This is a genomic window from Proteiniphilum saccharofermentans, assembly GCF_900095135.1.
Taxonomy (GTDB): Bacteria; Bacteroidota; Bacteroidia; order Bacteroidales; family Dysgonomonadaceae; genus Proteiniphilum; species Proteiniphilum saccharofermentans.
This window is the reverse complement of sequence record NZ_LT605205.1, coordinates 2,422,193-2,537,535: the sequence shown is the minus strand read 5'-3', so window position 1 is coordinate 2,537,535 and position 115,343 is coordinate 2,422,193. Positions and strand designations below refer to the sequence as shown.

At 43.9% G+C, this 115,343-nt stretch carries 96 protein-coding genes and 2 tRNA genes (2 of these 98 running past the window's edge); 46 read left to right on the top strand and 52 right to left on the bottom strand.

Annotated elements, in window-relative coordinates:
* Positions 1-1,181 carry the end of an efflux RND transporter permease subunit gene (locus PSM36_RS10030; protein ID WP_076930781.1) on the top strand. Its footprint begins 1,978 nt before the window's first position, so only the last 1,181 of its 3,159 coding nucleotides appear in the window; the start codon falls outside the window, past its left edge; it ends in the stop codon at positions 1,179-1,181.
* A 75-nt stretch (positions 1,182-1,256) separates the two neighbouring features.
* Positions 1,257-1,574, top strand: coding sequence for a PG0541 family transporter-associated protein (locus PSM36_RS10025; protein ID WP_076930780.1), 318 nt, complete (start codon positions 1,257-1,259; stop codon positions 1,572-1,574).
* A 93-nt stretch (positions 1,575-1,667) separates the two neighbouring features.
* Here the strand turns inward: PSM36_RS10025 and metA are convergent, their stop codons facing one another.
* From metA to PSM36_RS10005, 4 genes are all read right to left on the bottom strand, one after another.
* Entirely contained in the window at positions 1,668-2,603 is a 936-nt protein-coding gene (metA, locus tag PSM36_RS10020; RefSeq protein ID WP_076930779.1) for a homoserine O-acetyltransferase MetA, read from the bottom strand.
* 17 nt (positions 2,604-2,620) lie between these two features.
* The gene (gene pyrI / locus PSM36_RS10015) at positions 2,621-3,073 is read right to left on the bottom strand and encodes an aspartate carbamoyltransferase regulatory subunit (RefSeq protein ID WP_019539212.1); all 453 of its coding nucleotides are present in this window, start codon (positions 3,071-3,073) and stop codon (positions 2,621-2,623) included.
* A 268-nt stretch (positions 3,074-3,341) separates the two neighbouring features.
* On the bottom strand, positions 3,342-4,259 hold the full coding sequence (gene pyrB / locus PSM36_RS10010) for an aspartate carbamoyltransferase (protein WP_076930778.1): 918 nt from the start codon (positions 4,257-4,259) through the stop codon (positions 3,342-3,344).
* 79 nt (positions 4,260-4,338) lie between these two features.
* The gene (locus PSM36_RS10005; protein WP_076930777.1) at positions 4,339-5,541 is read right to left on the bottom strand and encodes a saccharopine dehydrogenase family protein; all 1,203 of its coding nucleotides are present in this window, start codon (positions 5,539-5,541) and stop codon (positions 4,339-4,341) included.
* Between the two features lie 281 nt (positions 5,542-5,822).
* Here PSM36_RS10005 and PSM36_RS10000 point away from each other — a divergent pair, with 281 nt between their 5' ends.
* Entirely contained in the window at positions 5,823-7,127 is a 1,305-nt protein-coding gene (locus PSM36_RS10000; protein WP_019539216.1) for a mechanosensitive ion channel family protein, read from the top strand.
* Between the two features lie 149 nt (positions 7,128-7,276).
* A complete protein-coding gene (locus PSM36_RS09995) occupies positions 7,277-8,359 on the top strand; it encodes a 3-oxoacyl-ACP synthase III family protein (RefSeq protein WP_076930776.1) in 1,083 nt (360 codons plus the stop codon).
* A 96-nt stretch (positions 8,360-8,455) separates the two neighbouring features.
* Here the strand turns inward: PSM36_RS09995 and PSM36_RS09990 are convergent, their stop codons facing one another.
* From PSM36_RS09990 to PSM36_RS09855, 27 genes are all read right to left on the bottom strand, one after another.
* On the bottom strand, positions 8,456-9,919 hold the full coding sequence (locus tag PSM36_RS09990) for a flotillin family protein (RefSeq protein WP_019539218.1): 1,464 nt from the start codon (positions 9,917-9,919) through the stop codon (positions 8,456-8,458).
* A gap of 6 nt (positions 9,920-9,925) precedes the next feature.
* Complete coding sequence (locus tag PSM36_RS09985) at positions 9,926-10,510, bottom strand: NfeD family protein (RefSeq protein ID WP_232001410.1); 585 nt, start codon at positions 10,508-10,510, stop codon at positions 9,926-9,928.
* Positions 10,511-10,574: 64 nt separating this feature from the next.
* Entirely contained in the window at positions 10,575-11,699 is a 1,125-nt protein-coding gene (locus PSM36_RS09980; protein ID WP_076930775.1) for a lipid II:glycine glycyltransferase FemX, read from the bottom strand.
* 58 nt (positions 11,700-11,757) lie between these two features.
* Positions 11,758-12,579 carry an alpha/beta hydrolase gene (locus PSM36_RS09975; RefSeq protein ID WP_076930774.1) on the bottom strand — a complete coding sequence of 274 codons (822 nt, stop codon included), beginning with the start codon at positions 12,577-12,579 and terminating at the stop codon, positions 11,758-11,760.
* A gap of 164 nt (positions 12,580-12,743) precedes the next feature.
* Positions 12,744-13,085, bottom strand: coding sequence for a hypothetical protein (locus PSM36_RS09970; protein WP_154671007.1), 342 nt, complete (start codon positions 13,083-13,085; stop codon positions 12,744-12,746).
* 11 nt (positions 13,086-13,096) lie between these two features.
* The gene (gene murQ, locus PSM36_RS09965; protein ID WP_076930772.1) at positions 13,097-13,918 is read right to left on the bottom strand and encodes an N-acetylmuramic acid 6-phosphate etherase; all 822 of its coding nucleotides are present in this window, start codon (positions 13,916-13,918) and stop codon (positions 13,097-13,099) included.
* 196 nt (positions 13,919-14,114) lie between these two features.
* A complete protein-coding gene (locus PSM36_RS09960) occupies positions 14,115-14,954 on the bottom strand; it encodes an ATPase (protein ID WP_076930771.1) in 840 nt (279 codons plus the stop codon).
* Positions 14,955-15,030: 76 nt separating this feature from the next.
* Positions 15,031-16,203, bottom strand: a complete 1,173-nt coding sequence (locus PSM36_RS09955) for an acyltransferase family protein (protein WP_076930770.1) — start codon at positions 16,201-16,203, stop codon at positions 15,031-15,033.
* Positions 16,204-16,252: 49 nt separating this feature from the next.
* Positions 16,253-17,497: an exo-beta-N-acetylmuramidase NamZ family protein gene (locus PSM36_RS09950; RefSeq protein WP_076930769.1), complete on the bottom strand. Its 1,245-nt coding sequence runs from the start codon at positions 17,495-17,497 to the stop codon at positions 16,253-16,255.
* A gap of 147 nt (positions 17,498-17,644) precedes the next feature.
* The gene (locus PSM36_RS09945; RefSeq protein WP_076930768.1) at positions 17,645-18,934 is read right to left on the bottom strand and encodes an MFS transporter; all 1,290 of its coding nucleotides are present in this window, start codon (positions 18,932-18,934) and stop codon (positions 17,645-17,647) included.
* Positions 18,935-19,079: 145 nt separating this feature from the next.
* On the bottom strand, positions 19,080-19,304 hold the full coding sequence (locus PSM36_RS17830; protein WP_317042246.1) for a four helix bundle protein: 225 nt from the start codon (positions 19,302-19,304) through the stop codon (positions 19,080-19,082).
* 229 nt (positions 19,305-19,533) lie between these two features.
* Entirely contained in the window at positions 19,534-20,427 is an 894-nt protein-coding gene (locus tag PSM36_RS09935; RefSeq protein WP_076929797.1) for an IS3 family transposase, read from the bottom strand.
* The gene (locus tag PSM36_RS09930) at positions 20,424-20,723 is read right to left on the bottom strand and encodes a transposase (RefSeq protein WP_019537946.1); all 300 of its coding nucleotides are present in this window, start codon (positions 20,721-20,723) and stop codon (positions 20,424-20,426) included. The genes PSM36_RS09935 and PSM36_RS09930 overlap by 4 nt, the downstream gene beginning before the upstream one ends.
* An 80-nt stretch (positions 20,724-20,803) precedes the next feature.
* Positions 20,804-22,126, bottom strand: coding sequence for a SpoIID/LytB domain-containing protein (locus PSM36_RS09925; protein WP_076930767.1), 1,323 nt, complete (start codon positions 22,124-22,126; stop codon positions 20,804-20,806).
* 62 nt (positions 22,127-22,188) lie between these two features.
* Entirely contained in the window at positions 22,189-23,670 is a 1,482-nt protein-coding gene (locus PSM36_RS09920) for a glycosyltransferase family 2 protein (protein WP_076930766.1), read from the bottom strand.
* Positions 23,671-23,806: 136 nt separating this feature from the next.
* On the bottom strand, positions 23,807-26,875 hold the full coding sequence (locus PSM36_RS09915) for a golvesin C-terminal-like domain-containing protein (RefSeq protein WP_076930765.1): 3,069 nt from the start codon (positions 26,873-26,875) through the stop codon (positions 23,807-23,809).
* A gap of 135 nt (positions 26,876-27,010) precedes the next feature.
* Positions 27,011-29,509 (bottom strand): glycoside hydrolase family 9 protein, encoded by a 2,499-nt coding sequence (locus PSM36_RS09910; RefSeq protein WP_232001407.1) that lies wholly within the window; start codon positions 29,507-29,509, stop codon positions 27,011-27,013.
* A 15-nt stretch (positions 29,510-29,524) separates the two neighbouring features.
* On the bottom strand, positions 29,525-30,247 hold the full coding sequence (locus PSM36_RS09905) for a sugar isomerase domain-containing protein (protein ID WP_232001406.1): 723 nt from the start codon (positions 30,245-30,247) through the stop codon (positions 29,525-29,527).
* 50 nt (positions 30,248-30,297) lie between these two features.
* The gene (locus PSM36_RS09900) at positions 30,298-31,458 is read right to left on the bottom strand and encodes an MFS transporter (RefSeq protein ID WP_076930763.1); all 1,161 of its coding nucleotides are present in this window, start codon (positions 31,456-31,458) and stop codon (positions 30,298-30,300) included.
* A gap of 12 nt (positions 31,459-31,470) precedes the next feature.
* Positions 31,471-32,430 carry an ROK family protein gene (locus tag PSM36_RS09895; protein WP_076930762.1) on the bottom strand — a complete coding sequence of 320 codons (960 nt, stop codon included), beginning with the start codon at positions 32,428-32,430 and terminating at the stop codon, positions 31,471-31,473.
* Positions 32,431-32,454: 24 nt separating this feature from the next.
* Entirely contained in the window at positions 32,455-34,755 is a 2,301-nt protein-coding gene (locus tag PSM36_RS09890; protein ID WP_076930761.1) for a beta-galactosidase, read from the bottom strand.
* An 85-nt stretch (positions 34,756-34,840) separates the two neighbouring features.
* Positions 34,841-36,667 carry a RagB/SusD family nutrient uptake outer membrane protein gene (locus tag PSM36_RS09885; RefSeq protein ID WP_076930760.1) on the bottom strand — a complete coding sequence of 609 codons (1,827 nt, stop codon included), beginning with the start codon at positions 36,665-36,667 and terminating at the stop codon, positions 34,841-34,843.
* Between the two features lie 13 nt (positions 36,668-36,680).
* The gene (locus tag PSM36_RS09880; protein WP_232001404.1) at positions 36,681-40,391 is read right to left on the bottom strand and encodes a TonB-dependent receptor; all 3,711 of its coding nucleotides are present in this window, start codon (positions 40,389-40,391) and stop codon (positions 36,681-36,683) included.
* Between the two features lie 260 nt (positions 40,392-40,651).
* Positions 40,652-41,827: a FecR family protein gene (locus PSM36_RS09870; protein ID WP_076930759.1), complete on the bottom strand. Its 1,176-nt coding sequence runs from the start codon at positions 41,825-41,827 to the stop codon at positions 40,652-40,654.
* Positions 41,828-41,912: 85 nt separating this feature from the next.
* Positions 41,913-42,482 carry an RNA polymerase sigma factor gene (locus PSM36_RS09865; protein ID WP_076930758.1) on the bottom strand — a complete coding sequence of 190 codons (570 nt, stop codon included), beginning with the start codon at positions 42,480-42,482 and terminating at the stop codon, positions 41,913-41,915.
* Between the two features lie 9 nt (positions 42,483-42,491).
* Complete coding sequence (locus PSM36_RS09860; protein WP_092118428.1) at positions 42,492-43,001, bottom strand: dihydrofolate reductase; 510 nt, start codon at positions 42,999-43,001, stop codon at positions 42,492-42,494.
* The gene (locus PSM36_RS09855; RefSeq protein WP_076930757.1) at positions 42,998-43,792 is read right to left on the bottom strand and encodes a thymidylate synthase; all 795 of its coding nucleotides are present in this window, start codon (positions 43,790-43,792) and stop codon (positions 42,998-43,000) included. The genes PSM36_RS09860 and PSM36_RS09855 overlap by 4 nt, the downstream gene beginning before the upstream one ends.
* Before the next feature lie 309 nt (positions 43,793-44,101).
* Here PSM36_RS09855 and PSM36_RS09850 point away from each other — a divergent pair, with 309 nt between their 5' ends.
* The 3 genes from PSM36_RS09850 (at position 44,102) to PSM36_RS09840 (ending at position 45,971) form a co-directional block, all read left to right on the top strand.
* On the top strand, positions 44,102-44,692 hold the full coding sequence (locus PSM36_RS09850; protein WP_076930756.1) for a DUF937 domain-containing protein: 591 nt from the start codon (positions 44,102-44,104) through the stop codon (positions 44,690-44,692).
* A gap of 209 nt (positions 44,693-44,901) precedes the next feature.
* Positions 44,902-45,351: a hypothetical protein gene (locus tag PSM36_RS09845; RefSeq protein ID WP_076930755.1), complete on the top strand. Its 450-nt coding sequence runs from the start codon at positions 44,902-44,904 to the stop codon at positions 45,349-45,351.
* Between the two features lie 113 nt (positions 45,352-45,464).
* Complete coding sequence (locus PSM36_RS09840) at positions 45,465-45,971, top strand: hypothetical protein (RefSeq protein ID WP_154671004.1); 507 nt, start codon at positions 45,465-45,467, stop codon at positions 45,969-45,971.
* On the opposite strand, the gene PSM36_RS09835 is transcribed toward PSM36_RS09840, so the two are convergent.
* From PSM36_RS09835 to PSM36_RS09805, 7 genes are all read right to left on the bottom strand, one after another.
* Positions 45,972-47,261 (bottom strand): bifunctional folylpolyglutamate synthase/dihydrofolate synthase, encoded by a 1,290-nt coding sequence (locus PSM36_RS09835; RefSeq protein ID WP_076930753.1) that lies wholly within the window; start codon positions 47,259-47,261, stop codon positions 45,972-45,974.
* A 111-nt stretch (positions 47,262-47,372) separates the two neighbouring features.
* Positions 47,373-49,439 carry a dipeptidyl-peptidase 3 family protein gene (locus tag PSM36_RS09830; RefSeq protein ID WP_076930752.1) on the bottom strand — a complete coding sequence of 689 codons (2,067 nt, stop codon included), beginning with the start codon at positions 49,437-49,439 and terminating at the stop codon, positions 47,373-47,375.
* Between the two features lie 192 nt (positions 49,440-49,631).
* On the bottom strand, positions 49,632-50,138 hold the full coding sequence (gene purE / locus PSM36_RS09825) for a 5-(carboxyamino)imidazole ribonucleotide mutase (RefSeq protein WP_076930751.1): 507 nt from the start codon (positions 50,136-50,138) through the stop codon (positions 49,632-49,634).
* A gap of 160 nt (positions 50,139-50,298) precedes the next feature.
* Complete coding sequence (gene gcvH / locus PSM36_RS09820; protein ID WP_076930750.1) at positions 50,299-50,679, bottom strand: glycine cleavage system protein GcvH; 381 nt, start codon at positions 50,677-50,679, stop codon at positions 50,299-50,301.
* A gap of 77 nt (positions 50,680-50,756) precedes the next feature.
* Positions 50,757-51,371 (bottom strand): hypothetical protein, encoded by a 615-nt coding sequence (locus tag PSM36_RS09815; RefSeq protein ID WP_076930749.1) that lies wholly within the window; start codon positions 51,369-51,371, stop codon positions 50,757-50,759.
* A gap of 27 nt (positions 51,372-51,398) precedes the next feature.
* Positions 51,399-52,850 carry an RNA polymerase factor sigma-54 gene (rpoN, locus tag PSM36_RS09810; RefSeq protein ID WP_076930748.1) on the bottom strand — a complete coding sequence of 484 codons (1,452 nt, stop codon included), beginning with the start codon at positions 52,848-52,850 and terminating at the stop codon, positions 51,399-51,401.
* A gap of 47 nt (positions 52,851-52,897) precedes the next feature.
* Positions 52,898-53,215: a hypothetical protein gene (locus PSM36_RS09805; protein WP_076930747.1), complete on the bottom strand. Its 318-nt coding sequence runs from the start codon at positions 53,213-53,215 to the stop codon at positions 52,898-52,900.
* 203 nt (positions 53,216-53,418) lie between these two features.
* On the opposite strand from PSM36_RS09805, the gene PSM36_RS09800 reads away from it, so the two are divergent.
* From PSM36_RS09800 to PSM36_RS09770, 7 genes are all read left to right on the top strand, one after another.
* Complete coding sequence (locus PSM36_RS09800) at positions 53,419-53,976, top strand: IS1096 element passenger TnpR family protein (RefSeq protein WP_076932173.1); 558 nt, start codon at positions 53,419-53,421, stop codon at positions 53,974-53,976.
* An 82-nt stretch (positions 53,977-54,058) separates the two neighbouring features.
* Positions 54,059-54,961: a tRNA (adenosine(37)-N6)-dimethylallyltransferase MiaA gene (gene miaA, locus PSM36_RS09795; protein ID WP_076930746.1), complete on the top strand. Its 903-nt coding sequence runs from the start codon at positions 54,059-54,061 to the stop codon at positions 54,959-54,961.
* Between the two features lie 18 nt (positions 54,962-54,979).
* Positions 54,980-55,696: a hypothetical protein gene (locus PSM36_RS09790; protein ID WP_076930745.1), complete on the top strand. Its 717-nt coding sequence runs from the start codon at positions 54,980-54,982 to the stop codon at positions 55,694-55,696.
* A 111-nt stretch (positions 55,697-55,807) separates the two neighbouring features.
* Positions 55,808-55,881, top strand: a tRNA-Asn gene (locus PSM36_RS09785).
* A gap of 29 nt (positions 55,882-55,910) precedes the next feature.
* A tRNA-Asn gene (locus PSM36_RS09780) sits at positions 55,911-55,984 on the top strand.
* Between the two features lie 92 nt (positions 55,985-56,076).
* Positions 56,077-57,033, top strand: coding sequence for an NAD(P)-dependent oxidoreductase (locus PSM36_RS09775; RefSeq protein ID WP_076930744.1), 957 nt, complete (start codon positions 56,077-56,079; stop codon positions 57,031-57,033).
* Positions 57,034-57,043: 10 nt separating this feature from the next.
* A complete protein-coding gene (locus tag PSM36_RS09770) occupies positions 57,044-58,270 on the top strand; it encodes a M16 family metallopeptidase (protein ID WP_076930743.1) in 1,227 nt (408 codons plus the stop codon).
* Here the strand turns inward: PSM36_RS09770 and PSM36_RS09765 are convergent.
* Both PSM36_RS09765 and PSM36_RS09760 read right to left on the bottom strand, forming a co-directional pair.
* A complete protein-coding gene (locus PSM36_RS09765; RefSeq protein ID WP_076930742.1) occupies positions 58,261-59,064 on the bottom strand; it encodes a hypothetical protein in 804 nt (267 codons plus the stop codon). The two genes, PSM36_RS09770 and PSM36_RS09765, sit on opposite strands and share 10 nt — an antisense overlap.
* Before the next feature lie 29 nt (positions 59,065-59,093).
* Positions 59,094-59,741, bottom strand: coding sequence for a helix-turn-helix domain-containing protein (locus PSM36_RS09760; protein ID WP_154671003.1), 648 nt, complete (start codon positions 59,739-59,741; stop codon positions 59,094-59,096).
* 170 nt (positions 59,742-59,911) lie between these two features.
* On the opposite strand from PSM36_RS09760, the gene PSM36_RS09755 reads away from it, so the two are divergent.
* The 4 genes from PSM36_RS09755 to PSM36_RS09740 all read left to right on the top strand — a co-directional run bounded on the left by PSM36_RS09755 (position 59,912) and on the right by PSM36_RS09740 (position 65,856).
* On the top strand, positions 59,912-60,538 hold the full coding sequence (locus PSM36_RS09755; RefSeq protein WP_083711006.1) for a porin family protein: 627 nt from the start codon (positions 59,912-59,914) through the stop codon (positions 60,536-60,538).
* Between the two features lie 194 nt (positions 60,539-60,732).
* Positions 60,733-62,184: a D-alanyl-D-alanine carboxypeptidase/D-alanyl-D-alanine endopeptidase gene (dacB, locus tag PSM36_RS09750; RefSeq protein ID WP_076930740.1), complete on the top strand. Its 1,452-nt coding sequence runs from the start codon at positions 60,733-60,735 to the stop codon at positions 62,182-62,184.
* Between the two features lie 128 nt (positions 62,185-62,312).
* On the top strand, positions 62,313-64,103 hold the full coding sequence (locus PSM36_RS09745) for an ABC transporter ATP-binding protein (protein WP_076932171.1): 1,791 nt from the start codon (positions 62,313-62,315) through the stop codon (positions 64,101-64,103).
* On the top strand, positions 64,096-65,856 hold the full coding sequence (locus PSM36_RS09740; RefSeq protein ID WP_076930739.1) for an ABC transporter ATP-binding protein: 1,761 nt from the start codon (positions 64,096-64,098) through the stop codon (positions 65,854-65,856). Before PSM36_RS09745 ends, PSM36_RS09740 begins: the two co-directional genes overlap by 8 nt.
* Here the strand turns inward: PSM36_RS09740 and PSM36_RS09735 are convergent.
* Positions 65,818-66,468 carry a metal-dependent transcriptional regulator gene (locus tag PSM36_RS09735; RefSeq protein ID WP_197684897.1) on the bottom strand — a complete coding sequence of 217 codons (651 nt, stop codon included), beginning with the start codon at positions 66,466-66,468 and terminating at the stop codon, positions 65,818-65,820. The genes PSM36_RS09740 and PSM36_RS09735 overlap by 39 nt on opposite strands.
* Before the next feature lie 164 nt (positions 66,469-66,632).
* Here PSM36_RS09735 and PSM36_RS09730 point away from each other — a divergent pair, with 164 nt between their 5' ends.
* The 6 genes from PSM36_RS09730 to PSM36_RS09705 all read left to right on the top strand — a co-directional run bounded on the left by PSM36_RS09730 (position 66,633) and on the right by PSM36_RS09705 (position 72,906).
* Positions 66,633-67,685, top strand: coding sequence for a metal-dependent transcriptional regulator (locus PSM36_RS09730; protein ID WP_076930738.1), 1,053 nt, complete (start codon positions 66,633-66,635; stop codon positions 67,683-67,685).
* Entirely contained in the window at positions 67,669-69,915 is a 2,247-nt protein-coding gene (gene feoB / locus PSM36_RS09725; protein ID WP_197684896.1) for a ferrous iron transport protein B, read from the top strand. Before PSM36_RS09730 ends, feoB begins: the two co-directional genes overlap by 17 nt.
* A gap of 291 nt (positions 69,916-70,206) precedes the next feature.
* Complete coding sequence (locus PSM36_RS09720) at positions 70,207-71,280, top strand: CobW family GTP-binding protein (RefSeq protein WP_154671002.1); 1,074 nt, start codon at positions 70,207-70,209, stop codon at positions 71,278-71,280.
* A gap of 32 nt (positions 71,281-71,312) precedes the next feature.
* Positions 71,313-71,846 carry an FAD-dependent oxidoreductase gene (locus PSM36_RS09715; RefSeq protein ID WP_232001403.1) on the top strand — a complete coding sequence of 178 codons (534 nt, stop codon included), beginning with the start codon at positions 71,313-71,315 and terminating at the stop codon, positions 71,844-71,846.
* 429 nt (positions 71,847-72,275) lie between these two features.
* Entirely contained in the window at positions 72,276-72,506 is a 231-nt protein-coding gene (locus tag PSM36_RS09710; protein WP_076930736.1) for a hypothetical protein, read from the top strand.
* Positions 72,487-72,906 carry a putative toxin-antitoxin system toxin component, PIN family gene (locus PSM36_RS09705; protein ID WP_076930735.1) on the top strand — a complete coding sequence of 140 codons (420 nt, stop codon included), beginning with the start codon at positions 72,487-72,489 and terminating at the stop codon, positions 72,904-72,906. The genes PSM36_RS09710 and PSM36_RS09705 overlap by 20 nt, the downstream gene beginning before the upstream one ends.
* A 309-nt stretch (positions 72,907-73,215) precedes the next feature.
* On the opposite strand, the gene PSM36_RS09700 is transcribed toward PSM36_RS09705, so the two are convergent.
* Positions 73,216-73,731: a DUF234 domain-containing protein gene (locus PSM36_RS09700; protein ID WP_076930734.1), complete on the bottom strand. Its 516-nt coding sequence runs from the start codon at positions 73,729-73,731 to the stop codon at positions 73,216-73,218.
* 353 nt (positions 73,732-74,084) lie between these two features.
* Between PSM36_RS09700 and PSM36_RS09695 the strand changes: the two genes are divergently transcribed.
* The 3 genes from PSM36_RS09695 to PSM36_RS09685 all read left to right on the top strand — a co-directional run bounded on the left by PSM36_RS09695 (position 74,085) and on the right by PSM36_RS09685 (position 78,888).
* Positions 74,085-74,918 carry a class I SAM-dependent methyltransferase gene (locus tag PSM36_RS09695; RefSeq protein WP_076930733.1) on the top strand — a complete coding sequence of 278 codons (834 nt, stop codon included), beginning with the start codon at positions 74,085-74,087 and terminating at the stop codon, positions 74,916-74,918.
* A 123-nt stretch (positions 74,919-75,041) separates the two neighbouring features.
* Positions 75,042-77,804: an outer membrane beta-barrel protein gene (locus PSM36_RS09690; protein WP_076930732.1), complete on the top strand. Its 2,763-nt coding sequence runs from the start codon at positions 75,042-75,044 to the stop codon at positions 77,802-77,804.
* 205 nt (positions 77,805-78,009) lie between these two features.
* Positions 78,010-78,888 carry a hypothetical protein gene (locus PSM36_RS09685; protein WP_076930731.1) on the top strand — a complete coding sequence of 293 codons (879 nt, stop codon included), beginning with the start codon at positions 78,010-78,012 and terminating at the stop codon, positions 78,886-78,888.
* 84 nt (positions 78,889-78,972) lie between these two features.
* Here the strand turns inward: PSM36_RS09685 and PSM36_RS09680 are convergent, their stop codons facing one another.
* Positions 78,973-79,830, bottom strand: coding sequence for a DUF4848 domain-containing protein (locus PSM36_RS09680; protein WP_076930730.1), 858 nt, complete (start codon positions 79,828-79,830; stop codon positions 78,973-78,975).
* Between the two features lie 779 nt (positions 79,831-80,609).
* Between PSM36_RS09680 and PSM36_RS09675 the strand changes: the two genes are divergently transcribed.
* The 3 genes from PSM36_RS09675 to PSM36_RS09665 all read left to right on the top strand — a co-directional run bounded on the left by PSM36_RS09675 (position 80,610) and on the right by PSM36_RS09665 (position 83,508).
* Positions 80,610-81,272 (top strand): IS5 family transposase, encoded by a 663-nt coding sequence (locus PSM36_RS09675; RefSeq protein WP_161947564.1) that lies wholly within the window; start codon positions 80,610-80,612, stop codon positions 81,270-81,272.
* A 208-nt stretch (positions 81,273-81,480) separates the two neighbouring features.
* Positions 81,481-82,731 (top strand): aminotransferase class I/II-fold pyridoxal phosphate-dependent enzyme, encoded by a 1,251-nt coding sequence (locus PSM36_RS09670; RefSeq protein ID WP_076930728.1) that lies wholly within the window; start codon positions 81,481-81,483, stop codon positions 82,729-82,731.
* Positions 82,732-82,773: 42 nt separating this feature from the next.
* Positions 82,774-83,508: a TetR/AcrR family transcriptional regulator gene (locus tag PSM36_RS09665; RefSeq protein WP_076930727.1), complete on the top strand. Its 735-nt coding sequence runs from the start codon at positions 82,774-82,776 to the stop codon at positions 83,506-83,508.
* A gap of 72 nt (positions 83,509-83,580) precedes the next feature.
* Here PSM36_RS09665 and PSM36_RS09660 read toward each other — a convergent pair whose 3' ends face one another.
* Both PSM36_RS09660 and PSM36_RS09655 read right to left on the bottom strand, forming a co-directional pair.
* On the bottom strand, positions 83,581-84,150 hold the full coding sequence (locus PSM36_RS09660; RefSeq protein WP_076930726.1) for an FKBP-type peptidyl-prolyl cis-trans isomerase: 570 nt from the start codon (positions 84,148-84,150) through the stop codon (positions 83,581-83,583).
* Between the two features lie 19 nt (positions 84,151-84,169).
* Positions 84,170-85,714 carry a glycine--tRNA ligase gene (locus tag PSM36_RS09655; protein ID WP_076932168.1) on the bottom strand — a complete coding sequence of 515 codons (1,545 nt, stop codon included), beginning with the start codon at positions 85,712-85,714 and terminating at the stop codon, positions 84,170-84,172.
* A 331-nt stretch (positions 85,715-86,045) separates the two neighbouring features.
* Between PSM36_RS09655 and PSM36_RS09650 the strand changes: the two genes are divergently transcribed.
* Both PSM36_RS09650 and PSM36_RS09645 read left to right on the top strand, forming a co-directional pair.
* On the top strand, positions 86,046-87,548 hold the full coding sequence (locus PSM36_RS09650) for an oligosaccharide flippase family protein (protein ID WP_076930725.1): 1,503 nt from the start codon (positions 86,046-86,048) through the stop codon (positions 87,546-87,548).
* A 107-nt stretch (positions 87,549-87,655) separates the two neighbouring features.
* A complete protein-coding gene (locus PSM36_RS09645; RefSeq protein ID WP_076930724.1) occupies positions 87,656-89,785 on the top strand; it encodes a S46 family peptidase in 2,130 nt (709 codons plus the stop codon).
* Between the two features lie 165 nt (positions 89,786-89,950).
* Here PSM36_RS09645 and PSM36_RS09640 read toward each other — a convergent pair whose 3' ends face one another.
* The 4 genes from PSM36_RS09640 to PSM36_RS09625 form a co-directional block, all read right to left on the bottom strand.
* A complete protein-coding gene (locus tag PSM36_RS09640) occupies positions 89,951-90,730 on the bottom strand; it encodes a ZIP family metal transporter (RefSeq protein WP_076930723.1) in 780 nt (259 codons plus the stop codon).
* A gap of 47 nt (positions 90,731-90,777) precedes the next feature.
* Entirely contained in the window at positions 90,778-91,248 is a 471-nt protein-coding gene (locus PSM36_RS09635) for a hypothetical protein (RefSeq protein WP_076930722.1), read from the bottom strand.
* A 45-nt stretch (positions 91,249-91,293) separates the two neighbouring features.
* The gene (locus tag PSM36_RS09630) at positions 91,294-92,595 is read right to left on the bottom strand and encodes an ABC transporter permease (protein ID WP_076930721.1); all 1,302 of its coding nucleotides are present in this window, start codon (positions 92,593-92,595) and stop codon (positions 91,294-91,296) included.
* Between the two features lie 65 nt (positions 92,596-92,660).
* Entirely contained in the window at positions 92,661-93,344 is a 684-nt protein-coding gene (locus PSM36_RS09625; RefSeq protein ID WP_232001401.1) for an ABC transporter ATP-binding protein, read from the bottom strand.
* Between the two features lie 641 nt (positions 93,345-93,985).
* Here PSM36_RS09625 and PSM36_RS09620 point away from each other — a divergent pair.
* From PSM36_RS09620 to PSM36_RS09605, 4 genes are all read left to right on the top strand, one after another.
* Positions 93,986-94,765 (top strand): patatin-like phospholipase family protein, encoded by a 780-nt coding sequence (locus PSM36_RS09620; protein ID WP_076930720.1) that lies wholly within the window; start codon positions 93,986-93,988, stop codon positions 94,763-94,765.
* A gap of 300 nt (positions 94,766-95,065) precedes the next feature.
* Positions 95,066-96,745 (top strand): energy-dependent translational throttle protein EttA, encoded by a 1,680-nt coding sequence (gene ettA / locus PSM36_RS09615; protein WP_076930719.1) that lies wholly within the window; start codon positions 95,066-95,068, stop codon positions 96,743-96,745.
* A gap of 204 nt (positions 96,746-96,949) precedes the next feature.
* On the top strand, positions 96,950-98,554 hold the full coding sequence (locus PSM36_RS09610) for a DUF5686 family protein (RefSeq protein WP_154671001.1): 1,605 nt from the start codon (positions 96,950-96,952) through the stop codon (positions 98,552-98,554).
* A 114-nt stretch (positions 98,555-98,668) separates the two neighbouring features.
* Positions 98,669-100,822 carry an FUSC family membrane protein gene (locus tag PSM36_RS09605; RefSeq protein WP_076932166.1) on the top strand — a complete coding sequence of 718 codons (2,154 nt, stop codon included), beginning with the start codon at positions 98,669-98,671 and terminating at the stop codon, positions 100,820-100,822.
* A gap of 129 nt (positions 100,823-100,951) precedes the next feature.
* Here the strand turns inward: PSM36_RS09605 and PSM36_RS09600 are convergent, their stop codons facing one another.
* Complete coding sequence (locus PSM36_RS09600) at positions 100,952-101,773, bottom strand: ISL3 family transposase (protein ID WP_076928392.1); 822 nt, start codon at positions 101,771-101,773, stop codon at positions 100,952-100,954.
* A 50-nt stretch (positions 101,774-101,823) separates the two neighbouring features.
* The gene (locus tag PSM36_RS09595) at positions 101,824-102,150 is read right to left on the bottom strand and encodes a transposase family protein (RefSeq protein WP_076928393.1); all 327 of its coding nucleotides are present in this window, start codon (positions 102,148-102,150) and stop codon (positions 101,824-101,826) included.
* Here PSM36_RS09595 and PSM36_RS09590 point away from each other — a divergent pair.
* Positions 102,144-102,542: an IS3 family transposase gene (locus PSM36_RS09590; RefSeq protein WP_076930716.1), complete on the top strand. Its 399-nt coding sequence runs from the start codon at positions 102,144-102,146 to the stop codon at positions 102,540-102,542. The two genes, PSM36_RS09595 and PSM36_RS09590, sit on opposite strands and share 7 nt — an antisense overlap.
* A 434-nt stretch (positions 102,543-102,976) precedes the next feature.
* Here PSM36_RS09590 and PSM36_RS09585 read toward each other — a convergent pair whose 3' ends face one another.
* Positions 102,977-103,270, bottom strand: a complete 294-nt coding sequence (locus PSM36_RS09585; RefSeq protein WP_019541122.1) for a nucleotidyltransferase family protein — start codon at positions 103,268-103,270, stop codon at positions 102,977-102,979.
* Positions 103,271-103,472: 202 nt separating this feature from the next.
* Between PSM36_RS09585 and PSM36_RS09580 the strand changes: the two genes are divergently transcribed.
* The 9 genes from PSM36_RS09580 to PSM36_RS09540 form a co-directional block, all read left to right on the top strand.
* Positions 103,473-104,468 carry an EamA family transporter gene (locus tag PSM36_RS09580; RefSeq protein ID WP_076930715.1) on the top strand — a complete coding sequence of 332 codons (996 nt, stop codon included), beginning with the start codon at positions 103,473-103,475 and terminating at the stop codon, positions 104,466-104,468.
* Positions 104,469-104,618: 150 nt separating this feature from the next.
* Complete coding sequence (tsaD, locus tag PSM36_RS09575; RefSeq protein WP_076932165.1) at positions 104,619-105,635, top strand: tRNA (adenosine(37)-N6)-threonylcarbamoyltransferase complex transferase subunit TsaD; 1,017 nt, start codon at positions 104,619-104,621, stop codon at positions 105,633-105,635.
* A gap of 177 nt (positions 105,636-105,812) precedes the next feature.
* Positions 105,813-106,619, top strand: coding sequence for a formate/nitrite transporter family protein (locus PSM36_RS09570; protein ID WP_076930714.1), 807 nt, complete (start codon positions 105,813-105,815; stop codon positions 106,617-106,619).
* 41 nt (positions 106,620-106,660) lie between these two features.
* Positions 106,661-108,901, top strand: a complete 2,241-nt coding sequence (gene pflB, locus PSM36_RS09565) for a formate C-acetyltransferase (RefSeq protein ID WP_076930713.1) — start codon at positions 106,661-106,663, stop codon at positions 108,899-108,901.
* A 179-nt stretch (positions 108,902-109,080) separates the two neighbouring features.
* Positions 109,081-109,806, top strand: a complete 726-nt coding sequence (pflA, locus tag PSM36_RS09560; protein ID WP_076930712.1) for a pyruvate formate-lyase-activating protein — start codon at positions 109,081-109,083, stop codon at positions 109,804-109,806.
* A 54-nt stretch (positions 109,807-109,860) separates the two neighbouring features.
* Positions 109,861-111,549, top strand: coding sequence for a glutamine--tRNA ligase/YqeY domain fusion protein (locus tag PSM36_RS09555; RefSeq protein ID WP_154671000.1), 1,689 nt, complete (start codon positions 109,861-109,863; stop codon positions 111,547-111,549).
* Positions 111,550-111,604: 55 nt separating this feature from the next.
* Complete coding sequence (locus PSM36_RS09550; RefSeq protein ID WP_076930711.1) at positions 111,605-113,035, top strand: tetratricopeptide repeat protein; 1,431 nt, start codon at positions 111,605-111,607, stop codon at positions 113,033-113,035.
* Between the two features lie 178 nt (positions 113,036-113,213).
* Complete coding sequence (locus tag PSM36_RS09545; protein ID WP_076930710.1) at positions 113,214-113,777, top strand: helix-turn-helix domain-containing protein; 564 nt, start codon at positions 113,214-113,216, stop codon at positions 113,775-113,777.
* A gap of 38 nt (positions 113,778-113,815) precedes the next feature.
* A protein-coding gene (locus PSM36_RS09540) for an AMP-binding protein (RefSeq protein ID WP_076930709.1) crosses the window boundary here: on the top strand, positions 113,816-115,343 show its 5' portion. 140 nt of this gene lie beyond the right edge of the window; only the first 1,528 of its 1,668 coding nucleotides appear in the window; the start codon lies at positions 113,816-113,818; its stop codon lies off the right edge, out of view.

The following is a 115,343-nucleotide window of genomic DNA, read 5'->3' as shown; positions in this document are numbered from 1 at the left end:
AAGTGAGTATACAGGGAGGGAGCGCGCTGGCTACTGCCGTAACGGGAAATAAAAAACCCATCGAAATTATTGTTTCCGGAAATGATCTGGATAAAATCAAAGCTGTGGCTCTTGATTTTGAGAAAAAAATGATAGCCGAGAAGTCGTTTACCGATGTCACAACCACTGTCGATCCCGGCAAGTTAGAGGTACAGGTGCGGGTCGATAAGGAGAAAGCATCACAGATGGCATTAAATGTTGCCATGGTGGGGATGCAGGTACGGCAGAACCTGTACGGCACCGAGTCGGGTGAGTTTACCGAAGAGGGAAGCGATTACGGTGTGGTGATACAATATGCGCCGGAGTACCGCAATGAAGTGTCGAAACTCCGTGAAATGCAGATTACCAACCTGCTGGGGCAACAGATACCCCTCTCGTCGGTTGCCGATATTGTGGAAGAGAGCGGTCCGATTGAGATACAGCGCCTGTCACAACAGAGATATGTGAAAACTGTCGCCAATTTAAATGATATCTCCCTGGGTGAAGCTACCCGGCTGGCCCAGCAGTTGATCGATGAAACCACCGTCCCGGAGGGTATAACCGTTGAGATCGGTGGACAGGTAGATGACCAGTCTTCATCATTTCAATCGCTCTATCTGATTTTCTTTTTGGGTATAGCGCTGGTGTATATGGTGATGGCGGCGCAATTTGAATCGTTTAAAGACCCCTTTATCATTCTTTTTGCCATTCCCTTTACCCTTGTGGGGGTTATCCTGGCGTTCTTTATCACCAATATCACGTTAAGCGTTGTCACCTTCATCGGACTGATCATGCTTGTAGGGATTGTAGTGAATAACGGAATCGTGCTGGTCGACTATACCAATATGCTGCGTAAACGGAACTATTCTCTTCGTGATGCCGTGATGGAGGCCGGGCGCTCGCGTCTGCGCCCCGTACTGATGACCTCGCTTACCACCATCCTCGGTATGTTGCCCATGGCGCTCAGTACAGGAATGGGAAAAGAGATGTATGCCCCGCTGGGTGTCACGATTATTGGCGGACTGTTCGTGTCGGTGCTCACCACCCTGATACTGGTTCCCACCATGTATACGGCGCTCTATCACCGTACATTGGTAAAGGATCGTATCTCGGTACGATTGGGCAAGGGAACAGATAAAACAGAAGAGAATAGGACAAATTAATCACTCATTGTTTTTGTAGTGGGAGGGCGATGAAAGATTGCGCCTCCCGCTATAAACATTAATCATAGTTTTAAAATGAAGTTTATCTATATTACATGTAACGTAAGTATGCTGGAAACCCTGACACTTTTCCTCAATGAAATGGAGTATGCCGATTATCAGGTAATAGAGCAGGTGACAGCCATGAGCCGGTGGGGAGAACCCCGGCAAAATACCGCCGTATGGCCGGGTTACAACTCTGCCATTATTGTGCAGGAGGTTGATCCGGTGAAAGCAAAGGGGTTGATCGGAGAAATCAATAAGATGAATGCGGCAGCGTTCAACAACAGTGAACTTGTCGCCGCCTACATGTGGGGAATAGAGGAGTACACCGTGGTAAAACCGGTTGAATGACCGGGTCAGGGTAAAAGTAAAAACAGATCGGATGAGGGAATATGCTCTTGAGATGAGCGTTTCCCTTACCGGTGTTTCCAGGCTACTAATGTTTTACAACTCTCCCAACTGTGCAACCTCTTCGATGTTGAATGGAGTGGCCTGATATACAAAGTAATTCAACCAGTTTATGTATAACAGATTGGCGTGAGATCTCCATTGCACTAACGGGGGTTGTTCAGGATCATTGTTCCTGTAATAGTTTTCAGGCAGTGCGACAGAGTCCATCCCTTTCTCCTTGTCACGTATATATTCCTTATGCAGGGTGGAAGGAGAGTATTCGGAGTGGCCGGTTACGTAAAACTCCCTTCCGCCACGCGAAGTGACAATATATACGCCGGCTTCATCCGATTCGGAGAGAATGGTCAGAGCGGGATGCCGGTTGATCTCTTCGGCCAGGATAGTGGTATGCCTGCTGTGAGGTGCATAGAATTCGTCATCGAAGCCGCGGAACAAGGGGAATGAAGGATCGTTTATCCTATGCTTGAAAACGCCGAAGAGTTTTTTCTCCAACGGATATTTATTGATACCGTAAAAATGATGCAATGCAGCCTGGGCCCCCCAGCAGATATAGAAAGTGGAGGTGACATGCGTACGTGCCCAATCTAAAATCTGGGTGAACTCTTTCCAATACTTCACCTCATCAAAAGGCAGCATTTCTACCGGTGCTCCGGTGATAATCATCCCGTCGTAATAGGCATTTTTTATTTTGGAGAAATTGGTGTAAAACGACATGAGGTGCTCGATAGGCGTATTCTTGGGAGTATGCGTGGAGAGTCCCAGAAATTCAATCTCAACCTGAAGCGGAGAATTGGACAGAAGGCGTATAAGATCGGTCTCGGTCGTGACTTTGACCGGCATCAGGTTGAGAATCAGGATTCTCAGCGGACGTATATCCTGTGTGGATGCACGCAAATCGTCCATCACAAAAATATGCTCCTTTTTTAATATCTCAATCGCGGGTAATTTATCGGGTATATTGACGGGCATAATTAGTTCAATTTCAATTATAGAAGGACTACTTCTTCTTTTTTTATTTTTACTTCGCAGTAGTGGCACTGAAGTTCCACTTTTTCTTTGTCTGTCACATGGAACCGGGTTTTCATCGGTTCATTGTTGGTGATACATTTGGGATTGTTGCACTTCATGATCTCCACAATCTCATCGGGAAGTACCACCTTCTTTTTCTCTACCACCTCGAAATTACGGATAATATTCAAATTTACATTAGGCGCAACCAAAGCAATACGGTTGAGTTCATCTTCACGGAAGAATTTATCCGATACCTTGATGATCCCTTTGGATCCCATCTTGCTGCTCTTCAGATTATTGCCGATAGTGATCCGGTTGTTCAGTTTCTGCAGTTGAAGCAGTGAGACCACTTTGAAAACGGCATCACTGGGTATATGATCGATGGCTGTGCCATTCTCGAGCGCTGCAACCTGTAGTTCTTTTCCCATAGTTTTTTTAAAAATTACTAATTACTAATTACCAATTACTAATTATCAATTACAAATTACCAATTACAAATTAGCGATCTTTTTCGGTTCGTTGGTCTCCCGGTCTCCCAGCCTCCCAGTCTTCTCAATCTCCCAGTCTGACCTTCCTGCCATTTTTCACCATTCGTTTCGCGCAATCTGCTCCTGCCCGGCAAACCCAAGTAAACTTGTTTTACTCTCACTTACTCACAGATTTCACTATTAATTTTCAACTTTCAATTTTCAATTTTCAATTATCTACGATTCCCATTAAATCACAAATAATTGCCTGGCGTGTATACATCCCGTTCTTTGCCTGTTCAAAATAGTAAGCTTTCGGGCTCTCATCCACGTCCTGGTCGATTTCTTTCACGCGCGGAAGCGGGTGCAGCACCTTCAGATTCTCTTTAGACTCATCCAGCATACGGTTATGCAGGATATATACATTCTTTACTTTTTCATATTCCATCAGGTCGGTAAAACGTTCTTTCTGCACGCGGGTCATATAAAGGATGTCGGCGCTGTTGATCGCTTCGGGGGAGAATTCCGTAAATTCCCTGTAAGGGATCTGTTTGTTGTCGCAGAACGTTTTGTACTTGTCGGGGATATGTAACTCTTCCGGCGCCACGAAATTGAATGTAGGATTGAAGTGGGAGAGTCCCTGGATAAGCGAGTGTACCGCACGCCCGTATTTCAGGTCGCCCACGATGGTGACAGTGAGGTTTTCTAATGTCCCCTGCGTCTCGTAGATGGTGAACAGGTCGAGCATTGTCTGCGTGGGATGCTGGTTTGAACCATCCCCGGCATTGATTACGGGTACGGGCGATATCTCCGAGGCGTAGCGGGCCGATCCTTCCAGATGGTGGCGCATAATGATGAGGTCGGCATAGTTGCTTACCATCATGATGGTGTCTTTAAGCGACTCCCCCTTAGTGGAACTGCTGGTGGCCGAGTCGGAGAAGCCGATGATACGTCCGCGCAGACGGTTAACTGCCGTCTCGAAACTGAGCCTTGTACGGGTAGACGGCTCGAAGAAAAGCGTGGCACACACTTTTCCCTGCAACAAATCACGGTCAGGATTCTGCTTGAACCTGGAAGCACTTTTGATGATACGATAGATATCATCCCTGTCGTAATCGACGATATTGACTAAACTTTTGATCCCCATTTGTCTCTGTTTTGAGATTATTGACAAAATTAGAAAAAAACCTTGCAATTGGTAATGCAAGGTTTAAAAATAATTTCTTTTATACTTCCATATCTATGTCGAACTGTTCGTGCCAGGGCAATCCCTGTTTATTGAGTTGATCCATGAAGGGATCGGGATCGAACTCTTCTACGTTGAATACGCCCGGTTTCTTCCAGATACCCTGCAAAAACATCATGGCCCCGATGGTTGCCGGTACGCCGGTAGTATAGCTTACACCCTGGGCACCGGTCTCTTTGTAAGCCTCTTCGTGGCTACAGTTATTATAGATATAGTAGGTACGTTCTTTACCGTCTTTAATACCCCGTATACGGCATCCAATGGATGTCTCTCCCGTGTAATTCTCTCCCAGTTCGCCGGGATCGGGAAGTACCGCTTTCAGAAACTGGATAGGTACAATCTTTTGTCCGTTGTATTCCACTTCATCGATCCGGGCCATACCGATGTTCTGGATCACACGCAGGTGGGTGAGGTACTCCTGTCCGAAAGTCATCCAGAAGCGTGCCCGTTTGAGGGTGGGGAAGTTCTTCACGAGCGATTCCAATTCCTCGTGATAGATCACGTAGGACTCTTTGGGGCCGATCTCGGGGTAGGTGAGCGGCTTGTGGATTTCGTGCGGCTCCGTTTCAACCCATTGCCCGTTTTCCCAGTATTTTCCTTTTTGTGTTACTTCGCGGATATTGATCTCGGGATTGAAATTGGTAGCAAAGGCTTTACCATGATCGCCAGCGTTGCAATCCACAATATCGAGATAGTGGATCTCATCGAAATGATGTTTGGCGGCATATGCCGTAAAGATACTTGTCACTCCGGGATCGAAGCCGCAGCCGAGGATGGCTGTCAGTCCCGCTCTTTCGAACTTTTCTTTATAGGCCCACTGCCATTTGTATTCGAACTTGGCTTCATCTTTCGGCTCGTAATTGGCCGTATCCAGATAATGTACGCCACATTCCAGGCAGGCATCCATGATGGTCAGGTCCTGATAGGGCAACGCTACATTAATCACCAATTCCGGTTTTTGCTCGTTGAACAGCTTTACCAATTCCGGTACATTGTCGGCATCCACCTGTGCCGTCTGAATGGTTACACCTGTACGGCGTTTCACATCTTCAGCAATGGCATCGCATTTACTTTTGGTACGGCTTGCCAGCATAATATCGGTGAAGATATCGCTGTTTTGTGCCACTTTATTGGCTACCACTGTTCCCACACCACCGGCGCCAATGATCAGTACTTTTCCCATATTTTTGTTAAGTTGTTTAGATATAATAAATATTAAGAGCAATTCCTTCATCTCTTCATAGCAGAGTAAGGACTGCCTTGACAAATCCTATCCTACAAATATACAATGAATCCATGAAATGAGGCGTGTTTCACCTAAAAATTGTACCTTTGTTGTCTCATCACTTCATCTGATGATGTATTAATTAGTTAATCAAATAACGCATGTTTTGATTCCTGACCCTGATAATCTTTGCGCTTAATCTTTGTGCTGTCAGGCTTCTTTAAAAGACAAATAATTTTATGAACGAAGAGAACATCCAACAAATTTCACGTTCGACCAATGCTGTCAGCGATTGGTCCCTCCAATTACTCCAAAGCCTCGGAATTACGGATACCTGGGCTAAGTATATCAACCTGGTCATCCTGTTGATAGTATTAACAGCATTGGTATTTATAGTGCAATACCTTACCCGTACTATCCTGAAGAAGATACTCAACCGTTTTGGGAAGATTTCACGCGCCGAATTCCCTAAAAATCTTTCTAACAGAAGATTTCCTCATTACCTGGCAATGGTGATACCCTATAGCCTGGTAAAAGGTTCCATCCCTATTATTTTTGACCAATTCCCGAAAACAATGGTGTTGATCAATAAATTAATCGATATTTTCCTGATATTCTATGTGATATGGCTTCTGATGTCTGTTCTTAATGCATTCTTCGACTCGCTTGCCAAGAAACCAAGGATGAGGGATAAGCCGCTGGAAAGTTATGCCCAGGTGGTGAAGATTGTGCTCTATTGTGTCGGCTTTATCGTCTTTTTCTCTATCCTTACCGGACAAAATCCTGCTCATATCCTGACCGGCCTGGGAGCCCTTTCTGCCGTATTGATGCTGGTATTCAAAGACCCTATCCTTGGATTTATGGCCAGTATCCAGGTGTCGGCCAATGATATGGTGCGTATTGGTGACTGGATCACCATGCCCAAGTATGATGCAGACGGGGATGTGTTCGAAATTTCACTCACTACCGTGAAAATAAGGAATTTCGATAAGACCATTACCACTATCCCTCCTTACTCACTGGTGTCGGAGTCGTTCCAGAACTGGCGCGGTATGGTAGAGACCGGCGGGAGAAGATTAAAACGTTCCGTTTTCGTGAAACAGTCCACCATCCGGTTTATGAAGGATGACGAGTTGAAAGAACTGGAAAGGATAGGACTTATTTCGGATTATATCCGTTCAAGGAGTGCAGAGATCGATGAGTACAACAAGGCGAGGGGTGTGGACAAGTCACTTTCCATCAATGGAAGAAATCTGACCAATATGGGCCTTTACAGACATTACCTGCTCTCTTATCTGAAAAATCATCCTGATGTGCATCAAGGGCTGCTGATACTGGTACGCCAGTTGCAACCTACTTCAAAGGGACTTCCCCTGGAACTCTATTTCTTTACTGCTACAACCAATTGGCTTAAATATGAAGATATATGTTCCGACGTGCTTGATCATGTGACAGCAGCAGCTAAATATTTCGACCTGGAACTTTACGAGGATGTCTCTAATCCGGTCATCACCAAAATACCCGAAACCGGGATAACCCATTAATACAATTAGTTTTCCGTTGATTAAAATGGTTATTTTTACCTGTTTGTGGTTTATTTAGAAAAAATCATGTACTTTTGTATTCCCTAACAGGAAGTAGAGAGGTAAAAAAAGAGATACAAGGTTATCAAGTCAATTAAGAAAGATTTACAATGAGTAAGCTTTATAGTGTTTTTACCGGAACAGGCAGTTATGTTCCTGCCAAACAGATAAAGAACGAGTTTTTTCACAATTACGAGTTTTATGACTCTACCGGAGAAAAATTGCTCACGCCCAACGAGGAGATCACCCGGAAATTTGAAGAGATCACCACTATTGCCGAGCGGCGCTATGCCAGCGATGATGAGTCGACTTCCGATCTGGCTCTTGTAGCATCCCAGAGAGCTTTAGAGGCGGCCGGAGTGGATAAGGAGGAACTCGATTATATTATTTTTGCCCATAACTTCGGTGAGACAACCAAGGATAATATGCGGATAGATGTATTGCCTACGATGGCTGCCCGTTTGAAGCAGAAACTGGGCATTGCCAATCCCTCTGCCGTAGCATATGATATTTTGTATGGTTGTCCGGGGTGGGTGCAGGCGGTTATTCAGGCCGACTACTATATCCGTTCCGGTGATGCAAAGAAGATATTGGTTGTAGGGGCAGATGTACTGTCACGTATATCCGACCCGCACGACCGTGACAGTATGATCTATGCCGACGGTGCAGGCGCAGCGGTCATGGAGGCGAGAGAAAGCGATACTCCTGTAGGTGTTATCGGTCATAATTCGCGTAGCGATGCATTGGAATATGCCAATATGCTTTATCTTGGATATTCCTATAAACCCGAATTGGCAGAGAAAAAAGAATATTACCTGAAGATGAATGGCCGGCGTCTTTATCAGTACGCCCTTGAGAACGTGCCGAAAGCCATTAAAGCCGGACTTGATAAATTGAAATTGCATGTCAATGAAATCGGTAAGGTACTGATCCATCAGGCAAACGGGAAGATGGACGATGCTATCCTGAAGCGGTTATTTAAATTGTATAACCTCAAGGAGGTCCCTGAACATATTATGCCGATGACTATTTCATGGTTGGGTAACTCATCGGTGGCTACCGTCCCTACGTTGCTCGATATCATTACACGTGGTGAGATGGATGGGCATACCCTCAGAAGCGGAGACAATATTGTATTGGCTTCGGTAGGTGCCGGTATGAATATTAACAGTATTGTTTACCGGGTTCCATAAGGTTATTCTTACTTTACCCCTAAAAATTGAGGGTGGAATTGCTGTAATGTGATTCCACCCTCTTTTGCTCTACTTCTACTTGAGATTTTAGATCTTCTATTCCTCTTTTTCAGTCTCTTCTTCCACCGGGATTATTTCCGGGCGGTCTTCCCCTTTCAAATAATTAGGAAGGTTCATTCCCGCCATGTTGAACAGATCATCGAGGGGTGGAATAGTTTTCATCAGTCCCGATACGAAGTTGGCAGTAGATCCCTTGCCCTGTTCGTTATTGCCCGCGTCCCAGACGGTCACTTTATCTATCTTCAGATTCTTCACTGCTTCGACCTGCGTTTTAATCAGTTCAGGAAGTTTCTCGATCATCAGCAATTGATAAGCTTTGTCGGGATTTCCACCTGCGGCGGAAACCACATCTCTGTATCCTTGTGCCTGCTTACTGAGGATTTCGAATAGCCCACGCGCTTCCGCATCCATCTTGGCAAAGATAGCGTCGGCTTCCCCTTTTGCCTGTACGCGGATACGTTCGGCCTCGGCTTGTGCGTCGATGATCGCTTTCTGTTTGGCAATTTCAGCCGGCACCACGATATTGGCTGTTTCGGTGGAACGTTCGCGTTCAGCACGTGCATTCTCCGCTTTTTGCTCTGCAGAATAGGCTTCTTCCAGGGCTTTTGCCTGCTGTACCTTTTCTGCTGCTACGGCAATACGTGCTGCCTCGGCTTCTTTTTCACGGCGTGCGGCATCGGATTGGGCGATGGTGATTTTTGCCGTATTTTCTCCTTCCACCGCTGTGGCATTGGCTTCCGATGTTTTGATACGAGTCAGTTTATCGGCTTCGGCTTTGCCGATCGCTTCGTCTTTTCTGGCCGAGGCAATGTTCACCTCACGGTCTTTATCGGCCACGGCCTTACCGGTTTCACCAATCTTTTCCTGTTCCGCCACACTTATTTTGGCTTCGTTAATCGCTTTGGCTGCGGCTTCCTTACCCAACGCTTCAATATATCCCGATTCATCCCTGATGTCGGTTACGTTCACATTGATAAGCTTCAGGCCCACTTTCTTCAATTCTGAATCTACGGTCTTAGAGATGGCCTCGAGGAATTTATCACGGTCGGAGTTGATCTCTTCGATCGACATGGTGGCGATCACCAGACGTAACTGTCCGAAAAGAATATCGGATGCCAGTTCCCTGATTTTATCGGGAGTAAGGCCGAGTAACCTTTCAGCTGCGGTATTCATTAATTCCGGTTCCGATGAGATGGCAATGGTAAAGCGGGAAGGAACATCTACACGAATATTCTGTCGGCTCAATGCATTGGTGAGATTAGCCTCTATTGATAACGGTTTCAGGTCAAGGAACGCATAATCCTGAATGACGGGCCAGATAAAAGCACCACCGCCATGGATACATCGGGCCGATGACCCGCCGGTCCGTCCGTAGACGACCAGTATCTTGTCGGAGGGACATCTCTTAAAGCGCGATGCCAATGCCAGGATGGTGACGAAGATGACGACTGCCAGGACAATAATTAAAAACATGGGTGATGAAAGCATTTCGGGTGTCATAAATATTTAGATTTTTTCGACTATTAGAATGTTGTTATTTTCTATTTTGACGATTTTTACGGTCGACTGCGAATGAATAGGTTCTTTCTCATCGGTCATGGCGTCCAGTTCGCGTAGCGAGCCGCCCACACTGATAAGTATTTTTCCTTTACCCATGCGATTCGCCGGAATGGTCAGATATACTTCGGCTGTTTTATGGAGTGCCTTTTCCATCTTGAATGAATTATCTTCTGCCAACCGCAGGAAAACCCTTACGATCATAAAGAAGATAGCTACAAACAAAACTCCGGAGATTACGGCTGTCAGGATCAGTAAGGTTTTGTTGGGGATAAGATTATAGAATGCGATCCCTGCCCATCCGAAGCCGAGTAAAAAATTAATGAGATTCCGGAGAGAGAATAGTTGAAACGGGGCATCCCCGTCACTCAGGTCGCCTTCGAAATCGGCTTCTACTCCGTCCATGGAATCTCCACCTATAAATGTCAGAATAGTCTGGATAATAAAAATCACGGTAACAGGGGCGGCGATATACCAAAAGGTTCGCAACAGGGGTTCGGCGTTTTGCAGGATATCCATAATATTCAATTTCATTAGGCCATTAATGCTCAAAGATACAAAATGAATTTTAGATAGAAAAGTTATTTTTAAGAAAGTTTTAACTTAAATGATATCCCTGACTACGCAGTTCTGATGCACGGAAGAGGTTATAGGTCTCCTTATCTAACGGATAATCCCAGCAGCCGAGACTATGGTATATTTCACCTCCGAATCCCGATTTGAATTTGTATAAGCCGTAGAGCGGATGTTCGGGATCGGGTGAAGGGGAAATGCCGAACATGTCATACTGGGTGCAACCCGCCTGTTGTGATCTCATGATCGCTTCCCATTGCAATGCGTAGGTTGCCATAAGGTTACGGTGTGACGATGAGGATGCACCGTAAAGATAAGATCCTCTGTTACCTGTAATGACCAGGAACATAGCCGCTAACGGTTTTTCGTCGTATTCCGCTATAAGAAGGCTTACATCGGCCGGAGAACTGGTATTGTCTGCACGGGCGTCAAGCACTGCCCGAAAATACTTGATATCGTTCAGGAGAAGGTGATTCCTGGTCGCTGTCTCTTTATAGAGTTCATACCAGATATCCATTCCTTCCATGCCCATCGATCTTACCGTCACCCCTTTGCGTTGTGCTAATTTGATATTGTAACGTGTTTTCAGTTTCATCCTTTGGAGAAGGGTTTCTTTATCCTGTGTCAGATCGAGATAGATGGTATTAGCCGGCAAAATATTGGAGTGGGCTTTCTTGAAATTCCAGTTATGCGTACTGAAATTGAACCGTAGTTCCTGTGAGAGACTTTCCGGTTCGCCTTTCCATATCCCGTTCTCGTCGAAATGATCTTTCTCCCTGGCCCAGTATGATTCCCAGCAAAGGTCATAACGAATATGGATGCAATCGGAAGGCAGAACTGAGCGGAGAGACTCGGAGAGTTCTTCTAAAAACATACCCTGGAATTCGTCGGCCGGTTCAATTTCCGGGCCGTAAGGCACATAAGCTACAGAATGATTCCGATTGATCTGCTGTAAAATAACCAGCAGATCCGATTTAATGTATGACTGATCTCCTAATTTCGGAAAGAGATCGGGCCTTTGTGACGTAAAATTGACGGCAAGGGTGTTAGCTCCCAGGGATGTTTTCACCTCCGACCAGAAGGCCGTTTGCTGTAAAATAGGTGTAGCATACAACTCTTCGGTCTCCTTGAGGAAGACGTTCGTTAGCATATCTTCTTTATTTTAAACCTGCAAAGGTAGGCAAAATAAATCTGTTTCTACAGGGATATTATTTTTTCTCTCTGTTTAAGCGTGTTATCTCATTTAACATCAAAGGAAATGCGGGATATGCCATGTCATGCCCATAACCTTGCAGTTCGAGTAAACGGGTATCCTGATGTCCTGCTACTTTCATCATGCGGGCGAGATAGGCGTTCTCTTCATAGCGGCCCAGCATTTCCAGCTCGCGGTCTCCCGTGATAAGCAGCATAGGAGGGGCGTCGGAGCGGACATGAAACAGCGGGGCATATTTATCTATAACCGGTTGTTTGTCATCGATATCGTTCTCCTTTCGTATAGTAAAGTGGGTGATAGCCTGCCCGCTGAAAGGGATCAGGCCGGCAATACTGTCGGCATCGATACCGTGAACTGCAAGATATTGTTTATCCAATCCAATCATCATGGACAGATATCCTCCGGCAGAATGTCCCGATACAAATATTCGCGAACTCTCGCCTCCATATCTCCCGATATTTTTAAAGACCCATGCCACCGCTGCTGCCGCATCTTCAATATAAGCGGGTGCTTTTACCCCCGGAGCAAGCCTATAGTTGACGCCGACAATGCACAGATCTTTATTTTTTAGTGCTTCGGGAAGTTCTTTATTGCCTCCTGTCAGGCCGCCACCGTGAAACCAGACGACTGTAGTAAAATCTTTTTTATTTACCGGATAGTAAATATCGAGCAGGCACCGCTCTCCAATATAGCTGTCTTGCCGGCGCATTTCTTCCGCATAATAGGGTATGTCGGAAATAGTTTTGTATTGTGTGTCTTGTGCCACCGCTGAGGAAAATAAAGCGATAAGCAGGAATAGAGTTGGAATTCGGATCATAACTGAAAGTTTAGAAGTTGAAACTAAGAACTAAGAAGTTAGCAATAGGAACTTGGAATAAAGCATTCCAGAACGTTTTTCTCCGTTCAAAAAATGCGTTGAAACTTTTGTTTCTTAAGAGAATAAAAACAGCCAATGTGTTTTTTTAAGAGAATCGTGTAAAATCAGAACCGGTCGGGTTCTGTGCGTGCGGCTGTAGCCGTTACATTCCGGAAATTCCGGTCGAAACGGGAGAGCAGCAACTCAACCAGTTTCGTATGAAAAGCTGTATAGAGTTTTGTCGAGATATGTTTTCTGTCCTTTCGTTTTATCAATCCGAAACGGAGTTGTTTGTCATCTACCCAGATCTCAGGCTTAAAAAAAGCTTCATTTTTCCATAGAAGTGATCCGTAGGTAAGATAACCGTCTGCAGTCGCTACCCATTTATCCGCTTTTTTGTTTTCTATTGCCTCATAGATCTTGTCCAGTAAAAGATCGGGATGATCGGTGTAAATGATGATTGCCATATTGTACAATTCTATTCCTTCTTAGAGTGATAACTATTGACGGCATTCTTGACTGATCCGTGGAGCAGTAACAGGTTTTTTGCCTGTTCGTATGGGAGTCCCAGTTCATCGACGATCATACGTGTGCCTCTGTCCACCAACTTTTGGTTAGTGAGTTGCATATTTACCATACGGTTGCCTTTTACCCTCCCAAGCTTGATCATGGTGCTTGTCGTGATCATATTGAGTACCATCTTCTGGGCTGTTCCCGCCTTCATACGGGTACTGCCGGTCACATATTCCGGCCCGACAATGGGTTCTATCTTAATCTCCGCTTCAGCTGCTACGGGAGAATCGGGATTACAGCAGATGGCTGCCGTAAGGATACCCTTTTCACGTGCGTGGCGTAACGCCCCTATCACATAAGGAGTGGTGCCCGAAGCTGCAATACCAACCAACACATCGTTTTGATCGATCTTATGTGCTATAAGCTCTTCCCACGATTTCTCAAGGTTGTCTTCGGCTGCTTCCACCGGATTACGTAACGCGACGTCTCCTCCGGCAATCAACCCGATCACATAAGTGTCAGGCATGCCGAAGGTAGGTGGAATCTCAGAGGCGTCGAGCACTCCAAGCCTGCCGCTTGTACCTGCACCGATATAGAAAAGACGCCCGCCTCGCTGCATTCTTGCCACGATGCCGGTCACCAGTTTCTCTATTTCGGGAATGGTTTTCTGTACGGCAAGCGCCACTTTCTGATCTTCTTGATTGATCTCTGTAAGAATTTCGAGAACGGATTTTTGTTCTAAGTTGTCATAGAGCGATGATTGCTCTGTTATTTTAGTAAAAGACATGACTATTGATTTGATGATTTGCTAATTTGATGATTAATTTAATGTGACAAACAACGTTCAACGGAGCGAAGCGTAGTTAAATGTGCCAATCCCGATGAATCGGGACAAGTAGCAACTATCCCGACGAGTCGGGACAGGTAGTGCTAATGTGGCTAATTGATTGGTATACTTAAATTAGTAATTTGTAATTAGTAATTTACAGTTTGTGATACTCAATCAGTCCCGGCATAGGTGATTGGGATATTGTTCCGATCTCAATTCCTTTTTCTGCCGCGACTTCCTTCAACGGATCGGAAAAATACCATGCGATAGAGCCCACAAAATTAACTTTATTTTTTTGATAATCGTACTGCATCACATTCCTTTCAAAAAAAGCAGAAAAACTGCGGGTAATGATTCTCCGGATAGTCGGGTCTTCGATATGGTTGAGTAGAAACGGGCAGAGGCTTGCCAGAAAACGGTTAGGGAAAGGTTGACGGTATACTTTGTCAATAACAAGTGCAGGTGTAAGATCATACTCGTCGAGTAATGTTTCTTTCAGCCCCTCAGTAAGTTGATTTTTCAAAGCATCTCCTATCAGATTTTTTCCCAATACAGCACCACTTCCTTCGTCACCCAAAATAAAACCGAGCGGAGATATCTGGTTCACGATACTTGTACCATCCCATTCACAGGAATTACTTCCGGTTCCCAGGATACAGGCAATTCCGGATTTGCGTCCACAAAGGCTGTGAGTCGCTGCTATCAGATCGCTGTAGACTTGAACAGTCTCAACGGGAAATGATTGACGAATGGCATCGCGTACCAGGCCCGTTTTCTCAGGGATACACCCTGCTCCATAGAAATAAATCGCTTCTATATTGGCCTCTTTTAAGAGAGGATATACATGTAACCTTATCTCTTCAGCGATCTCTTCTTGTGTCTGATATACAGGACTAATACCTTTCCCGGAAAAACGGTGTATTATCTCTCCGTTTCTTGTAAGACACCAGTCTGATTTTGTAGCGCCGCTATCGGCTATTAATATTTCTTGCATATGGCAAAATCCATGGATAATTTGTAAATTCCTTTTAATTATCGCCCATAGTGCATTATCGCAACGAAATTGGCTATCATAATTTGATGTAAATATTCCGTTTGTAGAGGATATATCCGAACAGCCAACAAGCAGTGACAAACAGGAGTGCGTAAAGCAACGATCCGAAATAATCACCTGCCCAGGGACGCAGTAACATTTCATAGACAAACGTTTTGATGGAAATAGCTTCCCCCTGCACTGTAAACCTGATGTTGGAAAGTAGGGTAGCGAATACTCCTGCAAACACATACACGATAAGCGGATTTACACCGAATGCATGGAAAAACCGGCTCCATCGCTCTTTTTTATTGATATCGATGATCCAGATAAGTAACCCTAGTAGTTGGGCGGCAAAACCTGTAGTAGCAAGGACGAAAGTAGGACTCCATATTTTCTTGTTGATAGGGCAGCCATATTGTAGCAGTAATCCGGCGAATGCAAGTACGGTTCCCAAGATCAGCAGTTTTTCTACGCGGGTATGATTCTCCTTGTTATCAACGATAAGCTTACCGAAGAGGAAGCCGATCAGTACATGGGCAATGGAAGGAAGTGTGCTGAGCAAACCTTCCGGGTCGAATGCAATCCGTTCTCCTGACGGTGCGGTGTCTTTGTACATATGATCAGTACCCCATAACGCGCGGTCGACTACGGCAATGATGTTCTGCTCCGACATCTCGAATCCTTTTCCGAATTGTAGGATCAGGAAATATCCCAATAAAAGCAAGGTAATCAACCAGGGCAGATACTTACTTTTCACAAATACTGCGATAAGTGCTGCGAAACCGTAAGCCAACCCCAATCGTTGCAGTACGCCCAATATACGAAGAGTATCGAAATGGGTAGCGGCTTGCATGAAAGGTTCTCCTGAGGCGAGTCCCCTGCACAGTTGTCCGAACCAGCCCAGTGCCAGCCCGATTACGAAAATAAGGATGGTGCGCCGTACAATTTTCCAGATAGCTCCTTTAGACGGTTCGAAGTGGAATTTTCGTAACGACATAAAGGTGGATACCCCCATGATAAACATAAAGAACGGGAATACCAGGTCGGTGGGCGTGAGCCCATGCCAATGTGCATGGCCGAGGGGTGTATAGACATATCTCCATGAACCGGGATTGTTAACCATGATCATGCCGGCGATAGTGATCCCCCGGAGAATATCGAGCGAAAGCAACCGACCGCTCTGCTGAGGTGTAGTTATTGTATTCATTTTTTGCTATGATAGCGTTACATAAACAGGATTTCCATTTGACTTTATATCAGCGGTAAAGATAATACTTCTTCGACAATTTCCTGAATGCTTCTTCATCTTTTGTCCAGTAGGATTGAATATCTGCGAAACGGTGGTTTTTGGAAAATTCCAGTCGGATAAAATCACTGCCGCTCACTTTGTCGAACATGTCGAACCTGTTTTCGGGAGCATGATCAAATACCTTTTTGTCAGGGTAAAGTTGTGCGGCGACCTCCATTACATGGAACTGGATATCCGACAGGCGTGCTTTCCGGAAATCAGTCAGATATATCTGTACTCCCTGAAAGTTGCTTCCTTGCCCAACCGAATAATAGGGTTTCAGGTGGATAGGACGGAACGTTACTCCCGGCAGTCGCTTGGCATTTAATGCCCCGGCAAACTCTTCGGCATTGATCCATTCGGCTGCGAACATCTCAAAGGGAAGCGTATAACCCACGCCGATAGACATATACCCCAGTTCACCCAGGATCCCCGAAACAGGATAAAAATAGGCTGAATGGGCGAACGGTATATGGGGTGAGGTGGGAATCCAGGGTAACCCTGTGTCTTCGAAATTCATTTTCCGACGCCATTTTTTCATTTTTACCACCGTCAGTTTACAAGGTTGAGGAATCATCTTTTCTCCGATGATCATTTCTGCCAATTCTCCGCAGGTAAGGCCGTAGACATAAGGGATCCGCAGTTGGCTTACAAAAGAGAAGAAACCTTCTTCCACCAGGTTCCCTTCCACTTTCAGGCCGCCTAACGGGTTTGGGCGGTCGAGTACCACAAATTCGATGTTGTTTTCTGCGGCGGCCTGCATAGCCAGATACATGGTAGATATATAGGTATAAGACCGGCATCCTATATCCTGGATATCATACACAAGTACATCCACGCCTTCCAGCATCTCTTTGGTGGGTTTTCGGGTAGCTCCGTAGAGGGAATGGACAGGTACTCCGGTATTGGGATCAGTGAATGATTCTATTTTATCGCCGGCATGCACATCACCGCGTACGCCATGTTCCGGGCCATAGAGTGCTACCAGTTGCACATTGGGCGCTTCATACAGGATATCGATGGTCGATGTCAGGTTGTTATCGACTCCAGTCGGATTAGTGATCAGTCCTACGCGTTTCCCTTGTAATATTTTAAAGTTGGCTTCTTTCAACACTTCGATACCGGTCTTCACGTTTATTTTCTGGGCGGAAGAGGAGAGGGAAATGAGTAAACCACATATAATAAATGCTGTTATTAACCTCAAATTATTCATGTTTTTTTAAATTACCAATTACTAAATATCAATTATCAATTACCAATTACTAATTACTAATTACCAATTATCGCCACAGGTATTATCATACGCAGTATATATCACCGAAGGCACTATCACGCGTAACGTACTATCTGATTACTCAGCTTATTCTTCTGCTGGTGTTTCTTTCTTTGCTTTCCCAAAATCCTTATCTATTTTCATAAATGGAATCAACAGAAGGGTAGGGATGGTAGCGATCATAATAAAAACAAAGAAATTCACATATCCCAGTTGCTCCTGAATCCAGCCGGCCGCCATACCCGGGAGCATCATTCCCAGTGCCATGAATCCCGTACAGATGGAGTAGTGTGCAGTCTTATGTTCGCCCTGAGAGAAATAGATCAGGTAGAGCATATAGGCGGTAAAGCCAAATCCGTAACCAAGTTGTTCGATAGCCACTGCTATATTTACCCAAATAAAACTTTCGGGTTGGTATATTGCCAGTAAGAGATAGGCGGCATTGGGTAGGGTGATAGCCAGTGCCATAGGCCAAAGCCAGTATTTTAATCCTTTACGCGATGCAACGATACCGCCAATGATACCTCCAAAGGTGAGGGATATCACGCCGACCGTACCATAGGCGAGACCAACTTCCTGTGTGCTTAATCCTACGCCTCCCACTGCCCGGGCATCAAGCAGGAAAGGTGATGCCAGCTTCACCAACATGGCTTCAGCCAGCCGGTATAAGAGCATAAAGGCGATGGCCAAACCGATCCCTTTCTTCGTGAAAAATGATTTGAATGTGTTCCCGAACTCTGTCATTACCTCTTTCGGGGTATGTGCGACTTTTCCCGTATCGCTTGCAGGGTAGGGCAGCATAAAGCGGTGCCAGGCAAAGAAAGCGATAAATAAACCTGCCAGAATGAAAAAGGTAATACTCCAGGCGTATGGGATATTGCCGGTACTTTTCTCGAGGAATCCGGCCAGGATCACAAGTAGTCCCTGCCCCGCAATGGAGGCGAGGCGATAGAAGGTGCTACGTATGCCGACAAAGAATGATTGCTGTGAATCGTCCAGTGCCAGCATGTAAAAGCCGTCGGCAGCGATATCGTGTGTAGCGGAACTGAAGGCCATCAGCCAGAAGAATGCGAGTGATGCCTGCAGGTAGAATGGGGTAGGTAGGGTAAAGGCAATACCCGCGAATCCGGCGCCGATCAGCAACTGCATGGATACGATCCACCACCGTTTGGTTTTCAGGATATCCACGAACGGGCTCCAGAAGGGTTTGATGACCCATGGAAGGTAGAGCCAACTGGTGTACAGGGCTATTTCGGTATTGGATAATCCGAAGCGTTTGTACATAACTACGGAAACGACCATTACCGCTACGTAGGGTAAACCTTCGGCAAAATACAAGGTAGGGATCCATGCCCAGGGATTGCGTGTTGATTTCATTTTAATTACCAATTACAAATTACTAATTACCAATTAAGTACTGAACACTAAATAGTTTTAATTATTTTAAACCTCAAAAGATTGAGAATCAATTATGATAAGTGAAATGAATAATATAAACTAATTTCAATCTTGTACTTACCAATTAATCTTTATTTTTTATTGTTTTCTGAATTGCCGTGATAATACGGATAATTTCTTCCAGATCTTCTAACATGCTTTCACTTTGTTCTTTAGATATATAATCTGTATCTCTTAATAATCTTAACCAAAAACGGGTTTCACGGGCTTCCCGATACGATACACCCAATTTGGCCAGAAAATCTTTTCGGGAAAGCCCTCCAACAGACTCTTCGACATTTGCACCGATAGATGTCCCACTTCGTAGAATTTGTCGGGATAACTCAAATTCCTTTTTCTCTTTACAAATACTGATATAACTTCACAATTCTTATCGCATAGTTATATGTCTTATCTAATATAATATTCTCTTTCTCAGGATAAACCATAATCAACCATTGTAATTAGTCATAAGTTTAATATCCCTTTCCTGATATAAACCAACCAATTGGAATTGCCAACTTATTTGAGACAATAAGTTAAGCAACATTTTTAATTAATTGTTTTTTAATATTGTACTGTTTCCAAAATTCATCAATAGTCAAATTACCCAATGCTGAGAATCTTCTTTTATGATTATACCAGGATTCAATATATTCAAATACATCCAAGCACATCTGCTCTTTTGTTTTAAGCTTGGTACCATAAATCAACTCGGTTTTGAAAGATTTAAAGAAACTTTCAGCCACCGCATTATCCCAACAGTTGCCTTTCCCGCTCATGCTTTGCTCTACCCTATGGTACTGCAACAAATTAACGGTCTGTTTGCAGGCATATTGAATGCCCCTGTCAGAGTGAAAGATCATCCCTTCTTTAAACGGTCTGTTTCGGTTGGCCATCCTGATAGCCGGTATGACAGTGCCGGAAGCAGTCAAATTATCGCTGATAGACCACCCAATGAGTTTTCGATCAAAAAGATCAATCACGCACGTAAGGTAAAGGAATCCATCCTTACAGCAGATGTAAGTAATGTCGGACACACAAGCCCTCATTGGTTCTTTTTGATTGAACTCACGGTTAAGCAAATTAGGCGCTACATTGTAATTGTGGGATGCATCAGTGGTTACCCTAAACTTCTTAGAAAGCTTGCTGCGCAATCCCATATTTCTCATATGACGGGCAACAGTTGTTCTGGAAACATTGACTCCGGATGCTTGCAAATCTTTAGCCAACCTGGGACTGCCGTTGCGCCCCTTGGCATCGAAGTATGCATCTTTAATCTCTCGGCTAAGTTCCATATGCTTTTGTTCTCGTTTATTTATAGGGTTCTTAATCCAACGGTAATAACTGCTGCGAGATACACTCAATACTCTGCACATCATCCCAATCGTCCACTCCCTCGAGTTGTAATCCTTTATAAATTGATAAATCAACGATCGCTCGTGGAGATGATGCCTAAGGCTTTTTTTAATATGTCACGCTCTGTTTCAGCCTCTTTAAGGCGTTTTTCCAGTTCTGCAACCCTTCCGGCTTCTCTTTCACGAGAACGGACTCCGTTGCCCGGGAAACTGCTTTCCCCACGTTCCCGGTACTCTTTGCACCAGCGATACAATAGTGCAGGTGATATGCCCAATTCGTGTGCGAGTTCGGAAACATTCTTCCGCTCGAAACTTAATTTGACGGCATTATCTTTAAATGCCTTGTCATAATGTGTTCTTTGTTTTCTCATACTTTGACAAATGTAAGTTTTTTATGCTTAACTTTTTGTCCCAGCAAAGTTAGTAACTCCAAATCATTAGTAATTGGTAATTAGTAATTAGTAATTGTTTCAGATGCAGGAAAATAATGCGCCAGTATCTCATTATAGCCGTATCCTTTCTCAGCCATGATGGCGGCGCCTATCTGGCACAGTCCTACGCCATGGCCCCATCCGGCGCCGGTGAGTATGAATGTCTGCGGGATTCCGTTCTCGTCTTCGTCCTGTGTATCGACTACGAATGCGGAACTATAAAGATGCGACTTCGATAAAGTACGCCGTATTTCCAATTCTTTCCCTATCGTCATCACCCGTTCCGTGCCGATGATCTTCAGACGGATGATACGGCCGGAAGCACCTCTTTCGAGCGGTTGCAGGGCGATGATCTCACCGAAATCGATCCCGGAACGTTCTCTGATAAGAACCGACAGTTCTTCCTGTGAATAAATTGTCTTCCAGCGATAAAAATCGGCTGTTTCCCGGTCATAATCGTTCAGCACTTGTTTTAATACATTTGCATCCTGTGTGTTACAAAAAGCGGGAGGTGAAGTGCGGATCCATTCCTCCGCATTGTCTTCGATGGTCAGGTCGGGTAGGGGGGAACCTTCAGTATAGTCGGGTTTTGCCTGCAGATAGGGATGTATTACGGGTTCCCATACGTTCTCGAATGTTTCCATCACGCCGCCGCAACACTTTGAGAAGCGGGCGTCGCAGATGGCACCGTCATAGAAAAGGACTTCTCCCCATGTTTCCTGAATCACCTTTTTTACCAATTCGGTGGATTGACGGGTGATTCCCTGGTAGCGCTGGCAGTGGTCGTCGGCACAGACGTCGAACCGATTGTGATTCTCCCGGTCGTACCAACGGACTATTTCTGTAGGTGTTTCAAACGAAGTCCGGTAACCGGTTTCTGAATTTTCAAGAGATTGGCTCTTTTGTATCTGTGCCAGCAGCCAGCTTCGTGAGATGACAGCATGTGCTTTCAGCAGCTCTTCGGAACTTGTAGCACTCATTTCGGATGAGATCACACTGGTGAGGTAATCTTCTAATGAAACGATATTGATCGCCGAGAGACTGCCGTTTTCCACGATAAATTTCAGGCTACCCAAAAAATATTGATCTTCCTTTCGTTCCCAATGAAATTGCACGCCGATGATCACATTTTTCAATCCGAAAGCATTGTGATGCAGATCATCGGCTTCGAAAACGAGTTCATCGGATATCTCCCCCTTGAAAAGGATCTTTTCCCCCGAGATTTCAACCGAATAATCTCCCGGCTGTATTTCCCGACCGTTCGACTTATAACCGTCAGGCAGCGAAAAATCAATTTTTTGCTGTTGCAATAATATGCCTACATGAATCAGCGGTGCGTTCATATTTTAATTACTAATTGATAGTTGATTGTGGGTTGTTGAATATCATTTTTAACTTTCAATTTTCAATTTTCAATTTTCAATTGTCCATTGTCAATTGTCACCTTCTTCCTTGCCTGTAATTCCCATGTCCTGATCCTGTCTTTATAGAGGTTATGTGCGTTCATTTTCACTATATCGAGCGACGCATCACTATTATCCTCCCAACGGCGGCAGAGGTAAAGCACATCATAAATGCGGCCTATCTGGTAGCGCCGTGAGATATTCAATCCCAGGGCATAATCCTCACCATAGCTGGTGTTGGGCACTTTGATATCGCGCAGTACCGGCGTATAGAATGCGCGAGGAGCTCCCAACCCGTTGATGCGCAGAGCGTTATTCCGACCATTATCAGGTGTCCATTCGCGATGGTCGATAATGCCCGGTGGAATCTCCTCCATATGGAAGTTGGTCATCCGGTAGGTGCCTACCACCATGGCGCACTGCTGTTCGTAGAAGGCGTCGACAATTTTTTGCAGTGTATCTTCACCGCTGTAGACATCGTCGCTATCGAGCTGTACGGAAAACTTGCCGCACTTCGGGTGGTGTACTCCCAGATTCCAGCATCCACCTATGCCCAGGTCATCCCTCTCCGGGATAATATGTATCAGTCGTTCATCATCTTTAAATTCGTCGACAGCCTCTGTGGTACCGTCCGTAGAGTAGTTATCCACCACAATGAGATTGAATGGGAAACCAGTCTTCTGTTTCAATACGGATGCGATGGCATCTTTAATGGTTTTTACACGGTTACGCACCGGAATGATCACAGAAGCTTCATATTCGAAATGATCTTTGTTGAATTCGATTTCTTCGAATTGTGGTGCCAGGTAGGCTCCCACTTCTTTCAGGTGTTGAGTGCAGGCCTGTTCCATCTCGATCTGCACCTGCCGGTTTTTGGGATCCACGTAATCGAATATTTTTTCTCCCGATGCACGTTTGTCCTCTTCTATCTCCGTGTAAAGGTATTCATTGATATGTATCAGCGGATGGTGTTGTGAGACTTTGAGCCGCAAGTCATATAGTCCGGCGAACCGGTAATCCTCATTCATCCTTGCTGCTGCCTCTTTGAATGCGTCTGCATTATAGAGCAGTAACGACCCGAAATTGAAATCATCGCGCAGGCTTCCTTCCTGGTAATCTATTACGGGGTGATTCTTTTTTTCGCCGTCGATAACCGCGTAATAGTCGGCATATACCATTCCCGCCTGCATATCTCCGGCAATGCGGGTCATCCGTTCAAGGGCAAAATAACCCGGTTTCAGGACGGACGGTTTCTGATAGATAAGTGTGTGACCGGTAGTAGATTTACCGGCGATTTTTCTGATCGTTTCCGTGCTTTGCAGTCTATCGATGATAATCTTTTCACAACCTTCCAAAGTTGTGACAGTTTCATCCGGAGTAAGCAGATAAATATTTTGTATCAGTTCCGACTGTTTAAGTTCTTCTACTGTTTTTCTTGCCTGTTCAGGTTGTGTGAAAAGAATAAAGGCGTTTATTTTTTGCATAAAATCCGATTTTTTAATTATCAATTAGTAATTACCAATTACCAATTACCAATTACCAATTACCAATTACTAATTAACTAATTGACTTATTCTAATTTAGGTGTTCTTAAATTATAGATTTGACTACTTCACACTTCTAATCAATCAAAGCTTCAAGCAGTCCTCTCACCAATTTATTCCGGTTCTCCGTGCCTTTTATGGCTTCTATCGGAAATCCCAGTATGGCAGTACCATATTGTTCTCCTTTATATATGACGCCGGCGCTTAGATTATTCTCTGAATAGCGAAAGACGGTAAAGGCATTCTCGTCTGCCGGTTCAATGGCATCGGGATATTCCACCACATAGCTTTCACTGTTCAGGGTATTATAATAGGACCAATTTCCCTGAACGGAAGGGAAGGGCGAAGCCACCGCTTTGACCTTTCCGGTTACTGCTCCATAATTGTTGCGCCATTTGTATCTGAGGGTGTTTTGTGCCCACTCCCTGTCTTCCGCTGAAGCATACGGATTGTCCCACAGGTCGGTTCCCACAAAAGCACCGCTGACGATGATGCTGCCGCCGTTATTACAATAATTGGCAATAGCTTCCTGGTTGGATTTGGAGAATGTTTTGAACCGTGGTGGTTTTGCTCCCCGTGCTACCGACCATTCCCGTTGTTTACCCAGTATCCAGTCCACAATACTATAGGAGTTTAAAGATAGGCTTTTATTTTCAATAGCAGCGACAGATGAGGATACAAATGAATAGCCTGCTTTGGCAAAGGCCTGCCCGTGAATAAAGGGATAATCGAAAGTATTACCTGCAATTGCGGTAGTTTCGTAATTCGCACCGCTGTCACCGAAACCCGATGCGTCGTCGTCCATCCATGGGATCACGCGACGGAATTCATGCATATGGCCTATAAAATGATGGTCGGCAATATAGGGTACGCCATTGTCCACATTTCCTGCAAAACCGGCGATGCTGTCTTCGGAAGTAGTAAAACTGAACGGAGCGGAAACCCTCGTAAATCCGTTTACGATTAAGACTTCCCCTCTCTGGCCCGTTTTACGGCATACGGATAGTATCTCCGAGGGAAAGCTGATACCACCGTCATTCACAGCCACTACCTTAAAACTGTAAACAGTGTCTTTTTGTATGGATGCCACATAACTGTTATTGTTCACCATCACACCGTTATCGAATCCTCCACCGTTGAGGCGGGTATAGACTATATACCGGGTGGGAGTGGCTGACGGTTCCGCGGGATCGGGCGATGGCTGCCATTTCAATTCTACTTCCGTATCGCCGGAGAAGCGGGTGCTGAACTCTTTTACAGGAAGTGGTTGTACTACGTAGGGACGGTTGTACTGGTTCGCCAGGAAGCGGAGCATCCCTTTGTAGATGGAGCGGCTCACGGTAAAGCGGAAAGAGGGATCCAACCCGTAGCGCATATCTGCGAAGTTTTGATGGGACAACAATTCCAGTAGCATGGTCGGTACGTCAGGCATACGCGCTTCGGCATAAGAACGGTTCCAGAGATGGCGGCGTGTCCATTCCGGTTCGAATTCGCGTCGTATATCGCTGACGATCTCTTCCATCACCAGTTCGGAGAGATCGCGCGAGGCCCATCTCGATCTTCCGTTTTCGAATAACCTGTCGTTAAAATGCGTCATATAAATACCGAGTGTTCCTACTATGGTATCTCCCCAGAAAGTCCCTGCATCGGTATGGAAAGCAAAAGCCATGTCCACAGGGATATTGAGCCCCTCTTCTTTGGGCAGTACCGGCGAGCCACCTGCCAGCCAGTTCACCCATGCACCGCGTGATGCATAGTCGTCGGTATAATCATTCTTCCCTTCAGTGCGGTTGTATACGCTGTCGGGTACGCCCGCCCACTGCATCCAGTAACGTGCTCCCTCGGTATAACGCGGGTAGCCGCTTATCTCGGGTGAATAGTTGATCTTTGGTATAAGTGTTTCCTTGGAAACCTGTTTTTCGGAACTTTTTGTATTTTCTTTTTCAAATCCGTCGGGATGGGGCATTCTTGCGATATTTCCCATTCCCCCACCTATTTTTACTGCATCGGCAATGACAATCCTCCCTGCACGGCTGCTCCTGTTGGTGAGTGTTATTTTATGATTATTTCCTTCGTCGAAATAAAAATATCCCAGAAATATCCAGGTGCCGCCCCCCATTTGCTGGTTGACCCGGAAATCGGTCCTTCCACCGGCATGATACACGCTGTAGAGCGCGTCGTCTGTACTGTTCCTGACTGTTTGATAGGATACATAGACACCATATTTTCCCTTTTCGGGAATATCGGGATACCATTCGGCGAGGCTCTCTTCACCGCGGGTTATTGTCTTGATTTGTCTGGCTGTTCCCATCCTGAACGGATTTTCACCATCCGGATAGATTTCTTTTGGATTGGCAAAACCTGCGGAATCGGTATTTTGCCATCTTTCTTTTCCATTGATTTCCTTATAGTGTGAATCGCCATATCTGGCAGGCTGGCCGGAGTTGTTCGCTTCTGCAGGACTATCATTGTCTATGATCAGTTCTGTTTTGTTATAATCCCGTTCGCGTGGCATCAGTACGTTCGCTCCCGCGTTCTCAAGCATCGGTACCAGGAACGGCAGGACATAACTCTGTGTGTAAAGGTCTTCTACCGTTTGGAAGATACGTGCCCGCTGCCATTCCCACCGTCCCAGTTTCTGCTCGTAATACCAACCATGGCTTTGCCACAGTGCAATATGGTTGTTTTGCAATCCTTTGTCGAAATCTCCCATAGGAGAAGAGATATTGGTGACGAGCGGTTTTTTTACCCGGTGTGCGATCATCCGGTTCTTGTCTTTCTGCTTACTCCGGAAGAAATTGGGGATCAGGTGGCTGATCTCCTGTCCGTCGGAAAAAACGCTTATGTGATATTTTTTCTGTGCCGGAGGCAGGTGGTAGCGTACGCTGTCATAGATATGCAGTACGGTATTTTCCCGCATGGGGAGGTATGATAGCGACAGGTTGGTGTGCAACTCTATACTCTTTTTCCGTTCATTCAGTACAATACTGTCTACCGTAACCCTTCCGGGACGCAGTATGACTTCTTTATAGATATTGGTGAGAGAACTGTTCAATTTCAGTTTCAATGAATCGTCGGCAGGATTCTGTGAAAAAACAGAATAAGATAGAGCAAGGATGAATAGAATAAAAACGGATCTTTTCATGTGATTATTTTACTTTCTCTTTATGGATATAGGACTGTTTATCAAAATGAAATGATAAGTTTGAGTACGGAGGACTGACGATCAATAGATGCTTTTCTGAATTTTTACAAAAATAAGAAAAATCGGTGGATCACTTCAATCTTTCAATAGTTTATCTACTCTCTTAAATTCATAACCTCTTTTTTTCAGTTCCTTTATCATATCTTCCAACCGGTCGTACAATTTGTCAATCCGTTTCGGATCGGTGCCAATATGGACCAGGAGTAGAAAGCCATTCAATCCATTCTTTTCTTCATACGCCAGGATGTTGTTGTAAATTGTTTCCGACGAAAGATAATTCTTCATATCAGGCGTTGTATAATCGGCATTGGAAGTTGTACCGGGGGTGAAATTCACTATTTGTACGCCCATCGCTTCGGTCCAGTTGCTTATTTCCTGATTATACCATTCGTAGGGTGGCATAAAGTATCGTGGAGATTCAATTTTTAATCCGATTTCTTCCATCGCCTGATAATTATCATTCAGATCTTTTTCGAAATCAGTCCGTAAGATCAGGGTCGAATCACGGTTCTTCCAGTCTGCATACAAAAGATGTTTGTCGGAGTGTGGTCCAAGGTAGTGGCCGTCCTTCTGGAGATCCCTTGCAATGGCGGGGTATTTCCTGTAGAAATCGCCGGTGAGGAAGAATGTGCCTTTTATATTATTTTTTTTCAGCACTTCTTGTATTTTCCTGGCTCCGTCGGCATATTCGTGGCCGGTAAAAACAAGCGACAGTTGTTTTTTGGATGTATCGCCGCGTACGATACCTCCTGCTACTTTTTTCGCTAGCTTTGCCTGTGCACTCAGATAACCCAGATAATAAGTAAGCGAGGCGGTTCCATCCATAGTCGGTTCATTGGTAGAATAATCGGCGTAATCATCATGGTATACCACATAGTCCGACTGAAAATCGGCGTATTCATCTTCATTTGTCAGATAGATACCGATTAAACTACTGAAAATAGAGTGATAAATGGGGCCGTCTACTATGCCTCCTGTGACCGGTATCCGGTGGAGGTGTGTGAACGCTGAATGCGGATCTGTCGGTGTGTCACCCTGTTCGGGATATCCCACAATCATGGAGGTACCCCATGGATTACATCCCAGCAGCCAGTCGCGCATGGCGGTTTCGATTTCAAGAAATGAATCATCGCCTGTGATGTCGTGGTATAATCTGCACTGGGTAATAAAACCTACCGTCAGGTTATTGGAGCACCAGATAAACGGTATTCCGTTCAGGAAAGCATCCCCTTCAGCCCGTTCTTTTACCCGTTGCAAGCCTGTCCTCATATTTCGTATAAACTCTTTTTGAGCGCGTAGATTGCCATGCTGTGCCGCTAAATGATAATTGCCAAGGTTTACGAACGGGTACCATTGATAATGACGAGCCGAATCGGCGCCCATCCAAGGGGTTACAGGCTCCAACCTGCCATAATTGATTGCTTGTGTCAGATACTCTTTTTGTCCGGTAGAATTGTACATTTCCATGGCTGCCAGCTGCATGTCGTCGGCCCAATTATCCTCTTCATAGAAATAGGGCGCTCCCCCGGGGGCTGTTTGTGAAACCCCGGGGTTTTCAGCGCCTTTGTGATAGGCATCCTGTGCTTTTTGCGCTAACAAATCGGAAAATTCGGGGTAATAGTCGGCCAGGAGTTTAGCGCCCAAAGAAAATGAAGAGGCATATTTTCCTAAGGTGGAAGCCATTCCGGTACTCCTGTTCTTATACTTGAACAACCCCTGCGGTTTGGGACTGACAAAATAGACGGGGCGTTCTTTTCCCGGCCCCCAGCCGTAATCGACCTTCTGTTCGTTGGGCAATGTAAATCCCACATGATCCCTGTCGTCAGCCAGTTGGTTGAAATAGGTATCGGCGTCGGGATTCATTTTCACCAACCAATCCAATCCCCATTTGGCTTCGTCCAGGATATCGGGAATGCCGTTTGCTCCTTCATGTCCGTTTGCATCATACCTGTCTGAAAATGATCCGGGATGTTGGCTGTATGCAAAGAGCATTTGATAGACGGCATTGGCGGACGTAGTCACGTATTGCAGGTAATCCGACGCATCGTGCCATCCGCCGACAGTATTAAAATAGAGTCCGTCCCGCTTTCCTTCGGGATCACCTACGGAAATGGCATCGTGCACATGGCATGAGTCTTTGAGGAAAGGGTTGTAACCACATCGTTGTTGGCGCATGTACTTTAACGGGATATCCGCTGCCCCGGCATACACATCGTTGCCAATACAGAATGGGACGGATTCTGTTTCGCCCACTTTCACGATGTAACTACCCGGCCTTTTGAGTGCCGTGAAATTAAGCCTTGCCGATGATTCGAATGCCGGCTGCTTCCCTGTATTCCGGATATCGGACCCTGTAAATACGGTCTCTTTCGTAGCCAGATCTATTACCTGGAATTCGCGGACAACATTGTTCTCCTTGCTGATCCAGACGGCCACTTTCACATCGTCTTCGAGATAGCCGACCTGGTTGACACGTATCCAGGATGATTGGGCATGACCTGTACAGAAAACAAAAATAAATAACAGCGTTATGTTTAGTTTTACCATACCAAATCGGGATTTGTTACTGTTCATAAATTCTGCACTTTTTTAAACCGAAGCAACACGTTTCTTGTATTCGGCAAGGCAAGCGTCGAGTCGTTCCTGGGCAGTGGTATCACCGGGAACATTGTGTGACGGATGTATGAATAATTGAACGCCCCTGTCCGCCAGGATCTCAGCCACAGTAGTGACAGTCATCCAGACCAATGTTACAAATGCCAGCGTAGATACCGGGCCTATTTTGTCCTGGTGATTCTTCAGATTGACGGAAGCATCTACCACGGGAACACACGAGTCTACAACAATATCAGCGATTTCGAAAATTGTTTTCCCGCTTGGGTGGCGGGTTACTTTACCTTTGGCTTCGGCAGCGGATCCATACACAATCACTTTCATTCCCAGTTCCTTTGCCCTCAAAGCCACGTCAATGTTCACATTGTTGATCCCTGTGTGTGAAAAAATCCAGATACAATCTTTCTCGTTGAAATTGTATGCTTTCATGATCGCATCACCATACCCTTCGGCACGTTCAAGGAATAAAAACTGGTGGATACCCATTTGTCCGGTTATCCCGGTGAAAAATGTCATTGGCAATTCTACCATAGGATGAAATCCGACAAAACCTCCAATACGGGGATACATTTCTTCCACGGGTATCGTGGCATGTCCACAACCAAATGTATGTACCCAGTTGTTTGACTCAATACTATCAGCCATTATTGATGCAGCCTCTTTGATATTTTCCAGCTGAGTTTCTTCGATTTTTTGCATAATGCCCCTTGCATTTGCCAACCATTCAAGTGATAACATAATTGTAAAATTTAATAGATATTTTTAATTGATTTTGAATTCGTAAGGAGAATGATACCCTGTATCAACAATAAAATAATAATAAAAACCGGAAAGGATGAAATTCCAAATGTTTCAGAAATAAATCCCATTGTAAAATTCAGCAATGTATTGCCAGTCAATGCAATGAACATTGCCAGACCGATTGCTGTCCCGCTTATATTTTTGTATGCTGTGCCTATATAGCTGATGATCACCGGGAATCCTGCCGCAAGGCCAAATCCCGCAATAAACAGACTAATAGCCGCTAATTGTAAATTATAGGCATAATCGAGAATAATTATCCCGATAATGGCTGTCATAATTCCTCCCAAAAGTATATATTCATGTTTTAAAATACGTAATAAATAACTCAATATTAAACGGGAAACAGTCATTCCCAGTACAAAGAATGTGAGGCACAGCACCGCCTCGTCACTACCGATTGCTGTTCTTCCGTCGAGATAGCTGGTAGTCCAGTTATTCGTAAGACCCTCTATGCCACTTTGGAAAAAGAGGAAAAAGCCCATTATCAGGAGCAAGGGCTCTTTGATTAACCGGATAGCCTGTTTAAAAGGAAATCCCTGTTTGATTTTCGGTTCGGGAAATTTTATCGCAATAAAATAAAGAACGGATAAAAGCATCACCAATCCGGTGCATTGCAATATGAACTGATAATTGTATGTTTTGGATAGCATACCCAATAAAAGAGGTACCCCCAATGCACCTATACCGTAACAGACCCCAAGAATACTCAGTCTTGAGCCCCGTTCCCTGTCATTCGAAATATCAGACGCAAGTGCGTTGGTAGATCCGTTCAGCATCCCTCCACCCAGACCGATAAGGAATATGCAGATACGTAAAATATTCAGGTTCTCAAAAAACGACAAACCTTCGATCCCCGACAAAGTAAACAGCGTGCTTACTACGAGTAACAATTTATATCCGTACCTGTCGACGATGACCCCGAACAGCAGTGAACCTGCCAATACCCCTACAGGCAGCAGAGATACCAAAGAAGATGAACCTACTGCGTCGAGAGAATATGTTGCGGTTAAAGAGGGCAAAACAGCGCCCATGACAATAAATGCAACCCCGAAAAAAGCCATGCCTATACAGGCTGCTATATACACCAAAGTTTTATTGTATCCCATGCAATCCTGCTGTTATTTTGTTCTTGATGTAAGCGCCAGATAACCGGCGCCGTATAGTCCGGCGTTCCCCTGTAAAATTGACTTTTCGAATTTTACCTGCTTTATCGCAATGGGCTGTGCCCATCTGGAAGCTTTTTCATAAATACGGCCTATTAATTCTGTGGCCGGGCCGAACACGCCCCCGCCCCATATAATCATTTCAGGGTTTAACAGGCTGACTAAATTGGCAGAAGCCATAGCCCAAAGATCAATCGCTTTTTCAATAACAGATATAGCAAGCGGGTCATCTTTATAAAATTCTTCAAAAATATCTTTACTTGAAACCTCTTCGATATTTTTTTTGTATAATGAACTTCCTTTAAACAGATGCCCTTCTCTCAAAATCTTTTTTGCCTGACGGGCAATACCGTCTCCTGACGCGTAACTCTCAAAACATCCATATTTTTTGTATTCTTCTGAATAGGGGGTTCCCATGGCAAACCATCCTGCAGCTCCCGCTATATCTCCATGTCCATGGATGATCTTCCCATCAATCAGGAGTCCAACACCTATCCCTGTACCAATTGAAAGGTAGACTGCGTTCGTGGTATTTTTTGCGGTACCTTTCCAATGTTCCCCTAAAATATAACATGTTCTGTCACTGGCAATCTTAATTGCAATCGGGTCATTTTTTAAATGATTTTCTATTTTCTTCCGGAGCGGATAATTTTCCCAATCGATGTTGGGTGCCCATATTAGTTCCGTTTTGCTGTTCGCTATACCCGGAACACAAATACCCAACGCTTCAATGACCTCTCTCTGGCACCCGGATTGCTCAATTAACGTGTCGATTACATTCAATACCAGCAGTCCAACCTCGTCTCCTTTCCTCTTTTCCAGAAGATGAGATACCCTACAGCATATTTCGCCATTTTCATCAAAAAGAGCGCCTGTAATTTTAGTGCCTCCTAAATCAATACTTATTACAGCCATGGACTAACCCCTTCTATTTGATATTTACTTGTCTGCGGTTAATTCTATGATATGGATACCTTTACTGTCGATACGAGAATTGATAATCAATTTATTATCGATGCTGTATGCCTTTTTTATCGTTTCATTGATAATATCCCGCACAGTGTATGTACCGTTTGAGCCTATATTTAGCTCTACACCGATTTCTTCACTTTCGCTGCTGTGGTTGATGATAAAAAGGAGATAACCATCCTTTTTATCCTGAAGCCTGACTTCCACCTGATTTGAGCTCCGTCCGTCAAGGGTTGTAGTGAAAGGCCTTTCGATCTTTGCCCAATTCAATAAGTTGACAAAGAATTTGTCATTATCAGGATTGATTTTCGAGAAGTTGGCCATTCCCATATAAGTTCCTACCAGCATAGATTCTCCTTTCCCGTATCGGTTGCTTACAATGGTGGGTTGCCCTTGCCCGGTGCTGGCTAAAATCTTTGCATCACTGTTGTCAAGCAGTTTTAACGACTGTACATACAATGATCCTGTAAGTTTGCTATTTTCATCAAAACCTTGTAGAGCGGGATGATTTTCATTTGTTATGGTAAACCTGATATCATCACGCATTCTGATTTCATCTTCCCTTACCCCGAATATGTCATGCATTCCGAGGCCAGGGATAATTTCTGATGCATAACCCCGATCGTCATTCCATCCAATACGCGCCTCAGCCAATACATATCCTCCATTTTCTACAAAGTTTCGTAAACCTGCGGCAGCCTTCCTGGTAAACATGATCGGATAGGGGATAATGATCAGTTTATATTGTGAAAAATCTTGTTTTTCAATATGTTCTCTGTGTATAAAATCTACAGGTATATTGTAATTGGCAAATGTTTGGAAGTAACCGATCAGCGACTGGTTTAAAGCCCCGGGGAAATCCTGACGCTGCATACCTCCCACCATTTGAGTCAGTGGATTGTAGACGATCCCTACTTCAGCCTTGACGGGGGTGGCATTCAGGAAAAGCTGTTGATTGCGGTTTACCACATCAGCTATTTGTCCCGCATTGACAGCCCTCTCTGTGATGGTCCCATCCAGATTGATCAAGCCGTATCCTCCCGCTTCATATCCGGATGACATGGGGTAATAAGCATAGATATTCACTCCTTTGGCTCCTTTTGCAATAGCCGACCATATCCATATGCGGTGGTCGTCAGAAGTGACCGGATCGCTCACCTGAAGTGCTACGGTTCCCAATCCGGCCTGCAGTTCCCCTACATACCATCCTCCTTTTTCCCGGTTTGCACTTCTAATAAAATCCATCACGGTACGAAGTGTGGTCACCGACCAGGCGTATTGAGGGTTATTGTGTTTTGGATAGATTGAAACGCCATAGTAATCCAATGGCCTGGCCATTAAAAAGTCATCAGTGGCACCGGCTCCTACGTGAGGAGATTGAAAGAGAGATGCCCCGACAGCATGGGCGGTAATGAGGTGTGTTGTATCGACTTTTCTTATTGCGTTATAACGGGCTTGCATGTCTTCCACCAGTTTTTCGTATATGAAAGTTTTCCAGTCAATAAAGTCGGTATAACTTAAAATTGTACTGAATCTGGGAGCTTCTACTTGTGTCCAGTCAGTGAAATTGCGGTACCAAGCCGTATTTAAATTTTCGAGAGTGTGATATTTTTTCTCAAGCCATTTCCTAAACTTTGTCTGTGTCCCCTCGCAGAAACAGAATTGGACATTAGGAATATAATTGAGGGACGCCCAGTTGATGATATGTGGTTCACTCCACAAATCCCATCCGAATAAATTGGGATACGAATTAGCTACTTTGGCTGTTTCCGAGTAAAAGTTGAGTATGGCATCTTCTACCGCTTTGTTGTCCATACAGGCTCCGGGAGCTGATTGCGGATGTACTTTATGTCCACTCTGTGTCTCGAACAGTGCGTGTGGGTGATTGTGGGCAACCCAGTCCGGGGCTGAGTCCACATAGATCTGTATAAATACTTTTAGTCCTACTTCATTAGCCATCCGCATCAGAAGGTGTAAATTGTCGAAATTATATCTTCCCGGTTCCGGTTCGCAAGCAGCCCACTCAACCCAAGTACGGACGGTATTAAACCCAAGATCTTTTATCTGTTTCAAATCGGTTGTCCATTCATCCGTAGAACGAGGCGTAATTGCAGACAGCATAGGAGCCCGGGCTTTGCCACCGCTGTACCATACGGAAAAAGGGAAAAAATCCTTTTCGATATCCTTATGTTTCTTTTGTCCCTGGAGTCCGATTGAAAAGGATAAAAACAATACAAAGAACAGATTAAATTGTATAGATTCTTTTTTCATTATTTCTTCTATTTTGCTAATCATTCTCGGATCACCGAAAAGGAGAGGCAAGCGCCTCTCCTTTTACTTTATCAAGTCTTATAGGTTAAAACCATCCGGCGGTTTGTGTCAAAGTATAGCCGGCATCGGCATACTGCTCTATTTGTGCTTTTCCTACAGGCGCCAGGTAATTAAAATCCCCGAATAAGTCCCTTGCATTTGCGTTTGTTGGGATGTAGAATCCCACCATATCGCTTGCATTTGAGCCGTTGTATGTCACGATGGTTCCATCAGCTTTCATTACCCTGGTGGTCGTAACGAGATAAGTGGGTAGTTCATTGGCTATATCAATCCACAACCCCAACATCGTATCCGGATATTTATTGTTATCCATATATTCCAGTTTTTTCCAACGTCGAATGTCGGCTAAACGGGTGTGTTCATATACGAACTCCATTCGGCGTTCGCGGCGAATTTCCCAAATAAGGGCCGGAACATCGCTATCCCGTGCAGGATCAAAAGAATCATTGATAAGAGCCAAATCCATTGCCGCTGTTTGTTGAACGCCCAATGCAATGGCTTCATTATCCAAAGGCCTGTTGCGTATGGCATTGATAGATATGCTTATATCTGCCTGGGTTACTGCCGTTCCACCTAATGTCTCCAGTTCGGCTTTCGCTTCGATCCAGTTCAGCAATACTTCAGAATAACGCATTACGGGATAGTCGTTTGTATTTGTCATACTCCCGTATTGAGGAGGTAGCGTTCCAACCCAAGACGATCCTTCGCGCGAAATAAATTTGCACGCATACAAAAGCGTGGACGCCTCTATTTTAGGGTAGTTATAGAAAGTAGCTTCGAAACGGGGATCGCGCGTTTTGATCATATTGGTAATGTCTAAAATGTCGGCGTTTGCAACGCTTGAAGTCTGGTACGGTTTACCGTCATTGCAGATAAAGGCCTTTGCCAATGCCAAATTGGAGGATGGATTTTGAGATTCCCTTCCATTTGAATAGGAAGCCACAGCGTGTGTGGCATTGGCTGCGTCATAATGTCTGTACATTAACACTTCCGGATGACCTTTTAAGTCGAACGAACCAAATAAACTCCTGAAGTCGCCTGAAATCGCGTACTTTCCTGTCCCAATCACATAATCGCCGGCTTCCTGGGCAAATTCAAGATACTTCTTCGCGTTTTCCTGGCTGATGTTATGGTATTTTTGCCAGGTTCCTTCGTAGAGCATGATGCGCGTGATAAATCCAGCAGCAATGTCTTTATTCAGGTACATTGCGCCATCATTTGTCCGGATATTGGCAAAAGCAAAGCGTAAATCGTCATACACATGCTCCATGACTTCTTTTCTGGGTGTTCTGTCTTTATACATTTCGTCTGAATTGTCTTCTGAAAATGTTGTTCCATAATAGGGAACATCGCCAAACGACCAGACTAAACGGTGATATTCAAAGGCCCGAAAGAAACGGGCTACCCCCATCCAATGGTTATAAGCCTCTTCCGATAAATAATTAACCCCCACTTTTTCAAGACGTTCTATCATGATGTTTACTTTGCGTACCCATCCAAAGTTCCAAGTGGCGCTGGCGTACTTGGTGAGCCAGAGATCGCTGGTAGAAGCCAATGACGTAGATCCGCGGCTTGAGGGAATGGCGTTCTCCAGGTTGCTTTGCGTACCGGTATAAGCCACATCGTCAGAAAAATAATAGCCGCGTAGAGGAGCATAATCCACCCCCCAACTCGCGCTGTACCCCACAAAATACTGCGTATAAAATTCATTTGCATATAAACGGAAATCGGATTCGCTCCTCCAGTACGTTTCATCATTGGCTTTTGTTTTCTGGGGGCGATCCAATATATCGTCGCAACCGACTGAGACGAGCACGACAATAAGTAGCGTATAAAATATATGTTTCTTCATTTTATGATCTTATTTAAAAATTTAATTGAAAACCAACTGACATCGATTTCATTGTTGGAGCTCCTACCCCCGTACGACCGGAGTTATAGTTTTCGTCATTGAACATTGAATAACCTTGCACTTCTTCCGGGTCAATCGGGAGATCATTCAGGTTATCAAACGTCAGGAAGTTTTCCAAAGCAATGTAAACACGCGTTTTTTGAAGCCCTATCTTCGTAATCAAATTGGCAGGCAATGAATATCCGAAAGTCAGGTTCTTCATTCTTAAATAGGACATATCCAATAAATAACGAGTTTGGGGTACAATGCCCAATGTATTATTTGAACTGCCAAGATTATACGCGCGAGGATAGAACGCATCCGTGTGGTCTTCCCTCCAATAATTACCGGCAATAGCCTGCGGCATGGCGCCGTCCGATGAGTTATATCCGGGGATCGCCAGAAATCCATTTCCCCAGAGTTCACGTTTGCCCACACCTTGGAAAAAGACGGAGAAGTCGAATCCTTTATATTCGGCTCCCAAACGGAATCCGTATTCATACCTCGGAGTTGAATTACCAATGACTTTCCTGTCGCCCGGGTCATCGACCGTACTGCTTCCCGGACTGATGTCCCCGTCGCCGTTAAGGTCAACAAATTTAGGGTCGCCCGGCCCCATCCTGTAATTACCGGATTGAAAACGATCCTGGTATACGCCATTCGGGTCAGAAAGCTTGTTTACGACTTTAGCTCCGGCAGTACCTGCTGCCACTTCTTTCCCGTACAATGCATACGTGGTTACTATTTGATCTCCATTCCATACAAAGTCATCTTTTTGATATAAGCGATCGGTTTCATAACCCCATATTTCTCCGTACGTTTTTCCTACATACCAACCGCTGACCAATTGAGTGTCGCTGTATTTCGTAATTTCAGTGACAGCATCGGAGACGGTCACCATCGCATTGACAGATAATTTGTTGTTAAAACGATGCGTATAGTCGACCAATAACTCCCAACCCTTGGTTCTTAATTCTCCCAGATTTTGCTTGGGTGCGCCTGTACCGTAAGCAAGACTGACATTTGCACCGGGAATAATCATATCCTTGGTATCGCGCTGATACCAATCGAAAGTGATTCCAAATGAGTTTTTGAAGAGTCGGGTATCTATTCCTAAATTCAGGGTCTCGATATTCTGCCATCCGATTTTGGGTGAGACGGCCGCGGGTGGGGCTGCATAAAATAATTTGTTTCCATTTTCATCCAGATAAGAAATCGTACCGATTGTGATAGTGGGAACGTACAAACTGTTTGCTACTGTCTGGTCGCCGATGCTCCCCCAAGACCCTCTTAATTTCAACGATGAAAGCGTGGGTTGCATGAACTGCATAAACGGCTCTTCACTTAGACGCCAACCTGCTGAAAATGAAGGGAAGTATCTCCATCTCAAATTGGAAGGAAACTTGGACGTACCATCGTAACGCAGATTTGCTTCAAACAAATACCGCTCTTTAAACGTATAATTGACACGGCCGAAATAACCCAGTTGAGCATCCCAGTCAAAATCCCCGCCAACTGTTTCAGTACCTACGGCAAGGTTAAACTGAGGATTTGCGATGTCCAATAATTTTGTTTTCTGCGACCAGTTCCACTCCGTTTCATACGTAACACGGTTTACACCCAACAAAAAATTAAAATTATGATCTTCATTCAAATTCAGGTCATACGTCGTAGTCATGTTCCAGGTGTCGCGCACCGATTTTTCCGAACGGCGGTATATATGGTCAGGATTGGAACCGCTTCCCGTATATTCGTGTGTGTTCAACATGAAGGCAGGCATTGCTCCCGCGGTGGTAGATGAAACAACTTCACCGGCATCGTTGACATATATACGGTTTCCGTTTTCATCATTCTTTACCACAGCAGCCACCCAGGAATTTGCCGCCGTATAACGTGTCCCAGGTTGTAATGTGATGTAATCATTCTTGGAATGATTAAAGTCAACATCAAACTTCCAGTCTTTTGTTATATTGAGCGTAGCGCCAATATTCACACTGGTATAGTCATTACTTCTTGAGGCTGTATTGGCTTGTTTAAGCTCGGAATAAGGGCTTCTGATTATGCTTCCGTTCTCGTCATACCCCATGGGCATGGTGGGTCCCCAACGGTAAAGATAGAGCCATGGATCGGCGGTAGTGGAACTGGTTGCATACCCATATCTCTTTTCTCTGGCAGAATACATGGCACCTGCCCTTGCTGTCAGGTATTTGTTGATATCCGTGCTTAACCTCAATGATCCGTTGTAGCGTTTAAAGTCGTCGTGTTTTGCCGGTTTCATCAAACCGTCCTGACTTATATAACCCACACCGACATTGTAGGTGGTATTTAGTGTTTTTCCACTGACGGAAACATTGTGGTTCATGGAAGGAGTCCATTCTTTAATCATGTAATCATAAGGGTCGAATGTCCTTAAACCTATTTTGCGGTTGTTGGCGTCTACGTACCAGTCACGTCCATAAACGTATGGATCTTCTACGCCTATTTTCCCGTAATATTTTTCATGCCAGGCTTTGGCTTTTTCCAGTCCTTCCTCTGTAATTTGCACAAAAGCGCCGGCTACTGTTCCGCCTGCGTTTTTAAAAGCATCCACACTATACTGCAAAGCGTCTATACCGCCCATTTCCATCTTTTTGGAGATATTTTGCCAAGTGAAATTTCCCGAATAACTCACATTCACGCGTTGCTGGGCAGCTCCTTTTTTGGTAGTGATAAGGATAACCCCGAAAGCAGCTTTCGCTCCGTAAATAGAAGCAGAAGCCGCATCTTTTAATACGGAAATAGATTCGATATCATCGGGGTTGACCATTAAGAGTGATGGTATTTCAACGTTATCCAATAGAATAAGTGGAGCCGAGCCGCCTTCAATAGAACCGATCTGTCCACGAACTTTGATCGTTGGATCAGAACCGATCTCTCCGCTTGGTATAACAACCGAAAGCCCCGGTGTAGTTCCTTGCAATCCGCGACCAACGTCGGTAATAGGACGTCCGCTCAATGCTTTACCTACATCCACGGTTGCAACCGCACCGGTAAGATTTTCTTTGCGTTGAATGCCGTACCCCACGACCACCACCTCTTCAAGCGCTTGCGTATCTTCTCTGAGAGTGATGTTGAAGTTTGTGTTTCCCGTTGTATTGACTGTTTGGCTCAGATATCCGATATAAGTGATCTGGATAGCCGCATCGTTTGCCACATTCAAGGTGAAGTTTCCATTTACATCGGTAATGGTTCCATTAGATGTACCTACTTCAATAATATTAGCCCCTATAATGGATTCTCCGTTAGCATCCCTTACTGTTCCGGTAATGGTTTTACGGGTTTGCTGCACTTCTTTGGTACTGACTTTATTGTCAGCTTTTTTCCCATTTTCAATAGTTCCCGGTTTCCTTGAAATGGTGATCTGCCTGTTGACGATAGAGTAGACCAGGTCTGTATTTTTCAACAACAAATCCATTATTTCGTTTATAGATTTGTTGTTAAAGGATACGTTCACATTCGTTGATAAACCTCTTTCGGTGTTATCCATAAAAAGAAACAGGTAGTCACTGTTTTTTTCTAATTCACGAAAAGCATCTTTTAGCGTTATGTTTTTTAGTTCGACACTGACCGTTTTCGACTGGGAATAAATATTCTCTGCCGTAACAGAAAAAATGCAGAGGAAAGTGATTAAAAAATAGATTTTCATGATTTTTAAAAACTTATCATTCTTTTTCGTGGTAAATGCTTTACATGTATACTTTTCTTGCATATCTTTGTTTTGAATTTTAATTTTTACCAATAAATTAGATTCACTTTGTAAATTTGCTGTTGCTAATGGCATAATCAAACTTGTTTGACCAATGCTCTTGCTTAACCGCGAAATTTATTTTGGTCGGGTAATGTTGCCGCATTACTCGACTTTTTTTCATTGTTCTTTTCCCATAGGCATAAATAGTTAATTTTTAATTAATAATGTTGATTTATTTGTTGTTGGCGGATGAATATTATTTCATCGTTCTGTTTAGTATATTGCAGATAGGTCATCTTTGAAAAAGCTTCGAGTACATCATCCAGATTATCCGAAAGGAACAATTTACCTGAACAAGTTTGGTCATACAGGTCGAGATCTAATCCGTACTGGAACTTTATATTATAGTATCGTCCTATTTTCTTCAATACTTCGTTCAATGGCGCCCTATTTAATTGCATATAACCACTTGTCCAACCAATATAATCTGAAACATCCACCTGTTTCCGTAATATTTGTCCATTCTCAATCTCAGCCATTTCATTGGGCTCCAATTGTATGGTGCTGTTTACACTTTTCACTTCCACTGCACCATTTACTAAAACAACAGACTCTTTCGCGTCTTCGGAATAGGAAGATACATTGAAAGAAGTTCCGTAGACAGTAATTTGGGAATTAGGGGTGTGAATAACGAAAGGTGCATTGGTTTGCTTTGCCACTTCAATATAAATCTCTCCTTCTAGATTGATTTCCCTTTTCTCCCCGGAAAATATGGATGGAAACTCCATTTTAGTTCCGGAATTCAGATGTACTTTCGATCCGTCAGCTAAAATCAATGTCGACCTTTTCCCATAAGGTACAATAAGTTTGTTTGTCTGGTTGTTACCCAGATCGATTTTTTTCTGCGAATGTGACTGTTGGATTATGGTGCCATATTTCTCCCCGGATAAATCCAGCACTGAATTATTATCGATTTCTAATACATTACTGCCGGTAAAAAGTTGTATATTGTTATTATTCACTACCTCTCCTATGGAAGATGTGAGGGAATCCACATTTTCCTTCTTTTCATACAGAATAAAGATCGAGGAAATCAATAAAAGAAGCAATATGGCAGCGGCAGATGAAGCTAGTATCTTTCGTATTTTCCTTCTTTTCTTTAATTTCTCTTTCTCGATTTTATCTTTTAGCTCCTGTAGTATTGAAGTTTCTCCCACTTCAAGTATCTCTTTCCCTTTTCGTATTATTTCAAATGTTTCAATAGCTTTATTGAAGGATTCCCTATAATCTTCGTTCTCTTTGAGAAAATTCACCCAGAAAGTATCCAGTTCTTTCGTCGGGTGGATTCTCCAGTATATGAAAAGGTCGTCACACAAAAAATCTTTTTGATCCATAACAGACAATATCATTCGGTTATATATTAAAGACTTCAAAAAAGACAAAGGGGAGACAATATTAATAAAGATTAACAAAATATGGTTAAAGAACGAAGAAAAGGAAAGTAAAAAAAGGATTCTTTAGTTGCTGACTTCCTCTCATTTTCTGTAGTGCCCTGTAAGTTGATTTTTTTACTGCTTCGGGTGTCATATCCAGTAAGGCAGCTATCTCATCGAAAGAAAGGTTGAGCTGATAATGGTAATAGATTATCTTTCTTTGTTTTGGAGGCAGAGTTTTCAGTGATTGTTTTATTTTACTTTCCCACTGCAACTCTGTCTCTTCCTCAATGATCTTTTCTACGACACTGTTTTCACTTTCGAGAATGATATCATTGTAATTTATATGGTTAATTTTAGTTTCCAGATTGTGGATATCAAATAATCTGTTCTTCAGGCAGTGGAGCAAGTAAGATTCAATATTTCTGATGTGGGTCAGTTGGTTTCGGGAGATGTATATTTTGTAAAAAACATCCTGTATGGCATCTTTGCATACCTCCTCATCGAAACCTATTTTCAGACCGTATGCAAAAAGTTCATTGAAGTAACTACGATATAGCGACGAAAATGCTTTTTCGTCGCCCTGCAGAAACTCTTTCCAACTATTCACATCCATTTTTACAACTTATTTTTTTATACAGGTATGAAATGAATAATTATATTGATGTTTTTCGTCTGTCTGGTATGTTTGTTGTTGAATCAACTCCCATTTGTTGAGATCTATTTCCGGAAAAAAAGTATCGGCATCGTCAAAAGTGTGATGTATGCGGGTGAGATAGAGTATCTCCGCAAGGTCGAGGGTTGAACGGTAAAGTTGCCCTCCACCGATAATAAAAACCGTGTCCTCATTTTTGCAACGGGCCAGCGCTTCATCGACAGAACGTACCACGACGCAGCCAGGGTAATTGTCTTCCTTATCAGAAGTAATTACTATATTGGTTCGGTTGGGCAGTGCACCTTTAGGAAGCGATTGATAGGTCTTTCTTCCCATAATGATGGTGTGTCCTGTGGTGAGCTCCTTAAAATGCTTCAGGTCGGCGGGAAGATGGCAAAGCAGTTCGCCTCTTCGCCCGATACCGTTCTGTTCATCGAGTGCGACAATAATGGCGATATGTGGTTTCTTCTGATTCATCATATACTGACAATACCTTTAATGTGTGGGTGTGGATCGTAGTCTGCCAGTTCGAAGTCCTCGAAACGGAAGCCGAATATATCCTTTACATCAGGGTTGACCTTCATATTTGGTAGTGGCCGCGGTTCACGCGACAGTTGAAGATTCACCTGTTCAAGATGATTCAGGTAGATATGGGCATCCCCGAAAGTGTGGATGAAATCACCCTCCTCCAACCCGGTCACTTGGGCCATCATTTTCAGCAGTAACGCATAGGAAGCGATATTGAACGGCACTCCCAGAAAAATGTCCGCACTACGTTGATAGAGTTGAAGGCTCAGTTTTCCGTCAGCCACATAAAATTGAAAAAAAGCGTGGCAAGGAGGAAGGTTCATACTGGGAATATCAGCCACATTCCATGAACTGACAATAATACGTCGGGAATCGGGATTATTTTTGATGGTATTCACTACCTCTGATATCTGGTCGATATGTCCGCCGTTATAATCGGGCCATGAACGCCATTGATACCCGTAGATATGCCCCAGGTCGCCATCTTCATCAGCCCACTCATTCCAGATACGCACGCCATTATCGTTCAGATATTTCACATTGGTATCCCCATTGAGGAACCAAAGCAATTCGTGGATGATCGATTTCAGATGTAATTTTTTAGTGGTAAGTACCGGAAATCCGTCACTCATCCTGTACCTGCTCTGATGTCCGAAGATACTGATGGTTCCGGTTCCTGTACGGTCTTCCTTTTTAACCCCTTCGTCGAGCACCCGCTGTAATAAATCAAGATATTGTTTCATATTTTAGAGTAAAGAATAAAGAGCAAAGAATCAAGATTCAAGACGTAAGACATTTTGATTACGCTTCTCATACGACTTTGTCCGTTGTTCTCCTTATATTGAAAAATTATCATCCATAATAATGTGGATAGACAAAAATAATGTTTTTTTCACAGCTGGCAATCCATTGTTGAAAAAGTAATTGTAAATTACGGTAATCCTATAGTGTGGTTTTATTCCTCATTACGTCAATTCTAAGAACTTAATAAAGGAACAGATTGTTTAATAAATATATATTTGGGCTTTATTATTTTATAATTACTCACGCAAATGGATCTATCAGAATTATTAAACAGCCCGGTGGGGCAATCAATTGTGAAAAGTGTAGCCGGTCAACTCGGCATGAATGAAGGAGAGGCGTCGGGCGTAGTCAATATGGCCGTGCCGGCAATATTAGCCGGAATGACCAGGAATGCACAATCCCGCGATGGGGCGGAGAGCCTGAATAAAGCGCTGGAGTCAAAACATGATGGTTCGCTTCTGAATAACCTTTCCGGAATGTTACAGGGACATACAGAAGAATTGCAGCAGGATGGCAATGGAATTCTGGGTCATATATTTGGGAATAAACTTCCGGCTGTAGAGCAGGGCATATCTCAGAAAACCGGAGTCAGTATGAATAAGATAGCTCCTTTGTTGGCGATGTTAGCCCCTATTGTAATGGCATACCTTGGAAAAGAGAAGCGTCAGGCCAATACCGGTGCCGGTGGTTTGGGCGATCTCCTGGGAGGCCTGCTGGGTAATTCACAGCAAGGTAAATCCGGTGGAGGCATCATGGATATGTTGGGTAGTGCACTCGACAAGGATGGCGACGGTAATCCCCTGAACGATATTCTAGGCGGATTTTTGGGAGGAAGGTAATTTTATTGTTAGGATTGTAATACCGGTATTTAAGAGGTATAAGATCACACTTTTATCCTCCTGTATTGGACAACTTCGGACAAGCATCAATATATGGAGAGGGGAATGGTTTAAACTTTTTTCCCTCTTTTACTGTTTTAAATTAAACGTAAGAATTTTTTTCAAGTCTTAGCTTATAAATAAGCTGTATGGCTTCAACATAACGAATTATGAAAAGAAAATTATTTCCCTACTTTTTTGCTGGCCTTCTGTTTGTAGGTATTGGCTTTTTTGCCTCATCCTGTAGTGATGACGATATAACTGAAACCGCGTGGGATATTCAGGATTATGAAGTGAATGCTTCGGAATGGAGTTGGAATCCTGCCAAGAGAAGGTGGGAAGTAGTTAAACAGATGAAATACATAGATGAATTCATCTACGAAAGTGGAGCGGTGATCGGTTATGTTTTTTTAGGCGTACAAAACCAGGATGAGGTACAAACTCAGCTTCCCTATACAATAAGTATTCTCTTGGACGATGGCAGTGTATTTACGGAAACGGTAGGCTATGAATATAGTTCTTTGACCAACAGGGTGACATTCTATATTCAGCCGTCTGACGGTATTCAGGATATGGCAGCGAAAGTATACTATCAATTCAGACTTGTATTGATCTGGTGAGATCAAATGCTTTTTAATAAAAAATGATTATTTTTACGCTCGAATGGAAACCAATTAAAACTATCTATATGGGAAAAAATTTATTTAAAACAGTTGCTTTATCATTGCTTTCTGTGGCAGTTTTGCTTGGAGGGTATTCCTGTTCTGATGATTATCCTGATGATTATCTGACTGAGGCTCAGATCCGTAGGATGATTGAAGAGGCGTTGCGGCAGAATAATGAGGAACTAGAACCTAAATTTACGAAGTGGGAAATACTTCCGTATACTGTTTTAGAGGAACATTGGGAGTGGAATCCTGATGCTGGCCGTTATCAGGCGATATATGATTTACCAGAGTTAACGGATTTTATTTATGAAGAAGGAGCTGTTTTAGGTTATGTTTTTATAGGCCAGCAGGGAGTCGATGAAGTACAGAAACTACTTCCATTCTTGTTTACTTATGCAGAAACGGATGAAAACGGAAATATTATAGGCACATATACCGAGACTATCAGTTTCGACGTACAGTATGCGCCTAATGGAAATAGTACTGTCGCTTTCTTTATTCAGGCCTCCGATCTTGTGCGAGCCGATGGGTACCTGGTAGATTACAACTTCCGAATCGTGTTAGTTTGGTAATTATATGAACAGCGGCAACGCGTCTGCTACGATAAAGGAACTACCGCCGATGAAAATGAGATCGTTTTTATCGGCGTTTTCTTTTGCGGCCTCTATTGCTTTTGTCACAGTGCCGAAATTGTTTCCTTTCAATCCGTATGTTTCGGCCTGTTGTGCCAGCGTTTTTTCATCCAACGCACGTTCTACCGATGCTTTTGTAAAATAATAAACAGCATCCCGTGGTAAGAGAGAAAGGACGGGATCAATATCTTTATCGTTTGCCATTCCGAACACCATATGGAGACGATTGAAGTTTTCTGATTGTAACTGTTCCGCCACATATCGTATCCCATGCGCGTTATGCGCGATATCGCAGATGATCTTCGGTGAAGTTTGCAACTGTTGCCATCGCCCCATTAATCCGGTAATGGAGGTCACATTGGCGAACCCTTTATACACAGCTACTTTCGGAATCACATAACCTGTTTCAAGGAGAACTTCCACCGCCGTCAATACCGTTCGTGCATTTTTGTCTTGTGCTAACCCCCTTAATTCGCTCTTTACATCAGGGTACCCGTCTGCATGAAACAGCAACCATCCTGATTCACATTTCTCTGCTTTAAAATTGTTCATATAGAGTTCCGCGAAGACAATAGGAGCGTTCACCGACTGTGCCTTATCGATAAAAACCTGTGTTACTTCCGTATTGCCCGCTTCTCCAATCACTACAGGTGTATATGCTTTTATGATTCCTGCTTTTTCGGCAGCGATCTTCGGCAATGTATTGCCTAACTGTTTCATATGATCGAATCCGATGTTAGTGATAATGCTAAGATCGGGAGAGATGATATTGGTGCTATCGAGCCGTCCGCCCAGACCGACCTCGATCACAGCTACATCCACCTCCCGTTGAGCAAAATAGAGGAAAGCCATCTCCATAGTTAACTCGAAGAACGAGGGCATTACCGGTTCAAACTGTTCCCTGTAATGCTCTACAAAATCCATCACGAACTCACGACTGATCATCTCTCCATTGACACGGATTCTTTCGCGGAAATCGATCAGATGGGGAGAAGTATATAATCCCACTTTGTATCCTGATTCCTGTAAGATAGCAGCCAACAGGTGTGAAACGGAGCCTTTCCCGTTGGTACCCCCCACATGGATGGTTTTATAACGTTGGTGGGGATGATCGAATATCTCATCTAATGCAAGGCTGTTGTCAAGCCCGGGTTTATAAGCCTTATCGCCGATCCGCTGATATTCGGGCATCTGGCGATAAAGATAATCAATTGTTTCGTCGTAAGTCATTGTTGGATGTGGAAAAGTGAGAAGGCGGGAAAGTGGGAAGGTGATTAGTGAAATGAGGGTGAAACCACGAAATTGTGATACACCCTCATTTTGTTGATATTTCCTGTAGGATTAATTCTTCAACGGCAATACTGAGTATTGTCTTGAATAACGCAACTGCTGGTTCACATAGTTTTCATCATATGAAACAGTTACATCCGTTACCTTACCTTTGTCATCGGTTACGAGTTTATAAACCGGATTCACAAATCCCTTGTATGGAGCGATATTCAGCGCTTCATAGCGTGCCAGCACCTCTTTGTGCAGATTCGCATTTACTTTCACACCATATTTTTCCACTAAGTTCTTGCCTGCTTCGTAATCGCCTTCCGACTTGATACGCTGCACTTCGGCCAGTAACTCTCCAAAGAGGCTGCGCAGTTTGTCGTAATCGTTGATCACCACGTATGTTTTGCCATCACGTTGCTGTAATTCCACTACATTGTCAGCTTTTCCGTTTTCGATCACCCAGTTGGAGATCAATGCCCGGTTGCGCATATGTGCCTGTTCAATATCTTTACCCGGTTGGATACGGGTGAGCTGAGTCATGGCACCATTCATGATGTAGCCATAATACTCTGTTTTGTAAGCCTCATTGTCCGGTAAAAGCCCCAGTTCCACTAATTTGGGATCAGCCAGATAATAAAGCGCAAACAGGTCGGCTCTTGTTTCTTCCAGCGGTGAACCATAGGCTCTGAGTGCGTCACCGTCCACACCCGGAAGTAATTTTCCCGATCCATGTCCGAGGCATTCGTGCAGGTCGGTATGCAGGTTATCGGTCAGGGTGCCATATTTTTTGGCACGTTCCCGTTCGGTATCGCTCCACATGAACTCTTCTTTGAAGCCATTCCCTTCTGCCGCTTTGTCATAGGCAAAGGTGATATTATCAATAGTCACCGATTTGGAGCCATGGTCGCGTCGGATCCAGTTGGAGTTAGGCAGGTTGATGCCGATTGGAGTAGCCGGATAGCAGTCGCCACCAAGCATGGCGGCTGTAATCACCTTGGCCGATACCCCTTTCACTTCTTCTTTCTTGAAACGGTCGTCGACAGGAGAATTATCTTCGAACCACTGGGCGTTTTCGCTGATGATCCGGGTACGCTCGGATGCTTCTTCGCTCTTGAAGTTCACCATAGACTCCCAGGTCGCTTTCATACCGAGCGGATCAGTGTAGGTCTCGATAAAACCGTTGATAAAATCTACACGGGAAGCGGTGTCGGTCACCCATTTCACCGAATAGTCGTCGAACGTTTTCAGATCCCCCGTTTGGTAATAGGAGACCAGCGTGTTGATCACCTCTTTCTGCTGATCGTTCTCGGCGACAACAGCCGCCTTTTCCAGCCATCCGATAATGCGTTCAATGGCTTTATCGTACATGCCGCCCAGTTTCCATACCTGTTCGGTGACAACGCCATTTTCTTTTGTTACTTTACTGTTCAGACCGTAAGACACCGGTGTATTGTCGTTGGAATCCTTCATTGCATTGTAAAAATCTTCTACCTCTTTTTGTGTTACCCCTTCGTAGAAGTTCACTGCCGAGTTCGCCACGATATCGGCGCCCGGCGTTTGGTTCATCCGTTTGGGCATGACATTCGGATCGAACATCACCGGGAGGATTTCATTGAGTGTCTCATCGGCAGCCATCCCGTCACGGAAAGGCATGCGTCCCGGATCCACCCCTTTTACGATAGAGACGAAGTAGTCCTGCGGGAATTCCGGTATGATCTTGTCTTCGGAATAGTGATGATGGATGCCGTTAGCCATCCATATCCGTTTCAAATAGGTCTCGAAATGTTTCCAGTTTTCGGACGATTTGTCGCCCATATAGTTCTCGTAAACTCCTTCGCAAACCCGCCGGATAGTCAGGTTGTAACGGTTGTGTTGATCCCAGAGGATATCACGCCCTTCAAGTGCGGCCTGCGATAAATAATAGATCAGCTCTTTTTGTTGCAGCGACAAGCTGTTGAAGCCCGGGACCGGATAGCGGAGTATTTCGATATCTGCAAACCGGTCTACCTTGTATTCGAATGTAGCGTAGTCGATACCGTCGTCAACCGGTACTTGCTTATCTGCCTGGTTACTGTTGTTACAGGCTGCCAGCAGAGATAGGGCAGTTAACATAAGAATTACTTTTTTCATATTGATTATAAATTAGATACAAGTGTCAAGAACCAAGACGAATTACTAATTATGAATTATGAATTATGAATTATGAATTATGAATTATGAATTATGAATTATGAATTATGAATTATGAATTATGAATTATGAATTATGAATTACAAAATGCCAATTGTTATCCATTATCAACTGTCAATTATCAATTATCAATCAGTTGGTTTTGAATTTGTAAGAAACGGAAGCCAATTCCTGGTTTGCCTTGGTGATCTTATTTTTCAGGCTTACTTTATAGTCTGCCAGTTTCTTCTGTACCGACTCATCGCCCGTAGCAATCATCTGCAAAGCCAGGATAGCTGCATTCAACGCACCATTAATTCCTACGGTCGCTACCGGGATGCCGGGGGGCATTTGTACGATGGCGAGCAATGCATCCATTCCGTCCAGAGATGAATTGATGGGTACGCCAATTACCGGAAGAGTGGTCATGGAGGCGATCACTCCCGGAAGATGTGCAGCCATACCGGCCGCTGCAATAATCACTTTGATCCCCTTGTCTTTGGCACCTTTTGCGAATTTTTCCACTTCTTCGGGAGTCCGGTGGGCGGAAAGGGCATTCATTTCGAACGGGATTTCCATTTCATTGAGAAATTGGGCTGCTTTTTCCATTATAGGCAGATCGGAAGTACTGCCCATAATAATACTTACTAATGGATTCATTTTTATTTTGACTATAAGAACCAAGAGCCAAGAATCAAGACTATTTGAGAATTGAAAATTAAAAATTGAAAATTAGCGTCTTTGACTTCTCCACTTCTTCACTTCAGACTTCTTCTTTCAATTAGTCTCATTGGCATATTGGTATATTATCACATTAATTTTACTTTCCGATAAATTCCTTGTATTCGGCAGCTGACATCAAACCCGACAGTTCACCGGCACTATTGATTGCTATCCTGATGATCCATCCCTCACCGAACGGGTCACTGTTCACTAACTCCGGAGCGTCTTCCAGTTTGGTATTCACTTCCAGTACTTCACCTCCGACAGGCATCATCAGGTCGGATACGGTCTTCACAGCTTCAATACTTCCGAAAACTTCGCCCTGACCCAGGGTTTCACCTTCTGTCGTTACATCGACATAGACAATTTCACCCAATTCACCTTGCGCAAAATCAGTAATTCCAACGTATGCTTCGTTGCCTTCCACTCTTACCCATTCATGATCGGAAGAGTACTTTACATTTTCAGGAAAATTCATAATGATTATAATTTAAAAAAATATTTATGCGGTAAATATACTATTTAATTCTTTTATGTCAAAAAACAAGATTCTGTTCATGGTTGTACTCCTATCCAGACAAAAATGAAGGAGAGCAAAAATCCCAATAAGAATCCAGCAATCACCTGCGCAAGGGTGTGACGTTTGAGGATAAGCCTCGATGTGCCAACCAGTCCTGCGATGATAAACAATCCCATGAACATAAAATAGGGGTTGGAATGTTCGACGAAATAACTTACCGACATAGCCCCCCCAATGAGTCCGCCGATGCCGAACATATGTGCACTGATTTTCCATTTCAGGGTGATGAGGATAGCGACAAGCATAATAGCGACAGAGGAGACCATGATCATCAAAAACCATGGGGGCATGTTCATTCTATAATAGAAAAAGATCATCACAGAATAAGAAAGCAATGTGATTATATAGGGGTAGATACGTTCGCGACGTACCTTCAGCGACAAGTCGGAAATAACTCCTATCTTATAGAGCATGAAAATGAGAATAGCCGGAATCGCAAATGAAAATAGGATTACCGGCGTAATGATCAACCAGAACTGCTGAAGATAAGTTACTCCAAAGTAGGTGTATACAAACAGGAGCATTACTCCATAGATGGGCATCAGCAGGGGTTGAAATATAGTGGAGATTAGGTGTGCGATAGACTTCATCCTATAACCAGTTTTGAATTCGCAAAGTTATATTTTTTTTCTCAATCGAGCCACAGGAATATTCAATTGTTCGCGATATTTAGCCACCGTCCGGCGCGCAATCACATATCCTTTTTCATTGAGAATCTTTGTAAGTTGGTCGTCAGTAAGAGGTTTGACAGGATTTTCATTGTCGATACTTTCCTTGAGGATCAATTTGACCTCCCTTGAAGAGATATCTTCTCCGGTATTGGTCTGCATAGCTTCCGAGAAGAAAAATTTGAGCGGGTAAATACCAGTGTTGGTCTGTACATACTTACTATTACTTACCCTGGAAACAGTTGAGATATCGAATCCTGTTCTTTCTGCCACGTCTTTCAGGATCATGGGTTTGAGCTGGGTCTCATCCTCTGTCAGGAAAAAATCATACTGTAAGTTCACAATCGCCTCCATGGTGCGTTGCAGGGTGTTCTGGCGTTGTTTTACTGCGTCGATGAACCATTTGGCAGAGTCCACCTTCTGTTTCATAAAGAGAATCGCTTGTTTATCGTCGTTCGACATGCTCTCCTTGTTTTCGTTGTATCCCTTGAGCATCTCCGAAAAAGAGCGGTTTATCTGTAGGCTGGGGACATTACTGTTGTTGAGTTGGATGGAGACCTCACCATTGTATGAGTCTACGATAAAATCGGGAGTGATATTGTTCATGGCGGTCTGCAGTGTGCCGCCCAACGCGTTGCCCGGTTTCGGATTCAAAGAGACGATCTCATGTATGGCATCGCGTAGCTCATCCTGGGTGATATTCATCTGGCGGATGATTTTTTCGTAATGTTTTCTTGAAAATTCATCGAAATAATCCGAAAGAATCACTTTGGCATGTTCCACCGCCGGCGTGGATGCATACCGGCCTAATTGAAGCAGGAGACATTCCCGGAGATTCCGGGCTCCCACACCGGCCGGTTCCAGATCCTGAATTTCATACAGGACATCTTCCATTTGCAGGGGAGATACCTCTATCTGTTGTTGAAACAGCAGGTCGTCAGAGATCGATTGAAGGTCGCGTTGCAGATATCCGCTCTCATCGAGATTACCAATAATATACTCAGCGATCAATTGCCTTTGGTCATCCAGTTGTAATAATCCGATCTGTTCCTGCAATGAGTCACTCAATGACTTGTCGTCGTAATAACTGATCTCGACTATATTGGTTTCATTCTTCCGGTCGCTTCCATTCAGCCGATAGTCCGGTATATCATCTTCTGAAGCATAATCCCCAAGAATGATCTCTTCCTGTGAGAGAATATCTTCCGGGACATCGTTGTTCTCCTCTTCTTCGCCCGCAGGGCCGGAATCCGAGACTTCCAGGGCGGGATTATCTTCTATCTCCTGTTTGATGCGGTCTTCCACCTCTACCGAATTGAGTTCTACCAGTTTTATTACCTGCATTTGCAGAGGCGAAAGACGTTGAGTTTGTTTTAGTTCCTGTTGTTGTTTCAGAGCCATAAACGCAATTGAAATAGTCTAAATGTTGGAGGCAAAGATAATGAATTCTATTCCATAAAACAATCGTCATAACCTGCCTGGCAAGTGAGGGGGGCAAGGGCGTATGAATCGTATTCATCATAGGCGGGGCCCGGTATTCCGTTAATTACGATAATCCTGTCGAGGCGTACCTCATCGCCATTCTCAAAGAGAAGAAAATGACCCTCCTGGCTCTTATCATCTATCTTGATGATCTTTCCGCGCGACTCTTCCAGTTCCGGTTCACTGGCAAAAGCAAAATGGATCACTCTTGCATCATTTTTTTCCATCTCCTGCTCAAAAAGTTCAAAATAGCCGGGATCGACGGGCATATATTTCGGTTTCATATCCTCAAAATGATTTATAGCTCGCTTTATTGTTTATTCTATATCCTTAGTTATGTTACACCTATAAAACAATTGCTTTCCCCATTCGGTTCATCCATACAGTTGTTGTGTATTTGGATACATTAAAATAATTACTTAAATGTGAAAAATTAAAACTTTTTATTACCTTTGAAATGTAAACAATGCATAAAACTGAAATCGCAATGATATTCAAATTTTTAATCCTGTCTGATGAAGTCGATAACTTCAAAAGAGAAATTAAAATCGATGCGGATGCCACGTTCCTGGATTTTTACAATGCAATTATAGATTGTACGGGATTCAGTAATAAAGAGATGGCGTCGTTCTTCCTTTGTGATAATAAATGGCGCAAGAAGCAGGAAATTACTCTGGTGGAGATGGATACCTATTCCGATGAGGACTCTTATATTATGGAAGAATGCATTTTGAGTGATTATCTCGAAGATGAAAAACAAAAGCTGATGTTTGTGTTCGATTATTTTAACGAGCGCGCATTGTTTATTGAACTGTCGGAACTCATTCCCGGTAAAAATCTAAAATCCCCTGTCTGTACACTCTCATTGGGTGAAGCTCCAAAGCAAATCGCAGATATCGAGGTGATGAAAGCAGACTCTGTGTCATTAGATATAGGGGAAACTTTTTATGGTGACGAAAGTTTTGAATTGGACGAATTGGATAGAGAGGGATTTGAAGGATTAGATGATGCCCCGGCAGAACCTGATACTAACGATTTATATTAATACAGTCGATAACACTATTATTGTTATTCAGCTTCGCGTTCTTCGGCACAATAACTGAACAACCATCGAACAACAACCGGATATGAATACGCTCCTCGTGCTTCTTGGCCCTACAGGTGTTGGAAAGACAGAATGGAGCCTGAGAGTTGCTGAAGAGTTGGAATCTCCTATATTATCTGCTGATTCCCGTCAGATATATAAGGGAATGACCATTGGTACGGCCGCACCGACCTCAGCACAATTAAGTCGGGTAACACACTATTTTGTGGGTGTACTTTCTCCCGAAGATTACTATAGTGCCAGTGAATATGAACGGGATGCGCTTTCACTGCTTCAGGAATTATACGGACAGTATCCGGTTGTAGTGATGACAGGTGGTTCAATGATGTACATAGATGCGGTCTGCAAAGGTATTGACGATATCCCCACCATAGATGAAACACTCCGTAAGGAATTACAGGAAATTTATCGGAGGGATGGTCTCGATCCAATACGACAGCAATTAAAAATACTTGATCCTGTTTTTTACAATGAGGTGGATTTGAAAAATCCCAAGCGAGTGATCCATGCTTTAGAGGTATGCCTGATGGCAGGAAGGCCATACTCATCACTGCGTACCAATCCAAAGAAAGAACGTCCGTTCCGGATTGTGAAAATCGGTTTTACACGTGATCGTGAAGAACTATATGACCGTATCAACCGGCGGGTGGACCGGATGATCGAAGAGGGATTGATAGAGGAGGCAAGAAGCTTCTATCCACAGCGGCATCTTAACTCGCTCAATACTGTAGGGTATAAAGAACTTTTCGACTATTTCGACGGGAAATATAGTCTTGGGTTCGCGATAGAAAAAATAAAGCAACATTCCCGTAACTATGCCCGTAAGCAGCTCACCTGGTTTAAAAAGGACAAAGAAACGATTTGGATTAACCTGTCTGATGAGAACCAGGATGTAATGAAAAGAGTATTCGCACTATTTGTTTAATAATAAAATGATCGAATTATGAGAAAATTAAACTTGTTAATTCTGACACTGTTCGTTTCGGTAATTGCTTTTTCTCAGCAAAACAATCTGATAGATGTCGTATACCTCAAAAACGGGAGTATCTTAAGAGGCATCATCATTGAACAAGTCCCGAATGAGCAAATTAAACTGCAAACTTCTGATGGCAGTGTTTTCGTCTACCAAACAGATGAAATAGAAAAAATTGTCAGAGAGCCTGTCTCAACCCGAAACAGAAGAGTGGAGGGTTTGAATGACACTGGTTCCAGAAGAGGTTTTATTGGATTGTCCTTAGGAGCTGCTATCCCAGTGGGTGACGTGAGCGATTTAGGAGTTGGTGCCACTTTGTCGTTGGTCGATTTTGGATACTTGTTCCATCCCAATGTAGGTATTGCCGGAAAGTGGTTTGGCAGTGGGCATACCGTGGATGATGTTTCTTATGGTATAGGAGGATTGATGTTTGGGGTGTTGGCTTCTACTCCAATTAGCCCGAAAGTTAATTTCGAGGCGAAGGGTTTGTTGGGCTTTGGCGTTCTCACTGCCTCATATGGATCAGAATTTGAATCGTCTGATACTTATTTAGGTTACGATTTTAGCGTGGGGTTGAGAATTAATACGAGCGATAAAATATCATTGCTGACAAATCTTGATTATATGGGTATTTCTGATTATCAATCAGTCAACATTACATTTGGTGTTGCATACAGATTAAGATGACAATCAGTGGTTCTTTCGTCACAAAAGCCTGCACTTAATTTTTTTCCGGGAGTTATTGGTTTATTCGGAAAATTATACTACTTTTGCATCGCTTTTCGGCAGAGAGAATATTCTTCCTTAGCTCAGTTGGTTAGAGCATCTGACTGTTAATCAGAGGGTCCTTGGTTCAAGTCCAAGAGGAAGAGCAGAAAGGTTAAGTTTTAAAGGTAAATATTCTTCCTTAGCTCAGTTGGTTAGAGCATCTGACTGTTAATCAGAGGGTCCTTGGTTCAAGTCCAAGAGGAAGAGCGGAGAAACGGGTCGAAAGGCTCGTTTTTTTTGTTATACTTATTTAATTGACAATTAATTAGTAATTTAGTATCTCATAATCCGTAATTCTTATGAAAAAAGTATTGATTACGTATCGTTTGAAGCCGGAAGGGTTGAAAACCTTGGAAGGAGAGTATGATGTTACACTTCCTACCGAGAGATCATATTTCACCAAAGAGGAGGTGCTGGAAATGATCCCTGATTACGAGGTTCTTGTCCCTAATTTTAGTTTTTATACTGACAGGGAAATTATGGACAGAGCCGTAAAATTAGAACTGATTTCTAATTTCGGAGTGGGATTCAACAATATCGATGTGGATTACGCTACAAAAAAAGGAATTGTGGTCACCAATATTCCTAACAGTACGCGTGAGCCTACAGCTGAATTTGCTTTTGCACTTTTGCTGGCTGCCGGTCGCCGTATTGGCTATTACGATCGTAAATTACGCACCCCTGAAGGTGTAAGCTGGGGCGTTTATGCTGAGGGAGGCATGCCGGTATATGGAAAAACGTTGGGTATTATTGGTATGGGACGTATCGGACAATCGTTGGCGCGTCGTGCCGTGGCATCGGGTATGGGGATTATTTACCATAACAGGAATAGGCTGGATAAAGCTATCGAACAACAATATAATGCCCGGTATGTGACATTTGAGGAGCTATTGAGAACGGCTGATTATATTTCGCTGAATGCGCCGTATACACCTCAAACGCACCACATGATTGCCGCGGAACAATTAAATATGATGAAACCTTCAGCAGTATTTATCAATACGGCCCGTGGCAGTATGGTAGATGAGAAAGCACTGGCAAAAGCGTTGAAAGAAAGCAAAATCTGGGCTGCAGGACTGGATGTGTTCGAGAATGAACCACATATTTTACCGGAATTACTGGAACTCGATAATGTGGTGCTTGCTCCCCACGCCGCAACCAGAACCATAGAGGATCGAATCAATATGTCGATTGAGATGACGCAGAACATTGTGGGATTTTATGAAGGTACCTATTCCGTATCACGGGTGAATTGATTTTTTTATAATGACACATACTCATACTTTATCGAATGGTTTACGCATCATTCACCGTTCTTTTCCATCCGACATATCCTATTGCGGGATTGCGGTAAATAGTGGAACCCGTGATGAATTTCCTGCTGAGCAGGGTATGGCCCATTTTGTGGAACATATGCTCTTCAAAGGTACGGAGAAGCGTAGGGCCCATCATGTTGTCGACCGGATGGAGAATATAGGAGGAGAGCTTAATGCTTACACTTCCAAGGAAGAGACGTTTGTGTACGCCGCATTTCCGGAAGAATATTTACCCCGTACCATGGAACTGTTGAATGATATTGTTTTTCACTCCCGGTTTTCCGACCGGCAGATCGAAAGGGAACGGGAAGTGATCATCGATGAAATTCTTTCATATGAAGACTCACCTTCGGAACTGATATATGATGATTTTGAGAATCTGGTGTTTGCCGGCCACGATTTGGGGCACTACATACTGGGCGATCCTGAAACACTGCAATCATTCAATAGCGGGAACATGAAGCGTTTCGTTGAGAGACAGTATCGTCCGGATAATATGGTCTTTTTTTCTTTCGGAAAAACCTCTTTTTCAAAAGTTATCCGGATGGCCGAAAAGTATTTTTCGTCTGCATCAAATCCGTCGAATGAAGCATTACCCCTTAAGCAGCGTATATCCCCGGCTATCCTGGTTCCCGAAAAGACGGAGATGCAAAAAGATACATCCCAGTCGCATGTCGTGATGGGATGGCGTACATTCAATATGTATCATCCGGATAAATATGTATTGTATATGATCAATCATATACTGGGTGGAGGAAGCCTCAACAGCCGGCTCAATGTTTCACTCAGGGAAAAACACGGATTGGTCTATCATGTGGAATCAAATCTGACATTGTACTCCGATACCGGCCTGTTCACCATCTACTTTGCTTCCGATCCGAAATTCAGGGAAAGATGCCTGAGACTTATCAACAAAGAAATTGAGAAAATCATGCAGACTGAATTAACTCCTACACAATTAATGCGGACCAAACGGCAGTGGAAGGGGCAGATGGGTATTGCTGCGGAAAATCATGAAAACAATACGTTGGGAATGGGAAAAGCTTTTCTGCATTTTAACCGCTACACCCCGTTGAACGAGGTCTATTCCCGGATCGACGGGATCACACAACAGGAAATCAAAAGAGTAGCCAACGAAATATTCTCAACATCTCCTTTTCAGTTGAGTTATGTGTGATCTGCCGATGGAAGCGTCCTGCCGGCACTATTTTTGTTTCTGCCAATCTTATAACTCAATATGGTGCAGTACAAAGAAATAGCAAGTAGAGGTATATGTAAAACTCCCAGGAACACAGTAGAAGGATTGAGGAATGAAACCATATTGTAGAGACCTATAATTACCCCGATAAGTGCTGTGATGCGATAAGTAACAACATTTATATTCGGGATATTCAGCGTCATAATGGTGAGAAATAATGGTGTCGTCAAACAGAAAGCGGTTGCTGAATTTATATGGAAAAAATGCAACGGATTCAAATTGATTCCATTGGGTGAAAGAGGACACCAATATGCAAATAACGCGAGGGGTATCATCCAACTATATTTCCATTTAAAGTGTGAAAATGAGTAATCGTTTTTCGATTGAAATGTTTCCAATATCCACACGTAGGCTACGAAAAGAAACATTATCACATTCACGGTCACTATGCTTAGTCCATATCGTTCTGTCACAGCTATATTTTGGATAAAAGCAAAAAGGATATAACTGACTGCAACATATATATTGAAGATAAGTTTCATCCTGTTTTTCAGTATAACCAGCAGGACTAAGGTTAAAAGGGATAAAGCTTGGAAATAGATATTGTAATTGCCGAATCCCATCTGAAGTGAATTTTGAAGTGTAGTGTAAATAATACTACTAATGGCGCCCGGTTGAAAATTCTTACTTGCATACGGCATCAATAAGGATTGTGATGCCACTAAGACGACAAAAAACCACCATTTCCTTGAGATATGTTCCAATTTTCTCATTTTATTAATCTGTTAAGTTCATGGCAAAATTAAGGTTTTCGGTTCACTGAGAATTGTAAAAAACGGTCATCCTCGTTTTTTAACAGTTTCTTAGGAGACTCTCCCGTATATTTTTTGGTCTCCTTAATATAGTGGGATTGATCGTAATAATTTAAATCGGGATATAAAGTGCTCTCTTTGATAGATTCAAAAGAGCTTCTCAACCGGATTATATTTAGAAAGGTTTTTGACGAAAGTCCGAATTGTTTGTTGAAATAGCGGTTAATTCTTCTTCTATCCCAGTGAGTTATGTTGGCCACTTCTTCCACATTCAAATCGGGGGTATATACTGTAGTTAGTAATAGCTGCTTCTCTTGGTCAATCTCTTTTTCCCGGATTATCCTGGATAATTTTTTGCCAATTTCTATTGTTCTGTCACTGAACGGTAAAGAATCTAATTCCTTCAATCCCCAAAAGTTGGGGTTTAATAGTAAAATAGAATCCAGAATAGAACTGATTTCTCTATTAAAAATGTACTCAGAGGCTAATTCCCACTTTTCAAATACCATGATAAGTTCAAAACATCCATTCGGGAAAATAGTATGGTGAATGTCCTTCCCCTTACTTTTGTATTCCCAAAAGCATTTTATAAACGATGATAGTTCTTTTTGTGGGGTAATCTCTATATAGTCCATCATATTTGCTCGTCTACATAGCAAAAATAATGAATAAATATGAAAGGTAAAACAATATCAGGCTGCCGGGTGTTGTAACTACAACTTTAAACTATTTCCGTAAGAAGTGGTCTGAATGCAAATGAAGACATAATCTTCAAACAAACTAAATTTTTAACTAAAAGAACGAAATTATGAGAAAAATGAAATTTTCGCTGATCGCGGCGATGCTTATCATGGTAACGGCAGCGAGTGCCCAGGTAAACCTTGGAGTAAAAGGTGGTGTGAACATGTCGAACTTCTATGGTGACGAATTGGACGACAGAAATGCAAAGGTTGGATTCCACATAGGTTTGGCGGCTGATTATGAATTTATGTACAACAGTGCTATCCAAACGGGATTGTTCTTCACAACCAAAGGGGCGAAATATGAAGGCTCCCTCGGATCGGTATCCGGAGAAATTTCAGTTAACCCGATGTATCTGCAACTGCCCGTTCATTATGCGTATAAACTGGATGTTTCCCCCGGAACCCGCATTGTTTTTCATGCAGGCCCCTATGCTGCTTATGGAGTAGGAGGAAAAACAAAGTTTAAAGTATCATCAGGAAATGGTTCTGCTGAACGTGACGGAGAAAATGTGTTCGGAGACGACAAATTACTCAAACCGTTCGATGCCGGTTTAGGTCTCGGTGTGGGTGCCGAATTTGGTCCTATTCTGATAGATCTGGGCTGGGATATGGGATTAGTGAATATCTCCAATGTCTCCGACGGAAATATCAAAAACCAGAACGCTTACCTTTCTGTGGGTTATAAATTCTAACCATAGCCCAAAAAATAATTATAAATAGATTATCAATTAGGATGACTCTCTACCAGGGTCATCCTTTTTTATTTCTCTCTAATTTTCCGACCGGGATCAATATTCTTCCGGATTATTCATTATATTTGTAATTCACGTGTATAAATTACCTGCACCCGATATTCACGTTGTACTGACAATAATACTACTGAATCATGATAAGATATTTTCTTGCTACAATTATCCTTTTGGGAACCGGGTTTGGCTATTCACAGACAGCGCTGCAGCGTTTTATTAATCATCCCTCACTGAAGCATGCTTCGGTAGGGGTCTCCGTCGTGGAACTGAAGAGCGGTCAACATATTGTTTCACACGACGCGGAAAAATCACTTACACCGGCATCGACACTAAAACTGCTTACCACCGCTACGGCGTTGGAAACTTTCGGAGATAATTACCGTTATAAGACCGAAGCGGGGCTTGATGCCAATGACCCGTCACGTATCCTGGTGTTTGGCTCCGGCGATCCCACACTGGGTAGTGAAGCCTTCGGGGAAAATCGGAATGCCTTTTTTATCAATGGTACCGAAGCACTCGCCAAAGTACTTCCTAAAGACAAGGAGTATACCATTTATGTCGTGGATAATCTGTTCGGTTATGATGGTGTCGCGCCCGGATGGACATGGATAGATATAGGAAATTATTATGCTGCAGGCGCTTATGGTATCAGTATTTTTGACAATAGCTATCGCTTGTTTTTTAATACGACTGACAGAAATAGTTGTCCTCGTATCCTGCGTACAGAGCCGGAAATTAAGGGACTAACCTTTCAGAATTCGCTTTCTTTGAATAGTACCGGGAGCGATAACGGATATATCTATGGTGAGCCTTTCTCGTACGATAGGGCGGTGCGGGGGAATATTCCTGCAGGCAGGACAGAATTCAGTATTAAAGGAGATATCCCCGATCCGGGGTTGTTGTTAGGACAAACGTTGGCTGATTATCTTTCCCGTGTCGGTTTCCAGATAGGAAATGTGGAAACGGCGCGTAATGATTATCTTTCGGAAATTTGTGCGACAGACCGGAAGTCAACTCCCTATCGTGTCGGAAAGGTGATATTTACACAAGTATCGCGTCCCATGAAGGATATTATCCGGGAGATAAATGTGGAGAGTAACAACCACTATGCGGAGCACCTTATCCGTACCATGGGGCGTTATAACAAAGGTGATATATATACTGATCCGTTAGAGGCCGGAATCGAATATACAGAAGAGTTTTGGAAAGAAAGAGGGATTTCAACCTCCTCATTGCAGATGTTTGACGGTTGTGGGCTGGCTCCACAAAACGCAGTAAGTGCACAATTTCTGACCGACCTGTTGGTATATATGTACAATAGAAGCAGTCATTCCACAGTATTTTTCAACTCGCTGCCAAAGGCAGGGCAGGAGGGTACGCTCCGGAGTTTCCTCCGGAATACGAAGCTAACCGGTAAAGTTGTTGCTAAAAGCGGTAGTATTGGCGGAGTACAATGTTTTGCCGGTTATCTGATCGATGGCAATAAGAAATACGCATTTGCCGTGATGGTAAATAAATTCAACGGCACCCGCCCCCAGGTCAGAGGAGCCATTGAGCAGTTTTTATTATCCGTAGATCACAATATTTGAAACCAAATTACCTACCATGAGACTCCCTATAAATGATGGCATTTTTTTAAGAAAATCCCAATTTTGAGGGATTGAAATGAATGTTCAGAGGCAGTAATTTTGTGAAAAATGTAAACACAATGCTGCCTATGAGACAAAAAACATCCACATTCAACCTGTTGAGAAGCCATATAGGAAAGAAAGGTGGGCTGATGCCATTTTCCATCGTGCTCTCGGTCTTGGGAAACCTGATAGGGATGATACCGTTCGTTTGCGTATGGTTGATCATCCGCCTGTTATTCACGCAAGGAGCCTCCGCTTCGGGTAATGAAATTGTCCGTTATGCCTGGTGGGCCTTCGGTTTTTCCATCCTCTTTATTCTGCTTTATTTTACCTCGCTGATGTTATCGCATCTGGCTGCTTTCCGCCTTGAGCGCAATCTGCGTTATTCGGCTATGCAAAAAGCAGTGCACATGCCGTTGGGCTTTTTCACAAAGAACAGTACCGGAAAGATGCGGAAAGTGATTGATGATAATGCGGGCATTATTCACACATTTGTTGCACATCAGATGCCTGACCTGGCCGGAGGCATAACGGTGTTTGTCACCACGCTCATATTGATGTTCGTCTTCGATTGGCGTCTGGGGCTTGCCTGCCTGATCCCGCTGGTGATTGCTTTCGCACAGTTTTATCTGATGATGGGGAAGAACTATGCTGCCACCATGCGGCAATATATGACCTCGCTTGAAGCGATGAATGCCGAAGCAGTGGAATATGTACGCGGAATTCCCGTGGTAAAAGTGTTCCAGCAAACGGTCTATTCGTTTAAGCGGTTTTATGATAGTATCATGGATTACAACAAATGGGTGAAGGAATACTCCGCATCCATGAAGAAATCGATGTCGGTCTATACCGTAGCCATTAACGGATTTGCTTTTCTGCTCGTTCCCCTGGCAATTATTCTGATATTTATCGGTGGTAACTGGCAACAGGTGTCGTTGAATCTGATTTTCTACGTGCTTATCACACCTTTTTTCGGGCAATGCATCATGAAGTTGATGTACGTTATCGATGGTTATCGCCAGGCCGGTGAAGCTGTAAAGCGGATCGAAGCGATGACGGACGAAAAACAGCAGCTTGTGACCCCGCGGCCGTCGACGCCCATGCCGGCCATTTACGATATCCGTTTTACCGATGTTTCTTTCCGTTACGACGGGGCGTCGAAAGATGCACTCTCCCATATTGATCTGATTATTCCGCAGGGGAAGACTGTTGCGCTGGTAGGTGCTTCCGGAAGCGGGAAGACGACCCTGGCACGCCTTATTGCCCGTTTCTGGGATACCGGCCGCGGTGTGATATCTATCGGTGGCGTCAATGTAAAACAGATCCATCCTGAAGAACTAATGAAACATATATCGTTCGTTTTTCAAAACACCGAACTCTTTAAAACCTCCATCCGGGATAATATTCTCTATGGCAATCCTGATGCAGTACCTGCCGATATCGACAGGGCTATCGAACTGGCGCAATGCCGCGAGATCATCGACAAGCTGCCAGCTGGTCTTGATACAAAAATAGGGACGGAAGGTATTTATCTTTCAGGTGGTGAACAGCAACGTATTGCTTTGGCAAGAGCCTTCCTGAAAGATGCTCCTATCCTGCTTCTCGACGAAGCTACCGCTTTTGCCGATCCCGAAAACGAACAGGAGATACAGCAGGCGTTACGTCGTCTCATGCACGGCAAGACGGTAGTGATGATCGCTCATCGCCTCACCTCGGTGACAGATGCCGACACCATCGTGGTGATGGAGCAAGGCCGCATTATCGAAAAGGGAACACATTCCCAATTGTTTCAAAAGAAGGGACTTTACCGCCGTATGTGGAACGAATATCAACAATCAGTCCAATGGGACATTAGAAAGACAACAAAATATGCTTAAATATATACAAAAACGGTTCGCCATGAGCGAACAGGGTGCCCGGGATTTTATCAAAGGAGTATTATGGACTACTTTGCAGAACTTTTCATTCATGCTGCCGGTAATTTTGGTATATCTTTTCCTGCAACATTTCTTGTCACCCTATTTGTATGGGAAGGAGGTAGTGACGACTTCTATATGGGAATATATTGTCTTCAGTATAATGGCTATCGGGATCATTTATGTCATTACCCGTTTTCAATATGAAAACACCTATGTGAATGTGTATAACGAAAGCGCCGTACGCCGTATCTCGCTTGCCGAAAAACTACGTAAACTGCCGCTTTCTTATTTCGGGGAGAAAAACCTGTCCGATCTTACCTCAACGGTCATGCAGGATGCTACCGACCTGGAACATACCTTTTCACATGCTGTTCCGCAATTAGTGGGTTCATTTGTCACGTTGATATTGGCGATGATCGGGCTCGGCTTTATGAATTGGCAACTGGCACTCGCCGTCTTCTGGGTCGTTCCCGTAGCCTTGACCGTTCTCTGGATCACCAAGAAGATGCAGATGAGAGAGCATCAGACAAGTTATTTGCAAAAACGTGCGGTTACCGAGAAAATTCAGGAAGGGATTCAGCAAATCCAGGAGATCAAGTCATACGGACAGGAAGAAATATATCTTCATGAGCTGTCGAATGAGCAAGAGCGGTTTGAGAAAGGGCAAATCAAAGGAGAGTTACTTATCGGGGTGATCATTAACACCGTGCACGCCCTTATCAAGTTGGGAATACCCACGCTGATACTGGTCGGGACGACCTTGTTGCTTGCCGGTAAGGTAAATTTCCTGACATACCTGTTCTTCCTGATCCTCTCTTCCGTGATCTTTAATCCGTTGCTCAACGCATTGGAACATGGAGCAGTACTGTTCTTTCTCGATATTCGTATCAACCGGATGAACGAAATTATGAATCTGCCTGTACAAACCGGAACCGCTGGTTATTATGTGGACGATTATACCATTCGTTTCGACCATGTCGGTTTTTCTTATAAAGACGATGAGGAAAAAGTGTTGCACGATGTCTCGTTTGAAGCCCGTCAGGGAGAAGTGACAGCATTGATCGGTCCTTCGGGCGGCGGTAAAAGTACAGCGGCCAAACTGGCTGCCCGCTTCTGGGATGTAAACAGCGGCACCATCACCCTCGGTGGTACGGATATCACTACTATCGATCCTGAAGCCTTATTGAAAAATTATTCGATTGTTTTTCAGGATGTAGTACTCTTTAATGGATCGGTGATGGACAATATCCGCATCGGTAAAAAAGATGCCAGCGACGGAGAAGTATTGTGTGCAGCGCATGCTGCTCAGTGCGATGACTTTGTACACAACCTCCCGGATGGATATCGTACGATTATCGGTGAAAATGGCAGTACACTTTCGGGCGGGGAGCGTCAACGTATATCCATTGCCCGGGCGTTATTGAAAGATGCGCCCATCGTGTTGCTGGACGAGGCAACTGCTTCTGTGGATGCGGAGAACGAAACCAAAATACAGGCCGCTATTTCGGAACTCGTCAAGAACCGTACCGTGCTGATCATCGCCCACCGAATGCGCACGGTAGCCAATGCCGATAAAATCGTCGTACTGGAAAACGGACGTGTAGCCGAAATCGGTTCTCCGTCAGCACTTATAAAACAAAATGGGCTTTTTGCCCGGATGCTTCGCATGCAGTCAACCGATGTCCCCCGGGAACGGGATATCTCTGTGTGATGTTGCTTCTACCAGAAGCATATCGCAAACGTCTTTGCTCAATGTGGCCGTAGCGCCTTCATTATATCGAATGTTGATGCTTTTGTCAAAAGGCTCAATGTTCTCTATGATGAAGGTTGTGTGTAGAGATATTCTTTTTTCGTTGAGATAGTTTAATAAATCTCTATCGTCGCTATGCAATCTCCTGAGAATTACAACAGATCCATTCTTTGCGTCCGACAATCGCATATATTTTTTAGAGGTTATGATTCCGTTTTGATTCGGAATAGGCGAACCGTGAGGGTCTGAGGAGGGATTGCCGAGCATTTCATCCATTCGCTCAAAAAATATTTCCGAATTCACATGTTCTATTTGTTCAGCAATATCGTGGACTTCTTCCCAACCAAAATTCATTTTTTTCACCAGGAACATTTCAACAATCCGGTGTTTCCGGACGATAAGCGCAGCCTCTTTCTTTCCTTTGTCGGTCAACCTTACAGGCTGGTATTTCTCGTAAATAACCCACCCGCCATGGTGAAGCTTTTTTACCATGCTGTTGACTGTAGGGATACTTACACGTAAGCGTCGGCTAAGTTCCGACAAAGAAATGATTCCCATTTCTTCATCGATCATATACATGTTTTTTAGATAATCTTCTTTTGTTTGAAAAGCCATAGCCTGTTTTTCATACAAAGATAAAGATAATCTTTTATTTTTTTGTTAGATTAGTCTAAATATATATCTTTGTCGAGTCTAAATATTGATTGGGTTGAATAACGAATCATAACAAACATCGTATGGAGAATTATTTATATGCCATTGTTTCGGTATCGATTTTTGCTTTGCTTATACTTTTCCTGTTTTGGGTGTTTTGGCCCAAGAAAGGGTTGTTGGCAAAATTAAAAAAATTGGGAGCCTATAGGCAACGTGTGTTGTTGGAAGACGCTCTAAAATATTTATACGATTGCGAATACAAAGGCGCGGTATGCAAATCGGAAAATCTTTTGAACAATTTAGGCATATCACAAGAAAAATTGAACAGTCTTTTAAAGCGCCTTCAATCGCTGGAGCTGGTCTCCTCGAAAAACGATACATATATCCTGACCGAAGCGGGACGCTCTTACGCTTTGCGTGTCATCCGGATGCACCGCCTCTGGGAGCGTTACCTCGCCGATGAAACCGGATTGGCCCATACCAAATGGCATACCCAGGCCGATTATCTGGAGCACACAATGTCCGGCGAAGATATTGATAAGCTTGCTGCCCGTATCGGTAATCCGGCTTTTGATCCGCACGGTGATCCCATTCCTACCGCCTCGGGGGAGCTCCCCACACATAAAGGGAAACCGTTGAGCGGGTTAAAAGAGGGTGATGTGGCACGTATCATCCATATAGAGGATGAACCGGTGGAGATTTATCAGCAACTTGCCATTGAAGGGCTGTACCCCGGATTGCAAATATATGTATTGAAATCGGATAAAGATAGCATAACATTCGCCGCCGATGGCGAAGAGCGGACACTGATCCCTCAATTCGCAAAGGAAGTTACCGTAGAAATAGTGGCGGCTGAAAACGTTGCTTGTGTCAAACAAGAACGGCTTTCGTCGCTTAAGATTGGGGAAAAAGCGGAAGTTGTGGGGATTTCACTCAATTTTCAAGGGCAACAGCGTCGCAGATTGATGGATTTGGGCATTGTTCCCGGACAGCGGATTTCCGCCATCATCCAAAGCGCGTCAGGCGACCCGGTCGGTTATCGCATTATGGGGACTACCATCGGGATTCGAAGAAACCAGTCCGATCAGATTTTCATCAGGAACAAAGAAAAGGAGTATTATGGACATACAGAATAGTTGCGCAGCTTGCCCGCTATATCATAAGGAAAACCTGATGCGTTTGGGGGTAGACTTGGAAAATACCGATTATGTCATTACGCTGGCAGGAAATCCCAATACGGGGAAAAGCACGGTCTTCAATAACCTCACGGGATTGAGGCAGCATACGGGCAACTGGCCGGGTAAAACCGTAACCCGTGCTGAAGGAGCTTATTCCTACGGTGGAAAACGATATAAAGTGGTCGATTTGCCGGGAACTTATTCATTACTTTCTACGAGTGTCGATGAAGAGGTAGCCCGCGATTTCATACTGTTCGGCCGACCGAATGTTACGGTTATAGTCGCTGACGCAACCCGTCTGGAACGAAATTTGAATTTGGCTCTCCAGATCCTTGAAATAACTGATCGCGCCATACTCTGTCTTAACTTGATGGACGAGGCCCGGCGAAATCATATCGAAATAAATGTACGTGCACTTTCACGCGAGTTGGGTATTCCGGTCATTGCCGCGTCGGCACGGAGCAAACAAGGAATGGAAGAGTTGCTGGCTGCCATTGAAGAGGTGGCTTCAGGGAAATATGTTTGCCGGCCCCGCCGGACAAAAAACCAGCCGGCCAATTTAAAACATGCAATATCGGTTGTTACTGAAAAGATAAACGAGGTTTTCTCTGATCTTCCCAATGTGAGTTGGGTCGCTTTGCGGCTACTCGAAGGCGACCAAAGTATTATCGACGCCATTCGGTCGGGTGATCTGGGCCTGTTGAAGCAAGATTTACCTTCTACCCTTTCGGAAAATGCGGATAGTTCAAAGAGGAAATTACCGACAGAAAAAGAGCGGGAAGAGATATTGTCTGCGGCAAATACGGAGCGTTGGAATCTGGGACTCAACTTCCACGATGCCGTCATCGAAACCATTTACTCGGAAGCATCGGCGGTTGCCCGGAAAACAGTTTCCATATCGGGGAGCAGACCTTACAGCCTCGATCTGAAGATCGATAAAATCGTAACGAGTAGGTGGTTGGGCTTTCCTATCATGTTTCTGCTGCTGGCAGGTGTTTTCTGGATAACTGTCTCGGGCGCTAATTACCCTTCGGGTTTGTTGTTTTCTCTGTTGGTTGACAAATTGCATCCTTTGTTGAAAGAACTGACCATGGCGGCTCATTTTCCATGGTGGCTGAGTGGCGTTTTAATTGACGGAGCCTATTTATCGATGGCATGGGTGATATCCGTCATGCTTCCGCCAATGGCTATCTTCTTCCCACTTTTTACGCTGCTGGAAGATTTCGGATACCTTCCCCGTGTGGCTTTCAACATGGATAATCTGTTCCGCAAAGCGGGAGCGCACGGTAAACAAGCGCTTACCATGAGCATGGGGTTCGGATGTAACGCTGCCGGGGTTGTGGCGGCACGGGTTATTGACAGTCCGAGGGAGCGTCTCATCGCCATTATTACCAATAATTTTTCGCTGTGCAACGGACGGTGGCCAACCCAAATCCTGATTGCCACCATCTTTATTGGGGCGGCTGTACCGGCAGGCATGGCCGGAATTGTTTCCGCCGGGGCAGTTGTCGGTGTTGCCTTATTGGGAATCTTCCTGAGCCTTATCGTTTCGTGGGGACTGAGTAAAACCGTGTTGAAAGGGGAAGCTTCCACATTCAGCCTGGAACTACCCCCGTATCGTCCTCCACGGATATGGCAAACATTATATACTTCGCTCATCGACCGGACCATTTTTGTGTTATGGCGAGCCATTATTTTTGCTATTCCCGCCGGGATTATCATCTGGTTGGTGGGCAATGTTAAAATAGACGGGATTAGTCTGGCCGAATATTTTATCGACTGGTCAAACCCATTGGCGTTCGTTTTCGGTTTAAATGGTGTTATCTTACTGGCTTATATCATTGCCATCCCGGCCAATGAAATCGTGATTCCTACAATACTGATGCTCACTGTGCTGATGACGGGGATGCCGGATGTGGGAGATGGTGCCGGAGTGATGTTCGATGCCGCTTCCATCAACCAGACGAGAGATATTTTACATGCCGGGGGGTGGACAACACTGACAGCTGTAAATCTCATGCTGTTCAGCTTACTCCACAATCCTTGTTCCACTACTATTTTTACGATTTATAAGGAGACCAGGAGCTTGAAATGGACGATGTTTTCTACTTTTCTACCTTTGGTCATGGGGTTCGCGGTTTGCTTCCTGACCACTCTCTTTTGGTCTTTGATGCACCAAGTTATTTGAATTTCCCGGAATTGAGAAAAGCCACACTCACCTATATTCATTTTGTTGAAGAACCCTCTGAAGGAAAAGCGAAAGTGGATATTCTTTTCAGAATATTGCAAGAACAACTTCCGGACGATGATTTTATAAAGGTTTAATAGCGGGGAGACAGGATAATCTGTTTTGTATGAGGCTTATTATTTTTAATGAAACAGTGTTGCATTTGCGGTAAAGTTGTATATTTGTATTTCCATTACACAGATATTGATAGAATCCGTCAAGGCAAATATTGTAATCTCTAAAAACGTAAACATGGACAATAATCGATATGAAACAGCAAAACCCGTAACCATCATTTCCGGGTTTCTTGGCGCCGGCAAGACCACCTTTCTGAACGAATACATTACTTACCGGAAAGGAATACGCCCGTTTATCATTGAAAACGAACTGGGTGAGGAAGGTATTGATGCCGGGCTGATCGTCGCACCCGGCACGGACGTGTTTGAGTTGAACAACGGCTGTCTTTGCTGTAGCCTCAATGAAGACCTGTTCGACCTGTTGGATGCATTGTGGAAACGGAACGATGAATTCGACGAACTGATCATCGAGACCACAGGCATAGCCGACCCTGCGACCATCGCACAGCCGTTCCTGGTCTATCCGGAAATAGAGGAGTGCTACAAATTGGAAAGGACCATCTGCATTGTGGATGCCCAACAGATCGATTTTCAACTGGAAGAAACCGAAGAGGCGCGCAAGCAAATTACCTTTGCGGACATCATCCTGATCAATAAATGTGATACGGTGCGTAAAGGACATCTTTCCGGATTGGAGGAATTGCTTCGAAATATCAATCCGTTTGCCGTCATACTATCGGGGGATAAAGAGTCGGGTTATCCTCTGGAAAAAATAATGGCATTCAACCGTGATGATTTCGACGGCAAAATATTCCCATCCGGGGCAACCGGTAAGGACGGGCACGATCATCCCATTCTTCATCCGGCCCCACATGCCGATGTAGAGAACCATTCACACCCTGACACACATCCGAATCATGAGGAATTTCACCATCACAGCATCAGTTCGCTCAGCTTTGTGTTCGACAGGCCGTTCAACCTCGACCGGTTCGGCCATCGCCTGATGATGTTCCTCAATATCCAGGCGAAAAATATATACAGGGTGAAAGGTTTTATATGGGCAAACGATGAGCCGCAAAAGGTGATCGTCCAGTCGGTCTCTAATATGCTGGCCATTACAATGGGGGAGAGATGGCCCCCTGAGGAAATGCCCAAAAGCAGGTTGGTGTTTATCGGTAAAGACCTTGCCTCACGGGGATTGGAAAAGATGTTGGCGCAGTGCCTGGACAAAGATTTTATTTATCCCTGATGTGATGAGCCAGTTTTACAAAATTCAATCGTATGACAGACATCGAGGGTTTTTCAGCATGTTGGGGAATTACGGTCATCCATTGCCCCTATTGCCATGGCTATGAAGTAAAGAATGAAAGGACAGGTATTTTAGCCAACGGGTATTTTGCCTTGCACTATGCGCAATTGGTACGGAACCTTACCCGGCACCTGACTGTTTTCACGAACGGCAAGGCCGATTTTACACAGGAACAAGCGGATAAATTTGCCAGACATAACATTCCGTTGATTGAGAAAGAGATTGCTTCCTTCGATCACGAAAACGGAAAGATCAGGCAAATCGTCTTTAAGGATCATTCAACTTTTGCGCTCCAAGCCCTTTACGCACGTCCTGCGTTTGAACAACATTGCAAAATACCCGAAATGTTAGGTTGCGAACTAACGGAACAAGGGCTTATCAAAACAGATATGTTCCAGAAAACAAGTATAGCCAATGTCTTTGCTTGTGGCGACAATACAAGTCCGATGCGTTCCGTGGCCTATGCGGTAGGTGCGGGAAAACTTAACAGAATTAGCATACGATAGCGGATATTACGATCAATCACATTTCATCGGTGATTTTAAGATGTTTTCAGGATTAACTCCCAAACAACTGTTTGAGCAATGTCATTCCGTATCTGATTTTTTCGGGTAGTAAGGTAGGAATTATGATCATACCTCTAAGGTACCCTGACCGCTTGCGGCGGGGAGATTCATTGTCAGGCCATTTCAAAGATATTGCCGGCAGATTGGTTTCGGAAGCAACGTTTGTAATGCCGGCATAACAGGCGACAAAAATCAAACCAGTGAAAATTTAAGTCGAAACGCAGTGTTATCCAAATGCTTTTTATTATCTTTGTTTCAATCCTTAGTCAGAAATACTTGGGACAAGTTCTGTAACTAAATATTCCGGAGAGAAGCTGATAAGGAAAGAGAATTTGTATATTGGAATACGATTATAAATAAAGTAGAGAAATGAAAACGCTCAATATATCCATATCCGAAATAGAATACAATAAATTCGGGCTGAAGAATGACAAATTAAGTTTCAGTGAATTGCTTGATATTGTAAACAAGGAGTTACAAAAACGCAACCTCCGGAAATCCGTTGAACTTGCCGAAAAGTACAATCTTTCAAAAATGTCAATGGATGAAATAACGGATGAAGTTAAAGCCGTAAGACAAAATGCAAAGAATCGTCATTGACACCAATGTTATAGTATCGGCTCTAATCCAAAAGAACTATCCATTTCTGATTATTGACGAACTGTTTTTTGAAGACAAAATTCAGCTTTGTGTTTCCTCCGAACTGATACAGGAGTATTTTGATGTTCTGTCAAGACCCAAATTCGCTCGTTTCCCACACTTCATAAGTAAAGCCGAAAATATTCTGACAGAAATCGGATTAAAGGCCGAGTTATTCGAACCGGATACAAAACTAAACATCATTTCTGATAAGGACGATAATATGATTTTGGAACTTGCCGAAAAATGCAATGCCGATTTCATCATTACAGGAAACACAAACGATTTTACAATGTCTGAATACAAAAGCACAAAAATCGTAACACCCAGAGAATATTGGGAAAACCATAAACCTCGATAAAAAATATTCCCAAAGTCCTCATTTGTAAAATACGGGTCCTATAGTCACAATATCAGGAGCCCCCTCTTTTGTGGGTTTCGGGGCAACGTTTGTTATAACTTGTACTCGCCCTGTCGACTAAAACCGCCAACGGATTCTATACGTACGCCCCCACTACGGGCGTAGCCAGCCCCACACCGGTAATAACCACGGATGGGTATCCCTACACTTTCGTGTCTTTTGGAGAGTAGGCCTTGCTTTTGCTTGTCTTAATTTAAGGAGACAGAAACAAATGAATGGCTTTTTAGCCCTGCGGAAATAAACTTATTTTTACATATCATCGATAGAGAAACATTTTGTTTCAATCTCATACTGAAACAGAATTTTTTTGCGGATCGCTTCTACTTTCGTTTCAAACCAATCGGGCTTAAAGTTCTTGCGTTGCCGTTTCACTTCGGCAACCAAAGCTCTTTTGTCGTCCAGATAGATGCCTACAATATCTATTTCGTTCTGCTCCGTGCTTTTCTTGCCTTCCCACCAAGAACCAATATTACGGAACTCAAGGCTTTCCATCATCTTTTGACGGAAGTATATTTCGAGCGTTAAGCCGGAATAAGCAGGGAAATCGTTCTTTATAATGTCTGCCAAAGCAGGTAAATTCTGCGATTCAATCAGGTGATTGTACTTGATGAAGTACCTGGACCAAAAGCGGAGGAACATATCAGCAACCTCATAACGCACCGTTTGGGAACCGGTAAGTACGGTCATTTGGGAATGTAGGTTGAACGACAACTCCCGTGCCTTGCTCAACGCTTCCACTTCTGCTTCTCGATTATAAAACTTCATAACTTCTTCGCTTTAGAAAAATAACGGCAGTTATTATAACGTCGGTTATATTTGCAAATATAACAACTCATCCTGAAAATAACAATTTTTTGGGTAAAAGAATGTCATGTATCGTGCTTCGAATAGTTTGAGAATCAATTTGATATTCTATATAAGACTGTGTGTGTTTTTTAGATTGGTTAAATCATCTGCCGCCTAGACGGATTTGAGGGTAAACCGGCCTTTTGCTTAACGGAAACGTTCCTTATCCTATCGTAAATGGTAGGGAAGCAGATTAAATATCATAACATATAGGTATTGACACTGTTTTGTGATATACCTATTTTTGCATATTATAAACTTATCAGCATATTATGGAGAAAGTAATCCCTTCGATAAATGACAACATTGCCGATACGCTTTTCATCACGGTTTATATGCGTGCTTTGGATGCCCGGCAAAAACATCCTGTCCTGGGAGACAGGAGAAGTGAGGAATTGATGGACAGGATAGGTTATCCGTTCGAGAAGTATTCGGGCATCAAAACGATGAGCCGCTTAGGGACTTGCGTCCGTTTGAAATATATTGATGAACGGTTGGAGGACTTCATTGCGACGCGTGAAAAGGCGATCGTCGTGAATATCGGATGCGGGTTGGATGACCGGTATAGCCGTGTTAAAAATGCATCCAAAGCAATCTTCTATGAGTTGGATATTCCCGAATGCATCCAATTACGAAAACAACTCATGCCAACACACCCGAACCAGTTCCTGATTTCCGGTTCCGCGTTTGAACCCGGTTGGCTGGAGAAATTACGTGAAAAACATCCCGACGGTAATTTCATTTTTATAGCAGAGGGTGTATTCATGTATTTTTCTGAAAAAGAAATCAGCCGGCTTTTATGTTCCATTGTTGACAGTTTTCCCGGCGCCCGTATTATTTTTGACGGGCTCTCCGAAACACTGAGCCGACATTCCGATAAGCATGATACTTTGCGGAATGCGAAAGCTGTCTTTGCATGGGGTTTTGACGATAACCACATTTTTGAAAAGTGGCATCCGGGTTTGAAACTGGATAAGGTTTTCTATATCATGCATGGAATGCGCAAATACAGTTTTCCGGTACGCCTCATAAGTTATATCCCAATGTTCGGAAAGGGTTCCAAAATTATTTCACTGAGTGTACGCAATTTTGGAATTGCAAGATAGGCATAAGGACATTACCTTTGCAGCAGTATTAAAATACCGGACAGAACTTTCGCAAGTCCATTAAGTGAAATTTATGCCACTAAATTATACAACTTGCAAAAGCTGAATACTGAATAAAAGAAGATGGTGTGCAAAATCCGGTTATTATGCCTGTGCATGATGTTGCTGCCGGCCGTTTTATCTGCCCAACAGATTAAAACAGCCTATGGACAAACGTATGCCATATTCGAAGATGACACTCATATTCTGCCTGATGCCAATATCTCGGTACTCGATGCAAAAGACTCCACACTGGTAAAGGGCGGAGTCAGCGGTGCAGACGGACGGTTCAATATCCGGTTCACTGCCGCAAAAGACAAGTGGTATCTGTTGAAAGTCTCCTACACCGGTATGGAACCTGCTTTCCATAGATTAGACAGTCAGACAGATACCGTCGATATGGGCCGTATCCTGTTGAAAGAAGGGGTGGAACTGGCCGAATTCACCGTTACGGCACCGATGAGTGAGATCGTGCAGGTAGGCGATACCACTATAATCAACGCGGAAGCCTATAAAACCCCCGAAGGGTCCTATCTGGAGGAACTCGTGAAGCGTATCCCGGGACTGGAATACGATGTTACTAACAAATCCCTGCGATATAATGGAAAACCCATCTCCTCCATCAATGTGAACGGTGAGGAATTCTTCTCCGGCAACAACCGTATGGCACTGGAAAATCTACCCGTGGAACTCATCAGTAAAATAAAGGTATATGACAAACGAAGTGAGTTGGAAAAAGTGACCGGCGTCCGCTCGGGAGGGGAAAATTTCGTGTTGGACATACAGACCAAGGGCGAACTCGGCGGTGCTTTGATGGCATCGGCAAAAGCGGGGCGCGGGAACAACGGTAAGAAGGAACTTGAACTGGTGGGCAACTATTTCAGGCAGAGTGGGGAAAACCTGTCACTTATCGCCAATTCGGGCAACCGGCAGATGACATCCCGCCATAAGGATAACATCCAAAATATAGTGGGGACAAATTTCACCGTGAAGCCGGCTGAAAAAATTTCAGTGAACAGGAATCTCTCTTATATGGGCAATCGGGACGGAAGCCAATCCACCGGATTTACCGAGCAATATCTCACTTCGGGAAACCGGTATCAGCTATCCGGCGACGAAAGTACCAACAAACAACGCGCCATAAATTCCTATGCCGGTTTGATCTGGGAGATAGATGACAAGACCTTCTTTAATCTCTTCGGAAATTTTAATCTTATGCAGGGAGAGAATGCGAACAGCAACCGTCAGGTGATGTTCGATGCCGATCCGGGAGCCGACTTGTCAGATCCGTTTGCAGATATCGATAACCTTCAGGAAGACATGAAAATAAACGATATCCGTATGCGGTCACTTTCGTCCAACCGGATGAACAGCTATTCGGTCAGCGCAAACCTGACGCGTAAGATCAACCAAAAAGGAAGCAGCGTCAGCCTCGTTTTGCAACATTCCCATAACAAGGGCGACAACGACAGCTTTATGAACTCGTCTACTACCTACTACCGTTTGCAGGACGACACGGGGAACGACTCCATACTTCACCGCGTGCAATCGCACCTCAGCCCGTCTGCCAGCCGCGACCAAAGTCTCGGCCTGATGTTTACACATCCTTTCACGGAGAAATTCAACCTGCAACTCTCTTACAATCTGGCACACAATACCCAGGAGAGCGACCGCAACACCTACGACCTTTCCGCTTTTATCGACGGCGAAACGGATGATATACAACCCGGGCATTTGCCTGCAGGCTACGAAGCCGGTTATATCGACAGCCTGAGCAACCGCAGCGACAGCCGTACGCTTGCACACGATCTGGCCTTGCGGATGCACTATTCCAATGATATGTGGGACGTTAATACCGGACTTTCCGTCCGCCCCGAGCGGCGCAGTATCGACCAGAAGACCGGATTGCTGCAAGCCGATACCGCCACCCGCATCATCGGTTTTCAACCCTCAATGATGGCAGCGTGGAAGAAGGAAAAGTTCCAGTTCCGGTTTAATTACCAGGGCAATACGCAGCAACCTGCATTGACCGACTTACTTTCGCTCACCGATAACAGCGACCCGCTCAACATCACCCGTGGTAACCCCGGATTGAAACCTGCCTACAATCAATCTGTCCGTCTGGATGTGAACGATAACCGTCGTGATATTTTTGCTTCTCTCAACTGGCAGAACACCATCAATAGCTTCACCCGCACCGTGATTTACAACCTCCAAACCGGTGGGCGTGAAAGCTATCCCGTCAACATCAACGGAAACTGGAGCGGCAACGCCATGCTGCGATACCAGAATCGTATCCGCAGCTTCAGGATCGCTGCCCGCACAGGCAGCTCGTACAACCGTAACATAAACCTGGTCAACGAGGGGCAGAGCGAACAACCCGAGCGCAGCATTACCCGGAGCACAGGGGTGACCAGTAATTTGCGCGTGTCGTACCTGCCCCAATGGGGGAGTTTCGAGCTGACGGGCGACTGGCGTTTCCAACACTCCCACAATTCGTTGCGACAAACAGATAATTACACACGTAACTATGCCCTCACGTTCAATAATTTTGCCAATCTGCCCGGTGACGTCCAACTAAGAAGCGACGCCACCTATTCGTTCCGCAACGGCACCAATATTGCTAATGGAGACGACCAGTTTATCTGGAACATGGGTGTAACGTGGAAGTTCATGAGAAAAAAACAGGGTGAATTATCCGCTTACTGGTCGGATATTCTCAGTAAAAAGAAAGACTATAACCGCAATGTCACTGCCGACGGTTTCTATGAACGCCGTACCCAACAGATTGGAAGCTACTTCATCGTATCATTCAGATACAGCTTCAACCGCATGTTGCAGAAATAGAGAAGATTGCATGTAACCCGCAATCCCTCTACACCCCATTTATTGGTATTTCCATTTGTATCGTCGTGACCATATATCCGCATGAATTGGCTTTTCTCCCTATTTATTAGTATTTATATCCCGAAAAACCCTTATTTTTAGGTATTGCACAGTGGGTCAAAATAGTTAATTTTGTAGTGATAAGTTAACATGTCGACAACAAATTATGGAAACAAACAAGATTTATGTTTGGAAAACAGTAGCTTCTTTTTTATTAGTGTTATTCATGATGCCGTTAGGGCACGCGCTGATGATCACGATGGAACACCTGATGGATCGGACGACGATGCACTACGCGGCATTTGCCATGGGAGCCGTGGGGTTGTTCATCGTGATCCGCGGCGTATTTGCCAAGGGGGACACACGACAAACACTCTGGGGGCTTTTCGGCGGGCTCCTTTTCTGGACCGGATGGGTGGAATTTCTCTTTATGTATTACGCGCATCGCTACGGGGTGCAACCCGAAATTGTGAACGGTGAAGTGGTCACTAAACCCGAATACCTGATCCTTCCCGCCACCTTCGGCCTCTGGACGATGGTCATGGTGCTCTACCTGTTCAGTGCGCGTACCGGATGCAACTTCATCAACTGGTGGCAAAAACGGCTCTTCAGGGATAAAAAAGATATCATCGTGACGCGTCCCATGACCCGTCATGTTTCCATCGTCACCTTTATGGAACTGATCATGATCCTGTGGACTTCTTACCTGCTCTTGATGTTCTGCTACGATCCCAATTTACTTGGCGACCATCATCCGGTAACGTTCCTTGTAGGCCTGGGCTGTTTTATCGGATCGGTTTTTATGTTCATTAAACAGTTGAGAATCTGTGCATGGGGTGCGAATATCCGTTTCTCCATTGCAACGGTTATTGTGTTCTGGACGCCGGTAGAAATATTGGGAAGGGTAAACTTTCTCAATGAAATATGGGTTGCCCCCATGGAACATAAAACGGAAATGATCATCCTCCTGGGTGCTTTTATCCTCTTGGCTGTCTATTTGTGGTATGTAGCGGCAAAGAAGAAAAACCGTTTTGGTTTGAAATAAAAGCGAAAGACCCAAAACCGGCAAAAGTATAACTTTTGCCGGTTTTGGGTCTTATTTTTATCTATTTAGTAAAAGAGTACTGCGTTAATAATAATACCGAGCTAACTCCACATTACCTATACCTCTATCATTATAGCTAAGTTCCGATGACCAAATTTCCATTCTTCCTCTTAATATGCCAAGTTCTGGATAATACCTATAATTTACTCTGCCAAAATTAACAGTGATATCCTTGTATACTTTTGTGATTATTCTGAATGTTTTGCCTTCTTCATTTCTATACGATTGATATGGATATCCAAAATAAGGTGTTTCATAAAATTCAAAAGGATTATTAGCCGAGCATGATAGATTAAATTCTCCCATAAATTGCATATCATTTTTAAACCAACCTAGCCATTGTTTTTTCTTTCCAAGAAAGCGTACATAAATATCATCACCTGTTCTGCTCATCCAGATCTCGACACGTCTACTACTTGTTTGTGCTTTAGCATAATTAATTTGATTTGAAACCGTTGCTTTTGTAGATGAAATCATGTCATTCATTAATTCATCTATACTATTGTATGATGGAGCTTTACACAAGGAATCTCCGATTACATAGTTCCCATTTAAATTTATTATGCACTCAAGTTCTGAGTTAATATACTTGGAATAAGGAGAAAAATCTTCCTCACTTTCATCCTTAAAAAGGAAATCAGATGAATATTTTTCTTTGAATAATGTATATTTGGTTTTGAAATCTTCCAAATCTGCAGATGTATTTAGAATCACATCCAATTCCTCATCTGCTGCAATCATTATTGCCAAAGGACTTTGTATGCCTTTTTGTAAGGAGAACAAAAGTTTCTCTTTTTCATCTTTTCTATTAATTTCTCTTACAAAATTCTCAAAAGTCTCTTTGTCTTTAAATCTTAATGTCTTTTCAGAATTGATGATCATAACTGATACATTTTCTTCTTCACTTTGATCAATTGGTTCTATTGAAGTGTTTTTGTCACAAGAACCAAGAATGGTAACTAACCATAAAGTTAATAAATACCAAAGTTAATAAATACCAATAAGTTTTTTTTAATGTGTTCATAATAAAAATAAATTAGAATGTTTATGTATTCGCAAAATTATATAAATATATTATAGAAATAAAATTAAAATAAAAATTTAACGGCTGATTATATGATAATATGTTTATTATTAAATGATTATGATTTTATTATTTAATGGTTATTTTTTTAATATATTCGGTGTATTTATGAATAAATAATATGTATTATCTTTAATGTTATTTTTGGTTTATATAAAGTGTGAATCTCGTAGGAATATTTCTGAAATTATCTCTTTTACGAATAGGACGGCAATAATGTAATATTACAAAGCATGAGTCTGCTCTGAAAACCCCATTTTTTCAAATTGCTGAAAAATGAAGTTTAACCGGACAAATGTGATTGTTTTTATTAATTGAAAGTATGCGTACCTTTGTTCTGAAGTTAACTGTTTGTATTTTTTTCTCATAAGCAACATAATAGTTAATTTTAGGGAGACTTCGGTCTCCTTTTTCTTTTATGTTGCCGCTTGACTCTCCTCGGGGGCTTCGCGCCCCCGGCCGTTAGGCAAACCCCCGCGGTGTTTTTCATGATTGTTTTGAAGAAATCATTTCAAAAAACAACACCCGGGTGTTGCACTTCTAAGTTGAACTTAGGTTACGGGAAATGATAAACGCTATGCTTTACATAACCAAGACAGGCTACCAGTGGCGGATGCTACCCAAGGAATTCGGCCCTTGGCAAAGCGTGTACTTCTATTTCCGTAAATGGAAATTGGAGGGTGTCTTTGAGCAGATGATGCACCATCTTCGAGACACAGTCCGCAAGGCCTGTGGCAAACAAACCAGCCCAAGTGTCGGCCTGATAGATTCCCGGAGTGTAAGGACTTCCCATCATATAGACAGCAGTGAATATGGCATTGACGGGGGCAAAAAAGTCAAAGGGAGAAAGGAGCATGTTATTGTGGACACACTTGGATTGCCCATGGCAGTCAAAGTACATGCTGCCAATATCTATGACAGCGTGGGGGCTGTGGAACCAATCGAACAACTCCGGTTTCTATTTCCAAGACTCAAAAAGATCATAGCTGATGGTGGATATAGGGGCAAACTGGCGGGGTTCGTCAAAAACCTTGGATGGGAACTCTCTGTGGTACTCCGGCCCGATGAATCATCAAAGAAATTTCAGGTACTTCCGCTGCGATGGATTGTAGAGAGAACATTCTCCTGGATCGAGAATTACAGGAGGATGACGACAGATTACGAGTACAGAACAGAGTCGGCGGAAGCTATGCTGCAAATAACTTTTTGTCAAATTATGCTTAGAAAAATTAGGGAATAAATTCAAAACAGCTTCTAAAATGAATGATAAATTAGGATGACTATATAAAGTAATCGGGATACTTCTTAATGCCAAGATAAATATATTCATTTGTTTTATAATTAATGTGTTATGAGATATATCAATAACACGCCTGTTTAATATAAAATACCCGGATAAATAATATTGATTTTCTATGTAAAATATTTATATTTGCAAAAAACACTATATGGAAAGAGAAAAATACTCATTAAAAGATTTTGGGTTTAACCTTGAAATGAATTTTGTAGATAGAGCTGACTATTTTCAAGATTACATTCACCAGTTGGATGACAGCAAGCACCGTGCATACTTAGCAGAAGCTACCACCGGTATAGGGTCAACGATGACTGTTAGGGATATATACACAAGAGAACCCCGTAAAGTAATTAGTTTTGTTGCCAACGATTACCTGGGGATGTCGAAGCATCCGCAAACAATTGCCGCAGGCATAGAAGCCCTAAAAAAATATGGTACGGGGGCTTGCGCCGCTCCGATCATAGGGGGCTTTTTGGAGGAACACAGGTTGTTAGAAAGAGAAATAGCCGAATTTATAGGCCAGGAAGACGCCATGATCTTTTCCTCAGGGTATGGAACCAACACCGGAGTCTTAGGCTGCCTTCTGGGTAAAAAGGACATAGCCCTGACTGATACGTTTGTACATATGAGTGTAACGGAAGGATTGTCAAATACAAATGTCAAAACCATTGGACATAATGATTTGGATTACCTGGAAATGACATTAAAAAAAGTACAGGACGAATACATAACTAAACTGGTCATTATCGACGGAGCCTATTCGCAAGATGGAGATATCGCTTTGATACCTGAGATTTTACAGATGTGCAGGAAGTATGGCGCCTTTTTAATGGTGGATGATGCCCACGGAATTGGCGTGTTCGGAGAAACCGGCCGGGGTGTGATTGAACATTATGAAATATTGGGTCAGGTAGATATAGTAACCGGAACATTAAGCAAGTCTTTCGGTAGTGTAGGAGGATTTGTCGGAGCTTCAAAAAATATAATACGCTACATTAAATGGTATGCAAAGAGCAGTATTTTTTCTGCTGCCATTACGCCACAGGCCACCGCTTCATCCAGGGAAGCGTTGAGAATAATGAAAGCAGATCCCTCATACAGGGAGAAACTCTGGAAGAATGTGGCATATTTGAAAAAATGCCTTCTTGAGAGCGGTTTTGACATTAAAAACACGGTATCACCAATTTTCCCCATAATGGTACGGGATAATTATAAAGTAAAAAAGATTGCAGCAATGCTGCTGCGATCCGGGATTTATGCTGTCGGCATATGTTATCCGGCAGTCAGCAGGAAAGATGCACGAATAAGAGCGAGTGTTTTGGCTACACATGAATTCGGAGATTTGGACAATTTGGTTCATTCTCTCGTAAAAATAGACAGGGCATTGAACTTTCGCCAATAAGTTTGTATCTTTGATAAAATTTTCCGTTTCAATCGTCAAAAAATGAATAAAAAACAAAGAAATCCAAGGCGTACAAAAATGACCCTTGAAAGAGATTTTATGAATGCCATAAAAGCGGTTATTGAAGAGGATGGCTTTTCCAAAACAACTCTGGCAGCCATCACGGAAAAAGCAGGAATTGTTCCGAATGTTTTCTACAACAGATTTAAATCATTGGATGATTTGTTTGATGAATATATAAAGAAGTTTGACTATTGGCTGGTGGATGTAGCAGGCAACATTCAACCGGAAGCTATAAAAGACCATCCGGTTACTTTTGAGAATATCCTCGTGGCATTAACGGAATCTTTGTATACAAATAAAAGCATGCAACAGATACTCTTATGGGAACTTGCGGAGGAAAATAAAATCACATCAAGGTCTGCAAAATTAAGAGAGGCCAATACCTCAGGGATAGTGGAAAGTTTTGATGATTTCTATAAAACGGTTGACCCGGATATTGATATCCGGGTAGTTTCCGCACTGTTTATCGCAGGCATATACTATTTGATCCTGCATAAACAAAGGTCTACTTTCTGTGGTGTCGATTTCAACAAAAAAGAGGGAAGGGATCTGCTTATCCGGAATATTAGGAGACTTTCCAAACTGATTTTTCATAAAAAAAGTGCTTCCAATGAAATTTTCCGAATTGCCAAAAACATGAAAAATAAAGGATTTGACGCAGAGACTATTTTGGAAATAACCGGTCTGAGCCAAGAACAAATTCAAAAGCTTTGATTTCTCTTTATGGGTTACCAGACTTTCACTAAATACCGTATATAATACACAAACGATAGATGATTTATTATCTTACTCTTTTACAATACTAACCAATTCAATTTCAAAAACCAGTGTGGTGTAAGATTCTATTCTATAAGCACTATATCCCGATGATCCAAAACCTAAATTCCAGGGGATCCATATTTCCCATTTATCTCCTACCTGCATGTGTTGTAATGCGGTTGAAAGTCCATCGGTTACAATATTTGATCTGGACGGGTCTACATAAAATGTACTGGGAATATTATTCCTGTTGTCCGTGGAATCGAAGATTATTTTATTGATAATGGTTTCCCCCCGGTCGTCGGTATAGGTATCTCTCTCCTCCGACCAATCGGTTTTAAACCATCCGGTATAAAGTACTCTTACCCTGTCGGTAAAATAGGGTGTTTCTCCGTCTCCCGGCTCGATCTCCTTAACCATAATATAGCCGGCGGTTGATGCCGAATTGATCCGGGTATATCTCGAATCAGCAGCAATTTTCGCAAACTGTGCTTCATTCGCGTTTTTCCATTGATCGTCGAACGTTTCCGTCTTGTCGCATGAGGCAAAGAGGATAATCGCGCAAAAGCTGAAAATCAGTGATAGTTGTTTCTTCATTGTTGTGGTTTTTTATACTTTATACAGCCAGTTGTTTCAACAAATTCTTCATATCCGTTTTTTCGGAGATGGTTTGTTGTAGTGAATCGATAGAAACTCTTTCTTGTTCCATCGTGTCGCGGTAACGGATGGTTACCGTGTTGTCTTCCAGCGTCTGATGGTCGATGGTGGCGCAGAAAGGGGTGCCGATGGCATCCTGGCGGCGGTAGCGCTTGCCGATGCTGTCTTTCTCGTCGTATTGGCATGCGAAGCTGAATTTGAGATCATCCATGATCTCCCGTGCTTTCTCAGCCAAACCATCTTTTTTTACCAGCGGTAATATGGCCAACTTGACCGGCGCAAGGGTAGGGGGTAGCTTCAACAGTACACGGATCTCACCGCGTTCCAGTATCTCCTCGTGATAAGAACCTGCGAGGATTGAAAGGAACATCCTGTCCACCCCGATAGAGGTTTCCACTACATAAGGCACATACGATTTTCCTTGTTCCGGATCGAAATACTGTATCTTTTTACCGGAATATTTTTCATGCTGGCTCAGGTCGAAATCGGTACGGGAGTGAATGCCTTCCACTTCTTTGAACCCAAATGGCATTTCAAATTCCACATCGGTAGCGGCATTGGCATAGTGCGCCAACTTGTCGTGGTCGTGGAACCGGTATTTTTCTGCGCCGAAGCCCAGTGCCTGGTGCCATTTCATCCGGAATTGCTTCCAATGTTCAAACCATTGCAACTCTTCACCGGGAGCGACGAAGAACTGCATTTCCATCTGTTCGAACTCCCGCATACGGAAGATGAACTGACGGGCTACGATCTCGTTACGGAACGCTTTTCCTATCTGGGCGATACCAAACGGGATCTTCATGCGACCTGTTTTCTGTACGTTCAGGAAGTTCACGAAGATACCCTGCGCCGTTTCGGGACGAAGATAGACCTTCATTGCTCCGTCGGCTGTCGATCCCATCTCTGTAGAGAACATCAGGTTGAACTGACGCACTTCCGTCCAGTTACGCGTGCCGCTTATGGGGCAGACGATCTCACAATCGAGAATGATCTGACGAAGATCTTCCAGATTATTATCATTAAGCGCTTTGGCGAAACGGGCGTGGATTTCATCCCTTTTCTGTAGGTTTTCCTGCACGCGGGGATTGGTCTCACGAAACATCGCTTCGTCGAACTGGTCGCCGAACCGTTTTGCCGCTTTCTGCACCTCTTTCCCGATCTTTTCGTCGTATTTGGCGAGATGGTCTTCAATCAGTACGTCTGCCCGGTACCGTTTTTTACTGTCTTTGTTATCAATAAGCGGATCATTGAATGCATCCACATGCCCTGATGCTTTCCAGATGGTAGGGTGCATAAAGATGGCGGAGTCGATGCCTACTACATTTTCGTGCAGCAGTACCATACTGTCCCACCAGTACTTTTTGATATTGTTCTTGAGTTCCACACCCATCTGTCCGTAATCGTACACGGCGCTTAACCCGTCGTAAATCTCACTCGACTGGAATACAAATCCGTATTCTTTACAGTGCGATACCAGTTTCTTAAAAACGTCGTCCTGTGCCATAAATTTCGATTGCATGCTTTCGGCCTGTACAGTGACAACCGTTGCCTGCCTTACATATTACTTGGTTTATTTCTTAGCTGTTTCGACCTGCAAAGTAAGCTTTTTTTTTCCATATTTTAGCTATCATTCTTCTTAAAGATAAATAATGATGGGCTACAGCGCAGACACTACGCAGAAAAATACTACCTTTGCCATTGTAATATTCGATTACAGTTGTGAAGATCCGGATTAGAAGTGAAGAAGATTGGAAGTCAAGAATTCATTTTTCACTATTCACTATTCGTTTTTCACTATTAATTTACAACCAGTCTTCAAAAATTATCGAGAAAATATGGCAGGAGGAATGAAATCGTTGGCAAAGGAGACTTTCTTCTATGGGATAGGAAGTGTCTTGCCTAAACTCCTTAGCTGGTTGTTGTCACTATACTGGGCATTCGCTCTGCCGGAGGTCTCCGATATCGGGGTGCTGACCAACTTTTATGCCTGGGTGGCACTTTTGCAGGTAATCCTCACTTACGGTATGGAAACCGGATTTTTCCGTTATGCCAATAAAGAGAATGACCCTGTGAGGGTCTTCTCCACCACCTTTATCAGTATTGCCTTCACAACATTGCTCTTTTTCCTGGCTGCACTGTTATTGTTAGAACCTGCGGCTTTCGCATTGGGAGGTGCGGCGATGAAGCCGCATTACCTGCTTATGCTGGTGATCATTCTCTGTTTCGACGTATTGGGTGCCATCCCGTTCGCCAACCTTCGGTTTAAAAAACGTCCTATCCGGTTTGCAGTGATCAAGCTTGTCAATGTGGTACTGACCATCCTTTTCAACCTTTTCTTTTTCCTTGGTTGCCCTTGGCTACAAACCTTGTTTCCTGATGCATTTTCCTGGTTCGATATCAGTCGGGGAGTTGATTACGTGTTGATCTCCAATCTTGCTGCTTCGGTTATCCAATTCCTGATGGTATCACCCGAACTGAAAATCAGGTTTACATTCGACCGGGTATTATTACGCCAGATGCTGCGATACTCATTTCCCATTCTTATCCTGGGCGTAGCGGGTATATTGAACCAGACAGTGGATAAGATTATCTTTCCCTGGGTCTACCCCGACGAGGCAGCAGCGTTTACTGAATTAGGTATTTATGGACAAAACTTTAAGATCGCCGTCATCATGGTGATGTTCACCCAGGCTTTCCGCTATGCTTTCGAACCCTTTATCTTTGCGAGGAATAAAGGTGCTGCCGGTGATCGCCGGTCGTTCAGCGATGCAACTAAATTTTTTATCATTTTCGGATTGCTGATCTTTTTAATGACGACCGGTTATATCGATATTATCAAGAAACTGATCCCCGAAAGTTATCATGTAGGGCTAAAAGTGGTACCTATTGTCCTTCTGGGTGAACTCTTCTTTGGTATCTATTTCAATCTCTCGTTGTGGTATAAACTCACCGACCAAACCCGGTGGGGAGCATATATGTCAATCTTTGGATTCATCGTCACCATAGTAATCAATATTCTTTTTATTCCCCGGTTTGGCTATATGGCTTGTGCGTGGGCTTCATTTATCGCCAACCTTGCCATGATGCTGGTTTCTTATTTCCTGGGACAAAAAAATTATCCTATCCCGTACAACCTCAGGTCGGCCGGATTTTTCTTCCTGCTATCGATGATTCTCTTCGCCGGGATTACACTGACATACAATAATATACCTGAATTATGGCTGCGATTACTGATCAATACGGTGTTGATCATGCTATATATCTTTGTGGTTGTTAAAAAGGAACTGCCTTTACGGGAATTGCCGGTGATTGGGAAAAAATTAAGAATTAAGAATTAAGAAGTAAGAGCTAAGAAGTGACGAAGTCAGAGGTCAGAAATTAGAAATTAGAAGTTAAGAATAATCTGGAATCTGAAATCTGGAATTTTGAAATTGAAAATAAATTTATGAAGAAAGTAGGTTTGTTGGTCGCGATATTTTTGGCGACGTTGACGGTGAAAGCCGATGAGGGTATGTGGTTGCTCAAGGAGTTGAACAGCGAGAGTGTTGCCCGTATGAAAGAGTTGGGATTTACTTTTCCCGTAGATCAATTATATGATGAAGATAATCCGTCGTTGAAAGATGCGGTGGTGATCTTTGGCGGAGGATGTACCGGCGTGGCGGTCTCCGACCAGGGATTGATATTTACCAATCACCATTGCGGATACGGGGCTATCCAGAAGTTGAGCGCGGTGGAGCATGACTATCTGAAAGACGGGTTCGTAGCGGAAAATCAGGCAGAAGAACTGCCTGCCGATGGCTTGACTGTGTCGTTCCTGAAATCGATGACGGATGTGACGGACCGGATCATGGCCCATGTACCTTCTGTTCTTAGTGAGATACAACGCGAACGGGCGATCGACTCTCTTTCCACTGCACTGATAGACGAATATGAAACAGATCCATTTACCCATGCCCGCATTGTCCCTTTCTATTCACGCAACAAATACTACGTTGTGCTATATGATCAGTTTCGTGATGTACGCCTTGTTACGGCACCTCCTTCTTCAGTCGGGAAATTCGGTGGTGATACCGACAACTGGATGTGGCCGCGCCATACCGGTGATTTCTCGGTATTCCGTGTCTATGCGGATAAGGATAACCGTCCGGCCAACTACAGTAGCGAAAATGTACCTTATCAACCTAAATATGTAGTCCCTGTATCGCTCGACGGCGTGACCGATGGAGATTACGCAATGACAATAGGTTACCCCGGCAGTACACAGCGTTACATGTCGTCGTGGGGAATCCGCCAGCGGATGGAGTCGGAGAACAAACCCCGCATCGAAGTGAGGGGAGCCAAACAGGATATCTGGTGGGATGCGATGACCAAAAATGATACCATCCGTATTAAATATGCCAATAAATATGCCGGCAGCTCCAATTACTGGAAGAACTCCATGGGAATGAACGAAGCGCTTACCAATCTGGAAGTGCTGCCCGAAAAGGAGAAGCTGGAAGCAAGATTGAAGGAGTGGATCAAAGGCAGTCCTGTCCGCCAGGCCAGATACGGCAGTACACTTTCCACACTGGAGAGTGCCTATACCGATTCCGGTGATCTGGCGCTTTATACCACCTATTTTCTGGAAGTATTTAATAACGGAATCGAACTGATACGTTTTGCCAATACCATCCTGCAATTCGACAGTGACGGTACCGAAGAGGACAAACAGGATTTTATCAACGACCGCTTTATCGAGTCGTATAAAAATTATGAACCGGCACTGGATAAGAAGGTACTCCCCACATTGATGAAACTCTATGCCGAACGTGTTCCCGAACAGTATCATCCTGATATCTACCAAAAGGTGAAGGACGAGTTCGGTGGGGATTATGAACAATATGCCGACTGGTTGTTTGCCAACTCCCGCTTCACATCGTTAGAGGAGTTGCTGGAACTGCTGAAGACGGCAGATACCCAGTCGCTCACCCAGGATCCGGCCATGGAACTGGCGTTGTCGACTGCTGATATGGGATATGAGTTGTCGGGACAAATGATGTCCTATTATGAGAAAATGCTCAGGGGTGAACGGGAATTTATGGCTGCCCTTATGGAAATGGATGCAGATAAGACTTTCTACCCCGATGCCAATTTCACTCAGCGTATGAGTTACGGGACAGTAGGGGGATACCAACCGCGCGATGCCGTCTGGTATGATTATTATACTACCTCGCAGGGGATATTGGAAAAACAGAAGCCGGGCGATCCCGAATTCAATGTGCAGGAATATATCCTGGATGCCATTCGTTCCGGCGATTTCGATCGCTATGGTGATCCGGAAGGACTAATGAGGGTTAATGTGTTGTCGAACAATGATATCACCGGAGGAAATTCCGGCAGTCCCGTGCTGAATGGGAACGCAGAACTGATCGGACTGGCATTCGACGGAAACTGGGAATCACTCAGTGGAGACATCCTCTTTGAACCGGAAATGCAACGTGTGATCAGCGTGGATATCCGCTACGTATTGTACATGATCGATAAGGTGATGGGAGCATCCCATGTGATTGATGAGTTGAAAGTGGTAGGGAAGTGAAGAATGAAGAGTGAAGAGTGAGAAGTGAAGAAGTAAGCTCTGGGAAATATAGAAATTTATAAGTATAAGAAGGCCCCTTATTGGTGTTGATTTACCAATAAGGGGATTTATTTATAAGGAAAGGTGAGGTGTTGATTTATGGGGAATAGGAGATTTTTAGCGAATTCAATGATGATGCCCGCTGTGCAGGCTGAGATAATACATCACACCCAAGCCTGCCAGGATCACAACCAGATGTAACAACAAATTCCGTTTCGCGGTTTCTTTCAGGATTTCAGGTAACAGACTGCCAGCCGCAAGATAAATAAATCCTCCGGCTGCAACCGGTAATATGTAAGTGGATAAATGTCCTATGCGATGTCCCAGCCATAGTGTGAGAACAGTCCCCAGAATGGCTGCACAGGCTATTCCAAAATTAAACAATAATGCTTTTCTTTTAGAAAATCCTGCACGGAGCAAAATTCCGATATCACTCACTTCCTGAGGGATCTCATGCATAATAATGGCTAACGTTGTTGCCAGCCCCAATTCCGGCATCACCATCCATGCCGCGCCGATCAGAATACCATCAGTGAAATTGTGAATCCCATCGGCATAGAGGCTCAGATATCCATAGGGCTTTATTCCCGATGCATGGCTGTCGGGGTGCGCATGGGACTCTGTATCGGTATGGATATGCAATACCTGATCGATGATGAAAAAGAGCAAAAATCCCGCTAAAATGAGCCACGAGGTGAGATGAGCCGACGGAAGGTGAAAATAGGATTCAGGGACAAGATGGAAAAAGGCATTTCCCAGTAAAGCTCCTATGGAAAAGCAGATCAGTAACGGTAATATCTGTTTCAATACTTTGGTTTTAAGGAAAAAAAGGAACGCCCCGACAAAAGAAAGCAGATTCACGACGAGCGTACTTAATAAAGCATATAACCCTATGTTATCCATCATTTTTTCAATTTTAAAATCAGTTCTTGGTTGTTTCAATCGGAAGTGGACTATCTTACGACCTTTACCAGTTCCGCATCTTTTAACAGATACATCAGGTGTTCCGGATCATCCCTGTTGATACTGAATATTCCTTTGACTTGTATATACCGGTCGGTGCGGACATGTTTTAAATCGTGGTGTCCCTCTTTTACAGATATTTCCATCACGGATTCAATTCCTCCCACACCACAGAAAAAACACATGTAGGAAGGTGTTTCGGAGAGTGCGAAAATAGTCCCTTCCACGTCTACCGGCACATAAAATCCCTGTATGATAACAGTTCTGTTATCGAGAAATTCTATCTGCCTTCCGAATTCAGGCATCTGGTAATATCCCGAAAGGGAAGCTATGTATTTTTGAGACCATGTTACATCTTTCAGCATGTCCCAGGAAACGGTCTGCGGTTTCGGCTGTTGTGCATTTACCGGGAAGTAGATTGCACACAGGAGAAAAAATAGAAAAATAGTTTTTGTCTTCATATATTTTTTAACACTAAGGTTGTATGGAACATTTGTCTGTTCGTCTCATTCACTAAGGGTTTTGGAGATATCTGTACGCATCGCTTTAATGGCCGGAATCAGCGCCGATAGCAATCCGATTATCAGTGAAACAAATAAAAAATAAAAATCGTTGATATTAAACCACTGCTGTAAACTATAATGATAGTTGGTTTCAGTATAATATGAAACCAACAGCATGCCTAACCGGCTCAGTGCCAGTCCCAGTAGATAGCCTATGAATGCGATGATGATCCCTTCCATAACAACAAGAGAGAACAGTTTATTACGGCTTCCTCCCATCGAACGAATCAGGGCTAGTTCATACTTGCGCTCTTTTAATGAATTGAGCAGTGAAATAAAAATGCTGAAAGCAGATATTATAATGATAAAGCCTGCAATAAGACGTATGGTATGCACTCCGACTCCCATCAACGAATACAACCGGTTTATCTCCAGTGCCGGCGATGCTGCCTGCATATTAGTGGAAGAGTTAACCAACCGTGGTAGGGTGATCGCTCCCATCGGATTGGTGTATTTAACCAGCAGTAGGGTGATCTCTTTGTTATCGTCACTATGGTGAGCGTAATCATGCCCGTGTTCATGTGCATCCACGTGTTCGTCATCATGATGATGATCGTGAGCTCCTTCCGCTTCCGCAACATGTGCGCCTTCGGACTCCATGTGTTCGTCATCGTGGTGCTCATGATGGTGTTCATGGATTTTCCACACACTCGCGATATTTGTAAGGATCAACTGATCCAGCACCGTCCCCGTTTCTTCGAAGATACCTGTTACAATATATTCGTGCTCATCGTGTGCATGTCCTGCTTCTTCTATAAAACCGTGCACACCCGTAAAGCTGTCTCCAATTTTTAATCCTGTCTTTTCCGCGACTTTTGATCCTATGTTTGCTTCAAAATCGGTTTTCCACAACATTCCTTCCTTCAACTGCCCATGATAAAGTTCCGGGAATGTCTGGTCGGTACCGACTATACGGAATCCACGGTAACTATCACCCAATGCCAAAGGAACCGCCTGTTTGATCAGGGGATTTTTGGTGAGTTCGAGGGCTTCTTTGTATTGGATATTTCCGGTGGGATGGTCGATATGGTAAATCCCTGCTAAAATAAGTTGCAAAGGACTCCCTTTCGCTCCCACTACAAGGTCGATGCCGGCCACGTTGTTATTCAACTGGTTTTCTATTTTCTCTGTTGTGAGAAACAGGAAGGAGATAATAGCGACACCCGTGGCAAATAAAAAGATATTCAATATCGAAGACAAGGGCTTTGCCTTGATTTGTTTCCTGTTCAGTGAAAATATATTCATGATGTAATGTGCATAAATTAAAATGAGACAATTCTTTGTCGTGGAGGGGTAGTCCCTGAAGAGTTTTATAAGAAAATCCTGTTTGGAAAATGATCCAGCAACCGTTTATCGTGGGTGGCGATCACAAGGCTTGCCTGCAGTTCCTCTGCTTGGCGTTTGAGTAGATTCAATGCCTCCGTGCAATTTTTGTCGTCGAGGCTCGATGTCGGTTCATCGGCCAGGATAAGGGCGGGCTTATTGATCACTGCCCGTGCAATCGACAAGCGTTGTAATTCTCCCTGGCTCATTTGTGACGGCTTGCTCTTTGCTTTGTCTTCCAGATTTAAAGAACGAAGCAGGTGGTTTATATCTTCATTTTCCGTTGCCAGATTATTGAGATAACGTGCGATCTGTAAATTTTCAAAAGCCGTCAGCCATTGTATAAAGTGCGGTTTCTGGTAGATGATCCCGATATTTTTTCCCCGGAACCGATCGGCTTCACCACTATGTAACCGGACGGTATCGATACCTTGGATGATCACTTCTCCCGAATCAGGCTTTAACAATCCGGCAATAAGATGCAGAAAGGTTGTTTTTCCGCAGCCCGACGGCCCCATAATGATGCAGTGATTCCCCGGCGCGCAGTCGATATCGGGAAAACCGAATGTAATCGACCTGTTATAGGAAAAAATCAAATTGCTTGTTGTTAGTGCTTTATTATTCATTTTTATACGAAGTATTTCTGAAACGGGCATGAGAATTGTTCTCATGCATGAACTTTTTTGTTAAGCTAATGTAATCAAAATAACATTCCCGGCACAAAAGTAGAATAATATTTTATAAATGCAATATTGTTTCATTTGATATTTTATTACATTTGCGTTGTTTTGGCAAAAGTCAAACAAAAGTATATTAAAAAATCATCTTACAAAAGGAGAAAAAATAATTATGAGAGATGAACGAATACCGGTTACAGTCCTTAGTGGTTTCCTGGGATCCGGGTATTGTCCGCGTTAAAAGATCAAGATGAATAATGATAAGGAACACTTCAATAAGATAATCTAAAAAAGCGCCATTTTGTATTTCCATCGCCCGAACTTACGGGCGATGTATATGATAAATGATGAAGCTTACCATCACTTGTTCTTTCTTCTGTTGACGCCATATAAAATAGATAAATGACCTAAGGTTGTGTTTTTAAGCAAAAGGAATCAGCTCTTTTGTCGGATCAGGGAAAAGCTTTCAATGAAAGCGAAAGGGTGGCCTATAGAAATTCTTTGGATATTGCCTGAGCCGTGATTAAGCATAAATTTTCACTTCACAATATGGATTTTTTGTACTTTAGTACCGGATGATCCAGATACAGGGGATTAAAATAGATGAAAATTAGATATTAATATCTCTTATAATTATGCAGAAGGGTAAAAAAGTGGCTTTGGTTTTGGCAACAGGTGGTGCAAGAGGATTAGCTCATATTGGTGTTATAGAAGAGTTAATCAGACAAAATTATTCTATTTCTTCTGTCGCGGGTTGTTCAATGGGAGCTTTTGTGGGGGCCGCTTTTGCTTCGGGTTATTGGAATGAATGTAAAGAAGTCCTTTGCAATATTAACAGAAAGACTATTTTCCAATTCGTTGATTTCAGCTTAAGTCGGAAAGGCATTATTGGTGGAAGGAAAATGTATAAAAAGATGGAGCAAATATTTTCCGATACCAAGATTGAGGATCTGAAAATACCGTTTACTGCAGTTGCGACAAATATATTGAATCAACAAGAAGTTATTTTCAACCAAGGAAAAATTATTGATGCTTTACGGGCATCCATTTCCCTACCTTTTATCTTTAAACCGTATGAATTTAATAATATGTCTTTAATCGATGGTGGGTTATTGAATCCATTGCCGTTGGACAAAGTTTCTCGTACGACTGATGATATTCTGATTGGAGTGTCTATAGGTGCAAAAAAGAATGTGCTGAAAACATACAATAAATTCTCTCTTTTGATGGACTCGGCTGCCATGATTGTTCAGACCAATATCAGAAAGAGCTGTATAGAGATTAAACCTGATCTTATGATTGAGGTTCCTGCGGGTGATTACAGTATCTTCAACTTTAAAAAATATACTGAATTGGTAGAGGAAGGAGCAAAAGCAACTCAAAAAGCATTACAAGCTTACTCTCTCCCCGTTTGACATAACAGAATAGTTCAATTTCATTAGTCATTTTGAGTCGCTTTAGCTTCTAGATTTCCAATTCTCGTAACGGCATAATACAACAAGTTTGTTTCTGTTCGTATTACTTAACGAAAATGTTCATTATCTTTGTGCTCCGTTTCAGATTTATGCCCAGTGGTTATTTGGTCCACAAGCCACGTGAATGAGGATTATGAATCAATCGAAACAAATCAAATCAGCAAATCAATTAGTAATAGTTATAAGTTGTTAGTAATTAATAATTTGTAATTGGTAATTTGTAATTTGTAATTAAATAATATGTCCGACGATAAAAAGATTATTTTTTCCATGGTGGGCGTGAGCAAAACGTTTCCGCCACACAAACAGGTATTGAAAGATATTTACCTCTCCTTTTTTTATGGTGCTAAAATCGGCATTATCGGTCTGAACGGCTCGGGAAAGTCGACGCTGTTGAAGATCATTGCCGGAATTGAGAAAGAGTATCAGGGTGAAGTAGTATCCGATAAAAGCTTCTCGGTCGGTTACCTGGAACAGGACCCTGCGCTGGATGCCGATAAAACGGTGATTGAAATTGTCCGTGAAGGTGTACAGCCTGTGATGGATCTGCTGAACGAATATGAAGAGATCAACCTGAAATTCGGACTTCCTGAGTATTATGAGGACGAAGAGAAGATGAATTCCCTCTTTGCCCGTCAGGCCGAATTGCAGGATAAACTGGATGCTGTTGATGCGTGGAATATCGATAACCGGCTGGAACGTGCGATGGATGCCTTGCGCTGTCCCCCGGAAGATCAACCTATACGTGAACTATCGGGTGGGGAGCGCCGTCGAGTGGCGCTTTGCCGGTTGTTGTTACAGGAACCTGACGTGCTGCTGCTGGACGAGCCGACCAATCACCTCGACGCGGAGTCGATCGACTGGCTGGAACAACATCTCCAACAGTACAAGGGTACGGTGATCTGTATCACGCACGACCGTTATTTCCTCGATCATGTGGCCGGCTGGATTTTGGAATTGGATCGCGGAGAGGGAATCCCGTGGAAAGGAAATTATACCTCATGGCTCGAACAAAAAACTAAACGGATGGAGCAGGAGGAAAAACAGATCAGCAAGCGGCGTAAGACACTGGAACGGGAGTTGGAATGGATCAATCTGGCGCCCAAGGCACGCCAGGCAAAAGGAAAAGCGCGTCTGAATTCTTATGAGAGGCTGTTGAATGAGGATCAGAAAGAGCGGGAAGAGAAACTGGAAATCTTTATCCCTAACGGCCCGAGACTGGGAAATAAGGTGATTGAAGCGGTCAATGTAAAGAAAGCATTCGGTGACAAACTATTGTTCGATAACCTGAACTTTATGCTGCCGCCCAACGGTATTGTGGGGGTAATTGGTCCCAATGGTGCGGGAAAGACCACCCTCTTCAGGTTGATTCAGGGGATGGAAACCCCGGATGCGGGAAAATTTGAGGTGGGCGAAACGGTGGTAACAGCTTATGTGGATCAGGCACACGAAGCCATCGACCCTGAGAAAACAGTTTACCAGGTCGTCTCCGGTGGTTCGGAATTTGTACGCGTAGGCGGAAAAGAGATCAATGCCCGCGCTTATCTTTCCCGATTTAACTTCTCGGGTGCCGACCAGGAAAAACTGTGCGGTGTGCTGTCGGGTGGTGAACGGAACCGCCTCCATCTGGCACTGACACTTAAAGCAGGCGCTAACGTACTGTTGCTCGACGAGCCGACTAACGATATCGATGTGAACACTTTGCGTGCATTGGAGGAAGGGTTGGACAACTTTGCCGGATGTGCCGTAGTGATCTCGCACGACCGTTGGTTCCTGGATCGTATCTGTACCCATATCCTCGCTTTCGAAGGCAATTCTGAGGTATTCTATTTCGAGGGTTCCTACAGCGAGTATGAGGAAAACAAGAAGATGCGACTCGGGAACGAAGAGCCGAAAAGGGTGCGTTACAGGAAACTGTGATGATTTAACGATTTGCTGATTTGGTGATCCTGACAAGTCGGGACAAGTAGTGCTGATTAGTTAAGTAGTGAAGAAGTTGAAAATTCATTTTTCACTTTTCATTTAAAAAGTCTTGGCTCTCTTAAGAAACAAAGGTTTCAACGTATTTTTTGAACGGTAAAAACGTTCTGGAATGCTTGGTTCTTAGTTTTAAAACCGGAGAAGATGAAAAAAATTTCAATATTATTGTTTTTCCTGTTTTTGATAAGTGCCGGTGTTTCGGTATTTGGACAAAACACGCTACTCAAAGGGGTGGTGACGGATGCAAAGTATCACACTCCGGTACCTTATGCAGCGCTCTTTATCCAGGGAACCTCTATTGGAACCGTAGCCGATAATACAGGAGAATTTTCGCTTTCTGTTCCCGATTCAATTACCGACAGGCGACTGATGGTCGCAAGGGAGGGATTCCAACTGATGTCCCTTTCTTTGGATGAGCACGAAACGGAGAGACTGATCGTGGCGCTGGAACCGGACGACTATGTGGATAGAGTTCGTGCGATACAGGATAGTATAGCCGTGAATTCAGGAGCCTTCGGTGCGTTTCTTGCCAGAGCGGTAAAGTTCGTGACAAACGACTGGATTCCGCTCGGAGATCCGGAAACTAACCGGTTCGACTTTGGAAGGATACAGACTATTCCCACTTATAACCCTATTGAAGGAATCCGGCTCAGGGCAGGTATTGCCTCCAATTCCAGGTTGAGTCCCCACTTTTTCGTGAAGGGATACCTGGCATATGGTTTCAGGGACCAACAGCTTAAATACCGTGGTGAGGCCATCTACTCATTCAACAAAAAAGCCTATCATGAGGATGAGTTCCCGAAAAACAACCTGAGATTGGTGTATGAAAACGATCTCTATTCTCCCGGGGATATGCATTCTTATGCCCTGAACGACCTGCTACTGATCACTTACAGGCGATCAAAGAATGAAGCGGCCTATCGTAATTTTGCAGAGCTTAATTATGAGAGGGAGTATAAAAACGGATTGGCACACACATTCCGGGTGAGACGGTCACGGTTAGTCCCCCAGGGAAAATTGCAATTCGACCAGGATTTTGAAGAGGGCAAAGTCCTTACAAGGGGCGAATTAAATACTACCGATGTAGGTGTACGACTGCGCTATTCGGTGAGAGAGGCCTATCATCAGCAAAAACGGAAGAGAATACCTTTGGAAATAACTTCTCCGGTCTTTTTCCTTTCCCATACGATGGGTGTTGATGGTTTTATGGGTGGTGAAGTAGCCTATCACAGGTCTGAATTTTCAGCCCAGAAGCGTTTTTTACTGGGGAATGCCGGTCGTTTGGATGTGGTAGGAGAGGTGATGAAGGTATGGGATAAAGTGCCTTTCCCATTACTGGTGTATCCTAATCAACGGTACCGGTACCATATTGAGAATAACTTTTTTTTCCTGAACCGGCCATTGGAATTTGTGGCCGACGAGCAATATACGTTGCGGATGACTTTTGTGGGAGATGATCTGCTGTTGGCAAAAATGCCGGTCGCAGACATGTTGCAATTAAAGGAACTGGTCTCATTCAGGATCGCCCATGGGCGGCTGAGTGATAAGAACAACCCGGCACTCTCTCCGGAAGGGTTATACCGTTTTCCGTCCGTATCACGCCAATACGGTACTGTACCCTATATGGAAGGATCTATAGGCATTACCAATATTCTCGGGCTTTTGCGTGTGGAGTATGTCCACCGTTTTACCTATCGTGATCATCCCGATGCCCTTCTCGGTGCTTTTAGGGTAGACGTAACGTTATGATTTGTTAATGTGGTGATTTGATGATTTGTTGATGTTTGGCGTACCAATTAATTAGTCATTAGTAATTGGTAATTAGTAATTCGCAATTGGCAATTGGTAATTTCCTACATAGATATGCCAAAAGATAAAGAGATGAGTAATGGAGTAGAACCGATAAAAGATAGGATAGCCGACATCTGGATCAATGTGTTCTGGAAAAGCCCCGATCATTTGTGGGCATTGAAGGTGACCGTATCCATTGCTTTCCTGCTGATCCCCACCGAGTTGATATTCCATAACTCCTTTTTTGGTACGACTCTGGCACTGGGAGTGGTGGCGATGGCATTGGGAGAAACCGATGTGCATCCGAAAGGAAGGATCAAATCTTCCTCCATAGCGCTAATACTTTACGTAATTACCAGTAGTTTAGTGGCTATCTTTCTACCTCTGCCGGCCTGGTTTGCTATTGTGTTGCTTGTTCTCTCCTTTTCCCTCCTTTTGATTGGAGGTATCGATTTACGGATGCAGGGAGTTACTTTCGGGACAATGCTTATTTTGGTCTATTCCATGCTGGCGGCTGAAAACAGTGAAAAATGGTATTATCTCCCCCTGTTTTTCACCCTTGGAGCCTTTTGTTATGCCGTGATCTCTATCCTGCTACTTTACTTCAGGCCTTATCGGCTATTGCAACAACAGCTTGCCCGTGGTTTTCACTTCCTGGCAGAATATATCGACCTGAAGGCAAATCTATTCCCCAGCGATCCCCAGGTACAAAAAGTTATCAGGACCCAACTGGCACAGAAAAATATAAATCTGGCGCAACAGATCGAAGCATGCAAGAACGATCTTTACAGCTATTCGGAAGAATGCACTCCTGAAGCGCTTCCGGTGGTGGATCATTACTATCGGCAATGGTTTTTGCTGCAGGCCATGCAGGAGAGGGCCATATCGAGCCATGAGCAGTACGATTTATTATCGTGCCAGGTGAAAAACAGCGGTTTGCTGGAAGGATTCGGGAAGCTGATGAGGGAAATTGCAACGGCAGTGCGTCTCTATGCCGACTCCCTGCTGACCGAACGGCCTTACAAGCATCCATTCTCGTTGAAATGGACGATAACGGCGCTATGGGCAATGCTCGATGCAGAGAAAGACGAACCCCATTATCTTACTTTGTCGTTACTGCTGAGAAACCTGACGGGGTTGGAAGAAAATCTCCGGGAGAATGAAAAAACCATCGACCAGATAGATGTGACGGTCTTTCATTCCCGGAAGCCGGAGAGAACCGGTTTGAAATCACTGTTACATCCCACTCATCCCCGTTTTCGCTTTGCAGTGAGGCTTACCTTGTGTTGGATGCTGGGATATGGGATCATGCTTTATTTGAATTTCGGGAAGGGTTCATGGATACTGATGACATCACTGATTGTCGTCCAGCAAACCTATAGTGCTACGCGTATCCGCCTCTTTCACCGTGTGTTCGGTACCTTGATGGGTGTGGTTGGAGGGGTCGCCCTGGCACAACTGCTGCCCACCACTCCGGGACAGATACTCTTGTTGCTCACCTCCATCTACTTCTTCTTTTACTGGCTGAAGAAAAACTATACGATCGCTGTCGTCTTTATCACTATCTTCGTGCTGGCAGCTTTCAATTTGCTTTCCAACCAGGGAGTGGCCGTAATGATGCCCCGTATCATTGATACGTTGGTGGGCGGCGCGCTTGCCTATCTGGCTGTGCGCTTTATCTGGCCCGATTGGCAGTATAAGCAGCTCCCGGGGCTGATGCTGAATGCGGTGGCAAAAAACAGGCGTTATTTCGAGAGCATCTATGACGGTTCCGTCTCCGAGGAGGATTATCTTCACAACCGGCGTACCGCTTACAATGCCGACAACGCCCTGACCTCCGCCTGGAAATGGATGCGGCTGGAACCCAAGAACAGGCGCAGGTACCAGGATAAGGCTTTTAACCTCACTAACCTGAACCATGCCCTGCTGTCCTATATCTCCGCTTTCGGTGTCCATAAGTCGGCCGGCGACCTGTCGGAGAAAGAACTTGATCTCTGCCGTGATGTGAGCGACGTACTCCGGCTGGTTTCGGAGATGTTAACCAACAACGCCGATGAAAAGCAGATTGAGGACAGTTTCCGGAAAGCAAACTGTTGGGACGAACAGATCGACAAAATGATGGATGATGCCGGAAATCATAGGGTAAGGCTTATTTACAATATAGCCCATGTTGCGCGTGAGTTGCTGGCAGAGGCAAAAGGGATTGTGAAACTGTATGAGGTATAATATGTTTTTTGAAAAAATCACAGATCAATAATTAGCAGATATCCTCTATTTTTTACGGTTTGAATATGTATACAGGGATCGTTTCCCAATATCTTTCTCGGTTCTATAAGTTTTAGTATGACTTAACATTTATGGATACATATCAAGATTTCCATGGAAAAACAAAATTGCTACTCTAAAATTATCATCATTTCTATATCCTCTGGCAATTGTTTTTATCTCTTGTATTGAACTGTTTAACCTTTCTGCTCTTGCATTTGAGGCACCTGTTTCTATTGCGTTTACAATGCCGTTTTGATGTCTGTCAAACATCTCGACTACCTCATTCATTTCTTTAATATTCGCCCTTTGGGCATCCAGCCGCCAAAAGGAATATATGGCAAGGGCATCCAGCCGGTTTTGGCGAAATGCGATGTCTCTAAAATTTTCCTTTACTCTCCAAGCTCTCGAAACCTCATAATTGGCATTTGATATAGCCTCGAAAGCAATATACTGTTTATTGGTAAAGTTCATTTTATCCTTCAAAAACAGATACTTGCTCTTCTTTAAGGCATCGTTTGTTTTAACTTCTCTCTTGCGAACTTTATCTACCGCTTTATTCAAATAGCCCACCAAATGGAAGTTGTCATGACAGAGTTTAGCTTCCTTAAAATACTTATTTGCGCCATAGATATAAGCATCCCACATATCCGTGCATACGGTCTTGACGGATTTGCGCTGCTTTTGAGAAAGTTTTACGCATAAATCATCTACGCTTTTTTTGGTTCGTCCCGATACAACCTCAATAACTACTCCGGCGCGCTCATCGGATAAGATGCTTAAATAGTGATGTCCTTTTTTGGTTGCTTTCTCGTCAATGCTCAGGTGTGGATAAATGTCGCTTTTGTCTCGACGTTCCAGCCCTCGAGATACGCTGCGGTGCATTATCCGGCTTACTTGTGAGTGGCTCAATGACAAAAGTTTAGCTGTGCGGCTTTGACTTTTTGTCAGAGACAAAGTTTCTATCGTTTTTTTTCAAGTAAAGTCGTCAGACGTTCACCTGTATCTGCCCAGCTAACGTCAACGGAACGGATTTCACCGCCTATTTTATAGCGCGGAATACGTGCAGTTAAATAGGTCTTGTATTGCCATAAATCCAAATGACGCCAATTACGCTCATGACGATAATCGTAAATGGGGTAATCTCTTCCGTCAATTTCTACAAAATCAAACTTATATGATAGGTGAACATAAACAGATTTTTCTTCTTCATTTATTTGAACATTGTCTACACACCATAAATCATTGATAGGCAGTAAGATTCTTTCTAATATATCGCTTGTTGTCATACGATACAAAGGTAAAATTTATTTTGTTAAGTCATATTAAAACGGGAAGAACCTTTAAAGAAGGGATGATCTTTCACTCTGACAGGGGCATTCAATATGCCTGCAAACAAACTGTTAATTTGTTGCAGTACTATAGGGTAGAGCAAAGCATGAGTGGGAAAGGCAACTGCTGGGATAACGCGGTGGCTGAAAGTTTCTTTAAATCTTTCAAAACCGAGTTGATTTACGGAACCAAGCTCAAGACAAGAGAGCAAACGCGCTTGGATATATTTGAATATATTGAATCCTGGTATAATCATAAAAGAAGATTCTCAGCATTGGGTAATTTGACTATTGATGAATATTGGGAACAGTATAATATTAAAAAACAATTAATTAAAAATGTCGCTTAACTTTTTGTCTCAAATAAGTTGGCAAGTCCAGATGGGTGCGTTTCATCTTTTAAGACGTTCCCGAAACACTATATGTTTCCCGTTCGGGAGGCTGGTACGAAGTGGAGGTCTATCCCGTGGACCACGACGGGCAGGCCATTAAGATACCGGCTCCCTTTACTTTTCCTGCGAAAATAGAATTAAGATATACCACTTTCCTGAGGTGGGTGTTAGAAAAGAGAGACGCGTAATACAAAAAAGTAACGTTATTCTGATACAGCGTTTATGTCTTTTTTCATTTGTTTTATTACGGCTAAAAGTGGAGGTATATCGTTCGCAACATTCCATCTGCGGATTTTGTCAATTCATCTATATCCTTAATGTGAGCCGTACTTTTGAGCAAATTTTCAATCGTCGTTTCAACTTGCCCTAATGTCTCAATTATCAAAAACTTATCATGCATACACAATCTCACTCATAATGCGTTTAAGGAAAGAAGGGCGCAGGTTCTTGTGTTTGCGCACAACATCAACAGGCATATCGAAAAACTTTTCGAGTTCGGCGGGAAAGCTTACCAGCGATTTCAATCCCAACGACTTGCCTTCGTAATAAATATCGATATCGCTGTCTTCGGTCTGTTCGCCGCGTGCCACAGAACCGAAAATTCCAATGCGCTCTATGCCGTACTCTTCGGCGTATTGCAATTTAAACTGTTTCAGTTTCTGCAAATATTCATCGGTAGTCATCATTGCTATATAGCTTTTAACACCTACAAAAATAAGACTTTACTCTCAAATTTACAAGATTTATTTGATTGAACTCTTTGTAAGCGGGAAAGCTAAAAAACGATTACTAAATTCTTTTCCATTATCTTTGCATCCGTTTTATCAAAAAGGCTACTACTATTTTTGAAATGTGTTTAGGATTTTCGTGAGTTGGAAATAGAAAGAAATGAATCGGAATAAATTCACTGGAGGTATTTTTGTTTTTCTTGGGGCATGTAGCTTCGGAGTTCTATCGACGATTGTAAAAAATGCGTATGAGGAAGGTTACACCCTCGGACAAATAACCGGAAGCCAGGCTTTCCTGGGAATGGTGATGTTGTGGGCGCTCTATTCCTTGCAAAAGTTTCTGTTCGGGGCAGGGAACCGCACTCCTTTGGGAGCTGCTGGAAACGCTTCCTCAGGCCGGATAGTGCGTAGCGGAGAACAGCCCCTCCGGTCGCTTGCTGGTGACAATAGTTCTCCAGGCCGGACCGCCTGGTGGAAAGTGGCTTTTGCCGGGATCTTCACAGGATTGGTTGGTATTTTTTACTATCAGTGCGTAAAACTATTACCCGCATCCATTGCCATTATCCTGTTGATGCAATATCTGTGGATCAGCATTTTGATTGAAGCGGTCCTGTTCAGAAAAAAACCGCATAGAATGCAACTGATTGCCGCTTCAATAGTGCTTGTCGGCACGGTGTTCGCGGCAGGTATATTTAACGAGGCTGTGACTTTAAATATAAAAGGGATAGGATTTGGCTTGTTGGCTGCATTTTGTTATGCCCTGTTCCTGATAGCAAGCGGCAGGGTAGGGAATGATCTGCCGGTTTTGAAAAAAGGGGCATTGATGATTACCGGCTCCTGTATTGTCACCTGGATGATTTTTCCACCGTTATTTTTGTTTGATGGACTGTTTTTCGACGGACTTTATAAATGGGGATTGATGCTGGCATTGCTTGGAACCGTTATCCCTCCTCTGTTTTTTTCTTTCGGCATGCCGCGTACCGGAGTTTCGCTGGGCGCTATCCTTAGCGCAGCAGAGTTGCCGGTCGCAGTGGTCTCTTCCAGTTTTATCCTTCAGGAGAATGTGCAGGCGCTTCAATGGGTAGGGGTATTCCTTATCCTCTTTGCCATCGTGCTTACAAATATAAAATTCCGGAGAACAGCAAACAATATATAAGTGTTATTCACCTGTTGAGTTCACGTGAATCGCTTCATACAACAACTGAATGTTTTCGACAAGTGAATACAGAGGTAAAACTTGTTTTGACTCTGTTGAGCGTAGGAAACATCTAAATTTGCAAAGTAATTTGAACAACAATTGAACCAGATGATTACAATATTAGGCATAGAGTCTTCCTGTGATGATACTTCCGCTGCCGTTATCCGCGACGGAGTGATCCTCTCGAACGTGATTGCCGGTCAGGCAGTCCATGAACGGTATGGTGGTGTAGTGCCGGAACTGGCATCACGCGCGCACCAGCAAAATATTATCCCCGTAGTACATGACGCACTGAAGCAGGCCGGCATCACAAAAGAGGATATCTCGGCTGTGGCTTTTACACGCGGACCGGGCTTGTTGGGTTCTTTGCTGGTCGGCACATCGTTCGCAAAAGGATTCTCATCGGCACTGAATATTCCAATGATTGAGATCAACCACCTTCAGGCGCATGTGCTGGCACATTTTATCAAAGAGGATGAGCATGATACCAATCAACCCGAATTTCCCTTTCTCTGCCTGCTGGTTTCGGGCGGTAATTCACAGATCATATTGGTGAAGTCTTATGACGATATGGAGATTGTAGGGCAAACCATCGACGATGCCGCGGGAGAAGCGTTCGACAAGTGCGCCAAGGTGATGGGTTTGGGTTATCCGGGAGGCCCGGTGGTAGACCGGCTGGCTAAATTGGGGAACCCCGACAGGTTTAAATTCAGTAAACCGCATATCGCGGGTTACGATTACAGTTTTAGCGGATTGAAAACATCATTCCTCTATTTTCTTCGTGATGAGTTGAAAAAAGATGACGGTTTTATTGAAAAGAACAAGGAAAATCTTTGCGCATCGCTACAAAAGACTATTATCGAGATCCTGATGGACAAACTCTACCATGCAGCCAAAGACCTGCAAATAAAAGAGGTGGCGGTAGCCGGAGGTGTATCGGCCAACTCCGGTCTGCGGGCTGCTTTTGAAGAATATAGCCGCCGTTATGAATGGAAGATACATATTCCAAAATTTGCTTATACTACCGATAATGCCGCCATGGTCGCCATTTCCGGATATTATAAATACCTGGATAGCCAATTTTGTGCGCCGGATGTGGTGCCTTACGCCAGAGTATCGATATGATAATGAAGATGAATAAAAAATTTGGAAATTAATTGTGGAAATATTTCCGTAATTAAAGGTTAAATCGTATCTTTGCATCCGATTTGATTAAGATTGTTAAGGGTTATACGGAAAATACTTTTCTTGCGATAAAGAATTTCCCTTTATTACTCTTGGTTTATGTTTTAGGAAGGCAATATGAATTATTATACTCCGGCAGAAGCTGCCGAAGCGTTTAGGATCACAGCAATTAATAAGTCGAAGCTCCCGTTTCTACATTTTGCTATTGCAGCTATCCTTGGTGGAGCGTTTATTGCGCTCGGCGGGTTGCTGACTGTAATGGTCGCCGGAGGAATGCCGGAAACCGGTAGTACTAATCCGGGACTGATGAAATTTGTGGCAGGGGCACTCTTCCCGGTGGGACTTATCATGGTCTCAGTCACCGGAGCCGATCTGTTCACCAGCGATTGTGCCGGTCTGACCTTCCCATTATTGAAGCGGGATGTATCGGTGGTAAAAGTGGTAAAAATACTTCTGCTTTCCTATCTGTTTAATTTCGTCGGAGCACAATTCATTGCTTTCGTATTATCTGCCAATGTAGGTTTATTCGATAAGGAACCCTGGCAATCTTATCTGCATCATTATTCCGAAGTAAAAGTGAATCAGGATTTCGTACGTGTATTCATAAAGGGGATCGCAGCTAACTGGCTGGTATGCCTTGGTATGTTTATGGGATACACGGCGAAGGACATCACCGGGAAAAGCATAGCTATCTGGATTCCTATCATGATCTTTGTTGTGCTTGGCTACGAACACTCTGTCGCCAATATGTTTTTCATTCCGGCGGCGATATATAGTGGAGCCGATATCACCTGGGCCGGTTTTCTTTCGAAAAATCTGTTTCCCGCGACACTTGGCAATATTGTGGGTGGCATGTTACTGGTCGGAACGGTCTATTGGTACCTGTTCCTTCGTCAACCGCAAAAAACAGATAAGCATAATTAAAAATACAATATATCAACATTACAAAAATAAATATATCAACGATGAATAATCAGCATGAATCTTGGAAAGGCTTTAAAGGAGAAGTCTGGAGAAACGAAATCAATGTAAGGGATTTCATTATGAACAACTATACACCGTATGAGGGTGATGATAGTTTTCTGGTTTCTTCCACAGAACGTACCCGTAAAGTCTGGGACAAGTTGACGGAAATGTTCAAGGAAGAGCAGGCCAAAGGCGTGTATGATGCCGAAACCAAATATCCGCAGGAAATAGACACCTACGGGCCGGGATATATCGACAAGGATAACGAAGTGATCGTCGGTTTGCAGACTGATGCACCCCTCAAACGTGGGATCTTCCCCAAAGGTGGTATCCGCATGGTAGAAAACGCACTGAACGCATATGGGTACGAACTCGATCCCATGACCAAAGAGATTTATACCCGCTATCGGAAGACGCACAACGAAGGTGTTTTTTCGGCTTATACCGACGAGATGGTCGCTGCCCGGCGGTCGGCTATCATTACCGGATTACCCGATGCCTACGGCCGAGGCCGTATTATCGGTGATTACCGCCGTGTGCCGCTTTACGGGACAACAGTCCTGATCCGGGAGAAGAAAGATTTTCTTAAACGTCTCGATATTCAGGAAATTACGGAACGCGTTATACAGAGCCGTGAAGAGATCTCGGAACAGATCAAGGCGCTGAAAGCTTTCGAAAAAATGTGTAATGGTTATGGATTTGATGTGACCGAACCGGCAAAGAATGCCCGCGAAGCCGTGCAATTCCTCTATTTTGCATATCTGGCGGCCGTAAAAGACCAGGATGGGGCGGCCATGTCGATCGGGCGTACCTCGACTTTCCTCGATATTTATATCGAAAAAGATATCAAAGCCGGATTATTGACCGAAGAAGAAGCACAGGAATTGATCGACCAATTAATTATAAAACTCCGGATCGTGCGTTTCCTTCGTACGCCGGACTATAACGACCTGTTTTCGGGCGACCCGGTATGGGTTACCGAATCATTGGGTGGACAGACCGTGGACGGACGTACTTTGGTGACAAGGACTTCGTTCCGTTACCTCCATACGCTCTACAACCTGGGCCCGGCTCCGGAACCGAACCTGACAGTACTCTGGTCGCAGCACTCTCCTGAGAACTGGAAACAATTCTGTTCCAAAGTGTCGGTAGATACCTCTGCTATCCAATATGAGAATGACGACCTGATGCGTCCCGATTATGGTGATGACTACGGGATTGCCTGCTGCGTATCGCCGATGAAGATAGGGAAACAGATGCAGTTGTTCGGTGCACGCGCCAATCTGGCCAAGTGTCTGTTGTACGCCATCAATGGTGGTCGTGATGAGAAATCGGGTGTGCAGGTGGCACCTAAGTTTGAGGGTATCACTTCCGAGTACCTCGATTATGATGAGGTAATGGCGAAATTCGAGCAGATGATGCGCTGGCTGGCGAAAGTATACGTCAACGCGTTGAAAATCATCCACTACATGCACGATAAATACGCTTATGAAGCATTTGAAATGTCGCTTCACGACGGCGATGTGCAACGTATCCGGGCGACAGGTATTGCGGGTCTTTCTATTGTGGCCGACTCGCTCGCAGCGATCCGTGATACGAAGGTGAAAGTGATCCGCGACGAACGGGGTATTGCCGTGGATTTCGAACGGCAAGGCGATTATGTGCCTTTCGGAAATAACGATGACAGGACAGACCAGATCGCCGTGGATATCACCCGTAAGTTCATGGGATATCTCCGTCAGCACGAAACATACCGGAATGCCATTCCCACACAATCTATCCTTACCATCACCTCTAACGTGGTATATGGAAAGAAGACGGGAGCAACACCTGACGGCCGCGCTGCCGGAACACCCTTTGCGCCGGGTGCGAACCCCATGAACGGCCGCGATACCAAAGGAGCGGTGGCCGCATTGGCTTCGGTGGCGAAACTGCCCTTCCAGCACGCGCACGACGGCATATCCTATACCTTTGCCGTTTCTCCGGGAACGCTCGGAAAGGAGCGGAACGTACAAATAACCAATATGGTCGGCCTGCTCGACGGATATTTCACTTCAGATGGCGGACAGCATCTCAACGTGAATGTGTTCGACAAGGATCTGCTGGTGGATGCGATGAATCATCCCGAAAATTATCCGCAGCTGACAATCCGTGTTTCGGGTTACGCGGTTAATTTTGTGAAGCTGACCAAAGAGCAACAGTTGGATGTGATCTCCAGGACGATCAATCATTCACTATAGATTTTCCATAATTGTAACTAAGGCGGAGTCCTTTAGATGTTTTGTGGGGTACCCATAGCTCGCAGTGAGCGTAAAAAGAGTAGCTGTTTGAGCGAAGCGAGTTCTACTCTTTTAGCGTACGAGAGCTATAACGGGTCACAAAACATCGTCAGACGAACGCCTTAGTTGCATACTTTTATATGTTAGGACGGATTCATTCATTGGAGAGTTTCGGGACGGTCGATGGGCCGGGGATCCGCTTTGTGGTTTTCCTGCAAGGCTGCCCTTTGCGTTGCCTTTATTGCCATAACCCCGATACATGGGATCCGAAACAAACCGGAAAATACGTCCTTTCTCCTGAAGAACTGCTGACGGAAGTCTTACGGTATAAGAGTTTCATAGCCAAAGGCGGCGTGACTGTCACCGGCGGAGAACCGCTCTTGCAACCGGAATTCCTGCTCGAATTTTTCTCCTTGTGTAAAGAAAGCGGTATCCATACCGCACTCGATACTTCCGGAGCCATCTTTACAGAAGCAGGACAGAAGGTCTTTGACATAGTGGATCTGGTATTGCTCGATGTGAAATCGATCGATGCGGACCAACATAAAAAACTGACCGGAGTACGGATCGATAATACGCTTCAATCCCTCAATTATCTTGAAGAAAAAAACAAACCCACTTGGGTTCGCCATGTGATTGTACCGGGATGGACAGATGACGACCTGTTACTGAAAAGAACAGCCGACTACCTGGCTCCTTATCGCTGTATCGAAAAAGTGGAGTTGCTGCCATATCATGATATGGGAGCCCGTAAATATGAGCAGTTGGGAATGGAATATCGACTGGAAAACACATCACCTCTATCGAAAGAAAGACTCGAAAACGCCCGTAATATTTTTAGGAATGTCGGACTTCAGGTGTTGTAATGATTTTTTTCGCTAAATTTGCAGGTTGAAAACAGAATATTATTAACGATACATATGATGGAAAAAGAACAATCCGTAGTCGAGGAGAGCAGGAAAAACCTTAATTTTATAGAACAGATCGTAGAGAATGATCTGAAAGAAGGAAAAAATGGAGGTCGGATACAGACCCGTTTCCCGCCTGAACCGAACGGTTATCTGCATATCGGACATGCTAAAGCCATTTGCCTTGATTTCGGTATCGCGGAAAGATATGGCGGTATTTGTAACCTCCGTTTCGATGATACCAATCCTGTAAAAGAGGATATGGAGTATGTGGATTCCATCATGGAAGATATAAAATGGCTTGGGTTTCATTGGGAAAACGTCTATTACGCATCCGACTATTTCAAACAATTGTGGGACTTTGCCGTACAGCTTATCAAAGAAGGCAAAGCTTATGTGGATGAGCAATCGGCAGAAGAGATCGCGAAACAGAAGGGAACGCCTACTATACCGGGAACGCATAGTCCGTATCGTGACCGACCCAGTGAGGAATCACTGGAATTGTTCGAAAAGATGAATAGCGGTGAGATCCCCGAAGGAAAGATGGTATTGCGTGCCAAGATAGATATGGCTTCATCGAATATGCATTTCCGCGACCCCATTATCTACCGGGTAATCCATATTCCTCACCATCGTACAGGCACACAATGGAAAGCTTATCCGATGTACGATTTCGCACATGGTCAGTCTGATTATTTTGAGGGAGTAACCCATTCGCTTTGTACGTTGGAGTTCGAAGTGCACCGTCCACTGTACGACTGGTTCCTTGATCAACTGGCCGATAGTGATTACCGTCCGCGTCAGACCGAATTCAACCGTCTGAACCTCACTTATACGGTGATGAGTAAGCGTAAGTTATTGCAATTGGTACAGGAAAAGCTGGTTTCGGGATGGGACGATCCACGGATGCCGACGCTGACCGGTATGCGCCGCAGAGGATATACGGCGCAGGCTATTCGTAATTTCATAGATAAGATAGGTTATACGAAATATGAAGCCATCAACGACGTGTCGCTGTTGGAACATGCAGTACGTGAAGACCTGAACGCGCATGCAATACGTGTATCGGGTGTAATTGATCCCATCAAGTTGATCCTTACCAACTATCCGGAAGGTCAGGTAGAGGAGATGGAGGCTATCAATAATCCTGAAGATGAAAGTATGGGTGGCCGAAAAGTGAAATTCAGCCGTGAACTGTGGATTGAACGTGATGATTTCATGGAAGAAGCTCCTAAAAAATATTTTCGTCTTACACCGGGTAACGAGGTACGTCTGAAAAATGGATATATCGTAAAATGTACCGGTTGCAGGAAAGATGAAGAGGGGAACGTGACAGAGGTGTATGCCGAATATGATCCGATGACGAAAAGCGGTATGCCCGACTCGAACCGCAAAGTGAAAGGAACTATCCACTGGGTATCCGTATCTCACAGCTTAGACGCGGAAGTGAGGCTTTATGACCGTCTTTTCATGGTGGAAGATCCGGCTAGTGAAAAGGAAAAAGATTTCAGGGAACTGTTGAATCCTGATTCGCTTATCGTGAAAAAAGGATGTAAGGTGGAGGAATATCTGAAAGATGCCAAACCGCTGGATAGTTTCCAGTTTCAACGGATCGGTTATTTCAACGTGGATCGTGATTCCACCGAAGATACTTTAGTGTTTAACCGTACAGTAGCACTGAAAGATTCCTGGAAAAAATGAGGCCTGTCTTTTCTTTATTGGGTGGCTACATTAGAATAGCCAAGAGAGACTGTAAATGGAAGATAACGAACTGGACATAAATTCTTTAATTGAGAAGTACGAGCATATGCGTGCCCTCGGCAGGAAGATCTATTTCGATGCCGATGAATTCGCCATGCTTGCAGAATACTACAATGCCGAAGGTGATAACGAGGAAGCGGAAGAACTCATCAATGAGGGGTTGAAGATGCATCCCGGTAGCCCCGAACTAATGTTGTTGAAAGCGAAAGTACTTGTCTATTCGGAGATGTACCAGGATGCGCTCGATTATATGGAGTGGATCTCGGACGATGGCGGGGTCGATCTGGCACTGCTCAAGATAGAGTCGTTATTACACCTCGGAAGGGATGCCAAAGCCGACCAGCTTATCAATAATGAGTTGAAGCAGGAACTTCCCATAGACGATCTCTATTTTTTCATTACTGAACTCGGATATATGTTCAATGATGTGGATATGTTCGACCGTGCCATTTCGTTTCTCGAAGAGAGCATGAAGATCAATGACTCGAACAGCGATGCTGTTGTCGATCTTGCATACGCTTACGAGATGAAGGGGAATCTGGAGAAAGCCATAGAGTACAATAACCGGCTACTCGATATCGATCCGTATTCGTACGACGGCTGGGTAAATATAGGTAAACTCTATTCCATGAACGACCAACATGACAAGGCGGTAGATGCATTTGATTTTGCGCTTACCATCAATGAGGACGATGTCAACGTATGGAAGATGAAAGCCCTTTCACTTTATCTGAATGATAATCTTGAAGCCGCAATTACACTTTTTGAGGAGTGCCTGCAAAAATCGTCCGATGATGAATCGGTGTATGATTCCTTATTGGAGGCCTATAGCGCAATGGAGCAATACGATAAGATGATGGATCTTATCGATAAGAGGGAAGCCGTACTGGGTAGTGAAGGTATTATGGCTAAACGCGCTTTTGTCTATATCAATAAAGAGGACTATGAGCGGGCGAAGGAACTCTTCACTCAGATACCGGAGGCTGAAAGGGAAACACTCGACTATTTCATGCTGGAGGGTGAACTGGCTTTTCATGACGGAGATTTTGTCGGGGCCGAAACAGCATATATGAAAGCAGCGCTTGCATCGGAAGGTAATGAGGATGTCCTCGACAGGCTGGCGAATATCAGCGTGGCACAGGAAAAGTTTGAGCAGGCTGCCGGTTATCTGGAAGAGTTACTGGAGATTGCACCCGATTTCCCGACGGCAAAATCGAGGCTGGCTTTTATCCGTTTCGAGATTGGCTCCAAAGAACCGTTCGACGAGATCATGGAACAATTCTCAGATCAGGAGTTGAGGGATCTGCTCAATTTGATTACCGGCAGTGAAAACAACGATTTTTCTGATTATAACCGTGAAAAAATACTTACACGCCTCAATGAGGCGCGTGAAAACAGGGTATTGTTCAAGAATATAAAATACTGACCGTTTGCCCTTTATTTTAATACCGTATTGAATAATACCGGATGCGGGGATAAATTGATATGAAAACAGGCCTCAGAAAATAGAATTGATATAAAACATACCTGAAAAATAACATTTTCGAATAATATTTGCTCTGTTGTTTAAATTATTTTATTTTTGCAGCTTCAATCGGAAAAAGATGGTAGCTGTTACGGAAAAAATAAAAATTTTATGCGCCGGTAAAAATATATCGGTTGAAGATCTGGCTGCAGGAGCTGGGTTAAGGGTAGATCAGGTGAATAGGATACTTGAAGATGAAAGAATACCTTCCCTTGCATCATTAATTAAAATAGCACGTGCATTGGGAGTGCGTCCGGGCACTTTTCTTGACGACAGCGAAGAAATAGGGCCGGTCGTTACCCGGCACGCCGATTCGTCTCCTACCGTTACATTTACCAGCCATTTGACCGATAATAACTCTCACATGGATTTTTCTTCACTGGCAGCAAGGAAGGCCGGACGGAACATGGAGCCGTTTCTCATCGATATCAAACCTGTCACAGAAACCGAGAATTATTCATCACACGAAGGGGAGGAGTTTCTTTTTGTGCTGGAAGGAGCCATTGTTGTGCATTATGGAAAAGAGAGATATGAATTGCAGAAAGGTGATAGTATCTACTACGATTCTATTGTGAATCATCTGGTGACGGCCGGAGGAAATTCTACGGCAAAAATCCTGGGTATTGTGTACTCTCCTGCATAACTAATTTCACAGTGATGCAGAAAAATCCGTTATCAGCAATGACCGATCAACCAGATATTCAACTCTCCGACAGAACGCTGGGAGACTGGCTGGAATACTGGGCAGAAGAGACGCCGGATAAAGAATATATTGTCTACTCCGACCGTAATCTGCGTTTTACCTGGGATACTTTCAACAATAGGGTGGATAATATGGCAAAAGGGCTTATTTCCATCGGAGTGACCCGGGGCAGTAACGTGGGTATCTGGGCGCAGAACGTACCGGATTGGCTGACTTTCCTTTACGCGACCGCGAAGATCGGCGCTGTAGCGGTGACGGTGAACACCAACTATCGTACCGAAGAGGTATCGTATCTGATGAAAGATTCGGACATGCACACTTTGTGCATGACCGATGGGGTGCCGGGAAGTAATTATACCGATATTATTTACGGACTGGTGCCGGAACTGAAGAGCATCCAGCGCGGTAAATTGAAATCCGACCGTTTTCCCGAATTAAGAAACGTTGTTTACATAGGACAGGAGAAATACCGGGGAATGTATAATACGGCTGAATTGCTGCTGCTTGGGAAAAATGTTCCTGATCAGGAGTTCAAACGATTGCGTTCGCTCTCCCGGTGCCACGATGTGGTGAATATGCAGTACACTTCGGGAACTACAGGATTTCCCAAAGGTGTGATGCTTACACACCATAATATTGCCAATAACGGTTATTTGACGGGGGTACATATGAAATTCACATCTGACGACAAGTGCTGCGTCTGTGTGCCTTTGTTCCACTGCTTCGGGGTAGTGCTTGCCACTATGTGCTGCCTGACTCACGGCAGTACGCAGGTGATGGTGGAGCGTTTCGATCCGCTGGTCACGCTTGCTTCTATCCACAAGGAACGATGTACTGTATTGCACGGAGTTCCTACCATGTTTATTGCACAACTCAACCATCCTATGTTCGATTTGTTTGATGTGAGTTCCCTTCGTACGGGAATCATGGCCGGCTCTCTCTGCCCTGAGGAGTTGATGAGGCAGGTGAATGAGAAGATGTTCATGGATCTTACCAGTGTGTACGGAATGACGGAAACCTCACCCGGAATGACGCAGAGCCGTGTGGATGACCCCTTTGATGTACGATGTACGACTGTGGGTAGCGATTATGAGTTTACCGAAGTGAAAGTGCTCGATCCCGAAACGGGGAAAGAGTGTCCCGTCGGGGTACAGGGTGAGATGTGCTGTCGCGGGTATAATGTGATGAAAGGTTATTACAAGAATCCGGAAGCAACGGCTCAGGTCATTGATGCGAGCGGGTTCATGCATTCGGGCGATCTGGGGATAAAGGACGGGAATGGAAACTATCGTATTACCGGACGTATCAAAGATATGATCATCAGGGGAGGGGAGAACATATCTCCCAAAGAAGTAGAGGATTATCTTTACAGGATGCCGGGGGTGAAGGATGTGCAGGTGGTGGCTGTAGCTTCGGAGAGGTACGGCGAAGATGTGGGTGCCTTCATCATCCGGAAAGAGGCATGCCAACTGGAAAGTGAAGATGTACGCGACTTTTGTAAAGGGC

Coding starts and splice junctions, on each gene's coding strand:
- PSM36_RS10025 (WP_076930780.1), top strand. CDS start 1,257: ATGAAGTTTATCTATATTACATGTAACGTAAGTATGCTGGAAACCCTG.
- metA (WP_076930779.1), bottom strand. CDS start 2,603: ATGCCCGTCAATATACCCGATAAATTACCCGCGATTGAGATATTAAAA.
- pyrI (WP_019539212.1), bottom strand. CDS start 3,073: ATGGGAAAAGAACTACAGGTTGCAGCGCTCGAGAATGGCACAGCCATC.
- pyrB (WP_076930778.1), bottom strand. CDS start 4,259: ATGGGGATCAAAAGTTTAGTCAATATCGTCGATTACGACAGGGATGAT.
- PSM36_RS10005 (WP_076930777.1), bottom strand. CDS start 5,541: ATGGGAAAAGTACTGATCATTGGCGCCGGTGGTGTGGGAACAGTGGTA.
- PSM36_RS10000 (WP_019539216.1), top strand. CDS start 5,823: ATGAACGAAGAGAACATCCAACAAATTTCACGTTCGACCAATGCTGTC.
- PSM36_RS09995 (WP_076930776.1), top strand. CDS start 7,277: ATGAGTAAGCTTTATAGTGTTTTTACCGGAACAGGCAGTTATGTTCCT.
- PSM36_RS09990 (WP_019539218.1), bottom strand. CDS start 9,919: ATGACACCCGAAATGCTTTCATCACCCATGTTTTTAATTATTGTCCTG.
- PSM36_RS09985 (WP_232001410.1), bottom strand. CDS start 10,510: ATGAAATTGAATATTATGGATATCCTGCAAAACGCCGAACCCCTGTTG.
- PSM36_RS09980 (WP_076930775.1), bottom strand. CDS start 11,699: ATGCTAACGAACGTCTTCCTCAAGGAGACCGAAGAGTTGTATGCTACA.
- PSM36_RS09975 (WP_076930774.1), bottom strand. CDS start 12,579: ATGATCCGAATTCCAACTCTATTCCTGCTTATCGCTTTATTTTCCTCA.
- PSM36_RS09970 (WP_154671007.1), bottom strand. CDS start 13,085: ATGGCAATCATCATTTACACCGATCATCCCGATCTTTTACTGGACAAG.
- murQ (WP_076930772.1), bottom strand. CDS start 13,918: ATGTCTTTTACTAAAATAACAGAGCAATCATCGCTCTATGACAACTTA.
- PSM36_RS09960 (WP_076930771.1), bottom strand. CDS start 14,954: ATGCAAGAAATATTAATAGCCGATAGCGGCGCTACAAAATCAGACTGG.
- PSM36_RS09955 (WP_076930770.1), bottom strand. CDS start 16,203: ATGAATACAATAACTACACCTCAGCAGAGCGGTCGGTTGCTTTCGCTC.
- PSM36_RS09950 (WP_076930769.1), bottom strand. CDS start 17,497: ATGAATAATTTGAGGTTAATAACAGCATTTATTATATGTGGTTTACTC.
- PSM36_RS09945 (WP_076930768.1), bottom strand. CDS start 18,934: ATGAAATCAACACGCAATCCCTGGGCATGGATCCCTACCTTGTATTTT.
- PSM36_RS09930 (WP_019537946.1), bottom strand. CDS start 20,723: ATGAGAAAACAAAGAACACATTATGACAAGGCATTTAAAGATAATGCC.
- PSM36_RS09925 (WP_076930767.1), bottom strand. CDS start 22,126: ATGAACGCACCGCTGATTCATGTAGGCATATTATTGCAACAGCAAAAA.
- PSM36_RS09920 (WP_076930766.1), bottom strand. CDS start 23,670: ATGCAAAAAATAAACGCCTTTATTCTTTTCACACAACCTGAACAGGCA.
- PSM36_RS09915 (WP_076930765.1), bottom strand. CDS start 26,875: ATGAAAAGATCCGTTTTTATTCTATTCATCCTTGCTCTATCTTATTCT.
- PSM36_RS09910 (WP_232001407.1), bottom strand. CDS start 29,509: ATGAACAGTAACAAATCCCGATTTGGTATGGTAAAACTAAACATAACG.
- PSM36_RS09905 (WP_232001406.1), bottom strand. CDS start 30,247: ATGCAAAAAATCGAAGAAACTCAGCTGGAAAATATCAAAGAGGCTGCA.
- PSM36_RS09900 (WP_076930763.1), bottom strand. CDS start 31,458: ATGGGATACAATAAAACTTTGGTGTATATAGCAGCCTGTATAGGCATG.
- PSM36_RS09895 (WP_076930762.1), bottom strand. CDS start 32,430: ATGGCTGTAATAAGTATTGATTTAGGAGGCACTAAAATTACAGGCGCT.
- PSM36_RS09890 (WP_076930761.1), bottom strand. CDS start 34,755: ATGAAAAAAGAATCTATACAATTTAATCTGTTCTTTGTATTGTTTTTA.
- PSM36_RS09885 (WP_076930760.1), bottom strand. CDS start 36,667: ATGAAGAAACATATATTTTATACGCTACTTATTGTCGTGCTCGTCTCA.
- PSM36_RS09880 (WP_232001404.1), bottom strand. CDS start 40,391: ATGAAAATCTATTTTTTAATCACTTTCCTCTGCATTTTTTCTGTTACG.
- PSM36_RS09870 (WP_076930759.1), bottom strand. CDS start 41,827: ATGGATCAAAAAGATTTTTTGTGTGACGACCTTTTCATATACTGGAGA.
- PSM36_RS09865 (WP_076930758.1), bottom strand. CDS start 42,482: ATGGATGTGAATAGTTGGAAAGAGTTTCTGCAGGGCGACGAAAAAGCA.
- PSM36_RS09860 (WP_092118428.1), bottom strand. CDS start 43,001: ATGATGAATCAGAAGAAACCACATATCGCCATTATTGTCGCACTCGAT.
- PSM36_RS09855 (WP_076930757.1), bottom strand. CDS start 43,792: ATGAAACAATATCTTGATTTATTACAGCGGGTGCTCGACGAAGGGGTT.
- PSM36_RS09850 (WP_076930756.1), top strand. CDS start 44,102: ATGGATCTATCAGAATTATTAAACAGCCCGGTGGGGCAATCAATTGTG.
- PSM36_RS09845 (WP_076930755.1), top strand. CDS start 44,902: ATGAAAAGAAAATTATTTCCCTACTTTTTTGCTGGCCTTCTGTTTGTA.
- PSM36_RS09835 (WP_076930753.1), bottom strand. CDS start 47,261: ATGACTTACGACGAAACAATTGATTATCTTTATCGCCAGATGCCCGAA.
- PSM36_RS09830 (WP_076930752.1), bottom strand. CDS start 49,439: ATGAAAAAAGTAATTCTTATGTTAACTGCCCTATCTCTGCTGGCAGCC.
- purE (WP_076930751.1), bottom strand. CDS start 50,138: ATGAATCCATTAGTAAGTATTATTATGGGCAGTACTTCCGATCTGCCT.
- gcvH (WP_076930750.1), bottom strand. CDS start 50,679: ATGAATTTTCCTGAAAATGTAAAGTACTCTTCCGATCATGAATGGGTA.
- PSM36_RS09815 (WP_076930749.1), bottom strand. CDS start 51,371: ATGAAGTCTATCGCACACCTAATCTCCACTATATTTCAACCCCTGCTG.
- rpoN (WP_076930748.1), bottom strand. CDS start 52,850: ATGGCTCTGAAACAACAACAGGAACTAAAACAAACTCAACGTCTTTCG.
- PSM36_RS09805 (WP_076930747.1), bottom strand. CDS start 53,215: ATGAAACCGAAATATATGCCCGTCGATCCCGGCTATTTTGAACTTTTT.
- PSM36_RS09800 (WP_076932173.1), top strand. CDS start 53,419: ATGATATTCAAATTTTTAATCCTGTCTGATGAAGTCGATAACTTCAAA.
- miaA (WP_076930746.1), top strand. CDS start 54,059: ATGAATACGCTCCTCGTGCTTCTTGGCCCTACAGGTGTTGGAAAGACA.
- PSM36_RS09790 (WP_076930745.1), top strand. CDS start 54,980: ATGAGAAAATTAAACTTGTTAATTCTGACACTGTTCGTTTCGGTAATT.
- PSM36_RS09775 (WP_076930744.1), top strand. CDS start 56,077: ATGAAAAAAGTATTGATTACGTATCGTTTGAAGCCGGAAGGGTTGAAA.
- PSM36_RS09770 (WP_076930743.1), top strand. CDS start 57,044: ATGACACATACTCATACTTTATCGAATGGTTTACGCATCATTCACCGT.
- PSM36_RS09765 (WP_076930742.1), bottom strand. CDS start 59,064: ATGAGAAAATTGGAACATATCTCAAGGAAATGGTGGTTTTTTGTCGTC.
- PSM36_RS09760 (WP_154671003.1), bottom strand. CDS start 59,741: ATGATGGACTATATAGAGATTACCCCACAAAAAGAACTATCATCGTTT.
- PSM36_RS09755 (WP_083711006.1), top strand. CDS start 59,912: ATGAGAAAAATGAAATTTTCGCTGATCGCGGCGATGCTTATCATGGTA.
- dacB (WP_076930740.1), top strand. CDS start 60,733: ATGATAAGATATTTTCTTGCTACAATTATCCTTTTGGGAACCGGGTTT.
- PSM36_RS09745 (WP_076932171.1), top strand. CDS start 62,313: ATGAGACAAAAAACATCCACATTCAACCTGTTGAGAAGCCATATAGGA.
- PSM36_RS09740 (WP_076930739.1), top strand. CDS start 64,096: ATGCTTAAATATATACAAAAACGGTTCGCCATGAGCGAACAGGGTGCC.
- PSM36_RS09735 (WP_197684897.1), bottom strand. CDS start 66,468: ATGATCGATGAAGAAATGGGAATCATTTCTTTGTCGGAACTTAGCCGA.
- PSM36_RS09730 (WP_076930738.1), top strand. CDS start 66,633: ATGGAGAATTATTTATATGCCATTGTTTCGGTATCGATTTTTGCTTTG.
- feoB (WP_197684896.1), top strand. CDS start 67,669: ATGGACATACAGAATAGTTGCGCAGCTTGCCCGCTATATCATAAGGAA.
- PSM36_RS09720 (WP_154671002.1), top strand. CDS start 70,207: ATGGACAATAATCGATATGAAACAGCAAAACCCGTAACCATCATTTCC.
- PSM36_RS09715 (WP_232001403.1), top strand. CDS start 71,313: ATGACAGACATCGAGGGTTTTTCAGCATGTTGGGGAATTACGGTCATC.
- PSM36_RS09710 (WP_076930736.1), top strand. CDS start 72,276: ATGAAAACGCTCAATATATCCATATCCGAAATAGAATACAATAAATTC.
- PSM36_RS09705 (WP_076930735.1), top strand. CDS start 72,487: ATGCAAAGAATCGTCATTGACACCAATGTTATAGTATCGGCTCTAATC.
- PSM36_RS09700 (WP_076930734.1), bottom strand. CDS start 73,731: ATGAAGTTTTATAATCGAGAAGCAGAAGTGGAAGCGTTGAGCAAGGCA.
- PSM36_RS09695 (WP_076930733.1), top strand. CDS start 74,085: ATGGAGAAAGTAATCCCTTCGATAAATGACAACATTGCCGATACGCTT.
- PSM36_RS09690 (WP_076930732.1), top strand. CDS start 75,042: ATGGTGTGCAAAATCCGGTTATTATGCCTGTGCATGATGTTGCTGCCG.
- PSM36_RS09685 (WP_076930731.1), top strand. CDS start 78,010: ATGGAAACAAACAAGATTTATGTTTGGAAAACAGTAGCTTCTTTTTTA.
- PSM36_RS09680 (WP_076930730.1), bottom strand. CDS start 79,830: ATGATCATCAATTCTGAAAAGACATTAAGATTTAAAGACAAAGAGACT.
- PSM36_RS09675 (WP_161947564.1), top strand. CDS start 80,610: ATGCTTTACATAACCAAGACAGGCTACCAGTGGCGGATGCTACCCAAG.
- PSM36_RS09670 (WP_076930728.1), top strand. CDS start 81,481: ATGGAAAGAGAAAAATACTCATTAAAAGATTTTGGGTTTAACCTTGAA.
- PSM36_RS09665 (WP_076930727.1), top strand. CDS start 82,774: ATGAATAAAAAACAAAGAAATCCAAGGCGTACAAAAATGACCCTTGAA.
- PSM36_RS09660 (WP_076930726.1), bottom strand. CDS start 84,150: ATGAAGAAACAACTATCACTGATTTTCAGCTTTTGCGCGATTATCCTC.
- PSM36_RS09655 (WP_076932168.1), bottom strand. CDS start 85,714: ATGGCACAGGACGACGTTTTTAAGAAACTGGTATCGCACTGTAAAGAA.
- PSM36_RS09650 (WP_076930725.1), top strand. CDS start 86,046: ATGGCAGGAGGAATGAAATCGTTGGCAAAGGAGACTTTCTTCTATGGG.
- PSM36_RS09645 (WP_076930724.1), top strand. CDS start 87,656: ATGAAGAAAGTAGGTTTGTTGGTCGCGATATTTTTGGCGACGTTGACG.
- PSM36_RS09640 (WP_076930723.1), bottom strand. CDS start 90,730: ATGATGGATAACATAGGGTTATATGCTTTATTAAGTACGCTCGTCGTG.
- PSM36_RS09635 (WP_076930722.1), bottom strand. CDS start 91,248: ATGAAGACAAAAACTATTTTTCTATTTTTTCTCCTGTGTGCAATCTAC.
- PSM36_RS09630 (WP_076930721.1), bottom strand. CDS start 92,595: ATGAATATATTTTCACTGAACAGGAAACAAATCAAGGCAAAGCCCTTG.
- PSM36_RS09625 (WP_232001401.1), bottom strand. CDS start 93,344: ATGAGAACAATTCTCATGCCCGTTTCAGAAATACTTCGTATAAAAATG.
- PSM36_RS09620 (WP_076930720.1), top strand. CDS start 93,986: ATGCAGAAGGGTAAAAAAGTGGCTTTGGTTTTGGCAACAGGTGGTGCA.
- ettA (WP_076930719.1), top strand. CDS start 95,066: ATGTCCGACGATAAAAAGATTATTTTTTCCATGGTGGGCGTGAGCAAA.
- PSM36_RS09610 (WP_154671001.1), top strand. CDS start 96,950: ATGAAAAAAATTTCAATATTATTGTTTTTCCTGTTTTTGATAAGTGCC.
- PSM36_RS09605 (WP_076932166.1), top strand. CDS start 98,669: ATGCCAAAAGATAAAGAGATGAGTAATGGAGTAGAACCGATAAAAGAT.
- PSM36_RS09595 (WP_076928393.1), bottom strand. CDS start 102,150: ATGACAACAAGCGATATATTAGAAAGAATCTTACTGCCTATCAATGAT.
- PSM36_RS09585 (WP_019541122.1), bottom strand. CDS start 103,270: ATGATGACTACCGATGAATATTTGCAGAAACTGAAACAGTTTAAATTG.
- PSM36_RS09580 (WP_076930715.1), top strand. CDS start 103,473: ATGAATCGGAATAAATTCACTGGAGGTATTTTTGTTTTTCTTGGGGCA.
- tsaD (WP_076932165.1), top strand. CDS start 104,619: ATGATTACAATATTAGGCATAGAGTCTTCCTGTGATGATACTTCCGCT.
- PSM36_RS09570 (WP_076930714.1), top strand. CDS start 105,813: ATGAATTATTATACTCCGGCAGAAGCTGCCGAAGCGTTTAGGATCACA.
- pflB (WP_076930713.1), top strand. CDS start 106,661: ATGAATAATCAGCATGAATCTTGGAAAGGCTTTAAAGGAGAAGTCTGG.
- pflA (WP_076930712.1), top strand. CDS start 109,081: ATGTTAGGACGGATTCATTCATTGGAGAGTTTCGGGACGGTCGATGGG.
- PSM36_RS09555 (WP_154671000.1), top strand. CDS start 109,861: ATGATGGAAAAAGAACAATCCGTAGTCGAGGAGAGCAGGAAAAACCTT.
- PSM36_RS09550 (WP_076930711.1), top strand. CDS start 111,605: ATGGAAGATAACGAACTGGACATAAATTCTTTAATTGAGAAGTACGAG.
- PSM36_RS09545 (WP_076930710.1), top strand. CDS start 113,214: ATGGTAGCTGTTACGGAAAAAATAAAAATTTTATGCGCCGGTAAAAAT.